Origin of the sequence: Mycobacterium sp. IDR2000157661 (assembly GCF_022317005.1) — a bacterium.
GTDB lineage: Bacteria > Actinomycetota > Actinomycetes > Mycobacteriales > Mycobacteriaceae > Mycobacterium.
Map to the genome: position 1 here is coordinate 3237703 of NZ_CP081006.1, position 112798 is coordinate 3350500.

The 112798-nt window shown below is 68.3% G+C and carries 112 protein-coding genes, 2 tRNA genes and 2 pseudogenes (2 of these 116 running past the window's edge); 81 read left to right on the plus strand and 35 right to left on the minus strand.

The window, feature by feature from the left end:
- The 4 genes from ettA to K3G64_RS16970 all read left to right on the plus strand — a co-directional run.
- A protein-coding gene (ettA, locus tag K3G64_RS16955) for an energy-dependent translational throttle protein EttA (RefSeq protein ID WP_238885963.1) crosses the window boundary here: on the plus strand, positions 1 to 1427 show its 3' portion. Its footprint begins 247 nt before the window's first position; the window shows 1427 of its 1674 coding nt (coding positions 248-1674); the start codon falls outside the window, past its left edge; it ends in the stop codon at positions 1425 to 1427.
- 151 nt (positions 1428 to 1578) lie between these two features.
- On the plus strand, positions 1579 to 6471 hold the full coding sequence (locus K3G64_RS16960) for an NAD-glutamate dehydrogenase (protein ID WP_238885965.1): 4893 nt from the start codon (positions 1579 to 1581) through the stop codon (positions 6469 to 6471).
- Between the two features lie 59 nt (positions 6472 to 6530).
- The gene (locus K3G64_RS16965) at positions 6531 to 6893 is read left to right on the plus strand and encodes an acyl-CoA thioesterase (protein ID WP_370647221.1); all 363 of its coding nucleotides are present in this window, start codon (positions 6531 to 6533) and stop codon (positions 6891 to 6893) included.
- On the plus strand, positions 6890 to 7549 hold the full coding sequence (locus K3G64_RS16970; RefSeq protein ID WP_238885968.1) for a hypothetical protein: 660 nt from the start codon (positions 6890 to 6892) through the stop codon (positions 7547 to 7549). The genes K3G64_RS16965 and K3G64_RS16970 overlap by 4 nt, the downstream gene beginning before the upstream one ends.
- 23 nt (positions 7550 to 7572) lie before the next feature.
- On the opposite strand, the gene K3G64_RS16975 is transcribed toward K3G64_RS16970, so the two are convergent.
- Positions 7573 to 9150 carry a glycoside hydrolase family 13 protein gene (locus K3G64_RS16975; RefSeq protein WP_238885969.1) on the minus strand — a complete coding sequence of 526 codons (1578 nt, stop codon included), beginning with the start codon at positions 9148 to 9150 and terminating at the stop codon, positions 7573 to 7575.
- Positions 9150 to 9545, minus strand: a complete 396-nt coding sequence (locus K3G64_RS16980) for a globin (protein ID WP_238885970.1) — start codon at positions 9543 to 9545, stop codon at positions 9150 to 9152. The genes K3G64_RS16975 and K3G64_RS16980 overlap by 1 nt, the downstream gene beginning before the upstream one ends.
- Before the next feature lie 139 nt (positions 9546 to 9684).
- Here K3G64_RS16980 and K3G64_RS16985 point away from each other — a divergent pair, with 139 nt between their 5' ends.
- From K3G64_RS16985 to K3G64_RS16995, 3 genes are read left to right on the plus strand one after another with little or no spacing between them, the layout of a single operon-like run.
- Positions 9685 to 10353, plus strand: coding sequence for an HNH endonuclease (locus K3G64_RS16985; RefSeq protein ID WP_238885971.1), 669 nt, complete (start codon positions 9685 to 9687; stop codon positions 10351 to 10353).
- A gap of 26 nt (positions 10354 to 10379) precedes the next feature.
- Positions 10380 to 10661 carry an aa3-type cytochrome oxidase subunit CtaJ gene (gene ctaJ / locus K3G64_RS16990; RefSeq protein ID WP_238885972.1) on the plus strand — a complete coding sequence of 94 codons (282 nt, stop codon included), beginning with the start codon at positions 10380 to 10382 and terminating at the stop codon, positions 10659 to 10661.
- The gene (locus K3G64_RS16995; protein ID WP_238885974.1) at positions 10648 to 11133 is read left to right on the plus strand and encodes a DUF5130 domain-containing protein; all 486 of its coding nucleotides are present in this window, start codon (positions 10648 to 10650) and stop codon (positions 11131 to 11133) included. The genes ctaJ and K3G64_RS16995 overlap by 14 nt, the downstream gene beginning before the upstream one ends.
- On the opposite strand, the gene K3G64_RS17000 is transcribed toward K3G64_RS16995, so the two are convergent.
- The 3 genes from K3G64_RS17000 to K3G64_RS17010 all read right to left on the minus strand — a co-directional run bounded on the left by K3G64_RS17000 (position 11122) and on the right by K3G64_RS17010 (position 14536).
- Positions 11122 to 11463: an HNH endonuclease gene (locus K3G64_RS17000; protein WP_238885976.1), complete on the minus strand. Its 342-nt coding sequence runs from the start codon at positions 11461 to 11463 to the stop codon at positions 11122 to 11124. The two genes, K3G64_RS16995 and K3G64_RS17000, sit on opposite strands and share 12 nt — an antisense overlap.
- An 81-nt stretch (positions 11464 to 11544) precedes the next feature.
- Positions 11545 to 14127, minus strand: coding sequence for an aminopeptidase N (gene pepN, locus K3G64_RS17005; protein WP_238885978.1), 2583 nt, complete (start codon positions 14125 to 14127; stop codon positions 11545 to 11547).
- Positions 14128 to 14152: 25 nt separating this feature from the next.
- A complete protein-coding gene (locus K3G64_RS17010; protein ID WP_238885980.1) occupies positions 14153 to 14536 on the minus strand; it encodes a DUF732 domain-containing protein in 384 nt (127 codons plus the stop codon).
- 175 nt (positions 14537 to 14711) lie between these two features.
- Between K3G64_RS17010 and K3G64_RS17015 the strand changes: the two genes are divergently transcribed.
- From K3G64_RS17015 to K3G64_RS17025, 3 genes are all read left to right on the plus strand, one after another.
- Positions 14712 to 15320, plus strand: a complete 609-nt coding sequence (locus tag K3G64_RS17015) for an Rv2466c family mycothiol-dependent reductase (RefSeq protein ID WP_238885982.1) — start codon at positions 14712 to 14714, stop codon at positions 15318 to 15320.
- A gap of 67 nt (positions 15321 to 15387) precedes the next feature.
- Complete coding sequence (locus K3G64_RS17020; RefSeq protein WP_238885984.1) at positions 15388 to 15861, plus strand: ribose-5-phosphate isomerase; 474 nt, start codon at positions 15388 to 15390, stop codon at positions 15859 to 15861.
- 2 nt (positions 15862 to 15863) lie between these two features.
- On the plus strand, positions 15864 to 16658 hold the full coding sequence (locus K3G64_RS17025) for an Fpg/Nei family DNA glycosylase (RefSeq protein WP_238885986.1): 795 nt from the start codon (positions 15864 to 15866) through the stop codon (positions 16656 to 16658).
- An 83-nt stretch (positions 16659 to 16741) separates the two neighbouring features.
- Here the strand turns inward: K3G64_RS17025 and K3G64_RS17030 are convergent, their stop codons facing one another.
- Positions 16742 to 17494, minus strand: a complete 753-nt coding sequence (locus K3G64_RS17030) for a DUF1542 domain-containing protein (protein WP_238885987.1) — start codon at positions 17492 to 17494, stop codon at positions 16742 to 16744.
- Between the two features lie 86 nt (positions 17495 to 17580).
- Positions 17581 to 19560: a SpoIIE family protein phosphatase gene (locus K3G64_RS17035; protein WP_238885989.1), complete on the minus strand. Its 1980-nt coding sequence runs from the start codon at positions 19558 to 19560 to the stop codon at positions 17581 to 17583.
- Between the two features lie 143 nt (positions 19561 to 19703).
- On the opposite strand from K3G64_RS17035, the gene K3G64_RS17040 reads away from it, so the two are divergent.
- Positions 19704 to 20399, plus strand: coding sequence for a hypothetical protein (locus tag K3G64_RS17040; protein ID WP_238885991.1), 696 nt, complete (start codon positions 19704 to 19706; stop codon positions 20397 to 20399).
- A gap of 196 nt (positions 20400 to 20595) precedes the next feature.
- Here the strand turns inward: K3G64_RS17040 and K3G64_RS17045 are convergent, their stop codons facing one another.
- The gene (locus tag K3G64_RS17045; RefSeq protein ID WP_238885993.1) at positions 20596 to 20829 is read right to left on the minus strand and encodes a hypothetical protein; all 234 of its coding nucleotides are present in this window, start codon (positions 20827 to 20829) and stop codon (positions 20596 to 20598) included.
- A gap of 434 nt (positions 20830 to 21263) precedes the next feature.
- On the opposite strand from K3G64_RS17045, the gene K3G64_RS17050 reads away from it, so the two are divergent.
- The 7 genes from K3G64_RS17050 to K3G64_RS17080 all read left to right on the plus strand — a co-directional run bounded on the left by K3G64_RS17050 (position 21264) and on the right by K3G64_RS17080 (position 25950).
- Positions 21264 to 21719, plus strand: a complete 456-nt coding sequence (locus tag K3G64_RS17050) for an Asp23/Gls24 family envelope stress response protein (RefSeq protein WP_238885994.1) — start codon at positions 21264 to 21266, stop codon at positions 21717 to 21719.
- Positions 21719 to 22024, plus strand: coding sequence for a hypothetical protein (locus tag K3G64_RS17055; protein WP_238885996.1), 306 nt, complete (start codon positions 21719 to 21721; stop codon positions 22022 to 22024). Before K3G64_RS17050 ends, K3G64_RS17055 begins: the two co-directional genes overlap by 1 nt.
- Positions 22025 to 22066: 42 nt before the next feature.
- Positions 22067 to 22246, plus strand: coding sequence for a hypothetical protein (locus K3G64_RS17060; protein WP_238885998.1), 180 nt, complete (start codon positions 22067 to 22069; stop codon positions 22244 to 22246).
- Positions 22239 to 22610 (plus strand): Asp23/Gls24 family envelope stress response protein, encoded by a 372-nt coding sequence (locus tag K3G64_RS17065; RefSeq protein WP_238885999.1) that lies wholly within the window; start codon positions 22239 to 22241, stop codon positions 22608 to 22610. The genes K3G64_RS17060 and K3G64_RS17065 overlap by 8 nt, the downstream gene beginning before the upstream one ends.
- Complete coding sequence (locus tag K3G64_RS17070) at positions 22607 to 23194, plus strand: DUF6286 domain-containing protein (protein ID WP_238886001.1); 588 nt, start codon at positions 22607 to 22609, stop codon at positions 23192 to 23194. The genes K3G64_RS17065 and K3G64_RS17070 overlap by 4 nt, the downstream gene beginning before the upstream one ends.
- Positions 23195 to 23202: 8 nt before the next feature.
- Positions 23203 to 23754 (plus strand): alkaline shock response membrane anchor protein AmaP, encoded by a 552-nt coding sequence (locus K3G64_RS17075; RefSeq protein WP_238886003.1) that lies wholly within the window; start codon positions 23203 to 23205, stop codon positions 23752 to 23754.
- Between the two features lie 363 nt (positions 23755 to 24117).
- Complete coding sequence (locus tag K3G64_RS17080) at positions 24118 to 25950, plus strand: AMP-dependent synthetase/ligase (RefSeq protein WP_238886004.1); 1833 nt, start codon at positions 24118 to 24120, stop codon at positions 25948 to 25950.
- A 58-nt stretch (positions 25951 to 26008) separates the two neighbouring features.
- On the opposite strand, the gene K3G64_RS17085 is transcribed toward K3G64_RS17080, so the two are convergent.
- Together K3G64_RS17085 and K3G64_RS17090 are read right to left on the minus strand one after the other, a co-directional pair.
- Positions 26009 to 26536 (minus strand): hypothetical protein, encoded by a 528-nt coding sequence (locus tag K3G64_RS17085; RefSeq protein ID WP_238886005.1) that lies wholly within the window; start codon positions 26534 to 26536, stop codon positions 26009 to 26011.
- A gap of 594 nt (positions 26537 to 27130) precedes the next feature.
- Positions 27131 to 27204: transfer RNA gene (locus K3G64_RS17090), tRNA-Gly, on the minus strand.
- A gap of 124 nt (positions 27205 to 27328) precedes the next feature.
- On the opposite strand from K3G64_RS17090, the gene K3G64_RS17095 reads away from it, so the two are divergent.
- The 6 genes from K3G64_RS17095 (at position 27329) to clpX (ending at position 32261) form a co-directional block, all read left to right on the plus strand.
- Positions 27329 to 27402, plus strand: a tRNA-Pro gene (locus K3G64_RS17095).
- 38 nt (positions 27403 to 27440) lie between these two features.
- Positions 27441 to 28877 carry a trigger factor gene (gene tig, locus K3G64_RS17100; RefSeq protein ID WP_238886006.1) on the plus strand — a complete coding sequence of 479 codons (1437 nt, stop codon included), beginning with the start codon at positions 27441 to 27443 and terminating at the stop codon, positions 28875 to 28877.
- A gap of 120 nt (positions 28878 to 28997) precedes the next feature.
- Entirely contained in the window at positions 28998 to 29600 is a 603-nt protein-coding gene (locus tag K3G64_RS17105) for an ATP-dependent Clp protease proteolytic subunit (protein WP_238950757.1), read from the plus strand.
- Positions 29597 to 30256 (plus strand): ATP-dependent Clp protease proteolytic subunit, encoded by a 660-nt coding sequence (locus K3G64_RS17110; RefSeq protein ID WP_370646969.1) that lies wholly within the window; start codon positions 29597 to 29599, stop codon positions 30254 to 30256. The genes K3G64_RS17105 and K3G64_RS17110 overlap by 4 nt, the downstream gene beginning before the upstream one ends.
- A 135-nt stretch (positions 30257 to 30391) precedes the next feature.
- Complete coding sequence (locus K3G64_RS17115; RefSeq protein ID WP_238886007.1) at positions 30392 to 30700, plus strand: hypothetical protein; 309 nt, start codon at positions 30392 to 30394, stop codon at positions 30698 to 30700.
- A gap of 280 nt (positions 30701 to 30980) precedes the next feature.
- Positions 30981 to 32261, plus strand: a complete 1281-nt coding sequence (gene clpX / locus K3G64_RS17120; protein ID WP_238886008.1) for an ATP-dependent Clp protease ATP-binding subunit ClpX — start codon at positions 30981 to 30983, stop codon at positions 32259 to 32261.
- Positions 32262 to 32268: 7 nt separating this feature from the next.
- Here the strand turns inward: clpX and K3G64_RS17125 are convergent, their stop codons facing one another.
- Together K3G64_RS17125 and K3G64_RS17130 are read right to left on the minus strand one after the other, a co-directional pair.
- Positions 32269 to 32412, minus strand: coding sequence for a hypothetical protein (locus K3G64_RS17125; protein ID WP_238886009.1), 144 nt, complete (start codon positions 32410 to 32412; stop codon positions 32269 to 32271).
- Between the two features lie 109 nt (positions 32413 to 32521).
- Positions 32522 to 33826, minus strand: a complete 1305-nt coding sequence (locus K3G64_RS17130) for a nucleotide disphospho-sugar-binding domain-containing protein (RefSeq protein WP_238886010.1) — start codon at positions 33824 to 33826, stop codon at positions 32522 to 32524.
- A 235-nt stretch (positions 33827 to 34061) separates the two neighbouring features.
- On the opposite strand from K3G64_RS17130, the gene K3G64_RS17135 reads away from it, so the two are divergent.
- Positions 34062 to 35366 carry an MFS transporter gene (locus tag K3G64_RS17135; RefSeq protein WP_238886011.1) on the plus strand — a complete coding sequence of 435 codons (1305 nt, stop codon included), beginning with the start codon at positions 34062 to 34064 and terminating at the stop codon, positions 35364 to 35366.
- On the opposite strand, the gene fdhD is transcribed toward K3G64_RS17135, so the two are convergent.
- Positions 35353 to 36180, minus strand: coding sequence for a formate dehydrogenase accessory sulfurtransferase FdhD (gene fdhD, locus K3G64_RS17140; protein WP_238886012.1), 828 nt, complete (start codon positions 36178 to 36180; stop codon positions 35353 to 35355). The two genes, K3G64_RS17135 and fdhD, sit on opposite strands and share 14 nt — an antisense overlap.
- Before the next feature lie 117 nt (positions 36181 to 36297).
- On the opposite strand from fdhD, the gene K3G64_RS17145 reads away from it, so the two are divergent.
- From K3G64_RS17145 to K3G64_RS17170, 6 genes and pseudogenes are all read left to right on the plus strand, one after another.
- Entirely contained in the window at positions 36298 to 36471 is a 174-nt protein-coding gene (locus K3G64_RS17145) for a hypothetical protein (protein ID WP_238886013.1), read from the plus strand.
- A gap of 323 nt (positions 36472 to 36794) precedes the next feature.
- Positions 36795 to 38768, plus strand: coding sequence for a 2-oxoacid:acceptor oxidoreductase subunit alpha (locus tag K3G64_RS17150; protein ID WP_370646970.1), 1974 nt, complete (start codon positions 36795 to 36797; stop codon positions 38766 to 38768).
- The gene (locus K3G64_RS17155; RefSeq protein WP_238886017.1) at positions 38765 to 39901 is read left to right on the plus strand and encodes a 2-oxoacid:ferredoxin oxidoreductase subunit beta; all 1137 of its coding nucleotides are present in this window, start codon (positions 38765 to 38767) and stop codon (positions 39899 to 39901) included. Before K3G64_RS17150 ends, K3G64_RS17155 begins: the two co-directional genes overlap by 4 nt.
- Positions 39902 to 39911: 10 nt before the next feature.
- Positions 39912 to 40499, plus strand: coding sequence for a molybdenum cofactor guanylyltransferase (mobA, locus tag K3G64_RS17160; protein WP_238886019.1), 588 nt, complete (start codon positions 39912 to 39914; stop codon positions 40497 to 40499).
- Positions 40500 to 41647: 1148 nt separating this feature from the next.
- Positions 41648 to 41875, plus strand: a pseudogene (locus K3G64_RS17165) (transglycosylase family protein); the annotation flags it as partial.
- 212 nt (positions 41876 to 42087) lie between these two features.
- Entirely contained in the window at positions 42088 to 42597 is a 510-nt protein-coding gene (locus K3G64_RS17170; RefSeq protein WP_238886023.1) for a transglycosylase family protein, read from the plus strand.
- Here the strand turns inward: K3G64_RS17170 and K3G64_RS17175 are convergent.
- Both K3G64_RS17175 and K3G64_RS17180 read right to left on the minus strand, forming a co-directional pair.
- Positions 42563 to 42787, minus strand: a complete 225-nt coding sequence (locus tag K3G64_RS17175; protein ID WP_238886025.1) for a VOC family protein — start codon at positions 42785 to 42787, stop codon at positions 42563 to 42565. The two genes, K3G64_RS17170 and K3G64_RS17175, sit on opposite strands and share 35 nt — an antisense overlap.
- A complete protein-coding gene (locus K3G64_RS17180) occupies positions 42784 to 43950 on the minus strand; it encodes an FAD-dependent oxidoreductase (protein WP_238886027.1) in 1167 nt (388 codons plus the stop codon). The genes K3G64_RS17175 and K3G64_RS17180 overlap by 4 nt, the downstream gene beginning before the upstream one ends.
- A 36-nt stretch (positions 43951 to 43986) precedes the next feature.
- Here K3G64_RS17180 and K3G64_RS17185 point away from each other — a divergent pair, with 36 nt between their 5' ends.
- The 11 genes from K3G64_RS17185 (at position 43987) to proB (ending at position 58799) form a co-directional block, all read left to right on the plus strand.
- On the plus strand, positions 43987 to 46002 hold the full coding sequence (locus K3G64_RS17185) for a S9 family peptidase (RefSeq protein WP_238886028.1): 2016 nt from the start codon (positions 43987 to 43989) through the stop codon (positions 46000 to 46002).
- Positions 46003 to 46012: 10 nt separating this feature from the next.
- Positions 46013 to 47269 carry a saccharopine dehydrogenase family protein gene (locus tag K3G64_RS17190; RefSeq protein WP_238886029.1) on the plus strand — a complete coding sequence of 419 codons (1257 nt, stop codon included), beginning with the start codon at positions 46013 to 46015 and terminating at the stop codon, positions 47267 to 47269.
- A 96-nt stretch (positions 47270 to 47365) separates the two neighbouring features.
- Entirely contained in the window at positions 47366 to 50023 is a 2658-nt protein-coding gene (locus K3G64_RS17195) for a valine--tRNA ligase (RefSeq protein ID WP_238886030.1), read from the plus strand.
- Positions 50020 to 51462, plus strand: a complete 1443-nt coding sequence (gene folC / locus K3G64_RS17200) for a bifunctional tetrahydrofolate synthase/dihydrofolate synthase (RefSeq protein ID WP_238886031.1) — start codon at positions 50020 to 50022, stop codon at positions 51460 to 51462. The genes K3G64_RS17195 and folC overlap by 4 nt, the downstream gene beginning before the upstream one ends.
- Before the next feature lie 41 nt (positions 51463 to 51503).
- Positions 51504 to 51842 carry a DUF4233 domain-containing protein gene (locus tag K3G64_RS17205; protein WP_238950760.1) on the plus strand — a complete coding sequence of 113 codons (339 nt, stop codon included), beginning with the start codon at positions 51504 to 51506 and terminating at the stop codon, positions 51840 to 51842.
- 27 nt (positions 51843 to 51869) lie between these two features.
- Positions 51870 to 52289: a nucleoside-diphosphate kinase gene (ndk, locus tag K3G64_RS17210; RefSeq protein WP_238886032.1), complete on the plus strand. Its 420-nt coding sequence runs from the start codon at positions 51870 to 51872 to the stop codon at positions 52287 to 52289.
- Positions 52290 to 52600: 311 nt separating this feature from the next.
- Entirely contained in the window at positions 52601 to 55399 is a 2799-nt protein-coding gene (locus K3G64_RS17215) for a translation initiation factor IF-2 N-terminal domain-containing protein (RefSeq protein WP_238886033.1), read from the plus strand.
- A 178-nt stretch (positions 55400 to 55577) separates the two neighbouring features.
- Positions 55578 to 55889: a 50S ribosomal protein L21 gene (gene rplU, locus K3G64_RS17220; protein WP_238886034.1), complete on the plus strand. Its 312-nt coding sequence runs from the start codon at positions 55578 to 55580 to the stop codon at positions 55887 to 55889.
- 10 nt (positions 55890 to 55899) lie between these two features.
- Positions 55900 to 56157 carry a 50S ribosomal protein L27 gene (rpmA, locus tag K3G64_RS17225; RefSeq protein WP_238886035.1) on the plus strand — a complete coding sequence of 86 codons (258 nt, stop codon included), beginning with the start codon at positions 55900 to 55902 and terminating at the stop codon, positions 56155 to 56157.
- Positions 56158 to 56232: 75 nt separating this feature from the next.
- Positions 56233 to 57681 (plus strand): GTPase ObgE, encoded by a 1449-nt coding sequence (gene obgE, locus K3G64_RS17230; RefSeq protein ID WP_238886036.1) that lies wholly within the window; start codon positions 56233 to 56235, stop codon positions 57679 to 57681.
- On the plus strand, positions 57678 to 58799 hold the full coding sequence (proB, locus tag K3G64_RS17235; RefSeq protein WP_238886037.1) for a glutamate 5-kinase: 1122 nt from the start codon (positions 57678 to 57680) through the stop codon (positions 58797 to 58799). Before obgE ends, proB begins: the two co-directional genes overlap by 4 nt.
- On the opposite strand, the gene K3G64_RS17240 is transcribed toward proB, so the two are convergent.
- The 3 genes from K3G64_RS17240 to K3G64_RS17250 form a co-directional block, all read right to left on the minus strand.
- Entirely contained in the window at positions 58691 to 59164 is a 474-nt protein-coding gene (locus K3G64_RS17240) for a hypothetical protein (protein ID WP_238886038.1), read from the minus strand. The two genes, proB and K3G64_RS17240, sit on opposite strands and share 109 nt — an antisense overlap.
- The gene (locus tag K3G64_RS17245) at positions 59161 to 59997 is read right to left on the minus strand and encodes an NAD-dependent protein deacetylase (RefSeq protein ID WP_238886039.1); all 837 of its coding nucleotides are present in this window, start codon (positions 59995 to 59997) and stop codon (positions 59161 to 59163) included. The genes K3G64_RS17240 and K3G64_RS17245 overlap by 4 nt, the downstream gene beginning before the upstream one ends.
- A gap of 76 nt (positions 59998 to 60073) precedes the next feature.
- Positions 60074 to 60613: a cysteine hydrolase family protein gene (locus tag K3G64_RS17250; protein WP_238886040.1), complete on the minus strand. Its 540-nt coding sequence runs from the start codon at positions 60611 to 60613 to the stop codon at positions 60074 to 60076.
- A gap of 43 nt (positions 60614 to 60656) precedes the next feature.
- Between K3G64_RS17250 and K3G64_RS17255 the strand changes: the two genes are divergently transcribed.
- Positions 60657 to 62711, plus strand: coding sequence for an NAD(+) synthase (locus K3G64_RS17255; protein WP_238886041.1), 2055 nt, complete (start codon positions 60657 to 60659; stop codon positions 62709 to 62711).
- Positions 62712 to 62714: 3 nt separating this feature from the next.
- Here the strand turns inward: K3G64_RS17255 and K3G64_RS17260 are convergent, their stop codons facing one another.
- From K3G64_RS17260 to K3G64_RS17270, 3 genes are read right to left on the minus strand one after another with little or no spacing between them, the layout of a single operon-like run.
- The gene (locus K3G64_RS17260; protein WP_238886042.1) at positions 62715 to 63320 is read right to left on the minus strand and encodes a methyltransferase family protein; all 606 of its coding nucleotides are present in this window, start codon (positions 63318 to 63320) and stop codon (positions 62715 to 62717) included.
- A gap of 38 nt (positions 63321 to 63358) precedes the next feature.
- Positions 63359 to 64186 (minus strand): enoyl-CoA hydratase/isomerase family protein, encoded by an 828-nt coding sequence (locus tag K3G64_RS17265; RefSeq protein ID WP_238886043.1) that lies wholly within the window; start codon positions 64184 to 64186, stop codon positions 63359 to 63361.
- Positions 64183 to 65076 carry a ribokinase gene (locus tag K3G64_RS17270; RefSeq protein WP_238950762.1) on the minus strand — a complete coding sequence of 298 codons (894 nt, stop codon included), beginning with the start codon at positions 65074 to 65076 and terminating at the stop codon, positions 64183 to 64185. Before K3G64_RS17270 ends, K3G64_RS17265 begins: the two co-directional genes overlap by 4 nt.
- 112 nt (positions 65077 to 65188) lie before the next feature.
- Here K3G64_RS17270 and K3G64_RS17275 point away from each other — a divergent pair, with 112 nt between their 5' ends.
- From K3G64_RS17275 to K3G64_RS17325, 11 genes are all read left to right on the plus strand, one after another.
- Entirely contained in the window at positions 65189 to 66436 is a 1248-nt protein-coding gene (locus K3G64_RS17275) for a glutamate-5-semialdehyde dehydrogenase (RefSeq protein ID WP_238886044.1), read from the plus strand.
- 46 nt (positions 66437 to 66482) lie between these two features.
- On the plus strand, positions 66483 to 67358 hold the full coding sequence (locus K3G64_RS17280) for an AAA family ATPase (RefSeq protein ID WP_238886045.1): 876 nt from the start codon (positions 66483 to 66485) through the stop codon (positions 67356 to 67358).
- A 1-nt stretch (position 67359) separates the two neighbouring features.
- Positions 67360 to 68805, plus strand: a complete 1446-nt coding sequence (locus K3G64_RS17285; RefSeq protein ID WP_238886046.1) for a vWA domain-containing protein — start codon at positions 67360 to 67362, stop codon at positions 68803 to 68805.
- A 140-nt stretch (positions 68806 to 68945) separates the two neighbouring features.
- On the plus strand, positions 68946 to 69542 hold the full coding sequence (gene nadD / locus K3G64_RS17290; RefSeq protein WP_238950764.1) for a nicotinate-nucleotide adenylyltransferase: 597 nt from the start codon (positions 68946 to 68948) through the stop codon (positions 69540 to 69542).
- Positions 69543 to 69554: 12 nt separating this feature from the next.
- On the plus strand, positions 69555 to 69923 hold the full coding sequence (gene rsfS / locus K3G64_RS17295) for a ribosome silencing factor (RefSeq protein ID WP_238886047.1): 369 nt from the start codon (positions 69555 to 69557) through the stop codon (positions 69921 to 69923).
- Positions 69920 to 70588 carry a glucosyl-3-phosphoglycerate phosphatase gene (gene gpgP, locus K3G64_RS17300; RefSeq protein ID WP_238886048.1) on the plus strand — a complete coding sequence of 223 codons (669 nt, stop codon included), beginning with the start codon at positions 69920 to 69922 and terminating at the stop codon, positions 70586 to 70588. The genes rsfS and gpgP overlap by 4 nt, the downstream gene beginning before the upstream one ends.
- Positions 70578 to 71309: a diglucosylglycerate octanoyltransferase gene (gene octT / locus K3G64_RS17305; RefSeq protein ID WP_238886049.1), complete on the plus strand. Its 732-nt coding sequence runs from the start codon at positions 70578 to 70580 to the stop codon at positions 71307 to 71309. Before gpgP ends, octT begins: the two co-directional genes overlap by 11 nt.
- The gene (locus tag K3G64_RS17310; protein ID WP_238886051.1) at positions 71300 to 72136 is read left to right on the plus strand and encodes a DegV family protein; all 837 of its coding nucleotides are present in this window, start codon (positions 71300 to 71302) and stop codon (positions 72134 to 72136) included. The genes octT and K3G64_RS17310 overlap by 10 nt, the downstream gene beginning before the upstream one ends.
- Before the next feature lie 63 nt (positions 72137 to 72199).
- A complete protein-coding gene (locus K3G64_RS17315; protein ID WP_238886053.1) occupies positions 72200 to 72520 on the plus strand; it encodes an ArsR/SmtB family transcription factor in 321 nt (106 codons plus the stop codon).
- Positions 72517 to 72999, plus strand: coding sequence for an SRPBCC family protein (locus K3G64_RS17320; RefSeq protein ID WP_238886055.1), 483 nt, complete (start codon positions 72517 to 72519; stop codon positions 72997 to 72999). Before K3G64_RS17315 ends, K3G64_RS17320 begins: the two co-directional genes overlap by 4 nt.
- Positions 73000 to 73001: 2 nt before the next feature.
- Positions 73002 to 73619 (plus strand): maleylpyruvate isomerase family mycothiol-dependent enzyme, encoded by a 618-nt coding sequence (locus K3G64_RS17325; protein ID WP_238950765.1) that lies wholly within the window; start codon positions 73002 to 73004, stop codon positions 73617 to 73619.
- A gap of 11 nt (positions 73620 to 73630) precedes the next feature.
- Here K3G64_RS17325 and K3G64_RS17330 read toward each other — a convergent pair whose 3' ends face one another.
- Both K3G64_RS17330 and K3G64_RS17335 read right to left on the minus strand, forming a co-directional pair.
- The gene (locus tag K3G64_RS17330) at positions 73631 to 74689 is read right to left on the minus strand and encodes an NAD(P)H-dependent amine dehydrogenase family protein (protein WP_238886056.1); all 1059 of its coding nucleotides are present in this window, start codon (positions 74687 to 74689) and stop codon (positions 73631 to 73633) included.
- A gap of 67 nt (positions 74690 to 74756) precedes the next feature.
- Complete coding sequence (locus K3G64_RS17335; protein ID WP_238886058.1) at positions 74757 to 75458, minus strand: hypothetical protein; 702 nt, start codon at positions 75456 to 75458, stop codon at positions 74757 to 74759.
- Positions 75459 to 75571: 113 nt separating this feature from the next.
- Between K3G64_RS17335 and K3G64_RS17340 the strand changes: the two genes are divergently transcribed.
- From K3G64_RS17340 to holA, 3 genes are read left to right on the plus strand one after another with little or no spacing between them, the layout of a single operon-like run.
- Positions 75572 to 76399, plus strand: a complete 828-nt coding sequence (locus K3G64_RS17340; RefSeq protein ID WP_238886060.1) for a ComEA family DNA-binding protein — start codon at positions 75572 to 75574, stop codon at positions 76397 to 76399.
- The gene (locus tag K3G64_RS17345; protein WP_238886061.1) at positions 76396 to 77949 is read left to right on the plus strand and encodes a ComEC/Rec2 family competence protein; all 1554 of its coding nucleotides are present in this window, start codon (positions 76396 to 76398) and stop codon (positions 77947 to 77949) included. The genes K3G64_RS17340 and K3G64_RS17345 overlap by 4 nt, the downstream gene beginning before the upstream one ends.
- A gap of 14 nt (positions 77950 to 77963) precedes the next feature.
- Positions 77964 to 78905, plus strand: coding sequence for a DNA polymerase III subunit delta (gene holA / locus K3G64_RS17350; RefSeq protein ID WP_238950766.1), 942 nt, complete (start codon positions 77964 to 77966; stop codon positions 78903 to 78905).
- Between the two features lie 30 nt (positions 78906 to 78935).
- On the opposite strand, the gene rpsT is transcribed toward holA, so the two are convergent.
- A complete protein-coding gene (gene rpsT, locus K3G64_RS17355) occupies positions 78936 to 79196 on the minus strand; it encodes a 30S ribosomal protein S20 (protein ID WP_238886063.1) in 261 nt (86 codons plus the stop codon).
- Between the two features lie 283 nt (positions 79197 to 79479).
- On the opposite strand from rpsT, the gene K3G64_RS17360 reads away from it, so the two are divergent.
- From K3G64_RS17360 to K3G64_RS17370, 3 genes are read left to right on the plus strand one after another with little or no spacing between them, the layout of a single operon-like run.
- Positions 79480 to 80988 (plus strand): circularly permuted type 2 ATP-grasp protein, encoded by a 1509-nt coding sequence (locus K3G64_RS17360; protein ID WP_238950767.1) that lies wholly within the window; start codon positions 79480 to 79482, stop codon positions 80986 to 80988.
- Between the two features lie 13 nt (positions 80989 to 81001).
- Positions 81002 to 81973 carry an alpha-E domain-containing protein gene (locus K3G64_RS17365; RefSeq protein WP_238886065.1) on the plus strand — a complete coding sequence of 324 codons (972 nt, stop codon included), beginning with the start codon at positions 81002 to 81004 and terminating at the stop codon, positions 81971 to 81973.
- A gap of 32 nt (positions 81974 to 82005) precedes the next feature.
- A complete protein-coding gene (locus K3G64_RS17370) occupies positions 82006 to 82845 on the plus strand; it encodes a transglutaminase family protein (protein WP_238886067.1) in 840 nt (279 codons plus the stop codon).
- 13 nt (positions 82846 to 82858) lie between these two features.
- On the opposite strand, the gene K3G64_RS17375 is transcribed toward K3G64_RS17370, so the two are convergent.
- Positions 82859 to 83719 carry a ribonuclease Z gene (locus K3G64_RS17375; RefSeq protein ID WP_238886069.1) on the minus strand — a complete coding sequence of 287 codons (861 nt, stop codon included), beginning with the start codon at positions 83717 to 83719 and terminating at the stop codon, positions 82859 to 82861.
- 267 nt (positions 83720 to 83986) lie between these two features.
- On the opposite strand from K3G64_RS17375, the gene K3G64_RS17380 reads away from it, so the two are divergent.
- From K3G64_RS17380 to K3G64_RS17425, 10 genes are all read left to right on the plus strand, one after another.
- Positions 83987 to 84415: a CBS domain-containing protein gene (locus K3G64_RS17380; protein ID WP_238886070.1), complete on the plus strand. Its 429-nt coding sequence runs from the start codon at positions 83987 to 83989 to the stop codon at positions 84413 to 84415.
- A complete protein-coding gene (locus K3G64_RS17385) occupies positions 84408 to 85013 on the plus strand; it encodes a GNAT family N-acetyltransferase (RefSeq protein WP_238886071.1) in 606 nt (201 codons plus the stop codon). The genes K3G64_RS17380 and K3G64_RS17385 overlap by 8 nt, the downstream gene beginning before the upstream one ends.
- Positions 85014 to 85149: 136 nt before the next feature.
- Positions 85150 to 85494, plus strand: coding sequence for an NADH-quinone oxidoreductase subunit A (locus K3G64_RS17390; protein ID WP_238886072.1), 345 nt, complete (start codon positions 85150 to 85152; stop codon positions 85492 to 85494).
- Positions 85495 to 85502: 8 nt separating this feature from the next.
- Entirely contained in the window at positions 85503 to 86582 is a 1080-nt protein-coding gene (locus tag K3G64_RS17395; protein ID WP_238886073.1) for a hypothetical protein, read from the plus strand.
- Positions 86579 to 87505, plus strand: coding sequence for a complex I subunit 1 family protein (locus tag K3G64_RS17400; RefSeq protein ID WP_238886074.1), 927 nt, complete (start codon positions 86579 to 86581; stop codon positions 87503 to 87505). The genes K3G64_RS17395 and K3G64_RS17400 overlap by 4 nt, the downstream gene beginning before the upstream one ends.
- 6 nt (positions 87506 to 87511) lie before the next feature.
- Complete coding sequence (locus K3G64_RS17405; protein ID WP_238886075.1) at positions 87512 to 88075, plus strand: NADH-quinone oxidoreductase subunit J; 564 nt, start codon at positions 87512 to 87514, stop codon at positions 88073 to 88075.
- Positions 88072 to 88374, plus strand: coding sequence for an NADH-quinone oxidoreductase subunit NuoK (locus K3G64_RS17410; protein WP_238886076.1), 303 nt, complete (start codon positions 88072 to 88074; stop codon positions 88372 to 88374). The genes K3G64_RS17405 and K3G64_RS17410 overlap by 4 nt, the downstream gene beginning before the upstream one ends.
- Positions 88375 to 88378: 4 nt before the next feature.
- Complete coding sequence (locus K3G64_RS17415; protein ID WP_238886078.1) at positions 88379 to 90301, plus strand: proton-conducting transporter transmembrane domain-containing protein; 1923 nt, start codon at positions 88379 to 88381, stop codon at positions 90299 to 90301.
- Positions 90302 to 90303: 2 nt separating this feature from the next.
- A complete protein-coding gene (locus tag K3G64_RS17420; RefSeq protein ID WP_238886079.1) occupies positions 90304 to 91794 on the plus strand; it encodes a complex I subunit 4 family protein in 1491 nt (496 codons plus the stop codon).
- Between the two features lie 21 nt (positions 91795 to 91815).
- Positions 91816 to 93207 carry an NADH-quinone oxidoreductase subunit N gene (locus tag K3G64_RS17425; protein WP_238950768.1) on the plus strand — a complete coding sequence of 464 codons (1392 nt, stop codon included), beginning with the start codon at positions 91816 to 91818 and terminating at the stop codon, positions 93205 to 93207.
- A 7-nt stretch (positions 93208 to 93214) separates the two neighbouring features.
- Here the strand turns inward: K3G64_RS17425 and K3G64_RS17430 are convergent, their stop codons facing one another.
- Complete coding sequence (locus K3G64_RS17430) at positions 93215 to 93826, minus strand: type II toxin-antitoxin system PemK/MazF family toxin (protein WP_238886081.1); 612 nt, start codon at positions 93824 to 93826, stop codon at positions 93215 to 93217.
- A gap of 21 nt (positions 93827 to 93847) precedes the next feature.
- Between K3G64_RS17430 and lepA the strand changes: the two are divergent.
- The 3 genes and pseudogenes from lepA to K3G64_RS17445 all read left to right on the plus strand — a co-directional run bounded on the left by lepA (position 93848) and on the right by K3G64_RS17445 (position 97186).
- A pseudogene (gene lepA, locus K3G64_RS17435) lies at positions 93848 to 95757 on the plus strand (translation elongation factor 4).
- A gap of 5 nt (positions 95758 to 95762) precedes the next feature.
- Positions 95763 to 96479, plus strand: a complete 717-nt coding sequence (locus K3G64_RS17440) for a sensor domain-containing protein (RefSeq protein WP_238886083.1) — start codon at positions 95763 to 95765, stop codon at positions 96477 to 96479.
- A 74-nt stretch (positions 96480 to 96553) separates the two neighbouring features.
- The gene (locus K3G64_RS17445) at positions 96554 to 97186 is read left to right on the plus strand and encodes a sensor domain-containing protein (RefSeq protein ID WP_238886085.1); all 633 of its coding nucleotides are present in this window, start codon (positions 96554 to 96556) and stop codon (positions 97184 to 97186) included.
- Between the two features lie 4 nt (positions 97187 to 97190).
- On the opposite strand, the gene K3G64_RS17450 is transcribed toward K3G64_RS17445, so the two are convergent.
- From K3G64_RS17450 to K3G64_RS17465, 4 genes are all read right to left on the minus strand, one after another.
- A complete protein-coding gene (locus K3G64_RS17450) occupies positions 97191 to 98426 on the minus strand; it encodes an MFS transporter (protein WP_238886087.1) in 1236 nt (411 codons plus the stop codon).
- A 138-nt stretch (positions 98427 to 98564) separates the two neighbouring features.
- Positions 98565 to 99335 (minus strand): methanethiol S-methyltransferase, encoded by a 771-nt coding sequence (mddA, locus tag K3G64_RS17455; protein ID WP_238886088.1) that lies wholly within the window; start codon positions 99333 to 99335, stop codon positions 98565 to 98567.
- Between the two features lie 9 nt (positions 99336 to 99344).
- Complete coding sequence (locus K3G64_RS17460) at positions 99345 to 100025, minus strand: ArsR/SmtB family transcription factor (protein WP_238886089.1); 681 nt, start codon at positions 100023 to 100025, stop codon at positions 99345 to 99347.
- Positions 100026 to 100077: 52 nt separating this feature from the next.
- Positions 100078 to 102114: a glycoside hydrolase family 15 protein gene (locus tag K3G64_RS17465; RefSeq protein WP_238886090.1), complete on the minus strand. Its 2037-nt coding sequence runs from the start codon at positions 102112 to 102114 to the stop codon at positions 100078 to 100080.
- Positions 102115 to 102206: 92 nt separating this feature from the next.
- On the opposite strand from K3G64_RS17465, the gene K3G64_RS17470 reads away from it, so the two are divergent.
- From K3G64_RS17470 to K3G64_RS17500, 8 genes are all read left to right on the plus strand, one after another.
- Positions 102207 to 102401, plus strand: a complete 195-nt coding sequence (locus K3G64_RS17470; protein WP_238886091.1) for a hypothetical protein — start codon at positions 102207 to 102209, stop codon at positions 102399 to 102401.
- A gap of 192 nt (positions 102402 to 102593) precedes the next feature.
- Positions 102594 to 102686 (plus strand): Ms4533A family Cys-rich leader peptide, encoded by a 93-nt coding sequence (locus tag K3G64_RS25700; RefSeq protein WP_370646975.1) that lies wholly within the window; start codon positions 102594 to 102596, stop codon positions 102684 to 102686.
- A gap of 121 nt (positions 102687 to 102807) precedes the next feature.
- Positions 102808 to 103836, plus strand: coding sequence for a sulfate ABC transporter substrate-binding protein (locus K3G64_RS17475; RefSeq protein ID WP_238886092.1), 1029 nt, complete (start codon positions 102808 to 102810; stop codon positions 103834 to 103836).
- Positions 103833 to 104681 (plus strand): sulfate ABC transporter permease subunit CysT, encoded by an 849-nt coding sequence (gene cysT, locus K3G64_RS17480; RefSeq protein ID WP_238886094.1) that lies wholly within the window; start codon positions 103833 to 103835, stop codon positions 104679 to 104681. The genes K3G64_RS17475 and cysT overlap by 4 nt, the downstream gene beginning before the upstream one ends.
- Complete coding sequence (gene cysW / locus K3G64_RS17485; protein WP_238886095.1) at positions 104678 to 105490, plus strand: sulfate ABC transporter permease subunit CysW; 813 nt, start codon at positions 104678 to 104680, stop codon at positions 105488 to 105490. The genes cysT and cysW overlap by 4 nt, the downstream gene beginning before the upstream one ends.
- A gap of 13 nt (positions 105491 to 105503) precedes the next feature.
- Positions 105504 to 106556 (plus strand): sulfate/molybdate ABC transporter ATP-binding protein, encoded by a 1053-nt coding sequence (locus tag K3G64_RS17490; RefSeq protein ID WP_238886097.1) that lies wholly within the window; start codon positions 105504 to 105506, stop codon positions 106554 to 106556.
- Positions 106557 to 106607: 51 nt separating this feature from the next.
- On the plus strand, positions 106608 to 106982 hold the full coding sequence (locus K3G64_RS17495) for a YidH family protein (RefSeq protein WP_238886099.1): 375 nt from the start codon (positions 106608 to 106610) through the stop codon (positions 106980 to 106982).
- On the plus strand, positions 106979 to 107329 hold the full coding sequence (locus K3G64_RS17500; RefSeq protein ID WP_238886101.1) for a DUF202 domain-containing protein: 351 nt from the start codon (positions 106979 to 106981) through the stop codon (positions 107327 to 107329). The genes K3G64_RS17495 and K3G64_RS17500 overlap by 4 nt, the downstream gene beginning before the upstream one ends.
- Here K3G64_RS17500 and K3G64_RS17505 read toward each other — a convergent pair.
- The 5 genes from K3G64_RS17505 to K3G64_RS17525 all read right to left on the minus strand — a co-directional run.
- On the minus strand, positions 107313 to 108512 hold the full coding sequence (locus K3G64_RS17505; RefSeq protein WP_238886103.1) for an NAD(P)/FAD-dependent oxidoreductase: 1200 nt from the start codon (positions 108510 to 108512) through the stop codon (positions 107313 to 107315). The two genes, K3G64_RS17500 and K3G64_RS17505, sit on opposite strands and share 17 nt — an antisense overlap.
- A 15-nt stretch (positions 108513 to 108527) precedes the next feature.
- Positions 108528 to 109907 (minus strand): MBL fold metallo-hydrolase, encoded by a 1380-nt coding sequence (locus K3G64_RS17510; RefSeq protein ID WP_238886104.1) that lies wholly within the window; start codon positions 109905 to 109907, stop codon positions 108528 to 108530.
- A 111-nt stretch (positions 109908 to 110018) separates the two neighbouring features.
- On the minus strand, positions 110019 to 110741 hold the full coding sequence (locus tag K3G64_RS17515; protein WP_238886106.1) for a sirohydrochlorin chelatase: 723 nt from the start codon (positions 110739 to 110741) through the stop codon (positions 110019 to 110021).
- Positions 110720 to 111484: a phosphoadenylyl-sulfate reductase gene (locus K3G64_RS17520; protein ID WP_238886108.1), complete on the minus strand. Its 765-nt coding sequence runs from the start codon at positions 111482 to 111484 to the stop codon at positions 110720 to 110722. Before K3G64_RS17520 ends, K3G64_RS17515 begins: the two co-directional genes overlap by 22 nt.
- Positions 111448 to 112798: the 3' portion of a nitrite/sulfite reductase gene (locus K3G64_RS17525; protein WP_238886110.1), read on the minus strand. It continues 326 nt past the right edge of the window; only the last 1351 of its 1677 coding nucleotides appear in the window; its start codon lies off the right edge, out of view — the gene reads right to left on this strand; its stop codon occupies positions 111448 to 111450. The genes K3G64_RS17520 and K3G64_RS17525 overlap by 37 nt, the downstream gene beginning before the upstream one ends.

Genomic DNA, 112798 nt, shown 5'->3' on the forward strand with positions numbered 1-112798 from the left:
AGACCGTGCGCGAGAACGTCGAGGAGGGCGTGGCCGTCAAGGCCAAGCTCAACCGCTACAACGAGGTGGCTGAACTGATGGCCACCGACTACTCCGACGAGCTGATGGAGGAGATGGGCAAGCTCCAGGAGGAGCTCGACGCCGCCGACGCGTGGGACATCGACAGCCAGCTCGAGCAGGCGATGGACGCGTTGCGTTGTCCGCCGCCCGAGGAGCCGGTGACCCATCTGTCGGGCGGTGAGCGCCGCCGGGTGGCGCTGTGCAAGCTGCTGCTGTCCAAGCCGGACCTGCTGTTGCTCGACGAGCCGACCAACCACCTCGACGCCGAGAGCGTGCAGTGGCTCGAGCAGCACCTCGCCGAGTACAAGGGTGCGATCCTGGCCGTGACCCACGACCGGTACTTCCTGGACAACGTCGCCGAGTGGATCCTCGAGCTCGACCGCGGCCGCGCCTACCCGTACGAGGGCAATTACTCGACCTATCTGGAGAAGAAGGCCGAGCGCGTCGCGGTGCAGGGGCGCAAGGACGCCAAACTGCAGAAACGACTGCAGGACGAGCTGGCATGGGTCCGCTCGGGCGCCAAGGCCCGCCAGGCCAAGAGCAAGGCCCGGCTGCAGCGCTACGAGGAAATGGCGGCCGAAGCGGAGAAGACGCGCAAGCTCGACTTCGAGGAGATTCAGATCCCCACCGGGCCGCGGCTGGGCAACGTGGTCGTCGAGGTCGACCACCTCGACAAGGGCTTCAACGGCCGCACCCTGATCAAGGACCTGTCGTTCACGCTGCCGCGCAACGGCATCGTCGGCGTCATCGGCCCCAACGGCGTCGGCAAGACGACGTTGTTCAAGACCATCGTCGGCCTGGAGCAACCCGACAGCGGCACGGTCAAGGTCGGCGAAACCGTCAAGCTGAGCTACGTCGACCAGTCCCGGGCCGGCATCGACCCGAAGAAGACGGTGTGGGAGGTGGTCTCCGACGGGCTCGACTACATCGAGGTCGGGCAGAACGAGATCCCGTCGCGGGCGTATGTCTCGGCGTTCGGCTTCAAGGGTCCCGACCAGCAGAAGCCGGCGGGCGTGCTCTCCGGAGGTGAGCGCAACCGGCTCAACCTGGCGCTGACGCTCAAAGAGGGGGGCAACCTGATCCTGCTCGACGAGCCGACCAACGACCTCGACGTGGAGACGCTGTCGTCGCTGGAGAACGCGCTCGAGAACTTCCCCGGCTGCGCGGTGGTGATCTCCCACGACCGCTGGTTCCTCGACCGCACCTGCACCCACATCCTGGCGTGGGAGGGCGACGAGACGAACGAGGCCAAGTGGTTCTGGTTCGAGGGCAACTTCGGTGCATACGAGGAGAACAAGGTCGAACGACTCGGCGCTGAGGCCGCGCGTCCGCACCGCGTCACCCACCGCAAGCTCACACGCGACTGATCCGGCGGGGTAGGAGCGCTGGGGCCGCCCCCGGCCCGAAGGGCTTGGGGGACGACTGGGGGACGATTAGTGTCGTCTCGCGGGGCACCGGAGCCGCGAGAGCGGCGACGTCCCGGACGGTGGATACGCGAGACGAAGGCAGGAGCGTCGCATGTCGGTGAATCCGGGAGCCGCCGGGGGACCACTCGGCGCCGGGGCCGGCGTGGCCGGGGCGCCGGGTCCGGTGACCACCGACGCGGAGCTCATGTCACGGCTGGGGCGCGCCTATCTCGCGACATACCGTGGACCGCACGCCGATGCGCCCGCGGACGAGTCCGCGGTGACCTCACCGGTCGACATGACCGCCCACCGGATGGTGACAGCCGAGTTGGTCGCGGCGCACCGCCGGCTCGGCCATCTCCGCGCGGTCGGCGAGACACGTGTCGCGGTGTATCCGGCCGACGACCCGGCCGGGTTCGGGCCGGCGCTGCAGATCGTCACCGACTACACCGCGATGATGATGGATTCGGTCACCGTGCTGCTGCACCGGTTCGGCGTCGCCTACACCGCGGTGATGAACCCGGTGTTCCGCGTCCACCGCGGAGCTGCGGATGAGCTGCTCGACATCGTCCCCGTCGCCGAGGCCGGCGATGCCGCCGGCGCACCGACCGAGTCGTGGGTGCATGTGCAGTTGGCGGCCACGGTGGACTCCGCCGCGATCGCACACGTCGCCCAGATGCTGCCCAGGGTGCTCGCCGACGCGCGCCAGGTGTCCCTCGACGCGAAGGCCCTGTGGTCGACACTGCGCGGGCTCGCCGAGGACGTTGACACCGACGCGGGCGGCCGGTTTCCCGGTCGTGACCGCAACGACGTCGCCGCGCTGCTGCGCTGGCTGGCCGACGGTCACTTCGTGCTGCTGGGCTATCAGCGCTGCCCGGTCCGTGACGGGCGCTCGTCGGTGGATCCGGCGAGCAAGCTCGGCGTGCTCCGGCTGCGCGACGACGTGCTGCCCCAGTTGACCGGCAACAGCGAGCTGCTCACCCTGGCACAGGCGACCCTGCCGAGCTATCTGCGCTACGGCGCCTATCCGTACATCGTCGTGGTCCGCGAGAACCACGGATCCACCGCGGTCGAGCACCGGTTCGTCGGCTTGTTCACCGTCGCGGCGATGAACGCCAATGTGCTCGAGATACCGCTGATCGCCCGCAGGGTCAACGAGGCGCTGTCGCAGTCGCAACGAGACCCGAGCCATCCCGGGCAGCTGCTGCTCGACATCATCCAAACCATTCCGCGGTCGGAGTTGTTCGCGCTGTCGGCAGCGGAGATGCTCGACATGGTCAGGGCGGTCGTCGATCTCGGTTCGCGCAGGCGGACCCTGCTGTTCCTGCGCGTCGACTCCCTGGCCTACTTCGTCTCGTGTCTGGTCTACCTGCCCCGCGACCGCTACACCACCGCGGTCCGACTCCAGATGCAGGACATCCTGGTGCGCGAACTCGGTGGCGTCAGCATCGAGTACACCGCGCGGGTCAGCGAATCGCCCTGGGCGGTCGTGCATTTCTCCGTGCGCATGCCCGAAGGGGTCAACGCCCGCGACATCGACACTTCGGTCGACAACGAGTCGCGGATCCAGGACCTGCTCACCGAAGCGGCCAGGACGTGGGGCGACCGGCTCATGGGCGCCGTCAGGACAGGCTCGATCGATCAGCCCACCGCGCAGCACTACTCGACGGCGTTCTCGGAGGCCTACAAGCAGGCCGTCACGCCGGACGACGCGATCGGCGACATCGCGATCATCGAAGAGCTGCAGGACAACTCGATCAAGCCTGTCCTCAGCGACAGCGAGGACGAGGGCATCGCGGAGCTCACTCTGTATCTGGGCGGGCAGTCGGCCTCGCTGAGCGACCTGCTGCCGATCCTGCAGTCGATGGGTGTGGTGGTGCTCGAGGAGCGGCCGTTCACGGTCGTTCGGCCCGACGGGCTGCCGGTGTTCATCTACCAGTTCAAGATCTCACCGCACAAGTCGATCGCGGCGGTGCCCGAGGACCAGCGCGATGCGACGGCGGCCCGGTTCGCCGACGCCGTCACCGCGATCTGGCGGGGCCGGGTGGAGATCGACCGATTCAACGAGCTGGTGCTGCGCGCCGGGCTGAGCTGGCAGCAGGTTGCCATCCTGCGCAGCTACGCGAAGTACCTGCGGCAGGCGGGTTTTCCTTACAGTCAGGCACACATCGAGGGTGTCGTCAACGACAACGCCAATACGGCACGTTCACTGGTCGAGCTGTTCGAGTCGCTGTTCTTCCCGTCGGCGCAGCCGGGCCAGGACACCCCGAAACGCCGCGACGCGCAGGCCGCTGCTGCAGCGGTCAGCGCCGACATCGACGCACTGGTGAGCCTCGACACCGACCGTGTGTTGCGGGCGTTCGCCTCGATGATCCAGGCCACGCTGCGCACCAACTACTTCGTCACCCGCGAGGAGTCGGCTCGGCACCAGGACGTGTTGTCGTTCAAGCTCAATCCCGGGCTGATCGACGAACTCCCGCTCCCGCGCCCGAAATTCGAGATCTTCGTGTACTCGCCGCGCGTGGAGGGCGTGCACCTGCGCTTCGGTCACGTGGCGCGCGGCGGGCTGCGCTGGTCGGACCGGCGCGAGGACTTCCGCACCGAGATCCTCGGCCTGGTCAAGGCGCAGGCGGTCAAGAACGCGGTGATCGTGCCCGTCGGCGCCAAGGGCGGGTTCGTGCTCAAACGACCGCCTTCGCCCACCGGTGACGCCGCCGCCGACCGCGACGCTCAGCGCGCCGAGGGAGTGGCGTGCTACAAGCTTTTCATCGCCGGCCTGCTCGACGTCACCGACAACGTCGACAAGGCCACCGGCGACATCGTGGCGCCACCGGATGTGGTGCGCCGCGACGGTGACGACGCCTATCTGGTGGTGGCCGCCGACAAGGGCACCGCCACGTTCTCCGACATCGCCAACGAGGTCGCCAAGTCCTACGGCTTCTGGCTCGGTGACGCGTTCGCCTCGGGCGGCTCGGTGGGCTATGACCACAAGGCGATTGGGATCACCGCCAGAGGCGCGTGGGAGGCCGTCAAGCGCCACTTCCTCGAGATGGGCGTCGACACCCAGTCCGAGGACTTCACCGTCGTCGGCGTCGGTGACATGAGCGGCGACGTGTTCGGCAACGGCATGTTGCTCTCCAAGCACATCCGCCTCCTCGCCGCGTTCGACCACCGGCATATCTTCATCGACCCCGACCCCGACGCGGCCAGATCGTGGGAGGAACGCAAGCGCCTCTTCGACCAGCCGCGGTCCAGCTGGGAAGAGTACGACACCTCGCTGATCAGTGAGGGCGGCGGCGTGTACACCCGCCAGCAGAAGTCGATACGGATCAGCAAGCAGGCCCGCGCCGCCCTGGGCATCGAGGACAGCGTCGAGGAGCTGACTCCGCCGAACCTGATCAAGGCGATCCTCAAGGCTCCGGCCGACCTGCTGTTCAACGGCGGCATCGGCACCTACATCAAAGCTGAGGCCGAATCGGACTCCGACGTCGGTGACCGTGCCAACGACCCGGTGCGCGTGAACGGAAACCAGTTGCGCGCCAAGGTGATCGGCGAGGGTGGCAATCTCGGGGTCACCCCGCTCGGACGCATCGAATTCGACCTCGCCGGCGGCCGCATCAACACCGATGCACTGGACAACTCGGCGGGCGTGGACTGCTCCGACCACGAGGTCAACATCAAGATCCTGATCGACTCGCTGGTCACGGCCGGCAAAGTGGAGGAGGGCGAACGCACCGACCTGCTGCTGTCGATGACCGACGAGGTCGGAGCGCTGGTGCTGGGGGACAACGAGGACCAGAACGACCTGATGGGCACCAGCCGCGCCAACGCCGCGAACCTGCTGCCGGTGCACGCGCGGATGATCCGGGATTTCGCCGCCGATCGCGGTCTGAACAGAGAACTCGAGGCGCTGCCCTCGGAGAAGGAGATCCGCCGCCGCACTGAGACCGGGATCGGGCTCACCTCACCGGAACTCGCCACACTGATGGCGCACGTGAAACTGGCGCTCAAGGACGATGTGCTGGCCAGCGAGTTGCCCGATCAGGAGGCGTTCGCCGCCCGGTTGCCGTGGTACTTCCCGGTCAAGTTGCGCGAGCAGTTCGCCAGCGACATCCGTTCGCACCAACTGCGTCGCGAGATCATCACCACCATGCTCGTCAACGACGTGGTCGACACCAGTGGCATCACCTACGCCTACCGGATCACCGAGGACGTCGGCGTCGGACCCCTCGACGCGGTCCGCACCTACGCCGCCACCAACGCGATCTTCCGGATCAACGACGTCTGGCGTCAGATCCGGGCCGCCAGCGAGCATGGAGTGCCGGTGGCGGCGTCGGACAGGATGACGTTGCACCTGCGCAGGCTCGTCGACAGGGCCGGGCGCTGGCTGCTCAACTACCGACCGCAGCCGCTGGCGGTGGGGGCCGAAACGAACCGGTTCGCTGCCAAAGTCGCCGACCTGACACCGCGTATGTCGGAGTGGCTGCGCGGTGACGACGAGGCGATCGTCGCCAAAGAGGTCCGCGAGTTCACCTCCCACGGCGCGCCGGAGGACCTGGCGTACACGCTGGCGACGGGGCTGTACCAGTTCAGCCTGCTCGACGTCATCGACATCGCCGACATCGTCGACCGGGAACCGGCCGAGGTTGCCGACACCTACTTCGCGTTGATGGACTATCTCAACACCGACAACCTGCTGACCGCGGTGTCCCGGCTCGAGCGTGATGACCGCTGGCATTCGCTGGCGCGGTTGGCGATTCGCGACGACATCTATGGATCGCTGCGGGCGTTGTGCTTCGATGTGCTGGCCGTCGGTGAACCGGAGGAATCCGGTGAGGAGAAGATCTCCGAGTGGGAGACGACCAACAGCTCGCGGGTGGGCCGCGCACGCCGCACTCTCAGCGACATCTACGAGAGTGGCGAGCATGACCTGGCCACCTTGTCGGTGGCGGCTCGCCAGATCCGCAGCATGACGCGAACGAGTGGGACGGGAAGCTCGCGGTGAGCAGGGGCGGGACGAACGGCTTTGTTGCTCCGGTGCATGTCCGATGGTCCGACATCGACATGTACCAGCACATCAATCACGCCACCATGGTGACGATTCTCGAGGAGGCTCGCATCCCGTTCCTGCGGGAGCCGTTCGAGTCGGTGATCGAGGAGATCGGTCTGCTGATCCACGAAGTCAATATCCTGTACAAAGGTCAATTGCGACTGCGTGATTCGCCGTTGCAGGTGACCATGTGGTCCAAGCGGGTGCGCGCCGTCGACTTCACGATCGGCTACGAGGTGCGTTCGGTCCGGCGCGAGCCGGACTCGCGGCCGTCGGTGATCGCCGAGACGCAGTTGGCTGCCGTGCACATCAAGGAGCGACGGCTGCAGCGGCTTTCCGAGCAACAGCGTGAGTATCTGCTGCGCTGGGCGCGATGACGCAGTCCGAGCGCGGCGTCTGGCTCACTGATGCCGCCCACCGCGACGACCTCGCGACGTTCACCGAGCGTGCGTTGCGCCTCGACGACGCCGCGGTCATCCGGCTGCGTCAGCGACCGGGCAGGGTTATAAGCGCATGGGTGGCAACGGGATTCGACGTGTTGGCCAGTCGGGTGATCGGCGGGCGGGTCAACCCGCCCGACCTGACCGCCGGGGCGGATGCGCTGGCGGCGGGATTGGCGGCGATGGACGGCGCCGGGCGCGTCGAGCCGGGATTCACGATGGATTCGGCGTGGCGCGGCGCGCTGCCGCCGGAGTCCGGCTTCGTGCACCTCGACGACGTGCCCGCCCGCGTCTTGCTCGACCTTGCCGATCGTGGTGCCGTGCTGGCCAGGCAACACTCCAGCAGTCACGGACCGCCCGCGTCGCTGCTGGACTCCGAAGTCGTCGCGGTCAGTTCCGGTGACGACAGTGTCGGCATCCCCATGCGATGCGTGTTCGCCTTGACGGCAATGGGTTTCCTGCCGGCATCGGGTGACGCGGTGGCCGACGACGAGATCGTGCGGGTGCGCGTGGTGCCGGCGTGGCTGCGCGTCGACGCCCGCTTCGGTTCGGTGTACCGCCGGCGCGGCGCCCCCGCGGTGGTGCTGCGCTGACACTTTCCCGCGGTCGCGGGGGGCTAAATCAGCCAGGCGGCGGTGTCGGGCGGCAGTGCGCCGTCGACCGACGGGCCGCTGGTGAACAGCACCTCACCCTCCGGCAGTGGTATCGGCTCGGCTCCGGCGTTCAACACGCACACCAGCCCGCCGCTGCGATGAAACACCAGGCTGTCGACGGGGGAGTCCAGCCACTCCACCGTCGAGCCGTCGAACTCGACTCGGCTGCGGCGCAGCTCGATGGCCCGCCGGAAGAACGAAAGGGTCGACCCGGGATCCGCGCGCTGATTCTCGACCGTCAACTGCGCCCACTGCGGCGGCATCGGCAACCAGGTTCGACGATTGACGGAGAAGCCGAACGGTGGCGTCTCGCCCTCCCAGGGCATCGGTATCCGGCTGGCGTCGCGCCCGCGTCGGGTGCGCCCGGAGCGTTCCCACACCGGATCGCGCAGCGCCTCGTCGGGCAGCTCGACGTTCGGCAGCCCGAGCTCCTCACCGTTGTAGATGAACACCGCCCCGGGCAGCGCCAGCATCACCAGGGCCATCGCCCGGGCGCGGGCCAGACCGACCGCGCCGCCGCCGTAGCGTGTCGGCACGCGGTCGACGTCGTGGTTGGCCAGCGTCCACGTCGGCACGGCGTCGACGAGGTGCGCTGCGCGCAGGGAGTTGTCGATCGCGTGGTGGATCTCGGAGGCGTCGTAGGGAGCGCGCAACAGCCGGAAGTTGAAACCGAGATGCAGCTCGTCGGGGCGCACGTAGCGGGAGAACTGCTCGTTGTCGTAGACCCACACCTCGCCGATTGCCACCGAGTCGGGATAGTCGTCGAACACCCGGCGGATGCGGCGATGAAGCTCGTGGACACCGTCGTTGTTGAACCGCGGGTCCTCGTCCGACTCCGACAACAGCATTTCGCGCTGGACGATATTCATGTCGGGCAGTCCGGGCGGCTTGACCATGCCGTGCGCGACATCGATGCGGAACCCGTCGATGCCGCGGTCGAGCCAGAACCGCAGGGTCTCCTCCAGGTCGTCGAACACCTCGGGGTTGTCCCAGTTGAGGTCGGGTTGCTCGGCGTCGAACAGATGCAGGTACCACTGGCCTGGGTGGCCGTCGGCCTCGACGATCCTCGTCCACGCCGGTCCGCCGAAGATCGACACCCAATTGTTGGGCGGATGGATGCCGTCGGGTCCGGTGCCGTCGCGGAAGATGTAGCGCTCGCGTTGATCGCTGCCGGGACTCGATGCCAACGCCGCCTGGAACCAGGGGTGGGCCGAACTGGTGTGGTTGGGCACCAGATCCATCGTCACCTTCATGCCCAACCGGTGCGCGGCCTCGGTCAACCGGTCCAGCGCCGCCATGCCACCGAACAACGGGTCGACGTCGCGCGGGTCGGCCACGTCATAACCGTTGTCGGCCATCGGCGACACCATCACGGGATTCAGCCAGATCGCGTCGACGCCGAGATCCCTGAGGTGATCCAGGCGCGCGGTCACGCCGTCGAGGTCGCCGACGCCGTCGCCGTCGCTGTCGCGGAACGACCGGGGATACACCTGGTAGAACAGCGCACTGGACCACCATGGTGCGGAATCGGGTGGAGTCATCAGAAGGGCGAGTTCACCATCGAATGCGCGGCCATCTCCAGGTAGGCCAACAGTTCTCTGCGGTGCTCGTCGTCGAGCGTGTTCGAGTCTATCTCCGCCACCGCAGTGTGCATGCAGCGCAGCCACGCGTCGCGCTCGAGGTAGCCGATGCGGAACGGGGCGTGTCGCATCCGTAGCCGCGGGTGGCCGCGCTGATCGGAGTAGGTACGCGGGCCGCCCCAGTACTGCTCGAGGAACATGAGCAGTCGCACCTCCGCGGCATCGAGGTCTTCGTCGGGGTAGAGCGGACGCAGGATCTCGTCATCGCGCACCAGTTCGTAGAACCGCGACACGATCGCGCGAAACGTCTCGTGGCCACCGACTTCGTCGTAGAACGACCGCTGTGGCTGTGTCACGTCACCATTGTTGCTTGTCGCTGGATTGGCCAGGTCAGCCGGGCAGGTCACCCGGAGTTCACCGGACTGACCTGCGAACACGCTGAGAATTGTCGTGCGGTTGACGAAAATTCATGGTGAACTGTCGTGCGGAGGACGTATGGCGCATCGCAAGAAAGGCCCGTCCAAGAGGGCCGGCCACTTCAACCACGGTGCATCGGCCGCCCGGTCCGGGCCGGTTGTACCGAGTGCGCACACTCGCGTCCTGCACAGCGTCGAGACCCATCCGCCGAGTACCAACGACGGCTCATTCTGGGGCCGTCGGCGCGTGCTGCTGCTGAACTCCACCTATGAACCGTTGACCGCTCTGCCCATGCGGCGGGCGGTCATCATGCTGATGTGCGGAAAAGCCGACGTCGTGCACGAAGATCCCGGTGGCCCGGTGATCCACTCGGCGACCCGCTCAATCGTCGTGCCGACGGTGATCCGGTTGCGCACCTACGTCCGGGTGCCTTACCGCGCCCGGATCCCGATGACCAGGGCGGCGCTGATGCACCGCGACCGGTTCCGCTGCGCGTACTGCGGCGCCAAGGCCGACACCGTCGACCATGTGGTGCCGCGCAGTCGCGGGGGTGACCACTCGTGGGAGAACTGCGTCGCGGCCTGTTCGGGGTGCAACCACCGCAAGGCTGACCGGCTGCTCGGGGAACTGGGCTGGACGCTGCGTACGGTGCCGGTCCCGCCGAAGGGTCAGCATTGGCGGCTGTTGTCGAGTGTGAAGGAACTGGACCCGGCGTGGGTGCGATACCTGGGTGAAGGCGCGGCCTGACCGGCCCTGGTATACGGTTTTCTTTCGTGAGCACCGCACTGACACATGCGCTATTGATTCTGGTGCCGCTGGGATTGACGCTCGTGCTCGTCGCGCTGATCTGGCGCAGCAAGGGCTCGCACCCGGCGACCTACAAGATCTCCGACCCCTGGAAGCACGCCCCGATCCTGTGGGCCGCCGACGAACCCGGCGAGGAACACGCCACCGGACACAGCTATGCGGCCGACTCCGCGGCCGGCACCGGCAACGTGGGCGAGCACGGCTCGCACCCGGTAACGATTGGAGGCGGCGCCAGTGGCAAGTGGTGAAGTCGCAGTAACCGGCCACCGGGCCGCGGTCGAGCGCGCCGACCTTCCGCGGGGCTTCGTCGTCACGTCGAGTGGCCGCGTGTCGGGTGTCACCGAGCCCGGCACGCTGTCGGTCGACTATCCGTTCCCGGTCAAGGACCTCGTATTCCTCGACGACGCGTTGAAGTACGGCTCGCGGGCGGCCAAGGCCCGCTTCGCCGTATACATCGGTGACCTCGGCGCGGACACCGCCGCGACCGCGCGCCAGACCCTGGCGCAGGTGCCCACGCCGAACAACGCCGTGCTGCTGGCGGTTTCGCCCGACCAGCGTGCGATCGAGGTGGTCTACGGCGTGGACGTCAAGGGCCGCGGCATCGAGGAGTCCGCGCCGTTGGGCGTCTCGGCGGCCGCCGCGTCGTTCAAGGACGGCAACCTGATGGACGGATTGATCAGCGCCATCCGGGTGCTGAGCGCAGGCGTCTCACGGCCCTAGGCCGGCGCGGATCTCGACATAGCGTTCGAGAAACCGCCGCTCGTCGAGGCGCTTGCGACGCATCCAGCCGGTCACCTCGTCGTTGCACTTGCTGGTGTTGCAGGAAGCGCAGGCCGGCACGACGTTGTCGACGGTGTAGCGTCCGCCACGACTTATCGCCATGACGCAGTCGCGTTGCAGCGGCCGGTCCGTCGCGCCGCAGTAGGCGCAGCCGTTCCATGCCGCCTTGATGGTCTCCCACTCGACGGCGGTCAGGTCGTTGTCGACGGCGTCGAGCCGACGCTTGCGTCTGCGGGCAGCCCTGGCCCGACGTGTCCTGCTGACCGCCACGCCACGAGCATGCCGCGCGAGCGTGCACAAACTGCTGCTACCGAGCGGCGTGTCGAGAACAGACACGCACGTTCGCGCTGATTACGAGACGTCGAAGGTGCGGGCGCGCAGGGCACGTTCGACCCCGGCGCGGCCCTCGAGCACCAGGCGGCGCAGCGGCGGCGGCACGTCCGGGTCGGCGAGAAACGCGTCGGCGGAATCCAGACCCGCCTGGCTGATGTCCCATGCCGGGTACAGGCCGATCACCACGGTCTGCGCGACCTCGCTGGACCGTCGTTGCCACACACCGGAGATCGCCGTGAAGTAGGCGTCCCGGAACGGTTGGAGCAGCTCTCGCTGCCCCGGTCGCACGAACCCGCCGATGATCGACCGCGCGGTGATGTTGGCCAGCGTGTCGTCCTCGATGACCTGTTGCCAGGCCGCGTCTTTGACCGCCGGCTGCGGCCGGGCAGCCGCCGCCGCCGCCGCGTGGCGGCGGCCCGCAGCGGTCGGATCGCGCTGTGCCTCGGCGTCTATGAACGGCGTCGGGATGCCGTCGGCGTCGACGACACCCGAGGCGGCCAGCGCGGTCACGATGCGCCACCGCAGGTCGGTGTCGACCACCAGTCCCGCCAATCCCTGGGCGCCGGGATCGCCGTCGAGCAGACCCCCCAAGACGTCGGTGTGCCTACCCGCCAACACCGATCCGCACAGCGCGTTGACGTAGGCCAGCTGATGATCCGAGCCGCTGTCGGCGCCGCGCGCCAACTCCAACAACCGGTCGGTGAACGCGGGCCAGCCCTCGGCGTCGGCCCACCCCGGATCGGCGTATGACGTCAACGCGGTCTGCGCCTGCAACAGCAGTCGCTGCAGCACTCCGACCTCGGTTTCACCGTGCACGCCGGCCGATACCAGCGAAACGAAGTCACGGGCCTTCAACTCGGCCTCGCGGGTCATCTCCCACGCCGCGGACCAGGCCAGCGTGCGGGGCAGCGGCTCAGCGATGTCGGCGACGCGGGTCAACAATGTCTGCAGCGACTCCGGATCCAGCCGCAGCGAACAGTATGTCAGGTCGTCGTCATTGACCAGGATGAGCTTTCCGCGGGAAACCCCGTGCAGCGCGGGCACTTCGGTGACGTCTCCCTCGACGTCGAGCTCCTCTCGGTGGACCCGCACCAACTTGCCGCCGTCGTCGTCGTAGACACCGACCGCCAGTCGGTGCACCCGTGTCTCGCCTGCGCCGGGCGCAGCGCCGCTCTGGCGGATCGCGAACCGGGTGAACCGGCCGTCGGCGTCGAGATCGAACTCCGGTCGCAGCGTGTTCAGCCCGGTGGTCTTGAGCCACTGCCTGCCCCAGCCGGACAGGTCGCGGCCCGACGCTTTCTCCAGCGCGCCCAGCAGATCTCCGAACGTGGCGTTGGCGAAGGCATGGTCGCGGAAGTAGTCCCGCAGCCCGGACAGGAACTCCTCGAGCCCGACGTAGGCGACCAGTTGCTTGAGCACCGAAGCGCCCTTGGCGTAGGTGATCCCGTCGAAGTTCACCTCGACGGCGTCCAGGTCGGGGATGTCGGCGGCCACCGGGTGCGTCGACGGTAACTGATCCTGCCGGTAGGCCCACGACTTCTCGACGTTGGCGAACGTCGTCCACGCTTCGCTGTACTCGGTCGCCTCGGCCTGGCACAGCACCGAGGCGAAGGTGGCGAAGGACTCGTTGAGCCACAAGTCGTCCCACCAGGCCATGGTGACCAGGTCACCGAACCACATGTGCGCCATCTCGTGCAGCACCGTCTCAGCGCGACGCTCGTACGACGCACGGGTGACCTTGCTGCGGAAGACGTAGTCTTCGAGGAACGTCACGGCGCCCGCGTTCTCCATCGCTCCGGCGTTGAACTCCGGGACGAACAGCTGGTCGTACTTTCCGAACGCGTACGGCACGCCGAAGTTGTTGTGGTAGAATCCGAATCCCTGTTTCGTCTCGGTGAAAAGCCGCGCCGCGTCCATGAACTCCGCCAGCGACTTGCGGCAGAACAGGCCGAGCGGGATGTCGCCGTGGTCATCGCTGTAGACGTCGTCCCAGCGTGCGTACGGGCCGGCGATCAGCGCCACCAGGTAGGTGCTCATGCGCGGCGTGGCCGCGAAGGTGTGGCGCTTGGCCCGACCCTCGTCGGACACGTCGACCGTTGCACCGTTGGACACCACCTCCCAGTGCGACGGCGCGGTGACGGTGATGTCGAACGCGGCCTTGAGGTCGGGTTGGTCGAAGCACGCGAACATCCGCTTGGCGTCGGCGGTTTCGAATTGCGAGTACAGATACACCTCGCCGTCGACGGGATCCACGAAGCGGTGCAGGCCCTCGCCGGTGTTGGAATAGCGGCAGTCGGCCTCCACGACGACGATGTTGTGCCCCGACAGTCCGGTCAGCGCGATGCCGGTGGACTCGTCGTAGCCGGAAACGTCGAGGGCATGGCCGTTGAGGGTGGCGCTGTGGACTGTTTCGGCCGCGATGTCGATGTAGGTGTCGGCCCCGGCGAGGGCGTCGAACTCGACGGTGGTGACGGACCGGAACGTCCGCTCGCCGGGCCGGCCTGCACCGTCGGTGAGGTCCAGGGCGATGCGGTAGCTGTCGACGGTGACGAGCGCGGCCCGTTCGACGGCCTGGTCACGGGTGAGGTTGGGAAGTGCCACGCACCCAACCTATCGCCCGCGGGGGCTATAGGCCCGGGATGGCCCGCGCCGCGGGCAGCCAGTCCAGCATCGTGCCGTCGCCCACCGACGCGATCATCTGTGGGCAGTACACCGAGATGGCGATGCCGGTGAAGAACGCCGCCACCTCCGGCGGGATCCCGCTGTCGGCCACCTGTGTGTACACCCGGGCGAACGACCTGCCGGGTTCGACGAGCATCGGGCACACCGACTCGCCGAGGCGCACGGTGTCGACCGGGTTCGCCAACCCGATCCCGGCATCGGTCACCGCGGCCAGGAAGGCGTCGTCTATCGGGTCGGCCTGCGCCGGCGCCGCGACCGCAGCCGCGACAGCCGTCAGGCCGGCCACCGCCGTCAGCACACGGAACGGAAGATCAAGGTGTCTATTCACTTTGGTAACGATCTACCACTCTGGTCACAGGTGAAACACAGTTCGGTCACTGTTCGCACACTTAGGCGTTTCTTATTCGACTAACCCGCTCAGCGGCGGTATCGGCGGGAACACCGACGGAGTAGCCGCGGTTGTCGTGATCGACGTCTGACCACACGCCCTCGAGGAGACCCCCATGCCCGAGAAGTCCGTCGCCGATTTCTGGTTCGACCCGCTGTGCCCGTGGTGCTGGATCACCTCCCGGTGGATCCTCGAAGTGGAGAAGGTCCGCGACATCGAGGTCAACTTCCACGTGATGAGCCTGGCCGTGCTGAACGAGGGCCGCGACCTGCCCGAGCAGTATCAGGAGATGATGGCGAGGGCCTGGGGCCCGGTGCGCGTGGCGATCGCCGCCGAGCAGGCCAAGGGCGCTGAGATCCTCGCTCCGCTCTACACCGCGATGGGCACCCGCATCCACAACCAGGGTGTTGAGGACTTCGACACGGTCATCAGGGAGTCGCTGGCCGAGGTGGGGCTGCCCGCCGAACTGGCCGAGGCGGCCACCACCGACAAGTACGACGAGGCGCTGCGCAGTAGTCACCACGACGGCATGGACGCCGTCGGTGAGGACGTCGGCACGCCGACCGTCCATGTCAACGGCGTCGCGTTCTTCGGGCCGGTGCTGTCGAAGATCCCGCGCGGTGAAGAGGCGGGCAAGCTGTGGGACGCGTCGGTCACCTTCGCGTCCTATCCACACTTCTGGGAGCTCAAGCGCACCCGCACCGAGGCGCCTCAATTCGATTGACCGCCCGCGGTCGTGTTCGGCTGAGGCCGGCCGTGGCAGACCGTCGCGCTCTGCCACAATGACCGCCATGCGCGTCTACCTGGGAGCCGACCACGCGGGCTTCGACCTCAAGCAGGCCATCATCGAGCACCTGCGCAGCAGCGGGCACCAGCCCGTCGACTGCGGTGCGTTCGCCAACGACCCCGACGACGACTACCCGGCGTTCTGCATCGCCGCTGCAGAGAAGACGGTGGCCGACCCCGGCAGCCTGGGGATCGTGCTGGGCGGGTCGGGCAACGGCGAGCAGATCGCGGCCAACAAGGTGCCCGGCGCCCGGTGCGCACTGGCTTGGAGCGTGGAGACCGCGCAGCTGGCACGCGAACACAACAACGCGCAACTGATCGGCATCGGCGGGCGCATGCACACCGAGGCCGAGGCGCTGGCGATCGTCGACGCCTTCCTGAGCACGCCGTGGTCGAAAGCCCAACGCCATCAACGCCGCATCGACATCCTCGCCGAGTACGAGCGCACCCACGTCGCACCGGCCGTGCCCGGCGCCTAGCCATGCCGGAAGGCCACACGCTGCACCGGTTGGCGCGGCTGCACCAACGACGCTTCGGCCGCGCCCCGGTGCTGGTCTCCAGCCCGCAGGGCCGTTTCCTCGACGGCGCCGCCGCCGTCGACGGCCGCGTGCTCAAGAAGGCCACCGCGTGGGGTAAGCACCTGTTCCACCACTATGACGGTGGCCGGGTCGTGCACGTGCACCTCGGGTTGTACGGCACCTTCGCCGAGACACCGGTCCCGATGCCGATGCCCGTCGGCCAAGTGCGGATGCGGATGATCGGCGCCGAGTACGGCACCGACCTGCGTGGCCCGACGGTCTGCGAGGTCATCGACGAGCCCGAGATCGACGACATCATCGCCCGCCTCGGGCCCGACCCGCTGCGCCGCGACGCCGACGGCTCCCTGGCCTGGGCGCGAATCCGCAAGTCGCGCAGAGCGATCGGTGCATTGCTGATGGACCAGACGGTGCTCGCCGGCGTCGGCAACGTGTACCGCAACGAGTTGCTGTACCGGCACCGCGTCGATCCGTACCGGGCCGGCGCCCGCATCGACGGGTCCGAGTTCGATGCGATGTGGACGGATCTGGTCGAGCTGATGAAGGTCGGCTTCCGGCGCGGCAAGATCATCACGATCCGTCCCGAGGACGATCACGGCCTGCCGTCCTACCGGCCCGGCCGGCCGCGGACTTATGTCTACCGCCGCGCGGGGGAGCCGTGCCGCACCTGTGGGACCGAGATCCGGACCGCGGTGCTGGAGGGCCGCAACCTGTTCTGGTGCCCGACCGAGCAGACATAGCCGACTACGACGCCGAGACTGAACGTATCGCTGGGATTCGCCCCGATGCGCCTGCAGGAGTTCAGTTTCGGCGTGCTGTCGGATCAGAATCCGCCGAAGTCGCCGCCGCCGAACGCGCCCCCGAAGTCGCCGCCCCCGTCCCAGCCGCCGCCGTCAGCACCGACGTCACCGCCCTGATCGAAGCCCTGGTCGGAACCCTGGGCGAAACCCTGCTCGTAACCGGTGCCGTGCATGCCCGCGAACAACGAGTTGAACAGCAGCACCGAACCCATTCCCCAGGCGCCGGCGACCAGCGCCGGCCTCCACCACGGCTCGGAGTACCACCCTGCCGGGACGGGCCTGCCGGCGACGCGGCCGCCTGGGTAGTAGTTCGGGGTGCGCTCCGACGGGATAGGCGACGCCTCGATCTCGCGGCCCTCGAAGTCGACGCGGCGCTCCTCGGTCACCACGCCCGCCGCCCGTTGGCCGGCCAGCGTCTCCAACTCAGGGCCGGGGTCGATGCCCATCGCGAGACGCGCGGCGCGCACGTAGTACAGCCCCTCGAGTGCGCTTTCCTTCGCCAGCAGCGCCTGCTTGGCGGTGCCGGCCTGCTCGATCTGCGATCCGGCGGCGGTGTAGCGCTCTGAGGCGTCGGCCAGCGCCTGCTTGGACGCGTCGTCGGTGCCGGTCAGGTTGAACACCTGTCCGCCGAGGCGTTCGATGACGCGACGCGCGTCGGCCTTCGCGTCCTCCAGCGACGCGGCCTTGCGTCGGTCCGAGGCCTTCATCGCCGCGTACACGAGGACGCCGAGAACGACGACGACCAGCACAACCAGCACGAGCAGCACGGCTTCCATGACGTCCAGCGTACCGACCGAAAACGCCTGTACGCGGGGGTGAGCAGGGCCGGACTCCGCCTACGCGAACGGCCACGCCGCCGCGGTCAGATTATTTCGTCGGAGTCTCGCCGCAGCGCCACCGCGGTCACGTCGTCGCGATCCAGCGACGTGTCGGCACCGGCGCAGAGCGCCTCGATAACGGTCTGCGCCCCACGGCAATCGGGGCTGCGCAAGCACTCGACAATCGCGCGCTCGAGGTCATCGACCGACCCGCCCCAGAGGTCCATCAAGCCGTCACTCACGAGCAGGATCCCGTCTCCCGGATGCAGCGTTCCGCGCCGTTCGTGCCACGTGGACTCCAATCCCATCGGCAGGTCTTCGGACGCGAACCGTTCCACGCCGCCGTTGCCACGCAGGATGAAATGGAGCCCGTGTCCGGCGTCGGCGAACCGAAACTCGCCGGACACCAGGTTCACGAGCACATAGGTGAGGGTGACGAACGCGCTCGACCGGTGCAGATCGCTGTCGATGACGCCGGCCGCGTGAGCGACGGCAGTGGACGGGCTGGTCTCCGGCGCGTTGGACCGTAACGCCGCGCGGGTCGCAGCGGCCAGCATGCCGGCGCCCATGCCCTTACCCATGACGTCGCCGAGGCTGATCACCGCATGCGGCAAACTCAGCCGGATGTCGTAGAAGTCTCCGCCGACCTGTTTCGCCGGCGCCGAGACCGCCCCGATGTTCCAGCCGGGCGTGGAGGGCAGCCGTCCGGGCAGCAGGGCTCGCTGCACCTCGCCGGCGCGGTCCAGGTCGGCCTGCTCCAGCCGCCGAACCCGCAGCGCCTCGGTGACGTCCTGGAAGTGCAGTGCATAGACCGGGTGCCCGTCGCGGTCGGCGACGGCGGCGACGCTGACGTCGAGAGTGCGACCACCACCGGTGGTCAGCATCAGCCGGGTGTTGGCGGCTGCCAGCCCGTCCGTCGTCGCGGTCAGAACATCGGCGGCCGAGCTGCCCAGCAGCTCGTCGAGTGTGGTGACGCCGTCGCGCAGGCTCGGCAGGATCTGCGCGGCCGAGGCGTTGCACATCTGAATCTGCCAAGCGGTGCCGTTGTGCCGGACCATCAACTGCCCGGCGACCGAGGAGTCGAAGTTCGTGCGGAACAGTTCCTCGCTGATGTTGAGCTGCTCGGCGGTGTCCCGTTCCAGGCCCACCATCAGCGACAGCGAGACCAGGACGGTGACCATGGTCAGCTCGAAAACCTGCAGGATGACGCTGCCCGCCTCGGGCCCGAGTCGGTCGAACGCGAAAATGCCCGTGCCACGAGCACTGCCGTATGAGCCGATCGCGGACACCACGAGGAGTTGGATCAGCAGGTGTCGAGTCGTCAGGCGGGTCGCCGCCCAGACGAGAGGCACGAACAGCAAGAACGACACGGGAAGGATGTCGTTGATCAGGAAGACGAACGCGGTGACCGCAAGCGTTATCGTCACCTGCAGCAGCGTCTCGAACCGGCCGGCCAACGGCGTTCGTTTGCGCAGCGCCATGAACAACGGGGTGACCAGGAGCATGCCGGCCGCGTGTTTCGGTGCGGCAGACACCAGCCGCGTCCACGCCTCGGCGGAACCGCTGACCGCCAGCTCCGCGACGGTGGCCAACACATCGAACGCGACCGCTGAGGCAAACGCGGCCACCAGGAACCGTCCGAGGTCCTCGAGCGTCACCAAGCCCGGTAGTTCGTCGGCCCGGCCGCGAAGGATGACCGTGCCGATCACCATCTCGATGCCGACGGCAACCGACAACGCGATCGCCAACGCCAGCGGCCGGTCGGCCCAGAGCTGGGCGGGCAGGGTCGTGACGGCGACAGCGGGCGCCAACACCCACAGGTAGCGCCTGGGGAATCGAATACCCAGCCCGAGCGCAATCCCGGCGGCCGGCCACCACGCACTCTGCAGGTAGGCGGTGGGACGAGTCGCCAGCGACAGCCAGTCGACGAGCAGCACGGCAAGCAGCGAGCCGACGACGAGCACAAGTTCCGATGTGCTCAGCCGCAGACGACTCAACGACGACGCAGCCCCATCCCCCGCCACCCGAATCACTATTCCACCGTTGGTGTCAATTAACGTGCGAATCGAGGCTGGCCATCGGTCGCGCTGAACCGGATCCCGCCGCGGCGGCCGTGTCGTCGAGCTCGACCACGTTGGCCGATGCCGTGCGCGGGTACCGATAGAGCATGGCGCGCGGCAGCAGGTTGCTCGAAGAGCCACGCTCGGTGCGCGAGCGCTGGGCCGACGAGATCCTGGACCGGTTGTCTCCGATCATGGGCGTGCTGGGCATCGTGTTCGTGCTGCTGGTGCTCGGCGAGCAACTGGCGCGGCCGGGGCCGCTGTCGGTGGCCATGGCGGTGCTGAGCTGGATGCTGTGGGCGGTGTTCGCCGTCGAGTTCGTCGCGCGACTGGTGGTCACCCCCGACACCGGCGCGTTCCTGCGGCGCAATTGGTGGCAGATCATTTTTCTGGTGCTGCCGTTCCTGCGGCTGCTGCGCCTGCTGCGGATCGCACGGCTGACGCGGTCGGGGCGGGTGCTGTCGGGTGCGGTGCGCGGAAGCCGGTCGGCGCAGGCGGTGCTCGGCAGCAGGCTGGCCGGCCTGGGCTCCGTCGTCGCGATCACCGTGCTGGGCAGTAGCCAGTTGTTGTTCGAGTTCAGCGACTATCCGCGATACGCCGACGCCCTGCACGCGGCGGCCCTGGGTGCCATCACGGGTGAACCGCTGCAGAAGGCCGACGGTTTCGCACTTGCGATGGACGTCGTCCTGGCGGTGTTCTCCGTCGTGGTGTTCGGCGCACTGGCGGGTCTGCTCGGTTCGTTCTTCATCGAGAGCCGCGACAGCGAAAAGCGGGCAGCGGCCGAGTCGCCGGAGCCGGACTGAACACATCACCGGCGATCTGTACACCGATGAGGCGTACCTTGATTGCGGCGGACGGCTGATCGTCACCGAGCGCGAGAACCAGCCGATGACGCGCACCCGCCTCGAAGACGACGGCACCCTGACGTGGGCACGTCGTCAGGACAGTGAAAAGGGGCAGCCCGCCGATGCGATCCCCTTGGGATACCCCAACCGGGTACTACCTCGGTGCTGGTGCGAGGGGCGATATGGATGCTCCGGACCCCGACTCGAACTCTGTCGCGGCGGTCGCGCCCCCGTCCGCCAGTCTTGCACCCACCTCGGTCGAAACGACCAGTGAATACGCCTGGGCGAGTCGAAGTAATTCGGTGTCGCCGGCCTTTCTCGCGTGTTCCCCTATTCCTCTGAGCAGTTCTTCGGCGGCGTGGTCGGCTAGCTCTCTGAGGTCGGCCATGGTCCCTCCTACCGGGCTCGTTGCCGCAACAGTGCGGCGACATCGACGCTACTCGCCGCCGAAGATGAGGCCGATGTCGCCGATTGGGCGGCGCGATGCGAGGTGCGCTTTCGCGTCGGGGAGGTCGTCCCCGGCGTTGATCTTCTGCTCACGAGCCATGGGAGACGCCGCGCTTGAAAGGCAAGGCGGACGTGATCAGCGCGGCTCGCATCCGAAAGACGCTGGTGAAAAGAACTAAGGATGCGTTTGGTCCTGAGCGCCGCCGGCAGCAGAGATAAGCAGAGGTGTCGGGGCATCGATTCGGCTGACACTGTCCACCGCTATTGCACTACGATTGATTGTGATCCACATCACATCATCTGGGCATTTGTTTCGCCAGCCAGCGAGCGTCAAACCAGACTTCACATCTCGAACGCAAAGGAGCGGGGATAACAATGACCAGTGCGCAATCGGAGACCGCAGGCGCGGTGCCGTCGAGCGAAAACACATTGAGCAGTCCGCAAGGCACGACCACGATCGCCGACACCGTCGTCTCCAAAATCGCCGGCATCGCCGCGCGTGAAGTCAATGGCGTCCACGAACTCGGCGGTGGTGGAGCCGCCCGCATGGTCGGGCAACTGCGCGAACGCATCCCGGGCGCCAGCGTCAACCAGGGGCAAGGGGTTTCGGTGGAGGTCGGCGAACGGCAGACCGCCGTCGACATCGACATCATCGCCGAGTACGGGGTGGCCATTACTGACCTCGCTAGCGGGATACGCCGCAACGTGATAGCGGCTCTCGAGCGGATGACGGGGCTCGAAGTCACGGAGGTCAACATCACCGTCCACGATGTGCATCTCGAGGACGAGCGTGACGACGACCGGGACGCCGCCCCCGCCCGAGTGCAGTAATGACGGCCAGCACCTCGGCGCCGAACGAGCCGGCCGACCGCATTGCGGCGGCGGTGCGTGCGGTGCCCGGCGTGGCAGACCTGCACCCGGGCATGTTCGGTGAAGTCGGCACGTACCTGCCCGGACGGCGTGTGCCCGGCATTCGCATCGACGACGGCGCGGTACAGGTCCACATCTGCGTGGTGTTCGGCGTCTCCGCGCGCGACACCGCCGCTGTGGTGCGTTCCGCCGTCGCCGCGCAACTGCCCGAGGCCACCGTCATCGACGTCACCGTCGAAGACGTGGTCCGCGAACAGCCGCGGTGACAATTCGATACGAGGCCACCAGCTCTCTTGGAAGGACACAAAGTGACCACTAGCACAGTTGGACTGATCGCTGGCTTGCTACTCGGATTGGCAGCCGCCGCAGGCGGTTTCACCGGCTTCTTGATTGCGCTCGTGCTCGGCGTGATCGGCTACCTCATCGGCGGGCAGCGCGACGGCGAATTCGATGTGATGGCGCTGCTGCGGGGTCGCGACCGTGGCTGAGCCATCAGGCGCTGATCCCGGCGACCGTGGATCTCTCGTCGTCAAAGACAGGGTTGCTCAACGCATCGCCGTTCGCGCCGCGCGCGACACCGCGGGCGTGCAGCAGCAGGACGCAACGATGATCAAACTGATCGGACGCGAGCTGCCCAAGGTGACGGTAATGATCGCGGCGGACAGGGTGCGCGCGGCCGTTGACGTCGCGGTGCCTTGGCCGTGCCCGCTCACAGAAGTCGGGGCGGCGGTGCGGGACAACGTCGCCGATGCCCTGCACCGGTTGGCCGGACTGAAGGTCGACGGCGTCGATGTCACCGTGTCGAAGGTGGTCTCGGAAATCGAGACTACGCCCGCCCGGGTAGTGCAATGACCAACACCGACCTCGGGCAAGGCGGCGATCACGACCGGTCGACGACGCTACCTGCGCCCGCCCCCGTCCCCGTCGCGCCGGCGGGCGCGTCCTATCTCGGAGCGCTGTGCGCGATAGGCCTGATCGCCCTCGGCGTAGTCGGCATCCGCGACGGCATCGTCGCGGCCGGCTGGATAGACGGCCGGCTGTGGACTCGGATGGCGGTCGACTGGATCGACGGGCAGACTTTCCAGAGCTGGATGGTGCCGGTCGGAATCATCACCGCTCTGCTGGGCGTGTTATGCGTGGTGCTGGCGCTCAAGCCACGCCGTAAGCGCGCGGTGGCGTTGTCCGCACGCTCCAGCGTCTATCTCGAACTCTCCGACGCCGCGCGGGTGGCCGCGATCGCGGCGCGCTCGGTCCCCGGCGTCGTGGACGCCAATGCTCGCGCGCGTCGCCGTCAGATCACCGTCCGCGCCCGCACAACTGGCGCCGATCCCGCCGAGCAGCGTACGGCGGTGAGCAGCGCCGTCACTGACGCGCTCGCGCCACTCGCCAAGCCCCCCAGAGTCAAAGTCCGTGTGAACACCGGAGGACGCCGATGAGACGCTTCGTGACCGGTGTCGACCGCCTCGGCGCCTTTGTATTGGGTCTTCTCTTGCTCGCGATCGGCGTCGGATTACTCGCGTGGGCCGTCGTCCACTTCGACAATGCCACCGTCTTGACCGCTCCGGGTCTGGCAACCGCAGCCGCATCGGACTGGTGGCCATGGGCCACGGCCGCCGCCGGCGTGGTGTTGGTGCCACTGGGGATGCGCTGGCTGCTCAGCCGGGGACTCGCCGAACACGCTGGGCCGCTGACGCTGCCCGGAAGCGACCGGACGGGCAGGCTGACCGTCGACCTCGGGTCGCTGGCGAGCGCCGCCGCCGACCAGCTGAACAGCCATCCGGCAATACGCTCGGCGAAAGGCTCGGCGATCGTCGACCGCGGCGCGCCGAGTATCCAGCTGAAGGCAACCGCGTTCTCCGCTGAGACACTGGCTTCGGCGGTTCACGCCGCCGATGACGTCGCGACGACGGCGACCGGCATGCTCGGCGACGCTGTAGTCGTTCGCACTCGACTGCACGTCGACACCAAACGCCGAGCGCAGCGACGCGTCGCCTGACACTCAGACGAGCGAGGCCAGCCCTGCCGCCGCCAAGCGGCGGCTTGAGGCGACGGCTCTCGCGCCCAGCGGGTCGGTTGGGGCACTTCGCGTTTGACGTCCACCTAACGTCGGCCTTTGCTGCCGCCAACAGCACTCTTGACCGCAACGACATCGGCACCAAGCAAGCCGTCGAAGTCGATGGGTCAAAGGCTTTCGAGCAGGTTTTCACCGGCGTAGCACGCGGGCGCGCGGATGGAAAGCAAGGGGACTGGTCATCGCATCAGACGCCGCCGCCCTGGGTACCCAGCCAGCAGGATCAACGGCATCGCGCAACTGAGCGCCCGCCAGAAAACGCCAGGAAAAATCGAGTACGGAGGCGACATGCCAACCGATACCAAGCAGAAGGCGGCCGGCACGACCCAGGCGAACGTCGCCACCATGTTCTACGACCGGGTACAGGCATCCGCCGAAAAGGAAGCATTCCGGAAGCTGGCGGGGGATGAGTGGGCGTCGGTGACCTGGCAGGAGGCCGCCGACGAGGTCGAGGCCTTGGCGGCCGGGCTCCTGGCGTTGGGCATCAAGCGTGAGCAGCGCGTCGGCATCGCCTCGGGTACGAGATACGAGTGGATCGTCGCCGACCTCGCGATCATGTGCGCCGGTGCGGCCACCACCACGGTGTATCCCACGTCGAACTCGGCCGACACCGCCCACATCCTGAGCGATTCGGACTCCCGGATCGTTTTCGCCGAGGACGACTCACAAGTGGAGAAGTTGCGGGAGCGCCGCGACGAGCTGCCCAACCTTGAGAAGGTCGTGCTGTTCGACGGCACCGGCGACGGCGACGGCGACTGGATCATCACGCTCGACGACCTGGCTGAGGAGGGCCGCAAGTACCTCGCCGAACATCCCGGCAGCGTGAGGTCGACGGCGGAAGCCATTTCGTCTGAGGATCTGGCGACGCTGATCTACACGTCGGGGACGACCGGCAAACCGAAGGGCGTGCGGCTGACGCACCGGGCCTGGGTTTATGAGGGCACCACGATCGCCAATCTGAACATTCTGGGCGAGGACGACCTTCAGCTGCTGTGGCTGCCGCTGGCGCACGCGTTCGGCAAGGTGTTGATCGCGGCTCAGCTGGCGTGTGGCTTCGCCAGCGCCATCGACGGCCGGGTGGACAAGATCGTGCCGAATCTGGCCGAGGTGAAGCCGACGTTCATGGGAGCCGCGCCGCGCATCTTCGAGAAGGCGCACGGCAAGGTCGTGACGTCCCAACACGGCGTCAAGGAGAAGTTGTTCAACACCGCTTTCGCTGTGGGCCGCGAGGTGGACCGGCGCCGGCTGGCCGGAAAGTCGGTGCCGCCGCATCTCAAGGTCGCCCACGGACTGTTCGACCGCCTGGTGTTCAGCAAGGTGCGCGACGTGTTCGGCGGACGCATCCGGTTCATGATCTCCGGATCGGCGCCGCTGAACCGCGAGATCGGCGAGTGGTTCCATGCCGCCGGCCTGCTGATTCTGGAGGGCTACGGGCTCACCGAGAATGCGGCCGGCGCGTTCATAAACCGCCTCGACAACTACAAGCTCGGTACGGTCGGCCTGGTCTTCGACGGCACCGTCGTGCGGATCAGCGACGACGGCGAAGTGCAGATCAAGGGCCCGTGCGTCATGGAGGGCTACCACAACCTGCCCGACAAGACAGCGGAGACGCTGATCGACGACGGCTGGTTGCGCACCGGCGACAAGGGTGAACTGGATGACGACGGTTTTCTGACCATCACCGGTCGACTGAAGGATCTGTTCAAGACCTCAGGTGGCAAGTACGTCGCGCCGCCCGCCATCGAAGGCAAGTTCATGGCGCTGTGTCCCTACGCCAGCCATCTGCTGGTCTTCGGCGAATCACGCAACTACTGCGTGGCACTGATCACGCTGGACCCTGATGCGTTGTCGGATTGGGCCGATGAGCATGGTATGGGCGGTAAGTCGTACAGCGAGCTGGTGAAGTCGGACGAGGTGCGCGACATGGTCGGCGAGTACATCGACAAGCTCAACGCCGAACTGAACCGATGGGAGACCATCAAGAAGTGGGAGCTCCTCGACCACGATCTGTCCGTCGAGCACGGCGAACTGACGCCGTCCATGAAGGTGAAGCGTTCGGTGGTTGAGGAGCAGCACCAGGACGTGCTCGACTCCATGTACTCGGGGACCCGACGGAACTGACAGCTGATGAGCGAGGTATCGCCTACGGCATGCCAGGAGTGGGGACTCTCTTGCAGCGTCAGGTGCCTGCCGCTTCTAACAGCTCGGTGAGCTTGCTTGCCATTCGGTCGAAGTACTCTGCCCCTCCTGCGCATGCGGCTCCTCGCACTGCATACGGTATGCGTGCTGGCTCTATTGCCGCCGCAGCTGTTGCGCGCGCCGTTTCCGCTGCATGCGCCGCACGAGTTGCCTCCGGTACCCCCGCTGCGTTCGTTGCCGCCGCTCCCTCCCCGGCTTCCGCGGCAACCCGGTTTGCTATACCCGCATCGTGCGTTGCCTCACGAAATTCGCCTTCAGAAACGACGACGCCGGCAACTTGCCGTTCGTGCAACTCTCGTGATTGTTCTAGCTGAATTCGCACATGTCTCAGCGCTCCCCGCACTCCTTCTGACATCTTTTCCTGGCCGCCAACAGGTTCGATGAATTGTTGTAGATCCTTGATCAACCAGACGAAGAATTTTGGCAGCACCAGTGAGAGGTCAGCACCGACGGGCAACGCTTGGCAAACCGAAGGGACCAGCCCTCGAACTTTCGGCTGGCGACCCACTGAGAATCTCATCTTGAAGATACGACAGCGCCGGGGGTAGGGCGATCGGCTGTCCGTGTGATTCGGTGCTCATCAACCACCCACCTGTTGCGAATTGCGAACGCTGTCATCCCCATCGGACTGAGCGCCCGATCTCAGGCATTTTCCGGTCGTGACCGTAGTTGCTTTGTGGGCGCGTCGGACGCTCGATGCGTACCGCGGCTTTGCCTTGCTCGGCGTCGCCGTCAGCGCCGAGAGCGAGGCCTCAAACTCACTGGCGTGAAGGACGCACTCGACCGCGCTGGCCCGAACCCGAATTCAGCGTCGAAGTTGAGCTGGGTATTGCCGTCATATTCGGGATCGAGACGCACGGTGCCCTGACGCCGCAGACGACCGGCCTGCTGCGCGACTTACTCGCCGAGCACCCGCACACCGACGACCCGACCGCCCCGCTGTTTCCGGCGCTCCGGCTTTCGCGCCACGACCTGCACAACAGCAAACAAGGTTGTGCCTTTGCGAGGTAGCAATGCGGCCCGTACTCGGGAGCAGTGCCGGAACAACCAGACACTCGACAGGCCCGCCAACCTGCCATAACGCCCCTAGCAGGGCATTCGGTGGAGCGGGCGACGGGAATCGAACCCGCGTAGCTAGTTTGGAAGACTAGGGCTCTACCATTGAGCTACGCCCGCGTGTACAGCAAGAGCAGATGGTACCGGCGGCACCCTAACCAAATCCAATTGAAGGCTTCGCGTGCTCGACCCGTAGTATCTCGCGTGGTCGTCATGCGTTTTTCGCCGACGGCCGCCACGGGAACGGGGTGTAGCGCAGCTTGGTAGCGCATCCGCTTTGGGAGCGGAAGGCCGCAGGTTCAAATCCTGTCACCCCGACTGCCACGCGAACACCCAGCACTATGAGGAGCGACAACGTGAAGAGCACCGTCGAAAAGTTGAGCCCGACGCGGGTTCGCATCAACGTGGAGGTGCCCTTCACTGAGCTCGAACCCGAATTCGACCGCGCCTTCAAGCAGCTCGCCAAGCAGGTGCGCCTGCCCGGCTTCCGGCCCGGCAAGGCGCCGCGCAAGCTGCTCGAGGCGCGCGTCGGCCGCGAGGCGATGCTCGACCAGGTCGTCAGCGAGGCGCTGCCCGGCCGCTACAGCGAGGCGGTGACCAGCTCCGAGGTCAGCCCACTCGGCCAGCCCGACATCGAGATCACGAAGAAGGAATACGGCGAGGACCTCACGTTCACTGCGGAGGTCGACATCCGGCCCGAGATCGAGCTTCCCGATCTGGGCGCGCTGAAGATCATCGTCGACCCGATCGAGATCAGCGACGACGAGGTCGACGCCGAGTTGCAGTCGCTGCGCGCGCGCTTCGGCACCCTCAAGGGCGTCGACCGCGCCGCGCGGAACGGTGACTTCGTCTCCATCGACCTGGCGGCCACCGTGGACGGCAAGGAGCTGCCCGAGGCCTCGACCGAGGGCTTGTCGCACGAGGTGGGCTCCGGTCAGCTGGTCGAGGGTCTCGACGACGCGATCGTCGGGCTCAAGGAAGGCGAGACCCGCGTCTTCACCACCAAGCTGGCCGCCGGTGACCATGCCGGCCAAGACGCCCAGGTCACTGTCACGGTCAAGTCGGTCAAGGAGCGTGAGCTGCCCGAGCCCGACGATGAATTCGCTCAGCTGGCAAGCGAATTCGACACCATGGAAGAACTGAGGAACTCACTGGTCGAGCAGGTTCGCCGCGTCAAGCGCGTGCAGCAGGCCGAGCAGATCCGCGACAAGGCGCTCGAGACGCTGCTCGAGCAGGTCGAGGTGCCGCTGCCGGAGAAGGTGGTGCAGGCCCAGATCGACGACACCCTGCACAACGCCATCCACGGCATGGACCACGACGAGGCCCGCTTCGCCGAGGCGCTGGCGGCCGAGGGCAGCAGCCGCGAGCAGTTCGACGCCGATAACCGCACCAACGCCGAGAAGGCGATCAAGACCCAGCTGCTGGTGGACGCGGTGGCCGACAAGCTCGACGTCCAGGTCGGTCAGCACGACCTGACCGAGCGGCTGGTGCTGATGTCGCAGCAGTACGGCATGGAGCCCCAGCAGTTGCTGCAGGCCCTGCAGCAGAACAACCAGCTGCCGGCCCTGTTCGCCGACGTGCGCCGTGGGCTGGCAGTGGCCGTGGTGGTCGACGGCGCCACCGTCACCGACACCGAGGGCAACGTGATCGACACCACCGAGTTCTTCGCCCGCCCCGGCGAGCAGGCCGCGGAAGGCTCGGAGGCGGATGAGGGCTCGGAGGCGGACGAGGGCCCGGAGGCAGACGAAACAGCCGAGACCGCGGCAGCTGAGGAATCGGCCGATGCCAAGTGACGAGGCCACGTGACGCTGTGAGCGAACGCGGCCGGTCTGGGGACTGCTCGTCGTCGCGGGTTGGTTAGTGTCGGTGACACCGGAGATTCGGAAGAAAGCAGGTATGCAGTCGTGACCCACATGCGTGGTGCCTCACAGGGCCTCAACCTCGTCGACTCGGTCTATGAACGCTTGCTGGCCGAGCGGATCATCTTTCTGGGGTCGCAGGTCGACGATGACATCGCCAACAAGCTCTGTGCCCAGATTCTGCTGCTGTCCGCCGAAGACCCGACGAAGGACATCCACCTTTACATCAACTCGCCCGGCGGTTCGATCAGCGCCGGCATGGCGGTGTACGACACCATGGTGCTCGCGCCGTGCGACGTCGCCACCTACGCGATGGGCATGGCCGCGTCGATGGGCGAGTTCCTGCTCGCCGCGGGCACCAAGGGCAAGCGCTACGCCCTGCCCCATGCGCGGATCCTCATGCACCAACCGCTGGGCGGCATTACCGGCGGCGCCGCCGACATCGCCATCCAGGCCGAGCAGTTCGCGGTCATCAAGAAGGAGATGTTCCGGTTGAACGCGGAGTTCACCGGACAGCCCATCGAGCGGATCGAAGCCGACTCCGATCGCGACCGCTGGTTCACCGCCCAGGAAGCCTTGGAATACGGCTTCGTCGACCACATCATCACCAGCGCCAGCATCAACGGCTCAGGACCAGGAGCGGGACTCGACTCATGACCGACCACTTGCACCCCCAGGCTGACCCCCGACTCCAGCCCCAGGCGCGCTACATCCTGCCGTCGTTCATCGAGCACTCCAGCTTCGGCGTCAAGGAGTCCAACCCGTACAACAAGCTCTTCGAGGAACGCATCATCTTCCTCGGCGTGCAGGTCGACGACGCGTCGGCCAACGACATCATGGCCCAGCTGCTGGTACTCGAATCGTTGGATCCGGACCGCGACATCACCATGTACATCAACTCCCCGGGCGGCTCGTTCACCTCGTTGATGGCGATCTACGACACCATGCAGTACGTGCGCGCCGACATCCAGACGGTGTGCCTGGGACAGGCCGCGTCGGCCGCGGCGGTTCTGCTGGCCGCCGGCACGCCCGGTAAGCGCCTGGCGCTGCCCAATGCCCGCGTGCTCATCCACCAGCCCGCACTGGCCGGCGTCATCCAGGGCCAGTTCTCCGATCTGGAGATCCAGGCCAAGGAGATCGAGCGGATGCGCACGCTGATGGAGACGACGCTGGCGCATCACACCGGCAAGACCGCCGAGCAGATCCGCAAGGACACCGATCGCGACAAGATCCTGACCGCCGAGGAGGCCAAGGAATACGGCGTGATCGACACGGTGCTGGAGTACCGCAAGCTGTCCGCGCAGACGGCGTAGCCGGGTCTGTCGTTCGGCTTCGCCTCGGCGCCCGCCGACGACTCCGACGTCAATATCGCGCAGTGCCTGCTAGCCGGTGTTTCCGCGTGGCAGGCTGTCAGCCACCACACCAGGGGACGGCACAGGAGGGTGGCGATGAGGGTTGGAGCTCGGCCATGCGCGGCGATGGTGACGTTGGCGGTGACGGCGGCGGTCTGCGGTCTGACGCAAGTGGCGTCGCCCGCGGTCGGCCAGGCCCAGGAGCCGGTCTGTCCGGCGGGGATGTACTGGGATATCTACACCCTTCAATGCCTGCCCTACGACGTGAACGTGTATCTGAACCCGGCACCCGTCGTCGGCCCCGCGGGCCCGGTCGGTGTCGGAGGAGTGGTCGGCCCGGTGGGTCCGGGTCCGGTCGGTCCCGGCCCGGTGGGTCCCGGCCCGGCCGGCCCGGGCCGTCGATAGACGGTGACGCGCGCCGGAGCGGGTACGTTGGTGGCAGGCGGCCTCTCGGTCCGGTAACGGCGGCGACACGCCAGCGACACGGCGGCGCGTTCGGAGGGGTACGTGGGTCGCCAGACGATATGTTGGCGCGACACAGTTGAATACCACCGACGCGATTCGGCTTTATCGGTCGCCTCGCGCCGGAGCGAACGGGTAGCGTCGGGGCCAACACCCAGGACAGACCCGGGTAGACCAGTAGAGCGATTCATACCGACCGCGAGGAAAGTAGGACCCCACCACCATGGCGCGCATCGGAGACGGCGGTGACCTGCTGAAGTGCTCGTTCTGCGGGAAAAGTCAGAAGCAGGTCAAGAAGCTCATCGCGGGTCCGGGCGTCTACATCTGCGACGAGTGCATCGACCTGTGCAACGAGATCATCGAGGAGGAACTCGCCGACGCTGACGACGTCAAGCTCGACGAGCTGCCCAAGCCGGCCGAGATCCGCGACTTCCTCGAGGGCTACGTCATCGGCCAGGACACCGCCAAGCGCACGCTGGCCGTGGCCGTCTACAACCACTACAAGCGCATCCAGGCGGGCGAGAAGAGCCGTGACTCCCGCGCCGAACCCGTCGAACTGGCCAAGTCCAACATTCTCATGCTCGGCCCGACCGGCTGCGGGAAGACCTACCTCGCGCAGACCCTGGCCAAGATGCTCAATGTGCCGTTCGCCATCGCCGACGCCACCGCCCTGACCGAGGCCGGCTACGTCGGTGAGGACGTCGAGAACATCCTGCTCAAGCTGATCCAGGCCGCCGACTACGACGTCAAGCGCGCCGAGACCGGCATCATCTACATCGACGAGGTCGACAAGATCGCCCGCAAGAGCGAGAACCCGTCGATCACCCGCGACGTCTCCGGTGAGGGTGTCCAGCAGGCGCTGCTGAAGATCCTCGAGGGCACGCAGGCTTCCGTTCCGCCGCAGGGCGGTCGCAAGCACCCGCATCAGGAGTTCATCCAGATCGACACCACGAACGTGTTGTTCATCGTCGCGGGTGCGTTCGCCGGGCTGGAGAAGATCGTCTCCGACCGGGTCGGCAAGCGCGGCCTGGGCTTCGGCGCCGAGGTGCACTCCAAGGCCGAGATCGACACCCAGGATCACTTCGCCGAGGTGATGCCCGAGGACCTGATCAAGTTCGGCCTGATTCCCGAGTTCATCGGCCGGCTTCCGGTGGTGGCGTCGGTGACCAACCTGGACAAGGAATCGCTCGTCAAGATCCTGTCGGAGCCGAAGAACGCATTGGTCAAGCAGTACACCCGGCTGTTCGAGATGGACGGCGTGGAACTGGAGTTCACCGGCGACGCGCTGGAGGCCATCGCCGATCAGGCCATCCACCGCGGCACGGGCGCCCGCGGCCTGCGCGCCATCATGGAGGAAGTCCTGCTGCCGGTGATGTACGACATCCCGAGCCGCGACGACGTCGCCAAGGTGGTCGTCACCAAGGAGACCGTCGAGGACAACGTGCTGCCGACCATCGTGCCGCGCAAGCCGTCCCGTCCCGAGCGCCGCGACAAGTCGGCCTGACGACGAACTAGTCTCGCCGGCCCAGCGGCCCGCGTTCCCGCGACACCAGACGCGCCTCCTCGCGCGTCGGTGTGAGCACATCGCACAGCGAGGCGACCAGACCCCAGATCAGGAACGCCGCGATCGCGAGGAACTGAAGGTGGGTGAGCATGACTTGACGCTCCTCCTGAGGCGGGTGAGGGACACGCGTAGCCGGCTACTCCAGCCGGCCGGTGAATCGCGCGGCGCCGGTGGACGCCCGAACGGGTCGGCGCAGGCGCTCACCGGGTCACCGCGCGGCGCTCGCTGATCACCTCGTCGACCAGAGCGGCGATCTCGGCCACCCCGTCGCGGCGGGCGAACGCCACCTCGAGTGCGCGTGCCTGTCGCCGGTACCCGGCGTCGTCGAGCACATTGCGCACCGCAGTCCTCACCGCCGCGGGTCTCGGCGTGCCGGTCCTGAGGTTGATCCCCGCGCCTGCCCATGCGACCCGCGCGGCGACTTCCGGTTTGTCCTCGGTGTTTCCCGCGACCACCAGCGGCACTCCGCACGCCAGCGCTCGCTGCACCGCGCCGTAGCCCCCGTTCGTCACCATGACGTCGACCTTCGGCAACAGCACATCATGCGGAACGTACTCGGCCACATAGGTGTTCATCGGCAGGTCGACGCCGATCTCGGCGATGTCGCGGCCTCCGGTGGTGGCGACGACCACGACGTCCTCCTCGCGCAGCGCCTCGATGGTGGGCGCGAGCAACCGACCCAGATCGGTGTTGTCGACGGTGCCCTGCGTGACGTGCACGACCGGTCTATCCCCGTCGAGCACCGACCACCACGGCGGGGGCCGGAAACCCGGCGACGGGCTGGGATGGACCGCTCCGACGTAGCGGACGTTGGCCGGCAGGTCGCTGCGCGGGTAGTCGAACTCCGGGACCGTCGGCGCGATGTAACGGTCGGCCAACACGCCCGAGTCGAGCACGAACATCGGCAGGGGTCGGCTGTTCAGTCGGTCCAGCAGCGCGTTGGCGGTCTCGTGTGACTGACGCAGCAACAGGCGGTGCGACAGCGCGGTCAGCGCGCGGTTGCGCAGCCGTCCGGCCCAGGATGCCGACGGTGCCATGCCCAGGCCGGCCGGCGCGGTGTCGCGGCTGCTGATCATCAGCGGTGTCGTGGAGTAGGTGAGCACCGGCGGCCGAGCAGCGGGATCGCCGAGCAGGAACGGCGTGATGCCGAAGAAGCCGGCGTCGGCGATGACGGCGTCGAATCCGGTCCGTGTCATCAACGCGGCCAGCGCACGCGTCTGGTGCGGCATGGGGTCGAGGAACAGTCGCACGATGTCGTAGTTGATTCGCTTGATGCCGGAGGTGTCGGCGCGTCCGGACAGGTCGAGGTCGGGACGGGTCAGATCCAGATCCGCTTCGGCGGGAATGGGTTCGGCGAATGCGCCCACGGCGCGGATCTTGGAGGCATGGTCGGCCGACGTCAGGACGGTGACCCGGTCACCCCGGTCGACGAGACCCTTAGCGACATTGAGCAGCGGACCGAAGTGGCCCGCGGGGGAGAGGGCGGCGATGAGAATCTCTGGCATGACTCCGATGCTCGACGGCGAAGAGCGCGCAAGCTTGGAGGGCTCGTGGAGATTGGGTGGAGATTGCAGGTAGACGCGGGTTCGGGCGGGCGTGATACACGGCCGGGCCGGGTGTAGAGGGACATCGACTCGCACCTATCGCCGGGTGTCCACCGACCGGGGGACAACGGGGTCCACCGGGAAATCGTCTGATCGACCGATGAATGTCGGCGCCGGCGCTGTGAGCATCATCAGCATGACCTCGATTGAGGAGACCGCGCCCACGTCCCCGTCGTTGCGACGCATCTCGATTGCCAGCTATGTCGGTTCGGCTATCGAGTTCTACGACTTCTTCATCTATGGCACTGCGGCTGCGCTGGTGTTCCCGACGGTGTTCTTTCCCGACCTAGGTCATGTGATGGCCACGACCGCCGCCCTCGGCGCCTTCGCCGCCGCGTTTCTGGCGCGGCCGGTGGGGGCGGCGGTGTTCGGCCACTTCGGTGACCGGATCGGCCGCAAGCAGACGCTGGTGATGACTCTGCTGCTGATGGGGATCGCCACCGTCGGCGTCGGCCTGATCCCGAGCACCGCATCGATCGGCGTCGCCGCCCCGCTGCTGTTGATCATGCTGCGACTGATTCAGGGCTTCGCGGTCGGCGGTGAATGGGCCGGCGCGGTGCTGATGAGCGCGGAGAGCGCGCCGGCACACCGGCGCGGGTTCTACGGCATGTTCACCCAACTTGGCCTCGGCACCGCGGTGGTGATGGCCAACCTGGTGTTCCTGCTCGTCCACTTCGGGTTCGGCACGGACAGCGAGGCTTTCCTGCAGTGGGGGTGGCGCATCCCGTTCCTGCTGTCGGCGGGTTTGATCGCGACGGCGCTCTACGTGCGGTTACATGTCGAGGAGGCGCCGGGGTTTGCCGAGCGTTCCCCCGACGCGGCCCCGCCGATCGTGGCGTTGCTGCGAGGCCAGGGTCGCCGGCTGCTGCTGGCATCAGGCGTTGCGGTGTGCGCTCCGATGCTCGTGTTTCAGGCCAGCACGTTCTTCACGCACTTCGCTACCGACCACCTCGATTACTCGACGAACTTCGTACTGCTCGTCGGCGTGATCGGCGGGCTGTGCGAGGTGCTGTGCGTGGTCGCGGCGGCGATGCTCAGCGACACCTTGGGCCGCAGGCGGATCGCCGCCGTCGGGTTCGCCATCGCGGTGCCGTGGTCGTTCGCTCTGTTCCCGTTGGTGCAGACCGGAAACCGGCTGGTGTTCGGCCTCGCGATCGTGGCGACGTACGCGCTGATCGGAGTGTGTATGGGACCGCTGGCCGCGTTCCTGCCGGAGATCTTCGCGCCGCGGTACCGCTACACCGGCGCCGCGTTGGCCCACACGTTCGGCGCTGTCATCGGAGGCGCACTGCCGCCGGTGATCTCACCGGCGCTGCTCAACTCCTACGGCGGATGGGCCGTGGCGGTGATGATGGGGGTGCTGGCGGCGATCAGCCTGATCAGCGTCCTCGCTCTGCCGGAGACCGCCGGGTCGCGGATCGAGGTCTTCAGCGGTGCATGACCCGGTCGGGTCGGGTGTAGATGTTCATCGACTCGCCCCTCAGGAACGCCACCAGCGTCAGCCCCGACTGACCGGCCAGATCGACGGCCAGCGACGACGGCGCCGAGACCGCCGCCAGCACCGGAATGCCCGCCATCACCGCTTTCTGGGTGAGCTCGAAGGAGGCCCGGCCGCTGACCAGCAGCACGGTGCCGGTCAGCGGGATGCGGTCCTGCTCCAGGGCCCAGCCGATGACTTTGTCGACCGCGTTGTGCCTGCCGATGTCCTCCCGCACGGCCAGCGTGTCGCCGTCGGTGTCGAACAACGCCGCGCCGTGCAGGCCGCCGGTGCTGGCGAAGACCTTCTGCGCGTCGCGCAGACGGCGTGGCAGGGCGGACAGCGTGGCGGATGCGATCCGCGCCGGATCGTCACCGGGCGCATGGCGACTGCTCAGCTGGACCGCCTCCAGCGACGCCTTACCGCAGACGCCGCACGACGAGGTCGTGTAGAAGTTGCGCGTCACGTCAACGTCGGGCGCGCACACGTGTGGGGCCAGCGTCACGTCGAGCACGTTGTAGGTGTTGAGCTGATCGGGACCGGCGCCCTTGCAGTACCGCACCGTGCGCACGTCGTCGCGGTGGGTGATGACGCCCTCGGTGAGCAGGAAGCCATGAGCCAGCTCGATGTCGGAGCCCGGCGTGCGCATGGTCACGGTGATCGGCGCCCCGTTGACCCTGATCTCCAGCGGCTCCTCCACCACCAGGGTGTCGGGACGTGCGACCGCGTCGTCGGCCGTGACGTGCTGCACCCGACGCCGTGCGGTGACTCGACCCATGGTCTCCACCCTAGGCGGGCGACTCCTGATGCGTGTTGGCTGCGAATTCATCGGATCGACACCGGCTGCGATGCGCGTCACCGTGCCGGATGGCTCAGGATCGGCACAATGGAGGTCATGGATGTTGATCCCGGACGCCCGCGCGGGGCCGCCTGGCGTGATCCACTCTCGATGGGTTTCACGGCGCACCGGCAGGTGCTGCTGCTCAAACTGCGCTGGCACGAACGGCGGCAGACGCGGCCGGCGAGCATGCGCCTGCGGCGGCACCGGGTGTCCCCAGGGCAGCGCTGACACCGCTCGGGCGATCCCGGCGCAGGACGATCCGGCAACCGCTTCCGCAGTGCTAGCCGGTGGCTACCGGCCAGTAACCGATTTCCTTAGAATCGGCCGTCTCGCGAACGTGACGAATAACACAGTTGTGTCTCACGGGAGCGTGGCGCATGCCGATTGAACTGCGCGTTCGCTGTGCCTGATGCCGCCGCCGCCCCGCGAGTCGGGTAAAGGGCTACCTAAGGAAAGTGCAATAATCGGTACTAGCAGTGACATCAAAACTTTGGTGACGTCCAGCGACGGCGCGTCTGCTCGACTGCGACTCGGAGGACTTCGCCACACAGGTGGAAGGCGGGCGCCCAGTGGCGGCGAAGGACAACGCGGTCAGTCCGGGGAGTGCTGGTCCTCGGCAGAAGCTCGAGAAGGTCGTCATCCGGTTCGCCGGCGACTCCGGTGACGGCATGCAGCTCACCGGTGACCGCTTCACCACCGAGGCGGCGCTGTTCGGCAACGACCTTGCCACCCAACCGAACTACCCCGCCGAGATCCGCGCGCCACAGGGCACACTGCCCGGCGTGTCGTCGTTCCAGATCCAGATCGCGGACTACGACATCCTGACCGCAGGCGACCGCCCCGACGTACTCGTCGCGATGAACCCCGCCGCACTGAAGGCCAACGTCTCGGACCTGCCCCGCGGCGGGCTGATCATCGCGAACTCCGACGAGTTCACCAAGCGCAACCTCGCCAAGGTCGGCTACGACGCCAATCCGCTGGAGACCGACGAACTGTCCGACTACGTCGTGCAGCCGGTGGCCATGACCACCTTGACGCTGGGTGCGGTCGAGTCGATCGGCGCCTCCAAGAAAGACGGCCAGCGCGCCAAGAACATGTTCGCCCTCGGACTGCTGTCGTGGATGTACGGCCGCGAACTCGAGCACAGCGAGGTGTTCATCCGCGAGAAGTTCGCCCGCAAGCCCGACATCGCCGAGGCCAACGTGCTCGCGCTCAGGGCCGGGTGGAACTACGGCGAGACCACCGAGGCGTTCGCCAGCACCTACGAGGTGTCGCCGGCCAAGCTGAAAGCCGGTGAGTACCGCCAGATCTCGGGAAACACCGCGCTGGCCTACGGCTTGGTCACGGCGGGCCAGCTCAGCGATCTGCAATTGGTGCTCGGCACGTATCCGATCACGCCGGCCTCAGACATCCTGCACGAGCTGTCCAAGCACAAGAACTTCAACGTGCTGACCTTCCAGGCCGAAGACGAGATCGCCGGTATCGGGGCGGCGATCGGCGCGTCGTACGGCGGCGCGCTCGGCGTCACCAGCACTTCGGGCCCGGGCATCTCGCTGAAGTCGGAGGCCATCGGCCTGGCGGTGATGACCGAGCTGCCGTTGATCGTCATCGACGTGCAGCGCGGCGGTCCGTCGACCGGCCTACCGACCAAGACCGAACAGGCCGACCTGCTTCAGGTCCTGTACGGCCGCAACGGAGAGTCGCCGGTCGCGGTGCTGGCCCCGCGTTCTCCGTCGGACTGCTTCGACATCGCGGTGGAAGCCGCTCGCATCGCGGTGAACTACCACACCCCGGTGGTCATCCTTTCCGACGGCGCCATCGCCAACGGCTCTGAGCCGTGGCGGATTCCGGACGTCACCGACTACACGCGCATCGAGCACACATTCGCCAGCCCCGACCAGCCGTTCCAGCCGTACGCCCGCGACCCGGAGACCCTGGCACGTCAGTTCGCCGTTCCGGGCACGCCCGGTCTGGAACACCGGATCGGCGGGCTGGAAGCCGCCAACGGTTCGGGAAACATCTCCTACGAGCCGAAGAACCACGACCTGATGGTGCGGCTGCGGCAGGCCAAGATCGACGGCATCACCGTCCCGGACCTCGAGGTCGACGATCCGACCGGAGACGCCGAACTGCTGATGATCGGATGGGGCAGCAGCTTCGGGCCGATCGGTGAGGCGTGCCGGCGGGCACGGCGCACGGGCACCAGGGTCGCCCAAGCGCATCTGCGCAACCTCAACCCGTTCCCGGGCAACCTCGGCGAGGTGCTTTCGCGATACCCGAAGGTGGTGTGCCCGGAGATGAACCTCGGCCAACTCGCGCTACTGCTGCGCGGCAAGTACCTCGTCGACGTTCAGTCGGTGACGAAGGTGGAGGGCATGGCGTTCCTGGCCGACGAGGTCGAGGGGATCATCGACGCTGCGCTCGACGGAACGCTCAATGAAAAGGAAATCGACAAGGCCAAGTTCGCACGCCTGGCGGCCGCTACGGTCGAGGTGGGCGCGACTGGCGTGGGAGCGAACGCATGACGACAGCGAGTAGCGAAGCGGATCGCGCATCGCGCACAGCGAGTAGCGAAGCGGATCGCGCATCGGAACAGTTGATCGGGGTTGACCTCGGGCTGACCAACGGCACCAGCCGGGTCCCCACGACCGACCAACCGCAGAAGTCCAAGGACTTCACCAGCGACCAGGAGGTCCGCTGGTGCCCGGGGTGCGGTGACTACGTCATCCTCAACACCATCCGCAACTTCCTGCCGGAGTTGGGACTGCGCCGCGAGAACATCGCCTTCGTCAGCGGCATCGGCTGCTCCAGCCGGTTCCCGTACTACCTGGAAACCTACGGATTCCACTCGATCCACGGCCGCGCCCCGACCATCGCGACCGGTCTGGCGCTTGCGCGCGAGGACCTGTCGGTGTGGGTGGTCACCGGTGACGGCGATGCGTTGTCGATCGGCGGCAATCACCTGATCCACGCGCTGCGCCGCAACATCAACATCACGATTCTGCTGTTCAACAACCGGATCTACGGCCTGACCAAGGGCCAGTACTCGCCGACGTCCGAGGTCGGCAAGGTCACCAAGTCCACGCCGATGGGGTCGCTGGACTATCCGTTCAACCCGGTGTCGCTGGCGCTGGGCGCCGACGCGACCTTCGTCGGCCGTGCACTGGACTCCGACCGCAAAGGGCTGTCCGAGGTGCTGCGCGCGGCGGCCGCTCACCGGGGTGCGGCGCTGGTGGAGATCCTGCAGGACTGCCCGATCTTCAACGACGGCTCCTTCGACGCGCTGCGCAAGGAAGGCGCCGAGGAGCGGTTGATCAACCTGCAGCACGGCGAGCCGATCACCTTCGGCGCCGACGCCGCGTACTGCGTGGTCAAGTCCGGATACGGCCTGGAGATCGCCAAGACGGCCGACGTGTCGGCCGACGAGATCGTCGTCCATGACGCGACCCTCGAGGACCCGGCGTACGCGTTCGCGCTGTCGCGGTTGAGCGAGCAGAATCTCGAACACATGGTGATGGGCATCTTCCGGCAGGTGAGCAAGCCGACCTACGACGATGCGGCCCGCCAGCAGGTCGCCGCGGCCCGCGAGGCGCGACCGCACGACACGGCGGCTCTGCAGTCGCTGCTTCGCGGCAAAGACACCTGGACCGTCGACTAACGTCTCAGCAATGACGAGCACCGTTCCGCTGGCCGCGGTAATCCTGGCGGGCGGGGCGTCCCGTCGCATGGGCCGGGACAAGGCCACGCTGCAGTACCACGGCACCACGCTGGTCGAGCGGATGGTCGAGATCCTCACGCCCCGGTGCGCGCCGATCTTCGTGATCGCCGCGCCGGGACAGTCGCTGCCACCGCTGGACGCTTCGGTGCTGCGCGACGAGGTCAGTGGGGTGGGTCCGCTGCTGGCGACAGCACGCGGCCTGCTTGCCGCCGCGGACGCGGGGCGGGAACTGGCGTTCGTGGTCGCCGTCGACATGCCGCTGCTGTCGGTCGACTTGCTCGACGAGCTGGCCGGACCGGCCGTACGGCTCGGAGCCGAGGTGGTGCTGCCCTGGGACGGCCGCGACCATTACCTTGCCGGCGTCTATCGCACCGCACTGGCCGCCCGCGCAGCCGAGTTGGTGGCGGCAGGTGAGCGCAGCATGCGCGCTCTGGTCGACCGTGCGGACACCCAGCGGATCGTGATGCCCGAGCAGGCGTCGCTGACGAACGTGAACACCACGGGCGATCTGGCTGCGCTCCGCCCGCAAAGGGTCTAGCAAACCTGATTCCCTTGCCATATCGGATGAAGGCAATATGTAGCGTCGCGTCGGGTGTGCTGGGGATTGGCCGTGGGTGTGTGAACGGCAGGACGGTCGTAGCGCCTACCGCACGACTGCGGCGCTATCGGGTACTCGACCTATCGACCGTAATCCCTTGTCCACGTTCGGCTTCCGGCTGCCATGGTGGCCGGACTGGATGCCCGTGAGAGTGGGAATGCCCAGTGCGGCTGTGACATCCGCGCTGTGTGAGGTCGCCGAGTTCGAGTGACGGTGCCCGGCGCGCGGTGCCGGCGTCGGCCCGGGTGATAACGGGACCGCACCCGGCGTCGCTCAGGCGGTGAAAGCTGCTTTTTCAAAGGCGTTTTCATGGGCAATCCCTCGGAGGTGCTCGGCGTCAACAGGTGTCGACAACGGTCAACTGACAACAGCCATCGTCTCTATTGACCGGCGCCACAACCATTTCGGAGATGCGCCTAAAGCATTGTCATCAATTCAGGTCTCAGCGAACCCGATTGCCCACTGGTCGCCCGTGACGATGCTGCTCGGCGGCGATTACGTTTCGCCCGCTGCGTCTTTCGCGGCGCATACTCCGCCGTATGGATGCTCTGGATAAACGTGTCCCAGGCCACATTTCGGCCGTGATATGGCTCACGTGGGCGGGCCGGGCCGCTGCGAAGTGCAGTGTCGCGAAACGTCGCTACGACCAGCGATAACGAAAAGACCTCGCGGTCGTGATCTCGCCGTGATCCGGCCGCGACACGACTCCGGCCGAGATGACTTTCGTTCGAGACGTTTGTAGCGTCCGGAACGGCTTCACACGGAGCAAATAACTCAAAACCACGAACCTGCGCGTGAGTGGGGCTGCGATCGGGGCCACGGGCCCCTGGCGGCCGCCGGCGGTCGATACCCCGGCGAGGCATGTTTCGTCTCCCGCTGCCGCACCCGACCGAGACGGTGCGGCCCTTCACCCCGGCCTGTAACAGGCAATTCGCGCCCGTGCGTTCCGCACGGGTGTCGGTGGCGCGCGCTTGGCGAAAGGATCGAAGTTGAAGAACATCCGCAAGACGTTTGGCCTCGCGACCTTTGCCGGCGCCGTCGCTCTCGCACCGATGGCTCTGGCCACGGGCACCGCCAACGCGGACAGCGGCGTGAACTGGGATGCCATCGCGGCCTGTGAGTCGGGCGGCAACTGGGCGATCAACACCGGTAACGGCTACTACGGCGGCCTGCAGTTCAGCATGAGCACCTGGCGGTCCAACGGCGGCAGCGGCTCCCCGCACAATGCCAGCCGTGAGGAGCAGATCCGGGTCGCGGAGAACACGCTGCAGAGCCAGGGCATCGGCGCGTGGCCGACCTGCGGCGGGCGCGGCTAGTAACAAAGCGCGAGACGAGGCGGTGCCGGTGCGAACCGGCGCCGCCTCTTCTTTCTCAGAGGCCCCTTACACCAGATAAGTAACGAATAAAACTTTTGACCCTCGCGTAACACGTGACGTCCATCACCCGACACACCGGATAACCGCGGCGCGGAACACGCCAGTTCCTCACTTGCGGGCCTTGTTCAAACGGTCGGGGAAGGACCGCAGTGATGAAGATTCGCAACGCAGTCAGTAAGGGCCTGTTGGCCGCCGTCATCGCGGGCGCACTGGCCGTCGTGCCCATGGCGCTGTCGGAATCCTCGTTGGCCACTGCCAGCGCCGATTCCGTCAACTGGGACGCCATCGCCGAGTGCGAGTCCGGCGGCAACTGGGGGATCAACACCGGCAACGGCCACTACGGCGGCCTGCAGTTCAAGCAGGCCACCTGGGCCGCCAACGGCGGCGTCGGGAATCCGGCGACGGCCTCGCGCGCCGAGCAGATCCGCGTCGCGGAGAACGTCCTGCGCACCCAGGGACTGAAGGCCTGGCCGAAGTGCGGCGCCAAAGCCGGCGCACCCACCAGGCCCGCCGTGTGGACCAACCCGGCGCGGCCGACCGCACCGGCCACCACCACCGGATGCGCCGCGATGCCGTCCAGCGGCCTGTTCGGCTTCGTCAACCCCCGTCAGATGTGCACCGCGCTGCTCAACCCGTTGGGTGCGCTCGGGACAGCACGCTGACCTCATTGCCCTGCGGATCGGCCGGCCCACCGAGGTCGAAGTGCACGCGGTTCTTCACCGTCTTTGGCCGCTCCTGCCCGACGACTTGCAGGCGTCGCTGCGCATCGGCGCCCAACACCGCCGCCCAGAACGCCGCCACGGCCGGCGGGTCGGCCGCCTCGACCACCAGCGGGCCCAGCCGAAGTGTCACCCCGACCGCAGATCGCGGTCGCTGGGCATCCGGAACGCCGACCGGGCGGCGACCGTGGCCAGATGCCGGGTCAGCAGCGCCTCTGGCCCCAGCGCCGTCGCACGGCTCGCGAGCGCGCTCAGCAGCGGCGGCAGGTTGACTATGCGGCCGATCGTCGCCGACTCGCGCACCAGAGCCCGTACCCGCGGCCGCCGGAACCTGGTGAACCGGGCGAACGCAGAGGCGATGTCGTCGCTCCCGTCGACGAACCTCGCTAGCACGGCCGCATCCTCCAGCCCCTGGCAGCCGCCCTGTCCCAAGTGCGGTCGCATCGGGTGGGCGGCGTCACCAACCACGACCACCGGGCCGCGCGACCACTGCCTCGCCTGATCGCGGTCGTAGAGGTCGTTGCGCAGCACGTCGCGGGGGTTCGTGGACGCCAGCACCTCGGCAATGGGCTGAACCCAGCCGCCGAACCGCTTCATCAGATAGGCCAGCTCACCATCCGGGGCCGTCGTCGCCTCGGCGACGCGCTCGGTGGCGAACCAGTAGGTGTGGTCGGCGCCCATCGGAACCAGCCCGAACTCCACGGCCGGGCCCAGCACTTCGCCGGCGAGGTCGGGGTCGATCCGGCAGTCGGCCACCCCACGCCACGCCGTGTAGCCGACGTAGCGGTTATGCAGCGCGCCGTTGAGGTGGCGCGCCACCACCGAATGCGTGCCGTCGGCGCCGACGACCGCATCGGCCTCGATGACGGTGCCGTCGGTGAGGGTGACCCGTGCGCCGTCGGCGGTGACGGTCAGCGTGTCCGCCGGGACGCCGCAGCGCAGACTGCCATCGACGAGAGCGTCGGTCAGGATCGCGGTCAGCGCGGAGCGGCGGATGACGACGAGCGGTTCGCCTAGAGCCTTGACGATTCGTTGGGGCGAGGGGCGCCGCAGCCAGGTTCCGTCGCGCCAGCGCAGGGCGCCCGCGGTGATACGGCCACCGGCGTCGCGCACGTGGTCACCGAGACCGATCTCGTCGAGCGCGGCGAGGGCGTTGGGCCAGATGCTGATGCCTGCGCCCGACGACGTATCGGTGCGCTCCTCGACGAGCGTGACATGGTGTCCCCGCTGCTGTAGGGCGACGGCGCTCGCCAGGCCGGCGATGCCCGCGCCGACCACCAGGATTCGCTTCGGCACCCGTCGAACGTAACGTGCTGTGCTACGAACGGGGTCATGTCTGCGACGGTTCCCGGGTCCGCTGCTCCGCCCGCCGCTCCGTTCGACGACCTCGACCACTACATGGCACTGCCGCGCGTGTCCGGGCTGGCGGTCTCGGCCGACGGCGACCGGCTGGTGACCACCGTCGCCGAACTCAACGACAAGCGCACCGAGTACGTCAGTGCCGTCTGGGAGGTGGATCCGGCCGGTGTGCGACCGGCGCGACGGTTGACCCACGGTGCCAAGGGCGAGTCGGCGCCGGCGTTCGCCGCCGACGGCGACCTGTTGTTCGTCGCGGTGCGGCCCACCGCCGACGACGACAAGCCGCCCGCCGCGCTGTGGCGACTCCCGGCAGCGGGCGGCGAGGCGGTGCGGACGTTGTCGCTGCCTGGCGGCGTCGACTCCGTACGTCCGGCCCGCGAGGTCGACATCGCGGTGGTGCGGTCGTCGCTGCTGCCCTCGGCTCGTGACCTCGACGACGACCGCCGGCTGAGGGACCTGCGCAAGGACAACAAGATCAGCGCCATCCTGCACAGCGGGTATCCGATCCGGCACTGGGACAGCGACCTCGGGCCCGCCGAACCCCACCTGCTGCGGTTGGGTGCGGCGGATGGGCAGGTCGACGACCTCACGGCCGCGCCGGGCGGTGCGCTGCGCGAGTGCGAGTTCGACGTCAGCGCCGACGGCCGATTCGTCGTGACGACCTGGCAGCGGCCCGCGCCGGGTGCATCGCGGCACTCGGTGCTGGTGCGCATCGACATCGACACCGGCGAGCGATCCGTGATCGTCGAGGACGCCGAGGCCGACGCCTGGAGCCCGGCCATCGCGCCCGACGGCTCGGCGGTGGCCTACATCGACGAGTCGTTCTCGACACCGCAGCAGGCGCCGCGAATGAGCCTGCGCTGTCTGCGTTTTGACGGATCATCGGTCGCGCTGGCCAGTGAGTGGCAGCGGTGGCCAGCGTCGGTGACGTGGTCGCGCGACGGGTCGGCGGTGATTGTGACCGCCGACCAGGACGGCAGGCGTCCCGTCTTCCGCGTCGACATCGCCGACGGCGCAGTCACGCAGTTGACGTTCGACGACTACTGCTACACCGACGTGGTCACCGCGCCCGACGGGGTGGTCTTCGCCCTGCGCAGTTCCTATGCCGCACCGCCGCACCCGGTGCGCATCGAGCCCGACGGCACCGTGACCGAACTGCCCTGCGTCCCCATGCCCCAACTGCCCGGCACGCTGACCGAGGTCGAGGCGTCGGCCGAGGACGGCACCCGCATCCGGTCGTGGCTGGTGCTGCCGCCGGGGGAGGCCGAGGCGCCGCTGCTGCTGTGGATCCACGGCGGCCCGCTGAGTAGTTGGAACTGCTGGTCGTGGCGATGGAACCCCTGGTTGCTCGCTGCGCGGGGCTACGCCGTGCTGCTGCCCGATCCCGGTCTGTCCACCGGCTACGGCCAGGACTTCATCCAGCGGGGCTGGGGCGCCTGGGGCGGCGCACCGTTCGAGGATCTGATGGCCGCCACCGACGCGGCGTGCGCCCATCCGCGCGTCGATGCGGGGCGCATTGCGGCGATGGGTGGGTCCTTCGGCGGGTACATGGCCAACTGGGTCGCCGGCCACACCGACCGGTTCGACGCCATCGTCACCCACGCCAGCCTCTGGGCGCTCGATCAGTTCGGTGCGACGACGGATTCGTCGTACTACTGGCTGCGCGAGATGACCCGGGAGATGGCCCAGGAGAACTCCCCGCACCTGCACGTGCACCGAATCGCCACACCGATGCTGGTGATCCACGGTGACAAGGACTTCCGCGTGCCGATCGGCGAGGCGCTTCGGCTGTGGTACGAGTTGCTGACCCACTCGGCGCTGCCCGCCGACGAGGAGGGGGTGAGCCCGCACCGGTTCCTGTACTTCCCGTCGGAGAACCACTGGGTGCTCACGCCGCAGCACGCCAAGATCTGGTACCAGGTGGTCACCGCGTTCCTGGCCCGCCACGTGCTCGGAGAGGACGTCGAGGTGCCCGAGACGCTCGGGTAGCGTCGCGGACATGAGCCAATCGCAGCGCGAATTCGACATCGTCGTGTACGGGGCCACCGGCTTCGTGGGCAGACTCACCGCCGATTACCTGGCCCGTGCCGGGGGAGACGCGCGCATCGCCCTGGCGGGCCGCTCGCCCGACAAGCTGCTCTCCGTGCGAGACACGTTGGGGGAGAAGGCGCAGTCGTGGCCGCTGATCACCGCCGACGCATCGCAGCCCTCGACGCTGAACGAGATGGCGGCGCAGGCCCGTGTGGTGGTGACGACCGTCGGGCCCTATGCCAAGTACGGCTTGCCGCTGGTGGCGGCGTGCGCGGCGGCCGGTACCGACTACGCCGACCTGACCGGTGAATCGCTGTTCGTCCGCGAAAGCATCGACCTCTACCACAAGCAGGCCGCCGACACCGGTGCGCGCATCGTGCATTCGTGCGGATTCGATTCCATCCCTTCCGATCTCACCGTGTTCGCGTTGTACCGCCAGGCGCAGCGGGACAACGCCGGCGAACTCACCGACACCAACCTGGTGGTGCGGTCCTTCGCCGGCGGGGTGTCTGGCGGCACCGCTGCGTCCATGGTCGAGGTGATGCGCGCGGCGTCGACCGACGAGGAGGCGCGGCGGGTGATGAACGACCCCTACACGCTCACCCCGGACCGCGCCGCCGAACCCGAGTTCGGCGTACAGCCGGATCTGCGGTGGCGCCGTGGCCGCGAGATCGCCCCTGAACTCGCCGGCTACTGGGTCGGCCCGTTCGTCATGGCCACGGTGAACACGCGAATCGTCCGGCGCAGCAACGCATTGCTCGACTACGCCTACGGTCGACGCCTGGAGTACGGCGAGCAGATGAGCATGGGCAAGTCGGCGTTCGCTCCGGTCGCGGCCGCGCTCGCCGCCGCAGGAAACTCCGCGACCGTGGCGCTGGGCAGCCGCTTCATGAACCGACTGCCGTCCGGCCTCGTCGAAAGGGCACTGCCCAAACCCGGCACCGGCCCGAGCGAACGAGTACGCGAACGCGGCCACTACACCGTCGAGACCTACGCCGCGACGACCGGCGGCGCGCGGTACCGGGCGACGATGTCGCAGCAGGGCGACCCGGGCTACAAGGCGACGTCGGTGTTGCTCGGTGAGAGCGGGCTGGCGCTGGCGCTGGACCGCGACCGACTCTCGGATCTGCGGGGCGTGCTCACGCCCGCCGCGGCGATGGGCGACGCGTTGCTGGCCCGGTTTCCCGGCGCCGGCGTGGTGTTGGAAACCACGCGGCTGTACTGACCGATTCCGGGTGGTCTGCGCGACGCAAACCGCCCTTGAACAGCGGCGTGTCGGGGCACCTCCCGCCTGCCCGCGCCGGATTCCTAGAATTGCGGGGTGACCGCCATCCCCGATTCGGCCGCCGCCGCCCTGCCCAAGTCCTGGGACCCGGGCGCGGTGGAAAGCGAACTCTACGAGGGCTGGGTCAGCGCCGGCTATTTCACCGCCGACGCGTCGAGCGCCAAGCCGTCGTATTCGATCGTGCTGCCGCCGCCCAACGTGACGGGCAACCTGCACATGGGCCACGCGCTGGACCACACGCTGATGGACGTCCTGACCCGGCGCAAGCGCATGCAGGGCTATGAGGTGCTGTGGCTGCCTGGCATGGACCACGCGGGCATCGCCACCCAGTCCGTGGTCGAGAAGCAACTGGCCGTCGACGGCAAGTCGAAGGAGGACTTCGGCCGCGAATTGTTCGTCGACAAGGTCTGGGACTGGAAACGTGAATCCGGCGGCACCATCGGCGGGCAGATGCGTCGCCTCGGCGACGGCGTGGACTGGAGCCGCGACCGGTTCACGATGGACGACGGTCTCTCCCGCGCGGTGCGCACCATCTTCAAGCGTCTCTACGACGCGGGCCTGATCTACCAGGCCGAGCGGCTGGTGAACTGGTCACCGGTGCTTGAGACAGCGATCTCCGACCTCGAGGTCAAGTACGAAGACGTCGATGGCGAACTGGTGTCCTTCCGCTACGGCTCCCTCGACGACGCCGAACCCCACATCGTTGTCGCCACCACCCGGGTGGAGACGATGCTGGGCGACACCGCGATCGCGGTGCATCCCGACGACGAGCGCTACCGGCACCTGGTCGGCAAGACGCTGCCGCACCCGTTCCTCGACCGCGAGATCGTCATCGTCGCCGACGAGCACGTCGACCCCGAATTCGGCACGGGTGCGGTCAAAGTCACGCCCGCCCACGACCCCAACGACTTCGAGATCGGGCTGCGCCATCAGCTACCCATGCCCTCGATCATGGACACCAAGGGCAGGATCATCGGGACCGGAACACATTTCGACGGACAGGACCGCTTCGAGGCGAGGGTGGCGGTCCGTGAGGCGCTGGCCGAGCAGCGGCGCATCGTCGAGGAAAAGCGGCCCTACGTCCACAGCGTCGGGCACTCCGAGCGCAGCGGTGAGCCGATCGAGCCGCGGCTGTCGCTGCAGTGGTGGGTGAAGGTCGAATCGCTGGCCAAGGCGGCCGGTGACGCGGTTCGCCACGGCGACATCACGATTCACCCGCCCAGCCTGGAGCCCCGCTGGTTCGCGTGGGTGGACAACATGCACGACTGGTGCATCTCGCGCCAGCTGTGGTGGGGCCACCGCATCCCGATCTGGCACGGACCGGACGGCCAAACCGTCTGCCTCGGGCCGGACGAGACGCCGCCGGAGGGCTGGGAGCAGGACCCCGATGTGCTCGACACGTGGTTCTCTTCGGCGCTGTGGCCGTTCTCCACCATGGGCTGGCCCGACCCGACGCCCGAACTCGCGAAGTTCTACCCGACGACGGTACTGGTCACCGGCTACGACATTTTGTTCTTCTGGGTGGCGCGGATGGTGATGTTCGGTGGGTTCGTGTCTGACGACGACACGATCACCCTCGGTGGGCAGCGCGGCCCGCAGGTGCCGTTCGAGAACGTGTTCCTGCACGGGCTGATTCGCGACGAGCATGGCCGCAAGATGAGCAAGTCGCGGGGCAACGGAATCGACCCGCTGGACTGGGTCGAGCAGTTCGGGGCCGACGCACTGCGCTTCACGCTGGCCCGCGGCGCCAGCCCCGGCGGCGACCTGTCCATCGGCGAGGACCACGCCCGCGCGTCGCGCAACTTCGCGACCAAGCTGTTCAACGCCACGAGGTTCGCGTTGATGAACGGCGCTGCGCCGGCGCCGCTGCCGGATGCCGCCGAGCTCACCGACGCCGACCGGTGGATCCTCGGCCGCATGGAAGAGGTTCGCGCCGAGGTGGATTCGGCGTTCGACGGTTACGAGTTCAGCCGGGCCTGCGAATCGCTGTACCACTTCGCATGGGACGAGTTCTGCGACTGGTACGTCGAATTGGCCAAAGTGCAGTTGGGACGAAGGGAACACACCGCTCACACGACAGGGGTGCTTGCCTCGGTGCTCGACACGCTGCTCAAGTTGCTGCACCCGGTGATGCCGTTCGTCACCGAGGTGCTGTGGAAGACGCTGACGGGTGGTGAGTCGGTGGTGATCGCCGACTGGCCCGCCCCGAGCGGTTTCGCGGTCGATGCCGAGGCCACGCAGCGGGTTGCCGACATGCAGAAGCTGGTCACCGAGGTGCGCCGGTTCCGCAGCGACCAGGGCCTGGCCGACCGCCAGAAGGTGCCGGCGCGGTTGACGCACATCGCCGAGGCTGATCTGACGGCGCAGGCGCCCGCCGTTCGTTCCCTGGCGTGGCTGACCGCCGACGATGAGGGGTTCCAGCCGACCGCGGCGATCGAGGTGCGGCTCACCCGCGGCACCGTGACCGTGGAGGTCGACACGTCTGGCACTGTGGACGTCGCCGCAGAACGGCGCAGACTCGAGAAGGACCTGGCTGCCGCACAGAAGGAATTGGCAACCACCACCGGCAAACTCGGCAACGAGGCGTTTCTCGCCAAGGCCCCCGCCGATGTCGTGGCCAAGATCCGCGACCGTCGACAGCTGGCCTCCGAGGAGGTCGACCGCATCACCGCGAGGCTCGAGTCGCTGAGATGAGCGAGCCGGAGCCGCTACCTCCGGCCGAGGTTCCGACGCCGGACGAGATCGCGGCGCTGCTGCAGGTCGAGCACCTGCTCGATCAGCGATGGCCCGAGACCAAGCTGGAGCCGAGCACTACTCGGATCGCCACGCTGATGGAGCTGCTGGGCTCGCCGCAGCGCACCTATCCGGCGATCCACATCGCAGGCACCAACGGCAAGACGTCGGTGGCCCGGATGGTCGACGGCCTGCTGACGGCGTTCAGCCGCCGCACCGGCCGCACCATCAGCCCGCATCTGCAGTCCGCGGTCGAGCGCATCTCCATCGACGGCCACCCGATCTCGCCGGCGCAGTACGTGGAGACCTACCGCGAGCTCGAGCCGTTCGTGCAGATGGTCGATCAGCAGTCCGAAGGGGCGGGCGGCCCGGCGATGAGCAAGTTCGAGGTGGTGACCGCGATGGCGTTCGCCGCCTTCGCCGACGCGCCCGTCGACGCCGCCGTCGTCGAGGTCGGGCTCGGTGGCCGCTGGGACGCCACCAACATCGTCAAGGCACCCGTCGCGGTCATCACCCCGATCGGGGTGGACCACGCCGAGTACCTCGGCGACACCATCGCCGACATCGCAGCCGAGAAGGCCGGAATCATCGCCGAACAGGAAGCCGACCCGGTGCCATCCGGCGCGGACTTGAGCACCGTGGCCGTGATCTCGCGCCAGGTACCCGAGGCGATGGAGGTGCTCCTGGCGCAGGCCGTACGCGCCGACGCGGCCGTCGCCCGCGAGGACTCCGAGTTCGCGGTGCTGGGCAGGCAGGTCGCGGTCGGCGGTCAGCTGCTCGAACTGCAGGGACTCGGCGGTGTCTACACCGACATCTACCTGCCTCTGCACGGTGAGCACCAGGCGCACAACGCGGTGGTGGCGCTGGCCGCGGTGGAGGCCTTCTTCGGTGCGGGCGCTCAGCGCCAACTCGACATCGAAACGGTGCGGTCCGGGTTCGCGGCGGCGACCAGTCCGGGTCGCCTCGAGCGGATGCGCAGCGCACCAACGGTTTTCATCGACGCCGCGCACAATCCCGCCGGTGCCGCAGCGCTGGCGCAGGCGCTCGGCGAGGAATTCGACTTCCGCTACCTCGTCGGCGTCGTGTCGGTCATGGGGGACAAGGACGTCGACGGCATCCTGGCCGCACTCGAGCCGGTGTTCGACCAGATCGTGGTGACGCACAACGGCTCCCCGCGCGCACTCGACGTCGCGACGCTGGCGCTGAACGCCGAGCAGAGATTCGGACCGGAACGCGTCATCACCGCCAGTACCCTTGCCGACGCGATCGAGACGGCCACCGCGATCGTCGAGGAGTCGGCCGAGGAGGGCGAATTGTTCGGTGGCGCCGGGATGGTGATCACCGGTTCCGTTGTCACCGCCGGAGCGGCGCGCACGCTGTTCGGAAAGGATCCGCAGTGACCGAGCAGCAACCCGACCCGTGGAAGAGCTTCCGCGGCGTGATGGCCGGCACGCTGATCCTGGAGGCGATCGTGGTGCTGCTCGCGCTGCCGGTGGTGGGCAAGGTCGGCGGCGGGCTGACACCGGCCAGCACCGCCTACTTCGTCGGGCTCGCGGTGGTGCTGGTGCTGCTGTGCGGGGTGCAGGGGCGCCCGTGGGCGATCTGGGTCAACCTGGCCATGCAGCTGGTGCTGATCGCCGGCGTCTTCATCTACGGGGCGGTCGGCATCGTCGGGGTGATCTTCCTGATCGTGTGGCTGATGATCGCCTATCTGCGCGCCGAGGTTCTGCGCAGGCAGCGACGCGGGGAGCTGCCGGGACAGCAGCATCCCGCCGAGTAGTCAGCCGGGACGGCTATCCTGTCGGCCGTGACTGAGCCGACTGAGCGCACCCTTGTGTTGATCAAGCCCGACGGCGTCAAGCGGCGTCTGGTCGGCGAGATTCTCAGCCGAATCGAACGCAAAGGTCTGTCCATCGCGGCGTTGCAGCTGCAGCACGTCAGCGACGAAGTGGCCCGCAAGCACTACGCCGAGCACGACGGCAAACCGTTCTTCGACTCGCTGCTCGAATTCATCACCTCCGGTCCGGTCGTGGCCGCCATCGTGGAGGGCCCGCGGGCCATCGCCGCGTTCCGCCAGGTCGCCGGCGGTACCGACCCGGTCGAGAAGGCCGCACCGGGCACCATCCGCGGCGACTTCGCGCTGATCACCCAGGACAACCTCGTGCACGGCTCGGATTCGCCGGAGTCGGCCAAGCGCGAGATCGAGCTCTGGTTTCCCGGTAACTAGACCGCGGCAAACAGGCCCAGTCGCCCCGCTTGGTCGGGGCGCGCGGGGTGATGTGGGATACTTGCCTCGGGTAGCCGGTCAATAACCGGGGCCGGAAGCCCGAATGAAGACTTAGACGTGCGCGACCATCGCCACGCGTGATGCGGCGCAGACCGTCCAGCCATCATTCAGACCGGCGCCGGGATTGTTCTCTACCGAGGACCGCCCGGGGCGAGACCACAACAAGCTCGGGGAAGTTATCCGGGCCAATAGCGGAGGCCCTCGCGTGGCCGCGTCAGACACGACGCGCCCGGGGGCTTGAAGGAGACTAAGTGGCCGAAGATGCCCCTACCGAAGACCTATCAGAAGAGACGCGACACGCGGAGGAGCCTCAGCCCGACAAGCTGAGGGTGCATTCGCTGGCGCGGGTACTCGGTACCACCAGCAAGCGGGTGCTCGATGCGTTGGCCGCACTCGACGACCGGCCGCGCACCGCGCAGTCCACCGTCGAGGACGACGAGGCCCAGCGGGTCCGCGAAGCCCTCGCCGAGGGTGCCGACGAACCGGCCGGCTCCGCTGACGCCGAGGCCGGTGACGGCGACGAACCCGAATCGCGGCTGATGCTCGAGACGGCGCCCCAGGACACGCCCGAGCGAGCGGACTACCTGCCGCTGTTCGTCGCACCGCAGCCCGTCCGATTCGGCGCCGAATCCGATGCCGACGACGACGACGAGGACGACGACGACACCGACACCGATACCGACACCGACGACGACCAGTCCGATCGGCCCTCGGGCCGTCGGCGCCGCCGTGGCCGGCGCGGGCGCGGCCGTGGCCGTGGCGAGCAGAACGGCGAGGATTCCAACGGCGACGACGACTCCGATGACTCCGACGACTCCGACGACGACACCGGCGACGACGACAGCAATGGGGGTGAGGGCGGCAACCGTCGTCGCCGCCGTCGTCGCCGCCGCAAGTCCGGCTCCGGGGACGACGGCGACACCGGTTCACCCGACGATCCGCCCAACACCGTCGTGCACGAGCGCGAGCCGCGCAAGGCCAAGGGGGACAAGGACAACGAAATCCAGGGCATCACCGGGTCGACCCGGCTGGAGGCCAAACGCCAGCGCAGGCGTGACGGACGCGACGCAGGCAGGCGCCGCCCGCCGATCCTGAGCGAAGCCGAGTTCCTGGCCCGCCGCGAGGCCGTCGAGCGGATGATGGTGGTGCGCGACAAGGTGCGCACCGAACCGCCGCACCAAGGCGCCCGCTACACCCAGATCGCGGTGCTCGAAGACGGCGTCGTCGTCGAACACTTCGTCACGTCGGCGGCGTCGGCATCGCTCGTGGGCAACATCTACCTCGGCATCGTGCAGAATGTCCTGCCCTCGATGGAGGCGGCGTTCGTCGACATCGGCCGCGGCCGCAACGGCGTGCTCTACGCCGGTGAGGTCAACTGGGAGGCCGCCGGCCTCGGCGGGCAGAACCGCAAGATCGAGCAGGCCCTCAAGCCGGGCGACTACGTCGTCGTGCAGGTCAGCAAGGACCCGGTCGGTCACAAGGGCGCCCGACTGACCACGCAGGTGTCGCTGGCCGGCCGTTACCTGGTGTACGTGCCCGGCGCGTCGTCGACGGGCATCAGCCGCAAGCTGCCGGACACCGAGCGTCAGCGGCTCAAGGAGATCCTGCGCGAGGTCGTGCCGCCGAACGCCGGCGTGATCATCCGGACCGCATCGGAAGGCGTCAAGGAAGAAGACATCCGCTCCGACGTCGAACGCCTCGCCAAACGGTGGTCGGAGATCGAGGCCAAGGCCGCCGAGATCACCCAGAAGAAGGCCGGTGCGGCCGTCGCGCTCTACGAGGAGCCCGACGTGCTGGTCAAGGTGATCCGAGACCTGTTCAACGAGGACTTCACCGGCCTGACCGTGTCCGGTGCCGAGGCCTGGAACACCATCCACGAGTACGTCACCTCCGTCGCGCCCGAACTCCTTCCGCGGCTGACGAAGTACGAGCCCGCCTCACCCGACGCCCCGGACGTGTTCGCCGTGCACCGCATCGACGAACAGCTGACCAAGGCGATGGACCGCAAGGTGTGGCTGCCGTCGGGCGGCACGCTGGTCATCGACCGCACCGAGGCGATGACCGTCGTCGACGTCAACACCGGTAAGTTCACCGGGTCCGGGGGCAATCTCGAGCAGACCGTCACGCGCAACAACCTCGAGGCCGCCGAGGAGATCGTGCGCCAACTGCGGTTGCGTGACATCGGCGGCATCGTCGTCATCGACTTCATCGACATGGTGCTCGAGTCGAACCGCGACCTGGTGCTGCGCCGGCTGACCGAGGCCCTGGCCCGCGACCGCACCCGCCACCAGGTCTCCGAGGTCACCTCGCTGGGACTGGTGCAGCTCACGCGCAAGAAGCTCGGCACCGGGCTCATCGAGGCATTCTCGACGTCGTGCACCCACTGCGGCGGCCGGGGCATCATGCTGCACGGCGATCCGATCGACTCGGGCCCGCCGGCGGGGCGCAAGTCCGAGGGCGGCGGTGGCGGTCGCCGCGGCAAGCGCGGCAAGCGCAAGTCCGAGGACGTCGCCGTCGCCAAGGTGCCGCCGCACCCCGCCGGCGAGCATCCGATGTTCAAGGCGATGGCGGCTGCCAACGGTCGTCACGACGACGACGACGATGAGGACGAGCAGAAGAAGTCCGCCGAGGAGATGGCCGAAGCCGACTCCGAGGCGATCCGTGCGGCCGTCGGCGACACCGACGACGACACGGACGACTTCGACGACGGCGACACCGACGACGAGGACACGGACGACTTCGACGACACCGACGACGACACCGACGACGACGACACCGACGACGACACGGACGACGACGAGATCGACCTGGACTCCGACGACGATGAGGACGATATCGACGACGACATCGAGGTCATCGGTGAGGACTCCGACGACGAAGACTCCGGCGACGAAGACACCGACGACGAAGACACCGACGACGAAGACACCGACGACGAGGACGACGAGGACGACGAGGACGACGAGCCGGCCGCGGTGACCGTGCGGGCCGGTCGGCACCGCCGCCGCGCCGCCGTCCGACCCGCGGGACCGCCCGCCGCCGACAGCTGACCAGCCGACGAGCTGACCTGCGGTGATTTGACCCTCACGCGGCGGCTCAAGTAGCCTTGAGCAGTTGTCGCCAGGCTTCGGATCGAGCTTAGTCGGCGGCACTCGAAGTTTTCGAAACCTAGACCAGCGCAGCGGCGAATAGCGCGCGCCCAGTGAACGACGTAGGAGTGGCAGCACGATGGCGACTTACGCAATCGTCAAGACCGGCGGCAAGCAGTACAAGGTGGCCGTCGGTGACGTGGTCAAGGTCGAAAAGCTCGACGCCGAGGCCGGCGCATCCGTCTCGCTGCCCGTCGCGCTCGTGGTGGATGGCGCCAACGTCACCAGCACCGCCAAGGAGCTGGAGAAGGTCGCGGTGACCGGCGAGGTGCTCGAGCACACCAAGGGCCCGAAGATCCGCATCCACAAGTTCAAGAACAAGACCGGCTATCACAAGCGGCAGGGCCACCGTCAGCAGTTGACGGTCCTGCGGGTCACCGGCATCAAGTAGGAGCGACACCATGGCACACAAGAAGGGCGCTTCCAGCTCTCGCAACGGTCGCGACTCCGCCGCACAGCGGCTCGGCGTCAAGCGCTTCGGCGGCCAGATCGTCAAGGCCGGCGAGATCATCGTCCGCCAGCGCGGCACCCATTTCCATCCCGGCACGAACGTCGGCCGTGGCGGCGACGACACGCTGTTCGCCACCGCCCCCGGCGCGGTCACCTTCGGCACCAAGCGCGGCCGCAAGACGGTCAGCGTACTGCGACCGGAGGCTTAAGCTCGCGAAAGTAACGCTGCGGCGGTCTCGCGAGCTCAATCCCGCCATGGCGTTACGTTCGAAGGAGTGATCACGATGCCCCGGTTCGTCGACCGCGTCGTGATCCACGCGCGAGCGGGCAACGGCGGTAACGGCTGTGCCTCGGTGCACCGCGAGAAGTTCAAACCGCTCGGCGGACCGGACGGCGGCAACGGCGGGCGCGGCGGCAGCATCGTCCTGGTCGTCGATCCGCAGGTGCACACGCTGCTCGACTTCCACTTCCATCCGCACGTCGTCGCGCCGTCGGGCAAGCAGGGTGCGGGAAGCAACCGCGACGGGGCCGCAGGCGCCGATCTCGAGGTCAAGGTTCCCGACGGCACCGTCGTGCTCGACGAGAACGGCCGCCTTCTCGCCGACCTCGTCGGCGCGGGCACCCGGTTCGAGGCCGCGGCCGGCGGACGCGGTGGGCTCGGCAACGCCGCGCTGGCGTCTCGGGCCCGCAAGGCGCCCGGCTTCGCGCTGCTCGGCGAGAAGGGTCAGGTCCGCGACCTGACGCTGGAGCTCAAGACCGTCGCCGACGTCGGCCTCGTCGGTTTCCCGTCGGCGGGCAAGTCCTCGCTGGTCTCGGTCATCTCCGCGGCCAAGCCGAAGATCGCCGACTACCCGTTCACCACGCTGGCGCCGAATCTGGGCGTCGTGTCGGCGGGTGAGCACACGTTCACCGTCGCCGATGTCCCCGGCCTGATCCCCGGCGCCTCCCAGGGCCGGGGACTCGGCCTGGATTTCCTGCGCCACATCGAGCGGTGCGCGGTGTTGGTGCACGTCGTCGACTGCGCCACCATGGACCCCGGCCGTGACCCGATCTCCGACATCGACGCGCTGGAATCCGAACTGGCCGCCTACCTTCCCACGCTGCAGGGCGACACCGCGCTGGGCGACCTGGCCGAGCGCCCACGGGCGGTCGTGCTCAACAAGATCGACGTGCCCGATGCGCGGGAACTGGCCGACTTCGTGCGCGACGAAGTCGCGCGGCGCTACGGCTGGCCCGTCTTCGAGGTGTCGACGGTGAGCCGGGAAGGTTTGCGCGCGTTGACTTTCGCGCTGTGGGAGATGGTCGCGGCTTACCGCAAGTCGCAGCCCGAGGTGGTGCCGCGCCGGCCGGTCATCCGGCCCGTCCCCGTCGACGAGAGCGGGTTCACCGTCGAATCCGACGCACACGGCGGTTTCGTCGTACGCGGAACGCAGCCGGAACGCTGGGTCGCGCAGACCGATTTCGACAACGACGAGGCGGTCGGATACCTCGGTGACCGCCTAGCGCGCCTCGGCGTCGAGGACGAGCTGCTCAAGCTGGGCGCGCGGCCCGGCTGCGAGGTCACCATCGGCGAGGTCACGTTCGACTGGGAGCCGCAGACGCCGGCCGGTGTCGACGTGCCGCTGTCGGGACGCGGCACCGACGCCCGGCTGGACCATACCGACCGGGTGGGCGCCGCCGAGCGCAAGGCCGCGCGGCGCGAACGCCGCAAGCCCGGGGGCAAACCTGAATGACCGCGCCATCGAGCGCTCGCGATGCCGTCCGCACCGCGCGCAGCGTCGTCGTCAAGATCGGCACCACCGCGCTGACCAGTCCGTCGGGCGTCTTCGACGCGGCCCGGCTCGCCACGCTGGCCGACGCCATCGAAGCGCGAATGGAGGCCGGCTCCGACGTGGTGATCGTATCGTCCGGAGCGATCGCGGCCGGCATCGAACCGCTCAAGTTGGCCCGGCGGCCCGTGGATCTGGCCACCAAACAGGCCGCGGCCAGTGTCGGCCAGGTCGCACTGGTCAACGCGTGGAGCACGGCGTTCGCCCGCTATGGCCGCACCGTCGGCCAGGTGCTGCTGACCGCCCACGACATCGCGATGCGGGTGCAGCACACCAACGCCCAACGCACGCTCGACCGGTTGCGTGCGTTGCACGCGGTCGCGATCGTCAACGAGAACGACACCGTGGCCACCAACGAGATCCGGTTCGGCGACAACGACCGGCTTTCGGCGCTGGTGGCGCACCTGGTCGGTGCCGACGCGCTGGTGCTGTTGTCGGACATCGACGGCCTCTACGACGGAGACCCGCGCCGCAAGGGAAACAGCAACGCGCGCTTCATCACTGAGGTCGCCCGTCCCGATGACCTCGACGGGGTGGTCGCCGGCCGTGGCAGCCATCTGGGCACCGGCGGGATGGCGTCGAAGTTGTCGTCGGCGCTGCTGGCCGCCGATGCCGGCGTCCCGGTGCTGCTGGCGGCGGCGTCGGACGCTGCGACGGCGCTGGCCGACGCATCGGTCGGCACCGTGTTCGCGCCGCGGCCCGAACGGATGTCGGCGCGCCGATTCTGGCTGCGCTACGCCGCCGAGGTGGCCGGGGCGCTCACGCTCGACGACGGGGCGGTGCGCGCCGTGGTTCGGCAGCGCCGTTCGCTGCTGCCTGCCGGCATCACCGCGGTGTCGGGCCGGTTCTACGGCGGCGATGTGGTGGAGTTGCGCGCCCAGGACGCGACCTTGGTCGCGCGCGGTGTGGTGGCCTACGACCACACCGAACTGGCGACGATGCTGGGCCGCTCAACCGCCGACCTGCCTTCCGACATGCGCCGGCCGGCGGTGCACGCCGACGACCTGGTGGCCGTCCAGTAGCGATTCCGGTGCGCTAAACAGGCCCGGACAGCCGGGTCGGCGAGGATCACCGCCGCCAGCATGCCCGGCGTCAACTCGCGCGTGCCGACCATGCTGCGGGTGCGGACCTGCTCGATGTCGGCCCACTCGACGCTGTCGCCGTCGAACTCGACCGACTCCTCGCTGATGGCCACGCCGGCGAAGTGGTTCGGCTTGCGCACCAGCCAGCGCAGCTTGTCGGGGGTCAGCGAGTGATCGGCGATCATGTCGCCGACACCCAGCGCCCAGCGACCCTCGACCGGGCCCGGATCGGGTCGTTGACGTTCGATCAGGTCGCGGAGCGAGGAGGCGTCGTCATCGGTTTCATCGAGCACACCGACGTTCAAGCCGAATCCGCCAGCGCAGGCAGCTCGTCGAGCAACAACGCCAGCATGGGCGAGCATCCGTTGTCGACTTTCACCGTCGCCAGAGCGTCCCCACGCGTCGGTCCGCGGTTGACGATCGCGATGGGCATGCCGTTGGCCGCCGCGTGCCGGACGAAGCGGTATCCGGAGTACACCGTCAGCGACGATCCGGCGACCAGCAGCGCGCCGGCGTCGTCGACGAGTGAAAACGCCCGCTCCACACGCTCTTTCGGCACGCTCTCGCCGAAGTACACGATGTCGGGCTTGAGCATTCCGCCGCAGCCCGGACAGTCGACGATGTGAAAGGACGCGGTGTCGCCCACGACCGCGTCGGCATCCGGCGCCACGGCGATGCCGCCGACGGCCTCGGCGCGCTGGGCGAAGCCGGGATTGGCCGCCTCCAGCAGTTCGGCCAGGGCGGCCCGCGACATGGTGTGTCCGCAGTCCAGGCAGATGACCTGCGCATACGTTCCGTGCAGGTTGACGACGTTGCTGCTGCCCGCCTTCGTGTGCAGCAGGTCGACGTTCTGGGTGATCAGCCCGGACACCACCCCCGCGGCTTCCAAGGCGGCCAGCGAGCGGTGGCCGGCATTGGGCAGCGTCGCGTCCATGTGACGCCAGCCGACGTGGTTGCGTGCCCAGTAGCGCTGCCGGAAGCCGGTATCGGATACGAACTGCCGGATCGTCATCGGGTTGGACGGCGGCGAGTCCGGTCCGCGGTAGTCGGGGATACCCGAGTCGGTGGACATGCCCGCGCCGGTCAGCACCGCGATGCGGCGACCGCGCAACAGGCTGACGAGTTCCGGCGCATCCACTCCGTCGAGGGTATTCGCTGACTCCGCCGACGAGTTTTTCGTGCAGGTCAGCGCGTTGTGGTCAGCGCACGCAGCGTCAGTCCAAGCACTCGCCGGCGGCGATGAGCTCGGTTTTCATGTTGCGCTTCATCATCGTCAGGGCCGCGTCGCTGAGCTCGGGGTCGATGTGGGCGACCGCGTCGGGCGGCACCGTCACCGGGAAGTGCCGGACGTAGGCGTCCAGTGCGGTGTAGAGAATGCACTGCTCGGTGACCTGGCCGGTGAGCACCAGCCGCCGCGGCTTCATCTGGGCGAGCAGGTAGGCCAACGAGGTCGCGTAGAACGCGCTGTGACGGACCTTGGTCATCATCCGGCACCCCTCGACGGGCAGGATCGGCTCGACGAGGTCGGGCCGCTCACCGTCCAGCGCGGCCTTGATGAGGTCGTCGAACTGTGCGGTGAAGTCGCCGTAGTTGTCGTTGACGTAGATCAGGGTGACGTCGTCGCGGCGGCGGGCCTCATCGACCAGCCCGGCGAGCGGGTCGATGATCTCGGCGACATTCGGCGCCAATTTCTCGGCGTCGGGGTGGCGGTAGGTGTTCATCATGTCGATGACTACGACGGCGACATCACTCATGGCTGCTTGCATACCCCGTTGACCTTTCGGGCAACAATGAGGCATGGACTTTTACTCGGCGTATCGCCAGGGCTTCGTCCGTGTCGCCGCCTGTACGCACCACACGACGCTCGCCGACCCGCGCGCGAACGCCGAGTCGGTGCTGGGCCTGGCGCATGAGTGCCACGACGACAGCGTCGCGCTCGCGGTGTTCCCCGAGTTGACGCTCTCGGGTTATTCGATCGAGGACATCGTGATGCAGGACGCGCTGCTCGATGCGGTCGAGGAGGCGCTGCTCGACGTGGTGGTGGCCTCCCAACAGCTGATGCCGGTGCTGGTGATCGGGGCGCCGCTGCGCTACCGGCACCGGATCTACAACACCGCAGTCGTCATCCACCGCGGACGGGTGCTCGGCGTGGTGCCGAAGTCGTATCTGCCGACCTATCGCGAGTTCTACGAACGCCGCCAGATGGCCCCCGGTGATGATGTGCGCGGGGCGATTCGGATGGGTCGCGGGGCTGAGCGCGTCGATGTGCCGTTCGGGACGGACCTGTTGTTCACCGCCGCCGACCTGCCGGGATTCGTTCTGCACGTCGAGATCTGCGAGGACATGTTCGTGCCGATCCCGCCCAGCGCGTCGGCCGCGCTGGCCGGGGCGACCGTGCTGGCGAACCTTTCGGGCAGCCCCATCACGATCGGGCGGTCTGAGGACCGGTGCCTGCTGGCGCGGTCGGCGTCGGCGCGGTGCCTGGCGGCGTACGTCTACGCCGCCGCGGGGGAGGGGGAGTCCACCACCGACCTGGCGTGGGACGGCCAGACGATGATCTGGGAGAACGGCGAATGTCTCGCCCAGTCCGAGCGGTTCCCGAAGGGTGAGCGGCGCTCGGTGGCCGACGTCGACCTGGAACGGCTGCGCTCCGAGCGCATCCGGATGGGCACCTTCGACGACAACCGCCGCCACCACGCCGTGGCCACGGATGCGTTCCGGCGCATCGAGTTCGAGCTCGACCCGCCGTCTGGTGACATCGGCCTGCTCCGCGATATCGAGCGGTTCCCCTTCGTCCCGTCGGATCCCGAACGGCTGCAACAGGATTGCTACGAGGCATACAACATCCAGGTCGCCGGCCTCGAACAGCGGCTGCGCGCGCTGGACTATCCCAAGGTGGTGCTCGGGCTCTCGGGCGGCCTGGACTCGACGCACGCCCTGATCGTCGCGGCCCGCGCGATGGACCGCGAAGGACGCCCGCGCAGCGACATTCTCACGTTCACCATGCCCGGCTTCGCCACCGGCGAGCGCACCAAGGACAACGCCGCGCGGCTGGCCGAGGCGTTGGGCGTGACGTTCACCGAGCTCGACATCTCCTCGACCGCGGAGCTGATGCTCAAGAACATCGACCACCCGTTCGGCCGTGGCGAGAAGGTCTACGACGTCACATTCGAGAACGTGCAGGCCGGTCTGCGCACCGATTATCTGTTCCGGCTGGCCAACCAGCGCGGCGGCATCGTACTGGGCACCGGTGATCTGTCCGAGTTGGCCCTCGGCTGGTCGACATACGGTGTCGGCGACCAGATGTCGCATTACAACGTCAACGGTGGTGTGCCCAAGACGTTGATTCAACACCTGATCCGCTGGGTGATTTCGGCGCACGAGTTCGACGACACCGTCAACGAGGTGCTGCAATCGGTGCTCGACACCGAGATCTCACCCGAACTGGTGCCCGCCGGTGAAGACGAGGAGATCCAGAGCAGCGAGTCCAAGGTCGGCCCGTACGTGCTGCAGGACTTCTCGCTGTTTCAGGTGCTGCGCTACGGTTTTCGGCCGTCGCGGGTGGCGTTCCTGGCCTGGCACGCCTGGAGCGATCCGCGCCGCGGCGACTGGCCCACCGGGTTCCCGGAAAGCAAGCGACCGGCCTACTCGCTGAAGGAGATTCGCCACTGGCTGCAGGTCTTCGCGCAACGCTACTACTCGTTCGCCCAGTTCAAGCGGTCGGCGTTGCCCAACGGGCCGAAGGTGTCGCACGGCGGATCGCTCTCGCCGCGCGGTGACTGGCGGGCGCCGTCGGACATGACCGCGCGCACCTGGCTCGACGAGATCGAGAACGAGATCCCCGAGGAGTAGGCCTCAGCGCCGCTTGCCCAGTCCGGGCACGAAACGCCCCACGGCCGACCGGTAGTCGCGGTAGACGTCGCCGTGGGTGGCCAGCAGATACGGTTCCTCGACGACGCGCACCTGCGCCTGGATCGTCGCGACCAGCAACACGAAGCCTGCGAGCGCCAGCGGATTGGGTGTGATCAGGGCGAGGCCGACGGCGAAGACGATCATCGCCGAGAAGATCGGGTTGCGCACCCGACCGAACACGCCGCTGCGCACCAACGTGGTGGTCTCCTCGGCGTCGACCCCGATCCGCCACGAGTCACCCATGTCGACCTGAGCGTAGAGCGTGGCGGCGATGCCGAGCACGGCGAGCGCGATGCCTGCGATGTTGAGCCAAGTCCGGTCCAGAACCGCCACGGGGGCGAGCACACCGGCCTGCTGCAGGATCGGCGCGAACACCGCGGCGGCCATGGCCACGACGAAGCCGATGCCGGCGAACCACTCGGCCGACAGCGGCCTACCGCTGACCCCATGGAACCCCGTCGACCCGGTACGGCGACGCTGCTGCCAACTACGCCAACCGAATCCGAGCACGGCGAACACGGCGAACAGCACGATCGCGACGACTGGCACGACGCCTCCTTCTCCTGATGCCTGTCACACTTCGCCGGCTAGAGGCGCCCACCGGTGCGCAACTGCGGGTGCACCCAGTCGGGCGAGCGGCGCTCCTTGAACGCGCGGAATCCCTCCATCGCCTCGGCGGAGGAGTAGCTGGCCTGCATGCCGATACGGTCGAACAGGCCCAGATAGTTGTCCAGGCTCGACTTCACCACGCTCCTGGCGCCCGGAGCGGTCCGGCAGCACTGCCCGAGCACGTCGCGGGCCGCGTCGAGCAGCTCGTCGTGGGCCACCACCCTGGCGACCATGCCCCAGTCCAGCGCCTCCTGCGCGCTCAACGTGCGGCCGGTCAGCATCAGGTCGCGGGTGCGCGCCGGTCCGATCAGCCGCGCCAACACCTGGCTGTAATAGGTGTCGGCGATGCCCCGCAGCAGTTCGGGTACCCGGAACGTCGCCCTGTCGCTGACGACCGTCATGTCGCTGCACAACGCGATCTGCAGGCCGCCGCCCTGACACAACCCGTTGACCGCCGATACGACCGGCTTGACCGACTGGCGCAGCGTCTCGAACGGTGTCACGTCCATGCCGAGCGCCGAGCCGAACGTCAGCCAGTTGTCGCTGCCGTCGCCGCCGCCCATGTCGCCCCCGGGCGCGAACACGTCGCCGGTGCCGGTGATCAGCAGACCCGCCAGGTCGGCGTCCGCGTCGACGTGGCGCACCGCGTAGCGGATGCCGAAGTACATCGCGGGTGTCATCGCGTTGCGCGCCTCGGGGCGGTCGAGCCGGCAGACCCCGAACGGACCCTCACGGGTGAACTTCAGGTACGGCGTGCCTAGCCAGTCGCCGTCGGGCGGCCGCGGTGTGGTGCTCGGTTCGGTCATCGGTGTCCCTCGGTTGCCTTCCTGTCGGCTGATGTATCCGCGATGGCATCATCGATCGCCTCGGCATAGGGTGCGCAGTCGCCCGCGCCGGGCACCAGAGTCGACAGCGCGGCCGCCGCGCACGCACGGCGCAACGCCGTCTCGTGGCCGTCCAGCCAGCCGGCCGCGAGCACTCCCGCGAACACATCACCGGCCCCGGTGGTGTCCACCGCTTTCACGACGGGGGCGGGCACACCGAAGCGTTCGTCCGCGCCGAGATAGCTGGCACCGCGCGCGCCTCGCGTTATCACCAGATGCGGTACGGGCCAGTGCCATTCGCCGGCTTCGATTTCGTTGACCACCACGACGTCGGCGGACTCGGAAAGTGCCAGCAGCTCGTGCGGCGGGGCGCCGGACGGTGAGGCGTTGACGATGACGACCGCGTTGGCCGCGCGCGCCGCCCGCGCTGCGACGACCGCTGTGGCGACCGGAATCTCGAGTTGCAGCAGCACTACGTCGCTGTCGGCGATGACGGCGCGGACGTCGTCGGACTGCACGCTCAATGCGCCATTCGCGCCGGGCGCCACGACGATGGTGTTCTCGGCCGCCGCGTCGACGAGGATGACCGCCGCGCCGGTGGGGCCCGGCAGCGTCACCACGCCGTCCATCCCGACGTCGTTGGCGCGCAGGTGCGCGCGCAACTGCTCGGCCGCGGCGTCGCTGCCCAGCGCCGCGACCAGTTGCACCGATGCGCCGGCACGGGCGGCCGCGACCGCCTGGTTGCCGCCCTTGCCGCCCGGCGACGACGTCAGCGCGGAGGCGAGCACGGTCTGGCCGGGGCGGGGCAGGGCACGCACGCTGAACGTGAGGTCGGCGTTGAGACTGCCAACTACGCATACCCGGCTGCACACCCGTGCCACCTTGTGGACGTTAGGGAGCGCATCGCGCCAGCACAACCTCAGGCGGTGCGCCTGCGAAGCCCTCGCTCGAACCCGCCCATGTAACACCCGATACGCTGGACTGATGAGTGTTCAGGCGCCAGCAGCTGTTGACCTGCGCGAGCAGGTCCACGATGCCGCGCGGCGAGCCCGGGTGGCCTCCCGCGCGCTCGCGACGCTGAGCACCGACGTCAAGAACCGCGCGCTGAACACGGCCGCCGACCACGTCCTGATGTCGACCCGGCAGATCCTCGAGGCCAACCAGCAGGACCTCGACGCCGCGCGTGCCGCCGGAACGCCGGAGGCGATGCTCGATCGGCTGGCGTTGAATCCGAACCGCATCGACGGGATCGCCGACGGGTTGCGCCAAGTGGCCGGGCTGCCCGATCCCATCGGCGAGGTCCTGCGCGGACGCACGCTGGTCAACGGCCTGCAGCTGCGCCAGCAGCGCGTCCCGCTCGGCGTGGTCGGCATCGTCTACGAGGGCAGGCCCAACGTCACCGTGGACGCCTTCGGGCTGACCTTGAAATCGGGCAACGCGGTGCTGCTGCGCGGTAGCTCGTCGGCGGCGAGGTCGAACGCGGCCCTGGTGAACGCGTTGCGCGCCGCGCTGGCGACCGAACTTCTCGAGGTCGACGCTGTGCAACTGCTCCCGAGCCAGGACCGTGCGAGTGTCACGCACCTCATCCAGGCCCGCGGTCTGGTCGACGTGGTCATTCCACGCGGCGGTGCCGGGCTGATCGACGCGGTGGTCCGCGACGCGACGGTGCCCACCATCGAGACCGGCGTGGGCAACTGCCATGTCTTCGTCCACGGATCGGCGGACCTCGACGTCGCCGAGCGCATCGTGCTCAACGCCAAGACGCGCAGGCCCAGCGTCTGCAATGCCGCCGAGTCGCTGTTGATCGACGCGGCCATCGCCGAGCACGCAGTGCCGCGGTTGACCACGGCGCTGCAGGACGCCGGAGTCACGGTGCACGTCGACCCGAGCGAGGAGCACCTGCGCGCCGAGTTCCTGTCCATGGACATCGCGCTGGCCGTGGTCGACGGGGTGGACGGGGCGATCGCGCACATCAACGAGTACGGCACGGGACACACCGAGGCCATCGTGACGACGGATCTTGCTGCAGCACAACGCTTCTCGGAGCGCGTCGATGCCGCGGCGGTGATGGTGAACGCATCGACGGCGTTCACCGACGGCGAGCAGTTCGGCTTCGGTGCCGAGATCGGCATCTCCACCCAGAAGCTGCACGCCCGCGGACCCATGGGTCTGCCCGAGTTGACGTCAACCAAGTGGATCGTGTGGGGAGACGGCCACACCCGCCCGGCCTGAACAGGAGACCGATGAGCGCTTGCGCCAAGAGAAGGGGACCCGGCACGTGAGCGTCCCGGCACGCCCCGCGCCGCTGTTCGCCGACATCGACGATGTCGCGCGCAAGCTGGCCGAGACGGGCTACCTGCCCGACACCGCGACCGCGACCGCGGTCTTCCTCGCCGACCGGCTGGGAAAGCCGCTGCTGGTGGAGGGGCCCGCAGGCGTCGGCAAGACCGAGCTGGCCCGCGCGGTGGCGCAGGCCACCGGATCGGGGCTGGTGCGGCTGCAGTGTTACGAGGGTGTCGACGAGGCCCGCGCGCTCTACGAATGGAACCACGCCAAACAGATCCTGCGGATCCAGGCGGGGCATGGCGACTGGGATTCCACCCGCGACGACGTGTTCAGCGAGGAGTTCCTGCTGTCGCGCCCGCTGCTGACCGCGATCCGGCGCACCGACCCCACCGTGCTGCTCATCGACGAGACCGACAAGGCCGACATCGAGATCGAGGGCCTGCTGCTGGAGGTGCTGTCGGACTTCGCGGTGACCGTGCCCGAACTCGGGACCATCAGCGCCGAACGGGCGCCGTTCGTCGTGCTGACCTCCAACGCGACCCGGGAACTGTCCGAGGCGCTCAAGCGTCGCTGTCTGTTCCTGCACATCGACTTCCCCGACCCCGACCTCGAGCGGCGAATCCTGTTGTCGCGCGTGCCCGAACTGCCCGAGCACCTCGCCGACGAACTGGTTCGCATCATCGGTGTGCTGCGCGGCATGCAGCTCAAGAAGCTGCCGTCGGTGGCCGAGACCATCGACTGGGGTCGCACGTTGCTGGCGCTGGGACTCGACACCATCGACGACGCCACCATCGCCGCCACGCTGGGTGTGGTGCTCAAGCACCAGTCCGACCAGATCAAAGCGGCGGGCGAGCTGAGGCTCAACTGACATGGCCGTCCGCCGGACCCGCCCACCGCAGCCGCTGGCCCCGCACGGCCTGCCCGGTCATCTCGTCGGGTTCGTCGAAGCGCTGCGGGGCCAGGGAATTTCGGTGGGACCGTCGGAGACCGTCGATGCGGGCCGGGTGATGTCGGTGCTGGGTCTCGGCGACCGGGAGGTGTTGCGCGAGGGCATCGCCTGCGCGGTGCTGCGCCGTCCCGACCACCGCGACACCTACGACGCGATGTTCGACCTGTGGTTCCCCGCGGCGCTGGGCGCCAGGACCGTCGTCGTGGACCCCGATGCCGACGGCACCGACGATCAGGGGCTGCCGCCCGAGGACATCGAGGCCATGCGTTCGGCGCTGCTGGACATGCTCGCCGACAACGAGGACCTGGCCAATCTCGACGAACGGCTGGCCGCGATGATCGCCCAGATCGTCGAGGCATACGGGCGGTACAACTCCAGCCGCGGACCGTCGTACTCGTCGTATCAGGCGCTCAAGTCGATGAACCTCGACGATCTCGAGGGCCGGCTGCTTGCCGGTCTGCTCGCGCCGTACGGCGACGAGCCGACACCGACCCAGGAACAGATCGCCAAAGCCCTTGCCGCACAGCGCATCAACCAGTTGCGCAGGATGGTCGAGGCGGAGACGAAGCGGCGCACCGCCGAGCAGCTGGGTCGCGACCACGTGCAGATGTACGGTGTACCGCAGCTCACCGAGAACGTCGAGTTCCTGCGGGCCTCCGGCGAGCAGCTGCGCCAAATGCGCAAGGTCGTGCAACCGTTGGCGCGCACGCTGGCCACCCGGCTCGCGGTCAAGCGGCGTCGCTCGCGGGCCGGGGAGATCGACCTGCGCAAGACGTTGCGCAAGTCGATGTCGACCGGCGGGGTGCCGATCGACGTGGTGCTCAAGAAGCCGCACCCGGCCCGCCCCGAGCTCGTCGTGCTCTGTGACGTCTCCGGGTCGGTCGCCGGATTCAGCCACTTCACCCTGATGCTCGTGCACGCGCTGCGCCAGCAGTTCTCCCGGGTGCGGGTGTTCGCCTTCATCGACACCACCGACGAGGTGACCGAATTGTTCGGTCCGGACGCCGACCTGGCGGTCGCGGTGCAGCGCATCACCCGCGAGGCCGGCGTGTACACCCGCGACGGACACTCCGACTACGGCCACGCGTTCGCGTCGTTCATGGACCGCTGGCCCAACGTGTTGTCACCGCGCAGTTCGCTGCTGGTGCTCGGCGACGGCCGCAACAACTATCGCAACCCCGAGCTCGAACTGCTGGCGCACATGGTCAACGCGAGCAGGCACGCCCACTGGCTGAACCCCGAACCGCGGCACCTGTGGGGCAGCGGTGACTCCGCGGTGCCGCGCTACTCCGAGGTCATCACCATGCACGAGTGCCGGTCGGCCAAGCAGCTGGCCGCGGTGATCGACCAGCTGCTGCCGGTCTGATCCCCTTTTCGCCCAAACCGACGAATGGCTGCAAAAGTGCGAGAAGAACGCACCAAAATGTCGATGTCGGCAGCGGACGACCGGCTCCCGACGCTCCCGTAAGCTGGCTGTTCGTGGCTTATCGACGCAGGCTCGGCGTGATGGGTGGGACGTTCGACCCCATCCACAACGGCCACCTGGTCGCCGCCAGCGAGGTCGCCGAGCTGTTCGGGCTCGACGAGGTGGTGTTCGTGCCGACCGGGCAGCCGTGGCAGAAGCACCGCTACGTCAGCGCCGCCGAGGACCGCTACCTGATGACCGTGATCGCGACCGCATCCAACCCGCGGTTCACGGTGAGCCGCGTCGACATCGACCGCGGCGGCCCCACCTACACCAAGGACACGCTGCGCGACCTGCGCGCGCTCAACCCGGGCGCCGATCTGTTCTTCATCACCGGCGCCGATGCGCTGGCCTCGATCCTGTCGTGGCAGAACTGGGAGGAGATGTTCTCGATCGCCAGCTTCATCGGCGTCAGCAGGCCCGGCTATGAGCTCGACGGCAGGCACATCGCGGCTGCGATGACCGAGCTGCCCGCCGACGCTCTGCACCTCGTCGAGGTGCCCGCGCTGGCGATCTCGTCGACCGACTGCCGCAAGCGCGCCGAGGAGAACCGGCCGATCTGGTACTTGGTGCCCGACGGCGTTGTGCAGTACGTGGCCAAGCGCAAGCTCTATACGCCCCAACCGCTAGCGACTTAGGGAAAACAACCAATGAGTGCCTCAGACGAAGCCGTCAGCATGGCCACGGTGGCCGCGCAGGCTGCCGCGTCCAAACTCGCCGACGACGTGGTCGTCATCGACGTGTCCGGACAACTCGTGATCACCGACTGCTTCGTGATCGCCTCGGCGTCCAATGAGCGCCAGGTCAACGCGATCGTCGACGAGGTCGAGGAGAAGATGCGCCAGGCCGGCCACAAGCCCGCCCGGCGGGAGGGCGCCCGGGAAGGCCGCTGGACGCTGCTGGACTACGTCGACATCGTGGTGCACATCCAGCATCAGGACGAGCGCAACTTCTATGCGCTGGACCGGCTCTGGCGCGACTGCCCGACGCTGCCCATCGATCTGGACGGACACTCGTGAGGATCCGCCGCCTGGTCATGCTGCGGCACGGGCAGACCGAGTACAACGCGGGCAGCCGCATGCAGGGCCAGCTCGACACCGACCTGTCCGATCTCGGTCGTGAGCAGGCCGTCGCGGCCGCCGAAGTGCTGGCCAAACGCCAACCGCTGGTGATCATGTCGTCGGATCTGCGCAGGGCGCTCGACACCGCGGTGTCGCTCGGCGAACACGCCGGGATGCCGGTGCTGGTCGACCCCCGGCTGCGCGAGACGCACCTCGGCGAGTGGCAGGGCTTGACCCACCTCGAGGTGGACGCCGTCGCGCCCGGCGCCCGGCTGGCGTGGCGCAACGACTCGCGCTGGGCGCCCCCCGGCGGCGAGAGCCGCGTCGACGTCGCGGAGCGCAGCATGCCGCTGGTCACCGAACTGATTGCCGGCCAACACGAGTGGGGATACGACCAGTCGGACCGACCGGTGGTACTGGTGGCCCACGGCGGGCTGATCGCTGCGCTGACGGCGGCGTTGCTGGGCCTGCCGGTCGACAACTGGCCGATCCTCGGCGGCATGGGAAATGCCAGCTGGGTGCAGCTGTCCGGACACAGCGCGCCGGACGCCTCGGCCGAGCAGATCCGCTGGCGCCTCGACGTGTGGAACGCCTCGGCACAGGTGGCCACCGATGTCCTCTGATCCGGCCGGTCGGCCGACCCTGCTCGTCTTCTGTGACTCGTTGTCCTACTACGGACCCGAGGGCGGGTTGCCCGCCGACGATCCTCGCATCTGGCCCAACATCGTTGCGGCGCAACTCGACTGGGACGTCGAAGTGATCGGTCGGATCGGCTGGACATGCCGCGATGTGTGGTGGGCGGCCACCCAGGATCCCCGGGCGTGGGCGGCGCTGCCGCGTGCGGGCGCGGTCGTGTTCGCCACGGGCGGGATGGACTCGCTGCCCTCGCCGCTGCCCACCGCGATGCGCGAGCTGATCCGCTACGTGCGGCCACCGCTGTTGCGGCGCTGGGTGCGCGACGGCTACTGCTGGGTGCAACCGCGGCTGTCACCGGTCTCGCGCGCGGCGCTGCCACCGCATCTGACCGCCGAGTACCTCGAGATGACGAGGGCTGCAATCGATTTCAACCGGCCCGGCATTCCGGTCGTCGCCTGCCTGCCGTCGGTGCACATCGCCGACACGTACGGCAGGGCGCATCACGGTCGTGAGGGGACCGTGGCCGCCATCACCGAATGGGCCGGACGACACAACGTTCCGCTGGTCGACCTCAAGGCCGCCGTCGGGGAGTACGTCATGAGCGGGCAGGGCAATCCCGACGGGATCCACTGGAACTTCCAGGCGCATCAGGAGGTGGCGGACCTGATGGTCAAGGCGCTCGCGGAGGCCGGTGTGCCGTGCCGGTGATCGTGGTCACCGACTCGTCGGCGCGGTTGCCTGCCGACGAGTGCAAGCAGTGGGACATCCGCCAGGTGCCGTTGCACATCCTCGTGGACATGGTCGACCTGCGCGACGGCGTCGACGAGGTGCCCTACGACGTGCACGATGTCGTCCGTGCCAGCACCGCAGGCGCCACGCCGGCCGACCTGACCGAGGCATACCGGCAGGCCCTGCACGACAGCGGCGGTGACGGCGTGGTCGCGGTACACATCTCGGCCGCGTTGTCGAGCTCCTACAGCTCGGCGGTGCAGGCTGCCCGCGAATTCGGATCGGCGGTGCGGGTGGTCAACTCGCGGTCGGCCGCGATGGGCGTGGGGTTCACGGCGTTGGCCGCAGCAAGGTGTGCCGCGACCGGAGCAGAGCTGGACGCCGTCGAGACGGCGGCGCGCTCGGCGATCGAGCGCACGAGCGCGTTCATCGTGGTGCACCGGCTGGACAACCTGCGCCGCAGCGGTCGAATCGGCACCGCCGCCTCGTGGCTGGGCACCGCCCTGTCGGTCAAGCCGCTGTTGTGCCTCGACGTCGACGGACGGCTGGTGCTCGACCAGCGCATCCGGACCGTCAGCAAGGCCCACGCCACGATGGTCGATCGGGTCGCCGAGACCGTCGGTGAGCGGCGGGCGGCGATTGCGGTGCACCACGTCGACAACCACGACGGCGCCGACGAGGTGGGTGCCGCCCTGACCGACCGGCTGCCGCAGATCGAGTCCCTCACCGTGACCGACATGGGCCCCGTGCTGTCTGTGCACCTCGGCGGCGGCGCGATCGGCGTCGTCGTCCACATCTCTGACTGAGCGCACGCGGGCGGATCCGGGGGTGCCTTGCCCGGCAACTCGGTAAGTGCTAACTTACGGTTCGTGGTGACTTACCAAGACGCCGACGCCTGGGTCGCGATGGCCGACCGGACGCGGCGTTCGATCGTCGAACGACTGGCGCACGGCCCGTCGGCGGTGGGCGAACTGGCCCGCGACCTCCCGGTCAGCAGGCCGGCGGTGTCCCAACACCTCAAGGTGCTCAAGCGCGCCGGACTGGTGTGTGACCGCGCCGACGGCACCCGCCGGGTCTACCAACTCGACCCGTCCGGGCTCGAAGCGATGCGCGCCGAACTCGACCGGTTCTGGTCCCAGGCGCTTTCGGGCTTCAAGGAGATCGTCGAAGCAGAAGGAGACACGACATGATGCCTGCTCAATCCGCCACCGTGCGCCACGAGATCATGGTCGACGCACCCGTCGAACGAGCGTTTCGGGTGTTCACCGAGCGGTTCGGCGACTTCAAGCCGCGCGAGCACAACCTGTTGAGCGTGCCGATCGCCGAAACGGTCTTCGAGGCCCACGTCGGCGGCCACATCTACGACCGCGGCGTGGACGGCAGCCTGTGCAAGTGGGCGCGCATCCTCGCCTACGAGCCGCCGAACCGGGTGGTTTTCACCTGGGACATCGGGCCTACGTGGCAGGTGGTGGCTGACCTCACGCGGACCAGCGAGGTCGAGGTCGTGTTCTCCGCTGAGGCCGGCCACCGCACGCGTGTCCGCCTCGAGCACCGCCACATCGACCGGCACGGCGACGGCTGGGAGTCGGTCGCCGCGGGCGTCGACGGCGACGGCGGCTGGCCGCTGTATCTGCGCCGCTTCGACGACCTCCAGCGCGGCGCCGCGTGACGATGACCACCGACATGATGGACATGGCGCGCGCCGAGCGGGCCGAGCTCGCGCAGTTCCTCGCCGGGCTGGCCCCTCCGGACTGGGACACCCCGAGCCTGTGTACCGGCTGGACCGTCAAAGATGTTGTGGCGCATGTGATCAGCTACGAAGAACTGGGCTTCGGCGGCCTGGTGCGACGATTCGCCAAGGGATGGGTGGTGCGGGCCAATCAGGTCGGGGTCGATGAACTGTCCCCGTTGTCACCGGATCAGTTGCTCGATCAGCTGAACCGGCATCTGTACCCGTCCGGACTGACCGCCGGCTTCGGCGGCATGATCGCGCTTGTCGACGGCACGATCCACCACCAGGACATCCGCCGAGCCCTGCAGCGGCCCAGGGATGTTCCCGTCGCGCGCCTCGCAAAGGTGCTGCCGCTGATCCCCGGCAATCCGCGGCTCGGGGCCGGACGGCGGATCCGTGGGCTGCGGTTGCGGGCCACCGACATCGACTGGGCGCGCGGTCGCGGTCCGGAGGTGAGCGGTCCGGGTGAGGCGCTGATGATGGCGATGACGGGTCGACGCGACGCGTTGTCCGACCTGGATGGTCCCGGCAGAACGACGCTGGCTCAACGTCTTTGAAAACGACGCGTCTACACCGCAACCCGGCCGGTCACCGGCGGCAGGTCCTTCAGCGTCACGATGCCGGGCGGTGCGGCGACCACCGCAGGCACCGCGTTGGTGACCGGCAGCGCGGTGTAGATCATGCCGAGTCCCATGAAGCCCGGCTCGGTCCAGTCCTCGGGCGGCAGGCAGTGCAGCACGGTGCGCATGTTCGGCAGCCCGAAGACCTGGATGACGTGTCCGTGCTCGAGCGGGTTCGGCGGAGTGACATGCTCGCCCATGATCCAGTTGAAACCCACACTGACGACGTTCTTCTCGCCGACCCAGCCGCGGTGGTAGCCGTGGACCCCGGCGACGGTGCCCGCCGGGATACGCATGAATCCGAGATCGGAATCGCCGGTGGAAGTTGTGAAGGTCACGTCGAAGGTCATGCGGTCCAGGTGGGCGCCGATGGCGTCGGCCATCATCGCCGCCGATTCGGCGAACACCTCACTCTCGCGCCGCACGCTCTCCGCCAGACCCGGCGTGTCCGGGTCCTGAGAGAACCCCATCGCGGTCTGCGTGCCGGCCGACTCGTAGGTCGAGCAGTCGACGGACTCGGTGATGCGGATTTCGTCGACCCGCTCACAAGCCCCGCTGAGCACCATGCCGACCATATTGGTCATACCGGGATGTGCTCCGCTGCCGAAGATCGTCGAACCGCCCTTCTCGCAGGCCTTTCGGATGCGCCCGAGATCCTCGGGAGTCTGCTTGCCGCCGGTGATCCACGCCGCACTGGAGCAGACGTTGACGCCCGCTTCGAGCAGCCTGCACAACTCGTCGACGTTGGGCCACAGCGGGTTGTAACAACACGCGTCGGGCCGTTGCGCAAGCAGCGCATCGATGTCGTTGGTCGCTGTCACGCCGGTCGGTTCGGGCCATCCGGCGAGCTCGGCCGCGTCGACGCCGACCTTGTCCGCGCCATGGGCATAGACGCCTACCAGTTCCATGTCGCCTCGGCCGATGATGGCGTGCAGCGACCGGCGGCCGATGTTGCCGGTGGTCCATTGGATGACACGAATCGGCTTGTCGGCGGTCGGTGTCGACATGGTTCGGCCTCTCCTCGGCGTCCGGGTTGTCCACGACAGTAGCTCTCGTGGGGTCGACGACCGGTATTCAGTCAGCGGATTCGTCGGCCGCGGCGGTGTCGCCGGTGTCGGGGGCCTCGTCCGCGCCCGGCCGATCCGCGGTCACCGTGTCGAGGGACAGCGCGACGCCGAGGGCCAGGAAGAAGGCGATGAACAGCGGCCCGCCCAGATAGAAGTTCATGGGCCCCCCGGGTGAGATGAAGCTGCCGGGCGGGCCGATGATCGTGATGGTCTCGATCAGCTGCTCGACGGCGAAGACGGCGGCCACGATGCCGAGCCACCGCGGCAGGCGCCCCTCGTTGGCCGCCATGAGAATCGGCGCCGCCACCAAGATGTTGGCCGCGGTGAGCACCGGCCCCCACATCGCCAACACGTCGGCGATGGTGCGTGCGGTCGCCGAGCCGAGTTCATTCGGATGCAGGGCGATCCCTGCGGTGAACCACGTGACGATACTGATTTCGGCCAGCACGAGGGCGGCGCCGATGGTGAACATGTGCGCGTACGGCCCGGTCAGCCGGTGCCGGGCATGGCTGAGCACCACCACCAACGCGAGTGCCCCGAACGTCGCCAGCAACGCTTGCGTACGCATTCCGCCGGAATGCTCGTTGACATGGGTGACGATGTCGTAGCCGGCCCTGTCGATGCCGGGCAGGGTCGGGACCGTGGTCAGCGCGGCGGTGTAGAGCACCGCGAATGCGATGGCGGCGACCATCGGCACTCGACGATCCACAGCAAGGATCGTAGACACCCGCGTTATCCCCAACGCTGATTTGCTCCACAGGGCGCGTCGCGCGGGACGCTCGCGGGGGCCGGGAGTCGGTGCCCCGACCTACGTTTCCTGACATGCGAACCGAACTCGCGGCCCAGCGCCTGCACCACCGGTTGGGGGCCGAACCCGAAGCCGAAGCAGGTACCGGTGACGACGAGGACCGTCCTGCCGACACCGCCTTGACCCGCTGGCTGCCCGAACCCGAACCGGGCGGCGCCCCGGGTTGGCTCTCGGCGGTGCGGGCCGACCCCGGGCGCGCCGGAGTCGCGGCGCTGGCCGTGGTGGGTGTCGTGGCGGTGCTGGTGACGGTGTTCGCGCTGGTGCGGGACAACACCCCCGCGGTGGCGTCGGCCAAACTGCCGCCGGTACAAGCGGTTTCCACGCCCAGTCCGACGCCACCCGCCGCCGGGCCCGTCGTGGTCAGCGTCGTCGGCCTGGTGCACAAGCCGGGCCTGGTCACGCTCGACGCCGGTGCACGGATCGCCGATGCGCTGCAGGCCGCCGGTGGGCCACTGGACGGAGCGGATGTAGTGGGCCTCAACATGGCGCGACGGGTCGCCGACGGTGAGCAGATCGTCGTGGGGATCGCTGCCCCGCCGGGTGAGCCGGTCACGATGGGCAGCTCGATCAGCGGGGGCGCCGCGGCGGCCGCACCGTCCGCCGCGCCCGCGAGCGGTGGTGGCGCTCACCGGGCCGATGCGGGGCCGACCGGCTCGATCGACCTCAACACGGCCACCGCCGAGGAACTCGACACCCTGCCCGGCATCGGCCCAGTGACCGCCGCCGCAATCGTCGCGTGGCGCGACGCCAACGGAAAGTTCGCCAGCGTCGAGCAACTCGCCGATGTCGACGGCATCGGACCCGCGCGGCTGGAGAAGTTGCGCAACCTGGTCCATGTGTGACGTCGGTGCCTGCTCACGGCGTGCCGCGGCTCGATCTGCGTCTGGTGCCCGCCGCCTCGACCGCATGGGCGGTGACAGCTTCTGGGATAGTCTGGCCGGCAACCGGATCCGTGCTGGCGGGCGTCGTCGCGGTCGCGGTGACCGCCGCGGCGGGGTGGTGGGGTAGTGGCCGACGGGCGGACGTCGACAAGCGGGCCGTGGGCGCAGGCGTTGTTGCGGTCGGCGTGGTCGCCACGGCGTTCGGGGTGGCGGTGGGGCTGCGGGTCGACGAGTTGCGGCACCATCCGTTCGTCATGCGCTACGGCGCGGTCGCCACCGTCGTCGTCTCGCCGGCCGAGAGCCCGCGCGCCCTCGGAGGCAGCCGCACGATGTTCCGCGGATCACTGCTGCAAGCAGACGGGCATCCGACGTCCGGCCGGGTGGTGGTGTTCGCCTCCGCCGCGGACATGGCCGGCTTGAGCGCGCGCACGCCGGTGGGCTTTCGGGCCCGGATCGGCAGACCCACCCGCCGCGACCTCACCGTGGCGGTGCTGTCGCCGGTCGGGCGCCCGACGTTCGGTGCGGCGGCGCCCGTGTACCGCGGCGCGCATGGGGTCCGCGCGGGGTTCGCCGACGCGGCGCGACGTGCGCTGCCCGCCGACCAGGCGGCGATGCTGCCCGCGCTCGTCCTCGGTGACACGTCGGCGGTATCCGGACAGACGACCAGGGACTTCCGGGCGTCGGGCCTGACACACCTCACCGCGGTTTCGGGCGCCAACGTCACGATCGTGTGCGGCGCGGTGCTGCTGACCGCGGGCCTGGTGGGGCCGCGGGTGGCTGTCGCGCTCGCCGCGGTTGCCCTGGCGGCGTTCGTCGTCGTGGTGCAGCCCACCGCCAGCGTGCTGCGGGCCGCTGTGATGGGTGCGGTGACGTTGTTGGCGGTGTTGTCGCACCGCCGCCGTCAAGCGATCCCGGCGTTGTCGACCAGCGTGTTGGTGTTGCTCGTCGCGTCCCCGGAGCTGGCGGTCGACCTCGGGTTCGCCCTGTCGGTGTCGGCGACCGCTGCACTGATCGTCATCGCCCCCGTGTGGTCTCGGCGACTCGTCGGACGGGGATGGCCCAAACCGCTCGCCGACGCGCTGAGCATCGCGGTCGCCGCCCAACTGGTCACCGCGCCGTTGATCGCCGGCATGTCGGGCACCTTGAGTGTCGTTTCCGTGATCGCGAATATCGCTGCGGCAGTGGTTGTTCCGCCGATCGCGGTGATCGGAACCGCCGCTGCCGCGCTATGCCCGGTGTGGCCGGCCGGCGCGGATCTGCTCATCCGCTTCACCGGGCCAGAACTTTGGTGGCTGCTGACGGTGGCCCGGTGGGGCGCCGGTGTGCCCGGCGCCCTGTTGCCGGTGCCGTCGGGTCCGTGGGGCGCGGTCATCGTGGGCGCAGCGGGTACGACGGCCGTGCTGGCATGGCGGTGGCGGTGGGCGCGGATCGCGGTGGGCGCCGGCGTGCTGTGCCTGCTGGCGTGGACGGTGTCGGGCCTGTCGGGCGGTCGTGACACGATCGTGGGGTGAGCCGAGAGTCGCGCCTGCACCTGGTGCTCGGGGACGAGGAGTTGCTGGTCGAACGCGCCGTCGCGGCGGTACTGCGGGATGCGCGCAAGCGGGCCGGTACCGCCGACGTGCCGGTCGACCGCCTGCGCGCCGGCGAGGTCAGCACCAGCGAGTTGGCCGAACTGCTCAGCCCGTCCCTGTTCTCCGACGAACGCGTGGTGGTGCTCGAGTCGGCCGCCGAAGCAGGCAAGGACGCCGTCGCCCTGATCGCCGAAGCGGCGGCCGACCTGCCGCCCGGCACGATGCTGGTGGTGGTGCACTCCGGCGGCGGCCGGGCCAAAGCGCTGGCCGAGCAGCTCAAAAAGCTTGGCGCTCAGGTGCATCCTTGCGCCCGCATCACCAAGGCCGCGGAGCGAGCGGATTTCGTCCGCCGCGAGTTTCGTGCGCTGAAGATCAAGGTCGGCGACGACACGGTCACCGCCGTTCTGGATGCGGTCGGATCGGACATCCGCGAGCTGGCGGCGGCGTGTTCGCAATTGGTCGCCGACACCGCCGGTGGGGTCGACGCCGCCTCGGTGCGCCGCTATCACTTCGGTAAGGCCGAGGTGAAGGGGTTCGACATCGCGGACAAGGCGGTCGTCGGCGACGTCGCGGGCGCCGCCGAAGCGCTGCGCTGGGCGATGCTGCGCGGCGAACCGCACGTCGTACTGGCCGATGCGCTGGCCGAAGCGGTCCACACCATCGCCAGGGTGGCCCCGCTGTCGGGCGATCCGTACCGGTTGGCGTCCGAACTCGGCATGCCGCCGTGGCGGGTGCAGAAGGCGCAGAAGCAGGCGCGGCGGTGGTCACGCACCTCGGTCGCCGAGGCGCTGCGCCTGGTGGCTGCGTTGAACGCCGATGTGAAGGGCGCCGCCGCCGACGCGGACTATGCGCTGGAGGCGACGGTCAGGCGGGTTGCCGAGCTCGCGAAGGATTGAGCGGACTGAACGAACTGAAGCGAAGTGCGGTCAGAGCTTGTTGAGCGCCTGCGCGAGCGCCGACTTGCGGTTGGCGGCCTGGTTCTTATGGATTACGCCCTTGCTGGCCGCCTTGTCGAGCTTGCGGCTGGTCGACGCCAGCAATTCGGCGGCCTTGTCCTTGTCGCCGGCCTCGACCGCCTGCCGGAATCCGCGGACCGCCGTGTGAAGCGAGGACTTCACCGACTTGTTGCGCAGTCTGCGGCGCTCGTTGGTCTTGATGCGCTTTTCCTGCGACTTGATGTTGGCCACGCGTGTGTTCCTTCGTAAATCTCGTCCGGATTTGGGTAAGTGTCTTATGGCCCGGCTGGCGGGCAGCGACTGTTCAGGGTACCAGCGGGACCGGCATTCCCCCAAAGTGAGGGCTGCTGGCCTGCCGAAACGCGGGATGTGATGCAGCATGTCAGAGGTGACCCTGCGAACGCCCCGTGCCCGAGGAACGCAGCCGGCCCGATCCGCCAGGTCGGCCAACCGGCACGACGGCGTCTTCGCCGGTTACGGCGATCTCGGCGGCTACGCACGGGCCTTCGACGAGATGTTCGATGCGCAGGGCAACGTGCGGGCGCCCTACAAGGGCATCTACAGCGAACTGGCCCCTTCGGACGCCTCCGAGCTGGAGGCCCGCGCCGAGGCGCTGGGTCGCGCCTTCGTCGACCAGGGCATCACGTTCTCGCTGTCCGGGCAGGAGCGGCCGTTTCCGCTCGACCTGGTACCGCGGGTGATCTCCGCGGCGGATTGGAGCCGCCTCGAACGGGGCATCATCCAGCGGGTCAAGGCGCTCGAGCTCTACCTCGACGACATCTACGGCGAACAGGAGATCCTGCGGGACGGGGTGATCCCGCGTCGGCTCGTCACCTCCTGTGAGCATTTCCACCGCGAGGCGTTTGGCATCGTCCCGCCCAACGGCGTGCGCATCCACGTCGCCGGCATCGACCTCGTTCGCGACGCCAAGGGCGACTTCCGGGTGCTCGAGGACAATCTGCGGTCGCCGTCGGGGGTGTCCTACGTGATGGAGAACCGCCGCACCATGGCCCGCGTGGTGCCCAACCTGTTCGCAACCCACCGGGTGCGTGCCGTCGGGGACTACGCGTCGCATCTGCTGCGCGCCCTGCGCAACGCCGCGGCCAACAACGTCGCCGACCCGACCGTCGTCGTCCTCACCCCGGGCGTCTACAACTCGGCGTACTTCGAGCATTCGCTGTTGGCCCGCCAGATGGGCGTGGAACTGGTCGAGGGCCGGGACCTGTTCTGCCGCGACAACGCTGTCTACATGCGCACCACCGAGGGCGAACGGCAGGTCGACGTCATCTACCGCCGTATCGACGACGCGTTCCTGGACCCGATGCAGTTCCGGCCCGACTCGGTGCTGGGCGTCGCCGGTCTGCTCAACGCGGCCCGCGCGGGCAACGTCGTCATCTCCAGCGCGGTCGGCAACGGCGTCGGTGACGACAAGTTGGTCTACACGTACGTTCCGACGATCATCGAGTACTACCTCGGCGAGAAGCCGCTGCTGGCCAACGTCGACACCCTGCGCTGCTGGCTCGACGACGAACGCGAGGAGGTGCTCGACCGCATCGACGAGCTCGTCATCAAACCGGTGGAAGGCTCCGGCGGCTACGGCATCGTGTTCGGCCCCGACGCGTCGGAGAAAGAACGCGCTGCGATCGGCAAGAAGATCCGCAACGACCCGCGCGGCTGGGTCGCCCAGCCGGTCGTGCAGCTGTCGACGGTGCCTACCCAGATCGACGACCAGTTGGTGCCGCGCCATGTCGACCTGCGGCCGTTCGCGGTCAACGACGGCGACGACGTATGGGTGCTGCCGGGCGGGCTCACGCGCGTCGCGCTGCCGGAGGGGTCGCTGGTGGTCAACTCCAGCCAGGGCGGCGGGTCCAAGGACACCTGGGTGCTGGCGTCTCGCACGTCGGCCGCCGACCGCGAACTGGGCGCCGCCGAAGTCGTTCGCTCGCTGCCGAGATCGTCGCTGGGAGCCAAACCGGACCACATCGACGGTCAGTCGCAAGACCAGCAACAGCAGCAGCAGTAGGGCGGTGATTTGAGTGTTGGCCCGCAACGCCGAGTCGCTGTACTGGATCGGCCGCTACGTCGAACGCGCCGACGACACCGCGCGCATTCTCGACGTCACGGTGCATCAGCTGCTCGAGGACTCCAGCGTCGACCCGGACCAGGCGTCGCGCACGCTGCTGCGGGTGCTGGGCATGGACCCGCCCGACAAGCCTCTGGACGTGTGGTCGCTGACCGACATCGTCGCGTTCAGCCGGGGCACGGAGGGCTCCATCGTGGACGCGATCTCGGCGGCGCGCGAAAACGCCAGAGGTGCACGGGAAGTCACGTCGACCGAGATCTGGGAATGCCTCAACACCACCTACAACGCACTGTCCGAGCGCGAGCGGGCCGCTAAACGCCTTGGCCCACACGAGTTCCTGTCGTTCGTCGAGGGCCGCGCTGCAATGTTCGCCGGCCTGGCCGACTCGACGCTGTCGCGCGACGACGGCTACCGGTTCATGGTGCTCGGTCGCGCGATCGAGCGGGTGGACATGACGGTGCGGCTGCTGCTGTCGCGCGTCGGTGACAGCGCGTCGTCGCCCGCCTGGGTGACGTTGCTGCGATCGGCGGGTGCCCACGACACCTACCTGCGCACGTACCGCGGCGTGCTCGACGCCGGCCGGGTCGTCGAGTTCATGCTGCTGGACCGGCTGTTCCCGCGCTCGATCTTCTACTCGCTGCGGTTGGCCGAACACAGCCTCGACGAGCTGCTCAACCGCCCGCCCAGCCGGCTCGGCGCCACCGCCGAGGCGCAGCGGCTGCTCGGCCGGGCCCGCAGCGAGTTGGAGTTCCTGCGGCCGGGTGTGCTGCTGGAGTCGCTCGAACAGCGGTTGGCCGGACTGCAGAAGACCTGCCACGACGTCGGCGAGGCGTTGGCGGTGCAGTACTTCCACTCCGCCCCGTGGGTGGCCTGGCACGACGCCGGGCACAACGGGTCGCTGGTGATCGAGGAAGGCGAGATCTGACCGATGAGCGCTTGCGTGGAGAGTGACCACTGATGTGGCGGCTGCGGGTGGTGCACTCGACGGGGTATGCGTACAAGTCGCCGGTGACCGCGTCGTTCAACGAGGCCCGGCTCACGCCACGGTCCGACTCGCGGCAGAACGTCATCCTCAACCGGGTGGAGACCGTTCCCGCGACGCGGTCGTACCGCTACGTCGACTACTGGGGCACCGCGGTGACGGCCTTCGACCTGCACGCACCGCACACCGAACTGGAGGTGACGTCGTCGTCGGTGGTCGAGACCGAAGCGGGCCAGCCGCCCGACGAGGAGCTCACCTGGGAGCACATGCGATCCGCGGCGGTCGTCGACCGCTTCGACGAGGTGCTCTCACCGACGCACTACACCCCCGACAGCAAGCGCATCCGGCGGGTGGGCCAGCGCATCATGAAAGACCACGCGCCCCATGCGGCCGTCACCGCCGCCGCCCAATGGGTGCACAGCGAACTGCGGTACGTCGCCGGCACCACGGGGGTGCATTCGTCGGGCCTCGACGCGCTGCGGGAAGGCAAGGGCGTGTGCCAGGACTTCGCCCACCTGAGCCTGATCCTGCTGCGCGCCATGGGTATTCCGGCACGCTATGTGTCGGGATACCTGCATCCCAATCGCGAGGCCGTCGTCGGCCAGACGATCGACGGCCAGAGCCACGCCTGGGTTCAGGCCTGGACGGGCGGCTGGTGGAATTACGACCCGACCAATGGCGTCGCCATCAACGAGCAGTACGTCAGCGTCGGCGTGGGCCGAGACTACTCCGACGTCAGCCCACTCAAGGGCATCTACTCGGGTGAGGGCTCGACCGACCTGGACGTCGTCGTCGAAATCACCCGCCTGGCGTAGGTTTCTGGCGCGGCTACCCGGCAGGCTTGGCGCCCACGCCGGGATGCACCTCGACGCGGTGCAGGTCGTCGCCGAGCTCGATCTGCCGGTCGAAGTGCTTGGCCGCCAAAGCGCGCCAATCGTCTTCCTGCCCGGGCGCGATCGCGGGCACGTAGTGCGTCAGGATCAGGATGCCGACACCGGCCCGCGCCGCAGTGGCAGCGGCCTGCTCGACCGACGAATGGTAGTCGCAGATGTCCCGGATGCGCTGTTGCGGGAGCAACTCGACGAGATCCTTGCGGATCACCGTGTGCACCAGCGCTCCTGCGCCTGCGGCCAGTTCGTCAAGGGTCTCGCACGGCACCGTGTCCCCGGCCAGCACCACCGATGCGCCTGCGTGTTCGATCCGGAAGCCGATCGTCGGTGCGACGGGCCGGTGGTCGGTGGGCGCCACCCTGATCGACACGCCGTCGCTGCCCCACACGACGCCCTCGGTGACCTCCTCGACCTGCACAGCAGGCGGGGCGGTGATGTCGTCATGATGGGCGATGCGGTAGCCGATGTCGTGGCCGAACGCCTTGAGCGTGGCGTCGACCACCTCGGCGGTTCCCGGCGGACCGATGATCGGCAGCGGCGCCGGGTCCGGGGTGAACGTGGTGATCCACCGGGTGATGAGCAGGTCGCCCAGTTCGGCGATGTGGTCGCTGTGCAGGTGCGTCAACAGCAGCGCCGTCAGGGCGTTGGCCTGCACGCCCGCGGCGGTCATGCGCTGCTGAACCCCGCGTCCGCAGTCGATGAGGAACGTCTGTCCACCGGCGCGGACCAGCGTCGACGGGCCGGCGCGACGCGCGTCGGGAACGGGGCTTCCGGTGCCAAGAAGGGTGACCTCGATCATGGCCCCCAGGTATACCCGCCGAGCGGGCCCGGTGGGCGATATTCGCGGCGACCGAATCCGTCCGGTTCGCCGGACTGAGTCGCCATCGCACCGAAAACCGGTGATGGCACTCACGATTGGCGCCCACGCCCATTACGGTCGCGGCCGAGGGCCGGTGACGTCGAACAGCGGTCGAGGGATCTGTCGCAGGTGACCCGGCCAAAGTGCTGTCACGGGGCAGGCCGCGGTTCTAGCCTGAGACGACGGACATCACGAGCGGAGGCGGAGATGCGGATCGCGGACGTGTTGCGGGCGAAGGGTGCGGCGGTGGCGACCATCACCCCCGAAACCTCGGTCGCCGGACTGCTCACCGAGCTGACGGTGCACAACATCGGTGCGATGGTCGTCGTGTCGCCGGACGGTCTGGTCGGCATCGTCTCCGAACGCGACGTCGTGCGCGCGTTGCACCGCCAGGGCGCCGACCTCCTCACCCGGCCGGTGTCGGAGATCATGACCACGCTGGTGGCCACGTGTGAGCCCGGCGATTCGGTCGACAGTCTCAGCGCGCTGATGACCACGAATCGGGTCCGGCACGTGCCGGTGGTGGAGAACGGGAGGCTGGCCGGCATCGTCAGCATCGGTGACGTGGTCAAGACCCGGATGGAAGAGCTGGAAACCCAGCAGGAGCAGTTGCAGGCCTACATCACCCGTGGCTGACGTCGACGTCGGTCCGGCCGGGCGGCGCGATGTGCGCCGGATGTCGGAGGTGCTGGCGCGCGCCTTCTATCGCGACCCGGTGATGAGCTGGATGCTGCCCGACGACTCCGCCCGCGGCCGCGGCCTGCAACGGATGTTCGCGGCGATGACGCGCCACCACTTCCTGCGGACCGAGGGCGTCGAGGTGGCCCGTGGCGAGCGCATCGGTGCCGCGGCACTGTGGGATCCGCCCGGGCGGTGGAAGCAGAGCCGGCTCGAGGAGACGTTGATGATGCCGCAGTTCATCCTGGCGTTCGGCACCAAGGTGAAGCGGGGTCAACAGGTGTCCGACCTGATGAAGGAGCGTCATCCCGAGGAACCGCACTGGTACCTCGCGGTGATCGGGAGCGATCCGAGCGTGCGTGGCACCGGCTTCGGCCAGGCGCTGATGCGCTCGCGGCTGGACCGCTGCGACGCCGAATACGCGCCCGCCTACCTGGAATCCAGCAACCCGGACAACATCCCGTACTACCAGCGGTTCGGCTTCGAGGTCACCGGTGAGATCAAGCTGCCCGACGGCGGCCCGAGCATGTGGCCGATGTGGCGGGAGCCGCGCTAGGCGCGACGGCATAGGAGCCGATCATCAGAAAACCCGGCGGGAGGCGGTATAGCGGCGCTTGACGGGGGAACGTTTCGAGGGGCCCCGGGCCGTGCGACGGATTGCCACGCCAGACCGACGTTGAAGGAGCGCAGCCATGTACACCGGCGTGGCGTCGATGCTGCTGGTGACGGTGGTCGGCACCGCGGTCCTGTACGGGGTTCACCGGTGGACCGCGGTCGCGCCGAATGCGCTGATGTCACTGCCGTTCCAATCCGGGTGGCAGCCCGAGGAGCACGCGTTGTCGCGCTACCACGTCCGCTGGTATCCGGCGACGCTGGTGTTCCTGGCCTTCGACGTCGAGATGCTGTTCATGTACCCGTGGGCCGTCGTAGTCGCCGAGCGCGGCGTCAAGGCGATCGTCGAGATGTTCGTCTTCCTCGGCGCGTTGTTCGTCGCCGTGGCATGGGCGTGGCGGGAGGGGGCCCTGCGTTGGGTATAGGTCAGGCATTGGCCCGGCTCGGGGTCGCCGGCACACACGTGTTGGTTGTGGAGGTGCCCGGCCACTGGATCACGCGGTGCGCACTTCACGGCGGGATGCTCGGCCGCGGATGGCGGGAGGCGCTGTCGGCCGCCGACGCCGACGTCCTGGCCGTGTGCGGGGTACCGGGCCCGGAGTTGTCCGGTGTCATCGACCGCCTCTGGGATCAGCTGCCCGGCCCCAGGGTTCGCATCGATGTCACCGGCCCGTCGCAGGTCGACGACGAACTGGACCGCGCGGCCGCCGAACTGCTCGACGGGCGTGGACAGCGCGCCGACGCACGGAGCAGACCTCGGCGTCCCGAGATCGCCATGGATCACGGCGACATGGATCACGGCGACATGGATCACGGCGACATGGGCATGGCGCCGGAAGGCATTCCGTTGGCTGACGGCGGCGAGGACCGCGATCTGTTGGAAATGGACACACTGCATCTGCGGCTGGGGCCGGTGCTGCCGTACTGGCCGGCCGGACTCGTGGTGGGGTGCAACCTCAACGGCGACGTGATCACCGAGGCCCGGGCATTTCTGGTCGATGCGACCGCGGACGGGGCGGACCCGTCGGAGCCCACCGCGCTGGGCGGCGCGCTGCAGGCGGCCCGGCAGTGCGACCATGTGCGCGATCTCCTGGCCCTGGCGGGGTGGGCCCGCGGCGCCGCGCTCGCGCGTCGCTGCCGCGACCTACTGCTGGCACGCGACGACGAGAACGCCGGCCTGCTGCTGGCCCAACTGCATCGCGGGGCGCGCCGGTCGGCGCTGCTGCGGTGGTCGCTGCGTGAGGTCGGCTCGCTGTCCGGCGACGAGCTCGGCCGCCGGGGACTTCCCGAAGCGTTCGAAGGTGATGCATACCGGCGGCTGCTGGCAAGGCTGGACGCCGCGAGGGAGTTGATGTCAGACCCGTTGCAGCCCAACCCCTTCCGAATCGGTCTGCCAGTCGCCCTCGACGTGTTGCCCCAGCTGATCGGCGGGCTCGACATCGCCGCGGCGCGACTGGCCGTCGCCGGCCTGGGAATCGACACGTTCCTTCACGTCGAGGCCGATGTCGCATGACGCCGTCGACGCTCACCACCGTGTCCGGCATCTGGGCGCTGGCCGCGGCGGCCTTGGTTCTCGGGCTCGCCTACTACGCGGCCGTGCTCGACGGCGTCCTCACCGCGCGCGATGACGGCGTCGCCGTGCGCGTCCGCACACCGCTGTCGGAGTCCGCGCGGTTACTTCGGCAGCGGCGGCGGGTCACCGTCGCGGCGGACCGGCTGTTGTGGCGGATCGGCGGTGGCGGACTGATCGCGGCAGCACTGTTGATGGTGACCGTGGTGCCGTTGGGAAGGTGGACGCTGTTCGACCTCGACGTGGGGGTCGTCTGGTTCAACGCGATGGATGTCGTCGTCTGGGCCCTCGTTTGGCTCGCGGGATGGGGCCCGAACTCCGCCCACTCGCTGATCGGCGGATACCGGTTCCTGGCACAGGCGCTCGGATACGAGTTGCCGTTGATGTTCGCCCTGGTCGCACCCGCCATCGCGGCCGAAAGCCTGCGGGTCGGCACGGTGGCCGATGCTCAGCAAGGACTGTGGTACGTGGTCTGGATGCCGGTGGCCTTCGTCGTCTATTGCATTGGTGTGCTGGGCTTCTCGGTATGGGGTCCGATGTCGGCGGCGTTCGGGGCCGACATCGCCGGCGGGGCCGCTGCCGAGCTCTCCGGCGTCGACCGTCTCCTGGTGCTGGCCGGGCGGTACGCGCTCCTGGCGGCCGGGTCGGCGTTCGCGGTACCGCTGTTCCTCGGCGGCGGCGCCGGTCCGATACTGCCGGGCTGGCTGTGGGTGATCGTGAAAACAGTTGTGCTGCTGACGATTCTGGTGTGGCTGCGGCGGCCCCTGTTGCGGCCGGACAAGTTCATGGAGGTCGGTTGGCTGTTGCTGCTGCCGGCCGTGCTGGTGCAGGACCTGATAGTGGCGATCGTCGCGGTTTGGAGGTAACGAACAATGGTCGCGGACATCGTTTTCTGGGTCGCCGCCGTGGTGGCCGTCATGGCCGGGGGCGCCGTGTTCGTCGTCGACTCGATGGCTCGTGCGACATACGCGCTCGCGACCTCGTTCATCGCCGTGGGCGTCGCGGTGCTGCTGCTCCAGCAGAACTACGTGGGCGTCATCGTCATCTTGATGATGGTCATGGAGATGGCCGTGATGGCCGTCTACATGGTCATGTTCATGGGCATGAACCCGGCGCTGATGCCCATGAGCATGGTGCACTCTCGGCGCATGTCGCTGGCCCTGTCGATCGCGACGTTCCTGTTGCTCGCCGCCGGCATCCTGCTGGTGGATTGGCCGCAACGGCGTGGATCGCCGCCGGTCGACGTCACCGCCGCACTCGGTGATGCGCTGATGGGCCCCAACATGCTCGCGATGGTGGTGATCAGCCCGGTCATGGTCGCGACGATCGTGGGTGGGGTGGTGCTGGCCGCCCACCGCACCCGTTACGACCGGTTCGGCGACGACCTGCGGCGCCGCCCCGCAAGCGATCCGCAACCGGGAGGGGTCGGGCGATGACCCTGCAGACGGTGCTGCTGGTGGCGGCCGCGCTGTTCAGCGTCGGCCTCTACGGGGCCCTGTCCCAACAGGTCGTGGTCATGGTGATGATGGGTCTGGAACTGATGATCAACGCCGTCATCCTCGCCGCCGCGGGCTTCTGGTGGTTCCTCGCACCCGCCCCGACGGGCCAGGTGCTGCTGATGGTGATCATCGCCGCGATGACGGTGGAGATGGCGATGGGCTTCGCGGTGGCCACGCTGCTGCATCGCGACCGGCAGGCCGACATGACCGACATGGCGACCGACCTGGCCGGGTGATCGGGTGAACACGTCGTTGGCGCAGTGGTCGCTGTGGGGTCTGGTCGGCATACCGGCCGTCGCCGGAGTCGCGTTGCTGCTCAACCACCTTCGGCGCCCAGGCGCCGACCGCCTGGCCTCGGTGGTGTCCGTAGCGACATCGGCGGTGGTGGCGGCGCTGTCCGCGGTGGTGGCCGTGCGCAGGCCCACCGTCAGCGTGCCGTTCATGGCCGGGACGGACCTCACGTTGGGCGTCGATGCGTTGACGGCGACGGTGGTGCCGGCCGTCGCCGCCATCACCGTGCTGGTGCTGGTGTTCGCCGTGGGCGACGGCGCCGTGGGGGGCGGTCGGTTCCACGGCCTCATGCTGGTGTTCGCCGCCGCGGTGATGCTGACCGCCACCGCGGCCACCCTGCCCGCGCTGCTGTTGGCGTGGGAGGTGATGGGAGCCGCCTCCTACGCCCTGATCGGCTACCGATGGCAGCAGAGTTACCGGGTGTCGGCGGGTCTGACAGCGTTTCTCACCACCCGCGCGGCCGACCTCGGTCTCTATCTCGCCGCCGGGGCCGCGCTGGCCGGCGGTGCGGGGCTCGTTCTGGCCGACCTGGCCGGCGCCACGAACGGCTGGCGACACGTCATCGCCGCCGGCGTGCTGGTCGCCGCGCTCGGTAAGGCGGCGCAGCTGCCGTTCTCCTTCTGGCTCTCGCGCGCGATGGAAGGACCGAGCCCGGTGAGCGCACTGCTGCACTCGGCGGCGATGGTGGCGATGGGCGCCTACCTGCTGTTGCGCATGAGCCCGCTGCTGGCCGCATCGGGATGGGCCGCCACGGCCGCGGCGTGGCTGGGGGTGGCGACCGCCGTGGTGCTGGGGGCGGTCGCGGTCGCCCAGGCCGACCTGAAGCAGCTGCTCGCGGCGTCGACCGCCGCCCAGCTGGGTTTCGTGGTGATGGCTGCCGGCCTGGCCGCGGTGGGTGCAGGCACCGCCCAGTTGGTTGCGCACGCCTTCACGAAGGCCGGTCTGTTCCTGGCTGCGGGCGCCTGGCTGGCGCTGGTGGGCAGCAAGCGCCTCACGGAGCTGCGCGGGATCGCGCGGCGCTGGCCCGTCATCGGTGTCACGGCGGGCCTGTCGGCTCTCGCGCTGGCGGGGGTGGCGCCGTTGTCGCTGTGGGCGACGAAGGACCAGGTCCTGGCCGCGGCGAAGGAGCACTCGCTGGGCCTGTACGTCGCCGGTCTGGTTGCGGCGGCACTGTCGGCCGCCTACGCGGGCAAGGTCCTGCTGGTCATCTGGCGGCGGCCGCCGCAGGCCGGCGAGCAGAACCGCGCATCCCTGAGCATGTTCGAGCGGCTGCCGCTCGTCGTGCTGGCTGCCGGCGCGGCCCTGGGCGGCGTGCTCGCGCTGCCGCCGATCGGTCCGCAACTCAGCCGGGCCCTGGATCGCGGCTCCACCGCGCACGCCACGGTTCTGGAGCTGACCATCTCGGCCGTGCTCGCCGCCGTGGTCGTTCTCGCGGTGTTGCGCTGGGGCGTGCCCGAGCCGCGCTGGCTGGCGTCCTGGGTCGGCTTGGAAGGGGCCGCCCACGCCTCGGTAGTCGCGCCCACGATGCTGCTTGCGCGCCGGCTCGCCCGGTTCGACGACCGGATCCTGGACCGGTCGGTATCCGCCCTCGCATCCCGAACCCTGTCGGTGTCGCGCGCCTTCGCCCGATTCGACGACCGCGCCCTCGACCGGGCCGTGCACGGCGCCGCCGCCGGGACCATGTCGGCCGCCGCCGCTGCCGAGCGCATCGACATCCGTGGCGTCGACCGGGTGGTGCAGGCGGTCGGCGCCCTGACGCGGCGGCTGGGGGAAACGGCAAGAAAGCCACAGACCGGTCTGCTGCACCAGTACTACATGGGCGCCTTCGCCGTCATCGTCCTTGCCGTCCTGCTCCTGATTGCCGTGAGGTGACCATGCTCAGCATCGTCGTGTTCCTGCCGTTGGCCGCCGCCGTGGTCATGCTCGCAGTGCCCGCCCTGTCCGACGCGCTCGCCGGTCGCCTGTGGGTGGCCGTCACCGCCGCGGAGGTGGTGCTGGTCGCGGTGCTGTGGTCGCAGTACGACTCGCCGGGACCCTACGCGCTGGCATTCGAGGAGCAGGTGGCCTGGATTCCCGGCGTCAACAGCAGCTATCACGTCGGCGTCGACGGGTTGTCGCTGCCACTGGTCGCGATGACCGCGGTCGTCTTCCTCGCGTGCGCCGTCTACAGCCTGCGCGATACGGACCGGCCGCGGACGCAGGCTGCCCTGTTCCTGTTCCTGCAGACGGTGAGCCTCGGCCTGTTCGTCTCGGCGGACCTCATCCTGTTCTTCCTGTTCTTCGACCTGTCCATCGTGGCGATGTACTTCGTCATCGCCGGGTGGGGTCACGGCGACCGCGGCCGCTCCGCGCTCAAGTTCTTCATCTACACGTTCCTGGGGTCGCTGGCGTTGCTGGTCGGCTTCATCGGCCTCTACATCGGCGCCGAACCGCACACCTTCGACATGGTCGAACTGGCGGCGACGACGCCGCTGGCCGGCCGGCCGCTCGCCGGCGGACTGGTGCTGGCGGCGATCGTCGTGGGGCTGGCGGTGAAGACCCCGACTTTCCCGTTCCACACCTGGTTGCCGCCCGCGCACACCGACGCGCCTGCGATCGGTTCGGCGGTCCTCGCCGGGGTGCTGCTGAAGATGGGCACGTACGGCTTCGTACGGATCGCGATGCCGATGCTGCCCGAGGCCTGGCGGGACTGGGCGTGGATGATCATCGCCGTCGGGGTGGTGTCGGTGCTCTACGGAGCCCTCGTCGCGCTGGCCCAGGACGATCTCAAGCGGATGATCGCCTACACGTCGGTCAACCACATGGGCTACATCGTGTTGGCGGTCGGCACCGCCGGCCTCGTCGCCACGGACACCGAACAGGCCCGCGAAGTGGCTGTCAGCGGGGCGGTCACCCAGATGGTCAGCCACGGCCTGATAACCGGCGCGCTGTTTCTTCTCGCCGGTGTGTTCCACGCGCGCACGGGCAGCTACGCCATCAAGGAGTACGGCGGATTGGCCGGGCCGGCACCGAAACTCGCCGCTCTGTTCGCCGTCGGCGCATTCGCCTCACTCGGGCTGCCGGGGTTCTCAGGGTTCATCGCCGAGTTCCAGATCTTCACCGGCAGCATTGCCGCCGCGCCGGTGACCGCGGTCGCGCTGCCGGGCATCGTCATCACCGCGGCGCTGTTCCTGCGCGCCTTCCAGCACATCTTCACGGGTCAGACCCGCCTGCGCTCCGACGGGTTCGTCGACCTTCGCGGAGCCGAGATGTGGCCGGCGGCAATGCTTCTGGCCGTATCCGTGGTGATCGGCCTGTTTCCCCGCGTGCTGCTCGACACGGTCGAGCCGGCCGCAGCGGTGCTGATCGGCCTCGTCGGGAGGTAGGCCGTGGACCACCACAGCGGGATGAACCTGTCACTGATGCTGCCGGAGATGCTGGTGTTCGGTGCGGGCCTGACGGTACTGATCGGCGGGTCGTTCCTACCGCGCAGCCGCCAGTGGTGGGGCCGTGTGGTGGCCGCCGCGGCACTGTGCGGCAGCGCCGTCGTCGCGGCGATCCAGCTCGCCGGACCCGACGCCGAGGCGTTCGACGGCACCTTCGCGGTGGACACCGCGACCGCGGTGGCGCGCATCGCCGCCGCCGTCGGCCTGTTGGCGGTGCTGGCCGTGGCCGGTGACGAATTAGCCGGTGCAGCACGGGAAAGCGAGATCTACGCACTGCTGCTGTTCGCGACCACGGGCGTGCTGGTGCTCGCAGGCGCCGCCGACCTGATCGTGCTCGTCACCGGGTATCTGCTGGCCAGCATCCCGCTCTATGCGCTCATCGGCCTGGCCCGCACGGCCGAGGGGGCCGAGGCCGCGATGAAGACTTACCTGCTCGGGGCGTTGTTCGGCATCCTTCTGCTGTCGGGCGTCACCGTCCTCTACGGCCTCACGGGCAGCACCTGGTATGCGACGCTGGCCGGCGAGCTGGCGCCGGCGCCGGCCGGGGCCGTCGCCGTCGGCCTCCTCGGCCTCCTCGGCGGGCTGATGTTCAAGGCCGGCGGTGTGCCTGCGCATTTCTGGGTTCCCGATGCGGCTCAGGGCGCGTCGGGCGCCGTGGCGACGTTCGTGACCACCGTGCCGAAACTGGGTGCGCTGATCGCGCTGTACCGGCTGGCCGAGTTGCTGCCCGCCACCATCGCCTGGCCGTTGCTGATCGCGGTGCTGGCCGTCGCGAGCATGACCCTGGGCAACCTCGCGGCCTACTGGCAGAGCGATCCGCGGCGGCTGCTGGGCTGGTCGACGGTCAGCCAGGTCGGATATCTGCTGGTGCCGATCGCCGTGCTGAACCGCAGCGACCTCGCCGTCCCGGCGCTGCTGTTCTATCTGATCGCCTACACCGTCACGAACGTCGCCGCGTTCGCGGTTTCCACGTCGCTGCCCCAGCTGCGCGACATCGGTTCCTATCGGGGGCTGGCCTATGCGCGGCCGTGGCTGGCCGGCGCGCTCGTCGTGGCGCTGCTCGGACTGCTGGGCACGCCACCGACCGCCGTCTTCGTCGGGAAGCTGACGACCGCGGGCGCCGCCTGGGACGGCGGTGCGGCGTGGCTGGCGGTCATCGTCTTCGTCAACACCCTGATCAGCCTCTTCTACTACCTGCGCTGGATCATCCCGTGCTATCAGCGGGCGGACCACGATCGTCGTGCCGCGTTCGCCGCCGGACGGTGGTCGGCCGCCATCGCCGTCGCCGCCGCGGGTCTGAGCCTGGTGCTGGGGGTGGGCGCCGGGCTGGTGTGGGCCCTAGTCGGGGGTTAGCCGCGGGTCAGCTCCAGGAGTATTCGGCCCGCAGCCGCATCGCGACCTGTTCGAACTTCTCGCGTTGGAGGATCGCGCCCTCGCGGCGGATGCCCTCCTCGGGAACGTCGAGCACCCGGTCGAGACGCACCCAGCTCTGGCGGCTCTCGAAGTCCCAGGTGCCGCTGCCGATGGCGACCCAGTTCGGGTCGTCGCGGTGATGATCCCGGCTGGACAGCATGAGGCCGAGCAGCGTGGAGCGGTCGCGGCCGACGACGAGCACCGGGCGGTCCTTGCCCCTGGTCGGGTCGTCCTCGTAGACCACCCAGGTCCAGACGATCTCGCCGGGATCGGCGCGGCCGTCGAGGTCCGGCGCGTACACCAGCTTGCGGGCCCGGTACGCGGTGGGAACGAAGTTGCGGCTGACCGGCCTGCCCACGGTGATCGCCGGGGTCTCCTCGCCAGAGGTGCCCGCGATCGCGTCCAGCCCGATGCGGATGCCCTGCTGGATGCCGCGCTGCACGGCCTCGGACTGGCCGATCTGACGGATGAACTTCGGTGCCTCGTTGAACACGATGTTCTCCGTGACGTCGAGAAAGCGTTGGAACGTCTTCCACGGCGGAGCCATGATTTCGAGCATAAGTGAAGGCGGCTTTCGTCGATTGTGTCGACAGGGCCCGACCTCGATACCCTGGTAGCGCACAACGTCCGCCCCACCAGGAGATTCCCATCAGCAGCTTCGCCGACCAGACCTTCACCGCGCCGGCGCAGATTCGGAACTTCTGCATCATCGCCCACATCGATCACGGCAAGTCGACGCTGGCCGACCGGATGCTGCAGTTGACCGGCGTGGTGGCCGACCGTGACATGCGGGCGCAGTACCTGGACCGGATGGACATCGAGCGCGAGCGCGGCATCACCATCAAGGCGCAGAACGTCCGTCTGCCCTGGCAGGTGGACGGCACCGATTACGTCCTGCACCTGATCGACACCCCCGGCCACGTCGACTTCACCTACGAGGTGTCGCGTGCGCTCGAGGCCTGCGAGGGTGCGGTGCTGCTGGTCGACGCCGCACAGGGCATCGAGGCGCAGACCCTGGCCAACCTCTACCTGGCGCTCGATCGTGACCTGCACATCATCCCGGTGCTCAACAAGATCGACCTGCCGGCCGCCGACCCGGATCGCTACGCCGCCGAGATCGCCCACATCATCGGCTGCGAACCGGACGACGTGCTGCGGGTGTCGGGAAAGACCGGCGACGGCGTCACCGAGCTGCTCGACCACGTCGTGCGCGAGGTGCCGCCGCCGACCGGCGACGCCGACGCCCCCGCCAGGGCGATGATCTTCGACTCGGTCTACGACACCTACCGCGGCGTGGTGACCTACGTCCGCGTCGTCGACGGCAAGATCGTTCCCCGCGAGCGCATCAAGATGATGTCCACCGGCGCTCATCACGAACTGCTCGAAGTGGGAATCGTCTCACCGGAGCCGAAGCCCTCCGACGGCCTCGGCGTCGGCGAGGTCGGCTACCTCATCACCGGCGTGAAGGACGTCCGCCAGAGCAAGGTCGGCGACACCGTCACCACCGCCCGCCACGGCGCCGAGAACCCGCTGACCGGCTACCGCGAACCGCGGCCGATGGTCTACTCCGGGCTCTATCCGGTCGACGGGTCCGACTACCCGGATCTGCGCGAGGCGCTGGACAAGCTGCAGCTCAACGACGCCGCGCTGACCTACGAGCCCGAGACGTCGGTGGCGCTGGGATTCGGCTTCCGCAGCGGCTTCCTCGGCCTGCTGCACATGGAGATCACCCGAGAGCGCCTCGAGCGCGAGTTCAACCTCGACCTGATCTCCACCTCGCCGAACGTCGTCTACCGAGTCGAGAAGGAGGATGGCAGCGAGCTCGTCGTCACCAACCCTTCGGACTGGCCGGACGGCAAGATCCGCACCGTGTACGAGCCGGTGGTCAAGACCACGATCATCGCGCCCAGCGAGTTCATCGGCACCATCATGGAGCTGTGCCAGTCGCGGCGCGGTGACCTCGGCGGTATGGACTACCTCTCACCGGAGCGGGTGGAACTGCGCTACACGATGCCGCTCGGCGAGATCATCTTCGACTTCTTCGACGCGCTGAAGTCACGCACCCGCGGCTACGCCAGCCTCGACTACGAGGAGGCCGGTGAGCAGGAGGCCGAGCTGGTCAAGGTGGACATCCTGTTGCAGGGCGAGCCGGTCGACGCGTTCAGCGCGATCGTGCACAAGGACTCGGCCTACGCCTACGGCAACAAGATGACGACCAAGCTCAAAGAGCTGATCCCACGCCAGCAGTTCGAGGTTCCGGTGCAGGCGGCGATCGGTTCCAAGATCATTGCTCGCGAAAACATCCGCGCCATCCGCAAAGACGTGCTATCGAAGTGCTACGGCGGCGACATCACGCGCAAGCGCAAGCTGCTCGAGAAGCAAAAGGAAGGCAAGAAGCGGATGAAGACCATCGGCCGGGTGGAGGTGCCGCAGGAGGCGTTCGTCGCCGCACTGTCCACCGACTCGTCCGCCGACAAAGCCAAGAAGTAGACCCGATGCGCTCGGCGGCGGTGGCGATGGCGGCAGGCGCATGCGTGCTGCTGGCCGGCTGCTCCACCCCGGCCGGCGAGGCGCCCGCCGTGCGGATCGTCGAGGCCGTCCAGCAGAGTCCGGACCGCGCGCTGGGCCAGGCGCTACCCAGCGTCGAAGAGCTCACCGTCGTGCTGAGCGCCGTCGGTTTCATGGGTCAACTCGTCGAGGGCGGCCCCGACATGCTGCTGCAAGGTGTCGGCCCAGCCGAGGCGTCTCCCATGGACTGCGTGGGCATCGGCTACCGGCTGCAGAAGGTCGTCTACCAGTCGAGCCCGGTGCGGTCGGTGGCCAGCCGGTCGTGGGCCGGTGGTGACGCCGACGGACCGTCGGCGACGGGCTTCTTCGGCGCCGTGCAGTTCGGGGCGCCCGACGCCGCGCGGGCCTTTTTCGCCGCGTCGGCCGACACGTGGCGTCGCTGCAACGGGCAGACGCTGACATTGATCGGCCCCGACGGCGGCGCACAGGGGTCGAGCCGCATCGCCGACGTGACGATGGCCGACGGAATCGTCTCGGCGGTGGTGCTGCACGACGACGGCTCGGCGGTACAGCGGGCCCTCGGCATCGCCTCGGATTGCGTTGTGGACGTCGAGGTTTCGGATGTCGCCGGACCCAGTGCCCACAGCGCCGCTGATGCGGTGGCGGTGGCGAAACTGATGGTGCAGAAGATCGGCGCCTCGTGACGATCATCGGTCCGCTATGCCGGGCGTGCGCGGCGGGTGTCGTTCTGGCGGCCTCGGTGCTCCTCGCAGGGTGCGTGAGCACGGTTTCGGGCACCGCGGTGAGCGGGCGGGGCGGCGGCGTGCTCGACGTACCACCGCTGGACGAGTCCGAGCTCGACGATGTGCTGCTGTCGATCGGGGAGCTCAACGGCATCATGGGCTCGACCACGATGACGGTCACCAGTGACCTCGAGGAGATGACCGACCACTCCGATCAGGTGTCGGACCCCGAGTGCCTCGGGGCCATCTACGGGGCCGAGGATCCGGTGTACGCCGGCAGCGGCTGGATCGCGGTGCGCGATCAGGTGGCGCGCGAGCCCGGCGAGAACAACGACCATTGGGTCGAGCAGACTGCCGTCTTGTACCCGTCGGCCGAGAAGGCGCGGCAGTTCTTCGACGAATCGACCTCGGCATGGGAGGGCTGCGCTGATTCGACTGTGGAGGTGGACGATTCGGATTCGTCCTTCTTGTGGGACCTGAGCGGGGTGACCGTCGAGGACACGATGATCACCCAGCTGACGACTCAGCAGGACGCCGAGGGCTGGGCCTGCCAGCACGCGCTGTCGGTGGTGTCGAACGTGACCGTCGAGGCGTGGGCGTGCGGCTTCGCCATCGGCGAGGAGGCGGCCATCATCGCCACCGACATGGTGGCCAACGCGGCCGGCTAGCCGCTCAGACACGGCGCGTTTCGTACATCCGCACCGCGACGACAATTCCCGAGACGACGCTGATGCCCGCGGCCACCCACACCGCCGCCCGCGGCCCCCACAGGTCGGCGGTGATGCCTCCGACGACTGCGCCGGCGGCATACCCGCTGTCGCGCCACAGGCGGTAGATTCCGACGGCGCGGGCCCGCCACATCGGATGGGCGACATCACCGACCGCGGCCAGCAGCGTGGGATACACCATGGCCGTACCGGCGCCGAGCATCGTGACGGCGACAGCCCACCAGGTGAAGGTGTCGACTGTCGCGATCATCCCCAGGGCGGCTGCCTGGGTGAGCATGCCCGCGGTGATGAGATGTTTACGGCCCCAACGGTCCGACAGTGCGCCAGTGAGAATCTGACCGAGGCCCCAGACGGCCGGATACACCGCGACGAGAATGCCGATGCGCTCGATTGACATGCCGGTAGCGGCGAACAGGATCGGAAACAAGCCCCACGACAGCCCGAAGTTGAGGTTGTTGACCAGTCCGGCCTGGCTGGCCGAGGACAGGGCGGGTTCGGTGAACGAAGTGCGGATGAAGATCTCGCGGTTCGTCTGGCTGCCATGGCTTCCGGGGTGCTGGTCGGCTTCGAGGCGGGCATGGCCCCGGGTCTCGCGCACCAGCACTGCACTGACGCCGAGCCCGATCGCTGCGTAGCCCAGGCCGAGGAGGAACGGTGCGGGCCGCAGTCCGTAGTGGGCGGCGAGATACCCGGCGACGACGGCGGTCACCGCGACGGCGCCGTATCCGGCGGCTTCGTTGAACCCCATCGCCAGGCCGCGCTGCCGAGGGCCCACGAGGTCGATTTTCATCACCACGGTGGTCGACCAGGTGAGCCCCTGGCTGAATCCCAGCAGTAGGTTGGCTGCGACCACCCAGCCCCACGACGGCGCCCAGATCAACATCAGTGGTACCGGCACCGCGAGTATCCATCCCGTCACCAGCACGGGCTTGCGGCCGAAGCGGTCCGACCACGTGCCCGCGAAATAGTTGGCCGCGGCCTTGGTGACACCGAACGCCAGCACATAGGTGAGCAGGAACGTGTACCCGGTCAACTGGAAGTGGCGCTCCGCCAGCAACGGCAACACCGTCTGCTCCTGGCCCACCATGCCCCCGACGAGGGCGTTGACCGCGACGAGCAGGATGAATTGGGACAGGTTGGCGCGCAGGCCCAGCCTCGGCGGGGGCTGCGTCGTGGTCATTTGCCCGTCGCCAGCCTTCCGCCCGTCACGTTCGCCCAGTCTTGCGGTCGCCGTAGTGCAGGCCGGTGTGCGCGCACTCGCGGTGGCCCTCGTCGACGATGGGCGCCAGATCGATGCCGGTGTCCGCGTTCGGGCGGGTCATGCCGGCCGGACGGTGGCGTCCGGTCCGGCAGCTCCGCCACGCCGGTGCAGGCCGGGAATGAGCCCGCCCACCGTGCTGCGGTAGTGCCGATAGTCGTCACCCAGTGCGGCAACGAGATCACGCTCCTCGAGCTGGACCGCGATCAGGATGTACCCCGTGGTTGCCACCGCGAACAGCAGGTGGCCCGCCGTCATCGTGGGTGCGGCCCAGAACGCGATGATGAACCCCACCATGATCGGGTGGCGCACAGTGCGATACAGCATCGACGTGCGGAAGGGCAGGTCCTTGTACGGTTCGCCGCGCCAGGCGAGATACACCTGACGCAGGCCGAACAGATCGAAGTGATTGATCATGAACGTCGACGCAAGGACGGTCAGCCAGCCCAGGGCGAACAGCGTCCACAGCAGGAATACCGCGGGCGCCCAGGTGACCTCCCAGACGATCGCGGGCATGGTCCGCCACTGCCAGTACAGCAGGAACAGGACCAGGCTCGCGATCAGCACATATGTGCTGCGCTCGATCGTCGTCGGCACGAACTTCGTCCACCACCGCTTGAACGCGGGCCGTGCCATCACGCTGTGCTGGACGGCGAACAGTCCCAGCAGCAGCACGTTGACGATGACCGCCTCACCGACGGACGCGGAAACACCGTTGTCCACGCTGCGGGGCACCAACAGGTTCCCGACGAAGCCGATCGCATACAGGAACGCCGCAAGGAACACGACATAACACACGGCGCCGTAGCCGATGGTGAGTGAGCGCTTCATGGTGTTCTCCTATGACGCCGTGCGGACCGGGCGGCCCGCAAGCTTCCATTCCGGGAATCCCTCGGAAAGCCGTTGTGCAGTAAGACCATTGGCACGCAGCACGGCGACCGCCTCGTCGGCGTAAACGCAGTAGGGCCCGCGGCAGTACGCGACGTAGTCCCTGTCGGCGGAAAGTTCGCCAAGCCGCGACTCGAGCTCGGACACCGGCATCGACAGCGCGCCGGCGATGTGTCCGGCCGAATACTCCTGCGCGGGTCGGACGTCGAGCAACACGACATCGTCGTCGGCCAGAAGCCGGGCGAGCTCGTCGGGCGTCACGGGTTCGAAACCGTCCCGGTCGCCGAGGAAATCCTGCACGACACGGTCCACCTCGGCCAGGTGTTGCTCCGCGGTCTGTCGCAGCGCGAGGACGAGGGCCAGCACTTCCTGCCCGGCGAGCCGGTAGTGGACGAAGAGGCCCTCGCGACGGGTTCGGACCAGCTGAGCCTGGCGCAGCTGTTGAAGGTGTCGGGACGCGTTGGCGACGGAAAGGCCGGTCTCGGTGGCCAGCGACTCGACGGAACGCTCGCCTTGGGCGAGGACCTCGAGGATCTCGAGTCGCTGCGGGCTGGCCAGTGCCTTGCCGATGCGGGCGAACTCCGCGTAGAGCCGGTTCTTGAACTCCCGCTTCACCGCGGGCTCGACGGTCACCTATTCACGATAAAACGCGAATAGCCAGATCGGAACCCCCAATCTGGGGTCTCTACATCGGGGCATTGGCGGGCACGAAAACCCCGGAGCTGTCCGCCTCCTCCTCGGCGCGGATCACGTGCACGACGGCGTTGATCAACGCCAGGTGGGTGAACGCCTGCGGGAAGTTGCCCAGATGGCGACCGGTGCGGGGCTCGATCTCCTCGGCGTACAGGTGCAACGGGCTGGCGAACGACAGCAGCCGCTCGCACAGATGCTTGGCCCGGTGGATCTCGCCGATCTCGACCAGCGCCGAGACCAGCCAGAACGAGCAGATGGTGAAAGTGCCTTCCTCGCCGGACAGGCCGTCGTCGGTCTCCTCGACGCGGTAGCGCAGCACCAGGCCCTCTTCGGTCAGCTCGTCGGCGATGGCCAGCACGGTGGCCCGGACTCGCGGGTCGTCGGGCGGCAAGAACCGCGTCAGCACGGCCAACAGCAACGACGCGTCGAGCGCATCGTCGTTGTAGCGCTGGGTGAGCACCCCGCGTTTGTCGACGCCGTGCTTGAGCACGTCGGCCTTGATCTCCTCGGCGATGGCCCGCCACTGCTGGGCATAGGACTTCTCGCCCTGCAGTTCGGCCAGTTTCGACCCGCGGTCCAGCGCCACCCAGCACATGATCTTGCTCGACGTGAAGTGCTGCGGTTCGCCGCGCACCTCCCAGATGCCGCGGTCGGGTTCCTTCCAATGCTTGATCGCCTCTTCGACCTGCTGCTTGAGCACCGGCCACAGCGTGTCGGAGATCTGTTCGCGCGACTTGGCGTGCAGGTACACCGAGTCCAGCATCGTGCCCCAGATGTCGTGTTGCATCTGGTCGTAGGCGCCGTTGCCGATGCGTACCGGCCGTGCACCGTCATAGCCGGACAGGTGGTGCAACTCCTCTTCGAGCAGGGTGCGTTCGCCGCCGACGGCGTACATCACCTGAAGCGGATGACGTTCACCGTTGTTGGCCCCCGACACGTCGGCGATGAACGCGAAGAAGTCGTCGGCCTCGCGGTCAAGGCCCAGCGTGTAGAGGCCCCACAGCGCGAACGTCGAGTCCCGCACCCACGCGTAGCGGTAGTCCCAGTTGCGTTCGCCCTGAGGCGTTTCCGGCAGCGACGTGGTGGGCGCCGCCAGCAGCGCGCCGGTCGGCGAGTACGTCAGCCCCTTGAGCGTCAACGCGCTGCGCTGCAGGTAAGACCGCCACGGGTGGTCGGGGAAGTCGCCGATGTTGATCCACTGGCGCCAGCACTCGCTGGTCGACCACATCTTCTCGGCGGCCTCGTCGTAGGTCTGCGGCGCCGGGTGCTTGGACCACGACAGCGCGACGAAGGCGTTGTCGCCCTCCTTCATCCGGGTGCGGGCCCGCGCCTCGTGGCCTTCCAGGCCCAGTCGCAGGTTCGTGGTCAGCCTCAGCGTCGGGTGCGCGTCGGGCTCCCGGCTGGCGCGCGCGATCGCCTCGCCGTAGGCCTGCGCCGAATACTCCCAGGTGGCCGGGATGCGGTGGTAGTCGAACGCCGGCTCGCAGTTCATCACCAGCTCGACCGTGCCACTCACACAGCGCACGGTCCGCAGCAGGATGTGCTCGGCGTCCCAGTCCATCGGTGTGCGGCGATGGGTGCGCGAGCGCGCCTCGAGGTCATGCCACGGCCCCATCACCAGCGCCTCGCGCACGATCAGCCAGCCGGTGTGGGTCTGCCACGTGGTCTCCAGGATCAGGCTGCCGGGCAGGTAGCGGCGCGCGGCGGGCACCGACACCCCATACGGTCCCAGCCGGAAGTGGCCGGCGCCGCGGTCGAGGATCGCGCCGAACACGCTCGGGGAGTCGGGCCTGGGCACGCACAGCCACTCGATCGAGCCGGCCGAGGAGATCAGGCACGTGTTCTCGCAGTCGGACAGGAAGCCGTAGTCGGCGATCGGCGGGAAGGGGTTCCGCAACGCCCCGGTCGGCGCGTAAGGCGTCGGTGCCGTGACGGTCAACGGAGTGTTCGACGCGACCGCGGGCGCGGGTCTGATCCCACTGTCGATCTCCGCAGACGCGTCCGACGGCCCGGTTTGTGACAGAACCATGCCGCCATCATCGACTGCCGACGTGCCCGGCGTCCACTCGTCGGGCGTGTGTCGGCGCCATCGCCGATCGCGGTCCGGCATAGGGTGGCGGCGTGGACGGCTTCCTCGATTGGTGGGACGGCGTCGAACTCTGGCTGACCGGTCTGCCGTTCATCGCCCAGACCGCGGTGGTGATGCCCGTCGTGCTCGTGATCGCCTACGGCACGGCGGTGGTGCTCGACGGTGCGCTGGGCAACGGCATCAAGCTGCTGCACCGGGTGCGCCACGACGACGAGGACGCCCGATGAGCGCTTGCGCGAAGAGAAGATAACACCGATGAGCGCTTGCGCGAAGAGAAGACAACACCGATGAGCGGCGGGATGCCGCGCTCGCGGGTGACGTTGGTGCTCGTCCTGCTGCTGGTACTGGTCGTCGTAATGTGGCTCCTGACGCGCTGAGCCGGCAAGGCGAAGTTCTTCGATTCTGTTATTCTTCCCGCCATGCCTACAGCGTCCGGCAACAAGGGCGGCCACATCCTGGCCCTCATTGCCGTGGAGTTCAGCGCTGTCGCAGATGTCTGCTGTTGTCGCTGACCAATATCCGTTCGCGATCTGGTGTCGGTGACGGCTGTGGCGTGATGCCCGGCATTGAGCCTTTGCCCTCTCCTTCGGAACGGACAAGCCCCGATGTCCCCCGAAAATGGAAAGGTCCCCCATGGTCGACATTCGTCAGTCCTGGCGCGCCGGTGTGGTGCTCGCCGCCACCGCAACACTGCTGGCCGCCTGCGGCGGCGGATCGAGCGACGTGGTCGGTGACAGCGGTGGTGACGCCGCCGAGACAACGCTCACGGTGATCGCCTATGCGGTGCCCGAGCCCGGCTGGAGCAAGATCATCCCGGCGTTCGCAGCCACCGAGGAGGGCAAGGGCGTCGCGGTGACCACCTCTTACGGGGCCTCGGGTGATCAGTCGCGCGCTGTCGTGGACGGCAAGCCCGCCGACCTGGTCAATTTCTCCGTCGAACCCGACGTCACCCGACTGGTCGACGCCGGCAAGGTCGCCGAGGGATGGAATGCGGGCGCCACCAAGGGCATTCCGTTCGGCTCGGTCGTCTCGCTCGTGGTCCGCGAGGGCAACCCGAAGAACATCAGGGACTGGGACGACCTGCTGCAACCCGGGCTCGAGGTGGTCAGCCCCAGTCCGCTCAGTTCCGGATCGGCCAAGTGGAACCTGCTGGCGCCCTACGCCGCCAAGAGCAACGGCGGACGGAACACCCAGGCCGGCCTTGAGTTCGTCGACAAGCTGGTCAGCGAGCACATCCGTACCCGGCCCGCATCGGGGCGCGAAGCCACCGACCTGTTCCTGCAGGGCAGCGGCGACGTATTGCTCAGCTACGAGAACGAGGCCATCAACATCGAACGACAGGGCAAGGCAGTGGAGCACGTCATTCCGCCGCAGACCTTCAAGATCGAGAACCCGGTCGCTGTCGTGACGTCCACCCAGCACGCCGAGCAGGCAAATGCGTTGAAGAACTTCCTCTACACGCCGGAGGGCCAGACGATCTGGGCGCAGGCCGGCTTCCGGCCGGTCGATCCCGGTGTCGCGGCGGACTTCGCAGCCGACTTCCCGGCGCCCGAGAAGCTGTGGACGATCGGCGACCTGGGTGGCTGGAGCGCCGTCGACCCGGCGCTGTTCGACAAGGACAACGGCGCCATCACCAAGATCTACAAACAGGCCACCGGATGACAGCGTCGCCGGGCGCGCTCGACTCCCGCCCGCTGCGGGGATTCTTCACCCGGCGCTACGGGCACACCTCGCTTCGCGTCGGCGTGGCGACCACATGGCTGTCGATCATCGTTCTGCTGCCGCTGGCCGCGATCGTCTGGCAGTCCGCAGGCGGGGGATGGTCGGCGTTCTGGGCGGCGATCACCTCGAACGCGGCGATCGAGTCGTTTCGGGTGACGTTGACGGTGTCGACGGCGGTCACGGTGCTCAACCTCGTCTTCGGTCTTCTCATCGCCTGGGTGCTGACCCGTGACGAGTTCCCGGGCAAGCGCTTCGTCGACGCCATCATCGACCTGCCGTTCGCGTTGCCGACCATCGTCGCGAGCCTGGTGATGCTGGCGCTCTACGGGCCCAACAGCCCGGTCGGCGTGCACATCCAGCAGACCATCTGGGGCATCGGCATCGCGCTGGCATTCGTGACGCTGCCGTTCGTGGTCCGGTCCGTGCAGCCGGTGCTGCTGGAATTGGACCACGAGGTCGAGGAGGCCGCGGCCTCGTTGGGAGCCGACAACCTCACGATCTTCCGGCTGGTGATCCTGCCCGCGCTCATGCCGTCGCTGCTGTCCGGTGCCGGACTCGCATTCTCCCGCGCGATCGGGGAATACGGGTCGGTGGTGTTGATCGGTGGGGCCGTACCTGGCGAGACCGAGGTGTCCTCGCAGTACATTCGCCAGCTCATCGAGTTCGACGATCGGACCGGCGCAGCAGCGGTGTCGATCGTGCTGCTGACCGTGTCCTTCCTCGTTCTGCTGGTTCTGCGAACCATCGGCAGCCGAGCTGCCAAGCGTGAGGAACTGGACCAGTGACACCGTCTCCGACCGTGCGCAGGATCCTGCGCTTCGTGGCACTGGCATACATCGCCGTGCTGCTGGTTGTGCCGGTCGGGTTGATACTGTGGCGCGCCTTGGCTCCCGGGCTGGGCGACTTCCTCGGGTCGATCAGCACCCCGGCGGCGATCTCGGCGCTGCAGCTGTCGCTGCTGGTGGTCGCGATCGTGGTGCCGCTCAACGTGGTCTTCGGCATTCCAACCGCCATGGTGTTGGCCCGCAACAGGTTTCGTGGCAAGAGCCTGCTGCAGGCGGTAATCGACCTGCCGTTTGCGGTCTCGCCGGTGGTCGTCGGCGTGGCGTTGATCCTGCTGTGGGGCACCGCGGGGGCGTTCGGGTTCGTCGAGAACAACCTCGGCCTGAAGATCATCTTCGGTTTCCCCGGCATCGTCCTGGCCAGCATCTTCGTGACCGTCCCCTACGTCATCCGGGAGGTGGAACCGGTCCTGCACGAGCTGGGCACCGATCAGGAGGAGGCGGCCTCGACGCTGGGTTCGACGGCGTGGCAGACGTTCTGGCGGGTGACGCTGCCGTCGATCAAATGGGGCTTGATGTATGGCGTGGTGCTCACCGTCGCGCGCACGCTCGGCGAGTACGGTGCGGTCATCATGGTGTCGTCGAACCTGCCCGGCACCTCGCAGACGCTCACCCTGCTGGTCGCCGACCGGCACGCGCGCGGTGCGGAGTACGGCGCCTATGCGATCTCGACGCTACTGATGGCGGTGGCTGTGGTCGTGCTGATCGCCCAAGTCATTCTCGACACCCGCCGCCAGAAGACGGCCAAGTAGGAAAGGGACGGCTGTGACGAACGCGATCACGGTGCGCGGCGCCAACAAGCGCTACGGTGATTTCGCCGCGCTCGACAACGTCGACTTCGACGTGCCTGCCGGCTCGCTCACCGCGCTGCTGGGCCCCAGCGGCTCCGGCAAGTCCACGCTGCTGCGGGCGATCGCCGGGCTGGATCTACCCGACTCCGGAACCGTCACCATCAACGGACGCGACGTCACCAAGGTGCCGCCGCAACGGCGGGGTATCGGGTTCGTGTTCCAGCACTACGCGGCGTTCAAGCACCTCACGGTCCGCGACAACGTCGCCTTCGGCCTCAAGGTCCGCAGGCGGCCCAAGGCCGAGGTCGCCGAGAAGGTCGACAACCTTTTGGAAGTCGTCGGGCTGGCCGGTTTTCAGACCCGTTACCCGAACCAGCTCTCGGGCGGTCAGCGCCAGCGCATGGCACTGGCCCGCGCGCTGGCGGTGGACCCGCAGGTGTTGCTGCTCGACGAGCCGTTCGGCGCGCTGGACGCCAAGGTCCGCGAGGACCTGCGTGCCTGGCTGCGCCGGCTTCACGACGAGGTGCACGTGACGACGGTGCTGGTCACCCACGACCAGTCCGAGGCGCTCGACGTGGCCGATCGGATCGCGGTATTGAACAGCGGGCGCATCGAGCAGGTCGGCTCGCCCACCGAGGTGTACGACCAGCCGGCCAACGCGTTCGTCATGTCCTTCCTCGGCGCGGTGTCGTCGCTGAACGGGATGCTGGTGCGCCCGCACGACATCCGGGTCGGGCGCAGTCCCGAGATGGCCATCGCCGCGGCCGAGGACCACGTGCAGGCGACCGGTGTCATGCGGGCGCGGATCGACCGAATCGTCATGTTGGGCTTCGAGGTTCGAGTCGAGCTGACCAGCGCCGCGTCGCACACGCCGTTCACCGCGCAGATCACCCGCGGCGACGCCGAGGCGCTGCGTCTCAGCGAGGGCGACACCGTGTACGTGCGCGCCACCCGGGTGCCTTCGATCCCCGACGGCAGCGCGCCGCCGAGAGCCGGTGGTCCTGATGAGGCGCTTTCCACGGCGTAGAGTGCCAGCCCGACGCGCCTTCGCCTGGAGGTGCGCTCAGGGAGGGCGGCGATGACGGACGGCAGCGGCGCGGGCGGCGGTCCGGCCGACGACGAACCGGACTATCGGTTCACGCTGGCCAACGAGCGGACCTTTCTGGCGTGGCAGCGCACCGCTCTGGGCCTGTTGGCGGGGGCGGTCGCGGTGATCCAGTTCGTGCCGCAGTTCGGCATTCCCGGCGCCCGCCACGTGGTGGGACTGCTGCTGGGGTTGCTGGCGATCTCGGCTGCCGCGATGGGCCTGGTGCGATGGCGCCAGGTGGATCGCGCCGTGCGCAGCGGCCGTCCCCTGCCACGCCATCCCACGCCCGCCTATCTCGCGATCGGCCTCGTGGTGATCGCCGTCGTGATGATCGGGCTGATGCTGTGGCGGACGGCCACCGGATGACAGCTTCGCCCGGCGCAGGAGACGCCGGGCTGGCGGCCGAACGCACCGTGTTGTCGTGGACCCGCACCTCGCTCGGGGTGCTGGCCAACGGTGCGCTGCTGCTGTTCCGGGACCTGCACGGCGATCTCGGGCGGCTCGGGTTCGTTGCGGTGGGCCTCGCGCTGGCCGTGGCGTTGTACACCTTCACCGTCGCATTCCGGCGCCAGCGGACGCTGGCTCGCCGCCCGCTGCCCAGTCCCATCACCCCGCGGTGGGAGGTCTATCTGTTGGCCGCGGGGGTGATGGCGCTGGTCGTCGTCTCCGTGGTGTCGCTCGACTACTCGAGCGGGCTCACGCGAGACCCTTGAGCATCAGATTCCAGTACATGAACGGCAGCCCGTACTTCTTCAGGTACCAGTAGGCCCGGTGCGGCTTGGTCGGGTCGATCAGCGGGAACGTCGGCGTCATCTGCAGCGAGTAGTCGAACTCGGCGAGCAGCATCGCGTGCGACGAGGTGACGATCGGACACGACGCGTAGCCGTCGTAGCGAGCGCGCAGAGGCTCACCCTTGAGGAACGCCACGATGTTGTCCACGACGACGGGCGCCTGTTTGCGAATCGCCGCACCGGTCTTCGAGTTCGGCGTCGAACCGGCGTCACCGAGGCTGAAGACGTTCGGATACCGCACGTGTTGCAGGGTGTGCTTGTCGACCTCGACGTACCCGTTGGGGTCTGAGGCCGACAACGGGCTGGCCTTGACCCAGTCCGGCGCCGACTGCCGGGGAGCGACGTGCAGCACGTCGAAGGGCAGCATCGTCTGCGACCCGCCCGCACCCACGCTCGTCACCGTCACCTTGCGGGCTTCCGCGTCGACGGAGGTCACCTCCGAGGCGGTGTGCAGGTTGATCCCGTAGTCCGAGATGACCTTGTCGAGGTTGTCGGCGATCTCCGGGATGCCGAAGATCCGTGGGGTCGGCACGACGAGGTGCACGTCGATGTCGCCCAGTACGCCCTCCCGTCGCCAGTGGTCGCACGCGAGGTAGGCGATCTTCTGCGGTGCGCCGGCACACTTGATCGGCCCGGACGGCATGGTGAACACGGCGCTACCCGAGCGCGTCGACCGGATGAAGTCCCAGGTCCGCGGCGCCAGGTCGAAGCGGTAGTTCGACGATACCCCGTTGCGGCCCAATGATTCCCGCAGTCCTTCGGTGCGATCCCAGTCGAGCTGGATCCCCGGGCACACCACGAGGACGTCGTATTCGTACGTCGCCCCGTCGCCACAGGTGACAGTGTTGGCCTGCGGGTCGACGGCGGCGGCGGCGTTCCTGATCCAGGTCACCTCCCTCGGCATCACCGATGCCTCGGGCCGCGCCGTCGATGCCGCTTTCGCCCGGCCGGCGCCCACCAGGGTCCACAGCGCCTGGTAGTAGTGGGTTTCCGACGGCTCGATCACGGCGACATCGCGAATACCCTTGCGCAGCAGGCGGGCCGCGACCGTGATGCCCGCGGTGCCGCCGCCGATGATGAGGACGTGGTGCTTGTCGGTGGTCATCGTGTTTCTCCTGTCTCAAACGTTCTGCACGGCCTGGCGCCAGGCCTCGTAGCCGCCGACGATGTCGCTGACGTCGGTGAAACCGCGCTGCCGCAGCAGGCTCGCGGCGACCGACGAGCGGTACCCGCCCGCGCAGTACACGACGGTGGGCACCGCCGCGTCGAGTTCGTCCAGGCGGCCGGCCAACTGGGCGACCGGGATGTTGACCGCGCCGGGGATCGCGCCGCCCTCGAACTCGCCGGGGTTGCGCACATCGACGATCTGGAGGTCGGGCATCTGCCCGGCCCGCTGGTCGAAAGCTCTTGCGGTGAGCCGAGATGCGACCTCGACGTCCCTCCGGTGCTCGTACATCGTCTTGGACGGCGATGCGAGGTAGCCGATCACCCGGTCGAAACCGATACGGGCGAGCCGGTTCTTGCCCTCGGTCTCCTGGCCCGGTTCGGTCATGAGGACGATGTCGACATCGGGCGGCAGGATCGAGCCGGCGAACTCGGCGTACCGACCGTCGAGTCCGATGTTGATCGCCCGGCGGACGTGGCCCTGGGCGAATTCTTCGGGGCTGCGGCCGTCGACCAGCACGGCGCCGCCGTCGAGCGCCGCCATCACCTGTTCGTAGGTCATCGGCACCGGGCGCCTGTTCTCGTCGAGCAGGCTGTGCGCCTTGCGGTTCAGGATCGCGTCGTAGACGAAATACGACGGCGCCGGCGGCTGGCCTTCGGTGACCAGCTGCATGAACGTCGCCTTGTCGGGAGCGCGCAACGCGTAGTTGGTGGCCTTCTGGTCGCCTATCGTCGACCACCGCTCGGTGGACAGGTTCTTGCCGCACGCCGAGCCCGCACCGTGCGCCGGATACACCCGCGTCGGGTCGGGCAGTGTCATCAACTTCTCGTGCAGCGAGTCGTACAGCTTGTCGGCGAGCTCCTCGCGGGTGAACCCGATCGATGCGAGCAGGTCGGGACGGCCGACGTCGCCGATGAACAGCGCGTCACCGGTCAGGACGCCGAAGGGGATGTCGTCGGCGGCGTGTTCGTAGACCACGACGCTCAGCGACTCGGGGGTGTGGCCGGGCGTGTGGCGGAACTCGAGGGTCACCTCGCCCAACGAGTAGCGCTCGCCGTCGTCGACGCCCATGAACTCGAACTCGGGCTGCGCCACCGAGGAGTACACGATCTTCGCGCCCGTGGCCTGCGCCAACTCGAGGTGTCCGGAGAGGAAGTCGGCGTGGAAGTGGGTCTCGATGACCAGGTCGACGGTCAGCCCGTATGCCTTCGCATCGGCGAGGTAGCCGGACACGTCGCGTTGCGGATCGACCACCACCGCGCGTCCGGTTCCCTCGTCGCCGACCAGATACGACGCATGCGACAGGCAGTCCAGGTAGTACTGGATGAACTTCATGGCCACGGTTCCTTCGTCGGCCGGAGCACTAATACCCCAGCAGGTATCTCTACAATACCTATGGGGGTATCAAGGCGAACAGGGACTTATGTCACTTGAATCGGCGGCCAGTCAGGCGGCGGCGCGGGCCCCGGTCATCGCGTCGAAGCGGTCCAGCACCGTGGCGGCCACGAGGTTGTGCGAGCCCAGCGGCTCGGCCATCAAAATGCCTTGTGCCGCAGCGAACGTCGCGACGCGATCGGTGATCCGGCCATGAGCGAGGAACCACGGCGCGATGACGATTCGCTGTACGCCGTCGGCCCGCAGTCGGTCGGCGGCCTCGGCGACCGTTGGATGCGGACCGGTGGCGAACGCCGTTCGCGCACTGCGCCAGCGGGTTCCGGCGCTCAGTGCCTTCGCCACCGTCGCGGTGCGCACGTTGGCTGCGTCGCTCGACGACCCGACCGCGACGACGAGCACTCCCAGGCCGTCGTCGTCGGGGGAGACACCGGCCTCGGTGAGGCGCAGGCGCAACACCGTCAGCAGCGCGGGGTCCTCGCCGAGCACGTCCGTCCGCTCGACGCGGGCGCCGGACGCTGCGACCGCGGCCGGGATGTCGACGCGCGCGTGGTAGGCGTCGGCGAGCAGGAACGGCACGATGACGCCACCGTCGGGCAGACCGTCGAGCGTGTCACGCAGGCTCGGGCCGTTCTGCTCGAGGAACGCCGGACGCACATCGAGCCACGGTCGCAACCGGCGGATGCGGCCTGCGACCGCGTGAGTGACCGCCGCCGACCGCGGATCGGCGCTGCCGTGCGCGGTGAGGATCAGGCTCACGACGCGTGCAGCCCGCATTCGACCTTGCCGGTGCCCGCCCAGCGGCCGCTGCGCGGGTCGGCGCCCTGGATCGGCTTGGCGGTGCAGGGCGCGCAGCCGATCGACGGGTAGCCCTCCTCGACAAGCGGGTTGACCAGGATGCCGTTGGTGTCGATGTAGGCCTGCATGTCCTCGTCGGTCCATGCGGCCAGGGGGTTGATCTTCACCAGGCCGAACGCCTTGTCCCAGCTGATCAGCGGAGCGTTGGCGCGCGTGGGCGCCTCGACCCGGCGAATGCCGGTCACCCACGCCGAGTAACCGCGCAGCGCCTTGGACAGCGGCTCGACCTTGCGCATCCGGCAGCACTCGTTGGGCTCGCGGGCGAACAGGTTCTTGCCGAACAATTCGTCCTGCTCGGCGACGGTCTTCTCCGGGGTGACGTTGACCACATTGACGTCGTAGACCGCCTCCACGGCGTCGCGGGTGCCGATGGTCTCCACGAAGTGATAGCCGGTGTCGAGGAACAGCACGTCCACACCGGGGCGCACCTTGGCGGCCATGTCGACCAGCACCGCGTCCTGCATGTTGGACGCCACGATGTAATCGGATCCACCGGCCGGCCCGCCGGCGTCACCGAAGTGCTCGTCCGTCCAGCGCAGCAGGTCCACCGCGCTGGCGCCGGCGAGTTCGGCGGCACCGCGTTCGGCGAGTGCCTGCAGGTCGCTCTCCGTCGTCGTCAATCGACTCACCTCAAATCCGCTTCGTCCGCCCGTATGGCCCACGTAGCGAAACGCTCACCCTGCTCGCGTTGTTTCACGAAGTTGCGAACGACTCGGTCGATGTAGTCACCCAGCTCGGTGGACAGCACCTTGTGCTGGCGCAGCTTGCGGCCGAAGCCGCTGTCCAGCCCCAGGCTGCCGCCCAAATGAACCTGGAATCCCTCGACGGCGTTGCCGTCGCCGTCGTCGACCATCTGGCCCTTGAAGCCGATGTCGGCGACCTGGATGCGGGCGCAGGAGTTCGGGCAGCCGTTGATGTTGACGGTGATCGGCACGTCGAGTTGGGCATTGATGTCGTCGAGCCGCTTCTCCAGCTCGGGCACCAGCACCTGTGCGCGGTTGCGAGTCTCGGCGAACGACAACTTGCAGTACTCGATGCCGGTGCACGCCATGAGGTTCTTGCGCCAGTGCGACGGCCGCGACGGCAGGCCCAGCGCATCCAGCTGTTCGACGAGCTTGGCCAACTTTTCATCGGGCACATCGAGGATGACCAGCTTCTGGTACGGGGTGAAGCGGATGCGGTCAGAACCCGCGGCGGCGGCCAGGTCGGCCACCTTGGTCAGGATCGTGCCGGAGACCCGCCCGGCGATCGGCGCTACGCCGACGGCGTTCATGCCGTTCTTGAGCCGCTGGATGCCGACGTGGTCGATCGGGTGCTTGACCGGCTCGGGCGCCGGGCCGTCGATCAGCTTGCGGCCCAGGTACTCGGTTTCGAGAACTTCCCTGAACTTTTCTACGCCCCAGTCCTTGATGAGGAACTTCAGCCGCGCCTTTGACCGCAGCCGCCGGTAGCCGTAGTCGCGGAACACCGAGGTGATGCCCTCCCAGACGTCGGGCACCTCGTCGAGCGGCACCCAGGCGCCGAGTCGCTGGGCCAGCATCGGATTCGTCGACAGTCCGCCGCCGACCCATACATCTAGCCCGGGCCCGTGCTCGGGATGGTTCACCCCGATGAACGCCACGTCGTTGACCTCGTGCGCGACGTCCTGCAGGCCCGAGATCGCGGTCTTGTACTTGCGGGGCAGGTTGGAGAACGACGGATCGCCGATGTAGCGCTTGACGATCTCGTCGATCGCCCAGGTCGGGTCGAGGACCTCGTCGAGCGACTCGCCGGCCAGCGGCGAGCCGAGCACGACGCGCGGGCAGTCACCGCAGGCCTCGGTGGTCTGCAGCCCGACCGCGGCCAACCGCTCCCAGATCTGCGGCACATCCTCGATGCGGATCCAGTGGTATTGCACGTTCTCGCGGTCGCTGATGTCGGCGGTGTCGCGGGCGAACTCGGTGGAGATCTCGCCGAGCGTGCGCAGCGCGGCGTTG

Bases quoted from the DNA above. Each gene is read 5' to 3' on its own strand.
- K3G64_RS17185 (WP_238886028.1), top strand. From the start codon at position 43,987: ATGTCTGCGACGGTTCCCGGGTCCGCTGCTCCGCCCGCCGCTCCGTTC.
- K3G64_RS16985 (WP_238885971.1), top strand. From the start codon at position 9,685: ATGGCGCATCGCAAGAAAGGCCCGTCCAAGAGGGCCGGCCACTTCAAC.
- K3G64_RS16975 (WP_238885969.1), bottom strand. From the start codon at position 9,150: ATGACTCCACCCGATTCCGCACCATGGTGGTCCAGTGCGCTGTTCTAC.
- K3G64_RS17505 (WP_238886103.1), bottom strand. From the start codon at position 108,512: ATGACCACCGACAAGCACCACGTCCTCATCATCGGCGGCGGCACCGCG.
- nadD (WP_238950764.1), top strand. From the start codon at position 68,946: ATGGGTGGGACGTTCGACCCCATCCACAACGGCCACCTGGTCGCCGCC.
- K3G64_RS17515 (WP_238886106.1), bottom strand. From the start codon at position 110,741: ATGCGGGCTGCACGCGTCGTGAGCCTGATCCTCACCGCGCACGGCAGC.
- K3G64_RS17475 (WP_238886092.1), top strand. From the start codon at position 102,808: ATGGTCGACATTCGTCAGTCCTGGCGCGCCGGTGTGGTGCTCGCCGCC.
- K3G64_RS17125 (WP_238886009.1), bottom strand. From the start codon at position 32,412: ATGCTCACCCACCTTCAGTTCCTCGCGATCGCGGCGTTCCTGATCTGG.
- K3G64_RS17050 (WP_238885994.1), top strand. From the start codon at position 21,264: ATGACCAGTGCGCAATCGGAGACCGCAGGCGCGGTGCCGTCGAGCGAA.
- K3G64_RS17325 (WP_238950765.1), top strand. From the start codon at position 73,002: ATGACCACCGACATGATGGACATGGCGCGCGCCGAGCGGGCCGAGCTC.
- mddA (WP_238886088.1), bottom strand. From the start codon at position 99,335: ATGAAGCGCTCACTCACCATCGGCTACGGCGCCGTGTGTTATGTCGTG.
- K3G64_RS17045 (WP_238885993.1), bottom strand. From the start codon at position 20,829: ATGGCCGACCTCAGAGAGCTAGCCGACCACGCCGCCGAAGAACTGCTC.
- K3G64_RS17500 (WP_238886101.1), top strand. From the start codon at position 106,979: ATGACAGCTTCGCCCGGCGCAGGAGACGCCGGGCTGGCGGCCGAACGC.
- rpmA (WP_238886035.1), top strand. From the start codon at position 55,900: ATGGCACACAAGAAGGGCGCTTCCAGCTCTCGCAACGGTCGCGACTCC.
- octT (WP_238886049.1), top strand. From the start codon at position 70,578: ATGTCCTCTGATCCGGCCGGTCGGCCGACCCTGCTCGTCTTCTGTGAC.
- cysT (WP_238886094.1), top strand. From the start codon at position 103,833: ATGACAGCGTCGCCGGGCGCGCTCGACTCCCGCCCGCTGCGGGGATTC.
- K3G64_RS17020 (WP_238885984.1), top strand. From the start codon at position 15,388: ATGCGCGTCTACCTGGGAGCCGACCACGCGGGCTTCGACCTCAAGCAG.
- K3G64_RS16960 (WP_238885965.1), top strand. From the start codon at position 1,579: ATGTCGGTGAATCCGGGAGCCGCCGGGGGACCACTCGGCGCCGGGGCC.
- K3G64_RS17015 (WP_238885982.1), top strand. From the start codon at position 14,712: ATGCCCGAGAAGTCCGTCGCCGATTTCTGGTTCGACCCGCTGTGCCCG.
- K3G64_RS16970 (WP_238885968.1), top strand. From the start codon at position 6,890: ATGACGCAGTCCGAGCGCGGCGTCTGGCTCACTGATGCCGCCCACCGC.
- K3G64_RS17440 (WP_238886083.1), top strand. From the start codon at position 95,763: ATGCGCTCGGCGGCGGTGGCGATGGCGGCAGGCGCATGCGTGCTGCTG.
- K3G64_RS17105 (WP_238950757.1), top strand. From the start codon at position 28,998: ATGCGTGGTGCCTCACAGGGCCTCAACCTCGTCGACTCGGTCTATGAA.
- K3G64_RS17070 (WP_238886001.1), top strand. From the start codon at position 22,607: ATGACCAACACCGACCTCGGGCAAGGCGGCGATCACGACCGGTCGACG.
- K3G64_RS17130 (WP_238886010.1), bottom strand. From the start codon at position 33,826: ATGCCAGAGATTCTCATCGCCGCCCTCTCCCCCGCGGGCCACTTCGGT.
- K3G64_RS17025 (WP_238885986.1), top strand. From the start codon at position 15,864: ATGCCGGAAGGCCACACGCTGCACCGGTTGGCGCGGCTGCACCAACGA.
- K3G64_RS17450 (WP_238886087.1), bottom strand. From the start codon at position 98,426: ATGACCACGACGCAGCCCCCGCCGAGGCTGGGCCTGCGCGCCAACCTG.
- K3G64_RS17275 (WP_238886044.1), top strand. From the start codon at position 65,189: ATGAGTGTTCAGGCGCCAGCAGCTGTTGACCTGCGCGAGCAGGTCCAC.
- K3G64_RS17425 (WP_238950768.1), top strand. From the start codon at position 91,816: ATGAACCTGTCACTGATGCTGCCGGAGATGCTGGTGTTCGGTGCGGGC.
- proB (WP_238886037.1), top strand. From the start codon at position 57,678: ATGACCGCGCCATCGAGCGCTCGCGATGCCGTCCGCACCGCGCGCAGC.
- K3G64_RS17465 (WP_238886090.1), bottom strand. From the start codon at position 102,114: ATGGTTCTGTCACAAACCGGGCCGTCGGACGCGTCTGCGGAGATCGAC.
- rsfS (WP_238886047.1), top strand. From the start codon at position 69,555: ATGAGTGCCTCAGACGAAGCCGTCAGCATGGCCACGGTGGCCGCGCAG.
- K3G64_RS17405 (WP_238886075.1), top strand. From the start codon at position 87,512: ATGGTCGCGGACATCGTTTTCTGGGTCGCCGCCGTGGTGGCCGTCATG.
- K3G64_RS17320 (WP_238886055.1), top strand. From the start codon at position 72,517: ATGATGCCTGCTCAATCCGCCACCGTGCGCCACGAGATCATGGTCGAC.
- K3G64_RS17330 (WP_238886056.1), bottom strand. From the start codon at position 74,689: ATGTCGACACCGACCGCCGACAAGCCGATTCGTGTCATCCAATGGACC.
- K3G64_RS17510 (WP_238886104.1), bottom strand. From the start codon at position 109,907: ATGAAGTTCATCCAGTACTACCTGGACTGCCTGTCGCATGCGTCGTAT.
- K3G64_RS17030 (WP_238885987.1), bottom strand. From the start codon at position 17,494: ATGGAAGCCGTGCTGCTCGTGCTGGTTGTGCTGGTCGTCGTCGTTCTC.
- K3G64_RS17420 (WP_238886079.1), top strand. From the start codon at position 90,304: ATGCTCAGCATCGTCGTGTTCCTGCCGTTGGCCGCCGCCGTGGTCATG.
- K3G64_RS17055 (WP_238885996.1), top strand. From the start codon at position 21,719: ATGACGGCCAGCACCTCGGCGCCGAACGAGCCGGCCGACCGCATTGCG.
- K3G64_RS17080 (WP_238886004.1), top strand. From the start codon at position 24,118: ATGCCAACCGATACCAAGCAGAAGGCGGCCGGCACGACCCAGGCGAAC.
- K3G64_RS25700 (WP_370646975.1), top strand. From the start codon at position 102,594: ATGCCTACAGCGTCCGGCAACAAGGGCGGCCACATCCTGGCCCTCATT.
- K3G64_RS17390 (WP_238886072.1), top strand. From the start codon at position 85,150: ATGTACACCGGCGTGGCGTCGATGCTGCTGGTGACGGTGGTCGGCACC.
- K3G64_RS17190 (WP_238886029.1), top strand. From the start codon at position 46,013: ATGAGCCAATCGCAGCGCGAATTCGACATCGTCGTGTACGGGGCCACC.
- K3G64_RS17360 (WP_238950767.1), top strand. From the start codon at position 79,480: ATGTTCGATGCGCAGGGCAACGTGCGGGCGCCCTACAAGGGCATCTAC.
- K3G64_RS17375 (WP_238886069.1), bottom strand. From the start codon at position 83,719: ATGATCGAGGTCACCCTTCTTGGCACCGGAAGCCCCGTTCCCGACGCG.
- K3G64_RS17135 (WP_238886011.1), top strand. From the start codon at position 34,062: ATGACCTCGATTGAGGAGACCGCGCCCACGTCCCCGTCGTTGCGACGC.
- K3G64_RS17400 (WP_238886074.1), top strand. From the start codon at position 86,579: ATGACGCCGTCGACGCTCACCACCGTGTCCGGCATCTGGGCGCTGGCC.
- rplU (WP_238886034.1), top strand. From the start codon at position 55,578: ATGGCGACTTACGCAATCGTCAAGACCGGCGGCAAGCAGTACAAGGTG.
- K3G64_RS17170 (WP_238886023.1), top strand. From the start codon at position 42,088: ATGAAGATTCGCAACGCAGTCAGTAAGGGCCTGTTGGCCGCCGTCATC.
- K3G64_RS17380 (WP_238886070.1), top strand. From the start codon at position 83,987: ATGCGGATCGCGGACGTGTTGCGGGCGAAGGGTGCGGCGGTGGCGACC.
- K3G64_RS17250 (WP_238886040.1), bottom strand. From the start codon at position 60,613: ATGAGTGATGTCGCCGTCGTAGTCATCGACATGATGAACACCTACCGC.
- K3G64_RS17370 (WP_238886067.1), top strand. From the start codon at position 82,006: ATGTGGCGGCTGCGGGTGGTGCACTCGACGGGGTATGCGTACAAGTCG.
- fdhD (WP_238886012.1), bottom strand. From the start codon at position 36,180: ATGGGTCGAGTCACCGCACGGCGTCGGGTGCAGCACGTCACGGCCGAC.
- mobA (WP_238886019.1), top strand. From the start codon at position 39,912: ATGACGAGCACCGTTCCGCTGGCCGCGGTAATCCTGGCGGGCGGGGCG.
- K3G64_RS16965 (WP_370647221.1), top strand. From the start codon at position 6,531: ATGTACCAGCACATCAATCACGCCACCATGGTGACGATTCTCGAGGAG.
- folC (WP_238886031.1), top strand. From the start codon at position 50,020: ATGAGCGAGCCGGAGCCGCTACCTCCGGCCGAGGTTCCGACGCCGGAC.
- K3G64_RS17110 (WP_370646969.1), top strand. From the start codon at position 29,597: ATGACCGACCACTTGCACCCCCAGGCTGACCCCCGACTCCAGCCCCAG.
- K3G64_RS17255 (WP_238886041.1), top strand. From the start codon at position 60,657: ATGGACTTTTACTCGGCGTATCGCCAGGGCTTCGTCCGTGTCGCCGCC.
- K3G64_RS17495 (WP_238886099.1), top strand. From the start codon at position 106,608: ATGACGGACGGCAGCGGCGCGGGCGGCGGTCCGGCCGACGACGAACCG.
- K3G64_RS17430 (WP_238886081.1), bottom strand. From the start codon at position 93,826: ATGCTCGAAATCATGGCTCCGCCGTGGAAGACGTTCCAACGCTTTCTC.
- K3G64_RS17155 (WP_238886017.1), top strand. From the start codon at position 38,765: ATGACGACAGCGAGTAGCGAAGCGGATCGCGCATCGCGCACAGCGAGT.
- K3G64_RS17285 (WP_238886046.1), top strand. From the start codon at position 67,360: ATGGCCGTCCGCCGGACCCGCCCACCGCAGCCGCTGGCCCCGCACGGC.
- K3G64_RS17410 (WP_238886076.1), top strand. From the start codon at position 88,072: ATGACCCTGCAGACGGTGCTGCTGGTGGCGGCCGCGCTGTTCAGCGTC.
- clpX (WP_238886008.1), top strand. From the start codon at position 30,981: ATGGCGCGCATCGGAGACGGCGGTGACCTGCTGAAGTGCTCGTTCTGC.
- K3G64_RS17145 (WP_238886013.1), top strand. From the start codon at position 36,298: ATGGATGTTGATCCCGGACGCCCGCGCGGGGCCGCCTGGCGTGATCCA.
- K3G64_RS17265 (WP_238886043.1), bottom strand. From the start codon at position 64,186: ATGACCGAACCGAGCACCACACCGCGGCCGCCCGACGGCGACTGGCTA.
- K3G64_RS17205 (WP_238950760.1), top strand. From the start codon at position 51,504: ATGGCCGGCACGCTGATCCTGGAGGCGATCGTGGTGCTGCTCGCGCTG.
- K3G64_RS17340 (WP_238886060.1), top strand. From the start codon at position 75,572: ATGCGAACCGAACTCGCGGCCCAGCGCCTGCACCACCGGTTGGGGGCC.
- K3G64_RS17040 (WP_238885991.1), top strand. From the start codon at position 19,704: ATGGCGCGCGGCAGCAGGTTGCTCGAAGAGCCACGCTCGGTGCGCGAG.
- K3G64_RS17115 (WP_238886007.1), top strand. From the start codon at position 30,392: ATGAGGGTTGGAGCTCGGCCATGCGCGGCGATGGTGACGTTGGCGGTG.
- obgE (WP_238886036.1), top strand. From the start codon at position 56,233: ATGCCCCGGTTCGTCGACCGCGTCGTGATCCACGCGCGAGCGGGCAAC.